The 115,343-nt window shown below is 42.3% G+C and carries 102 protein-coding genes, 1 pseudogene and 1 riboswitch (1 of these 104 only partly in view); of the genes and pseudogenes, 24 read left to right on the forward strand and 79 right to left on the reverse strand.

Going from position 1 to position 115,343, the window contains the following annotated elements; translation table 11 throughout:
* Nucleotides 1–60: 60 nt before the first annotated feature.
* The 42 genes and pseudogenes from BLV55_RS05060 to BLV55_RS05265 form a co-directional block, all read right to left on the reverse strand.
* Entirely contained in the window at nucleotides 61–1,560 is a 1,500-nt protein-coding gene (locus BLV55_RS05060) for an S-layer homology domain-containing protein (RefSeq protein ID WP_093311891.1), read from the reverse strand.
* A gap of 81 nt (nucleotides 1,561–1,641) precedes the next feature.
* Entirely contained in the window at nucleotides 1,642–2,577 is a 936-nt protein-coding gene (locus BLV55_RS05065) for an AEC family transporter (RefSeq protein ID WP_093311893.1), read from the reverse strand.
* 166 nt (nucleotides 2,578–2,743) lie between these two features.
* Nucleotides 2,744–4,474 carry a phospho-sugar mutase gene (locus BLV55_RS05070; protein WP_093311896.1) on the reverse strand — a complete coding sequence of 577 codons (1,731 nt, stop codon included), beginning with the start codon at nucleotides 4,472–4,474 and terminating at the stop codon, nucleotides 2,744–2,746.
* Between the two features lie 149 nt (nucleotides 4,475–4,623).
* Nucleotides 4,624–4,971, reverse strand: coding sequence for a rod-binding protein (locus BLV55_RS05075; protein ID WP_093311898.1), 348 nt, complete (start codon nucleotides 4,969–4,971; stop codon nucleotides 4,624–4,626).
* Between the two features lie 37 nt (nucleotides 4,972–5,008).
* The gene (gene flgG, locus BLV55_RS05080) at nucleotides 5,009–5,803 is read right to left on the reverse strand and encodes a flagellar basal-body rod protein FlgG (RefSeq protein ID WP_093311901.1); all 795 of its coding nucleotides are present in this window, start codon (nucleotides 5,801–5,803) and stop codon (nucleotides 5,009–5,011) included.
* An 87-nt stretch (nucleotides 5,804–5,890) separates the two neighbouring features.
* Nucleotides 5,891–6,982, reverse strand: coding sequence for a flagellar hook-basal body protein (locus BLV55_RS05085; protein ID WP_093311904.1), 1,092 nt, complete (start codon nucleotides 6,980–6,982; stop codon nucleotides 5,891–5,893).
* Between the two features lie 181 nt (nucleotides 6,983–7,163).
* Nucleotides 7,164–8,186, reverse strand: coding sequence for a rod shape-determining protein (gene mreB, locus BLV55_RS05090; RefSeq protein WP_093311906.1), 1,023 nt, complete (start codon nucleotides 8,184–8,186; stop codon nucleotides 7,164–7,166).
* Nucleotides 8,187–8,351: 165 nt separating this feature from the next.
* On the reverse strand, nucleotides 8,352–8,777 hold the full coding sequence (locus BLV55_RS05095) for a NusG domain II-containing protein (RefSeq protein ID WP_093311909.1): 426 nt from the start codon (nucleotides 8,775–8,777) through the stop codon (nucleotides 8,352–8,354).
* Nucleotides 8,778–8,892: 115 nt separating this feature from the next.
* Complete coding sequence (gene atpC / locus BLV55_RS05100) at nucleotides 8,893–9,303, reverse strand: ATP synthase F1 subunit epsilon (RefSeq protein WP_093311912.1); 411 nt, start codon at nucleotides 9,301–9,303, stop codon at nucleotides 8,893–8,895.
* Nucleotides 9,304–9,313: 10 nt separating this feature from the next.
* On the reverse strand, nucleotides 9,314–10,711 hold the full coding sequence (atpD, locus tag BLV55_RS05105) for a F0F1 ATP synthase subunit beta (RefSeq protein ID WP_093311915.1): 1,398 nt from the start codon (nucleotides 10,709–10,711) through the stop codon (nucleotides 9,314–9,316).
* 39 nt (nucleotides 10,712–10,750) lie between these two features.
* Nucleotides 10,751–11,662, reverse strand: coding sequence for an ATP synthase F1 subunit gamma (gene atpG / locus BLV55_RS05110; RefSeq protein ID WP_093312296.1), 912 nt, complete (start codon nucleotides 11,660–11,662; stop codon nucleotides 10,751–10,753).
* 139 nt (nucleotides 11,663–11,801) lie between these two features.
* A pseudogene (atpA, locus tag BLV55_RS05115) lies at nucleotides 11,802–13,301 on the reverse strand (F0F1 ATP synthase subunit alpha); the annotation flags it as partial.
* Nucleotides 13,302–13,320: 19 nt separating this feature from the next.
* On the reverse strand, nucleotides 13,321–13,869 hold the full coding sequence (gene atpH, locus BLV55_RS05120) for an ATP synthase F1 subunit delta (RefSeq protein ID WP_093311921.1): 549 nt from the start codon (nucleotides 13,867–13,869) through the stop codon (nucleotides 13,321–13,323).
* Entirely contained in the window at nucleotides 13,857–14,363 is a 507-nt protein-coding gene (gene atpF, locus BLV55_RS05125; RefSeq protein ID WP_093311924.1) for a F0F1 ATP synthase subunit B, read from the reverse strand. The genes atpH and atpF overlap by 13 nt, the downstream gene beginning before the upstream one ends.
* Nucleotides 14,364–14,414: 51 nt before the next feature.
* A complete protein-coding gene (atpE, locus tag BLV55_RS05130) occupies nucleotides 14,415–14,681 on the reverse strand; it encodes an ATP synthase F0 subunit C (protein ID WP_093311927.1) in 267 nt (88 codons plus the stop codon).
* 67 nt (nucleotides 14,682–14,748) lie between these two features.
* On the reverse strand, nucleotides 14,749–15,267 hold the full coding sequence (atpE, locus tag BLV55_RS05135) for an ATP synthase F0 subunit C (RefSeq protein WP_207646023.1): 519 nt from the start codon (nucleotides 15,265–15,267) through the stop codon (nucleotides 14,749–14,751).
* A 53-nt stretch (nucleotides 15,268–15,320) separates the two neighbouring features.
* Nucleotides 15,321–16,031: a F0F1 ATP synthase subunit A gene (gene atpB / locus BLV55_RS05140; protein WP_093311930.1), complete on the reverse strand. Its 711-nt coding sequence runs from the start codon at nucleotides 16,029–16,031 to the stop codon at nucleotides 15,321–15,323.
* Nucleotides 16,032–16,439 (reverse strand): ATP synthase subunit I, encoded by a 408-nt coding sequence (locus BLV55_RS05145; RefSeq protein WP_093311933.1) that lies wholly within the window; start codon nucleotides 16,437–16,439, stop codon nucleotides 16,032–16,034.
* A gap of 6 nt (nucleotides 16,440–16,445) precedes the next feature.
* Entirely contained in the window at nucleotides 16,446–16,673 is a 228-nt protein-coding gene (locus tag BLV55_RS05150; RefSeq protein WP_093311935.1) for an AtpZ/AtpI family protein, read from the reverse strand.
* Between the two features lie 108 nt (nucleotides 16,674–16,781).
* Nucleotides 16,782–17,930 carry a non-hydrolyzing UDP-N-acetylglucosamine 2-epimerase gene (gene wecB / locus BLV55_RS05155; RefSeq protein ID WP_093311937.1) on the reverse strand — a complete coding sequence of 383 codons (1,149 nt, stop codon included), beginning with the start codon at nucleotides 17,928–17,930 and terminating at the stop codon, nucleotides 16,782–16,784.
* A 134-nt stretch (nucleotides 17,931–18,064) separates the two neighbouring features.
* Entirely contained in the window at nucleotides 18,065–19,270 is a 1,206-nt protein-coding gene (locus tag BLV55_RS05160; protein ID WP_176968270.1) for an efflux RND transporter periplasmic adaptor subunit, read from the reverse strand.
* A gap of 56 nt (nucleotides 19,271–19,326) precedes the next feature.
* A complete protein-coding gene (locus tag BLV55_RS05165) occupies nucleotides 19,327–21,666 on the reverse strand; it encodes an ABC transporter permease (protein WP_176968271.1) in 2,340 nt (779 codons plus the stop codon).
* Nucleotides 21,667–21,677: 11 nt separating this feature from the next.
* A complete protein-coding gene (locus BLV55_RS05170) occupies nucleotides 21,678–22,424 on the reverse strand; it encodes an ABC transporter ATP-binding protein (protein WP_278280000.1) in 747 nt (248 codons plus the stop codon).
* 4 nt (nucleotides 22,425–22,428) lie between these two features.
* Entirely contained in the window at nucleotides 22,429–23,010 is a 582-nt protein-coding gene (locus BLV55_RS05175; protein WP_176968272.1) for a TetR/AcrR family transcriptional regulator, read from the reverse strand.
* Nucleotides 23,011–23,198: 188 nt separating this feature from the next.
* On the reverse strand, nucleotides 23,199–24,227 hold the full coding sequence (locus BLV55_RS05180; protein ID WP_242870039.1) for a glycosyltransferase family 4 protein: 1,029 nt from the start codon (nucleotides 24,225–24,227) through the stop codon (nucleotides 23,199–23,201).
* Between the two features lie 7 nt (nucleotides 24,228–24,234).
* Complete coding sequence (locus tag BLV55_RS05185) at nucleotides 24,235–24,732, reverse strand: deoxycytidylate deaminase (protein WP_330386577.1); 498 nt, start codon at nucleotides 24,730–24,732, stop codon at nucleotides 24,235–24,237.
* Nucleotides 24,719–25,348: a uracil phosphoribosyltransferase gene (gene upp / locus BLV55_RS05190; RefSeq protein ID WP_093311944.1), complete on the reverse strand. Its 630-nt coding sequence runs from the start codon at nucleotides 25,346–25,348 to the stop codon at nucleotides 24,719–24,721. Before upp ends, BLV55_RS05185 begins: the two co-directional genes overlap by 14 nt.
* Before the next feature lie 92 nt (nucleotides 25,349–25,440).
* Nucleotides 25,441–25,887, reverse strand: a complete 447-nt coding sequence (gene rpiB, locus BLV55_RS05195; protein ID WP_093311948.1) for a ribose 5-phosphate isomerase B — start codon at nucleotides 25,885–25,887, stop codon at nucleotides 25,441–25,443.
* Nucleotides 25,888–25,891: 4 nt separating this feature from the next.
* On the reverse strand, nucleotides 25,892–26,362 hold the full coding sequence (locus BLV55_RS05200) for a low molecular weight protein arginine phosphatase (protein WP_093311950.1): 471 nt from the start codon (nucleotides 26,360–26,362) through the stop codon (nucleotides 25,892–25,894).
* Nucleotides 26,359–27,513: an L-threonylcarbamoyladenylate synthase gene (locus tag BLV55_RS05205; protein ID WP_093311951.1), complete on the reverse strand. Its 1,155-nt coding sequence runs from the start codon at nucleotides 27,511–27,513 to the stop codon at nucleotides 26,359–26,361. The genes BLV55_RS05200 and BLV55_RS05205 overlap by 4 nt, the downstream gene beginning before the upstream one ends.
* Before the next feature lie 90 nt (nucleotides 27,514–27,603).
* A complete protein-coding gene (gene prfA / locus BLV55_RS05210) occupies nucleotides 27,604–28,674 on the reverse strand; it encodes a peptide chain release factor 1 (protein ID WP_093311954.1) in 1,071 nt (356 codons plus the stop codon).
* Between the two features lie 95 nt (nucleotides 28,675–28,769).
* A complete protein-coding gene (gene prmC / locus BLV55_RS05215; protein ID WP_093312307.1) occupies nucleotides 28,770–29,639 on the reverse strand; it encodes a peptide chain release factor N(5)-glutamine methyltransferase in 870 nt (289 codons plus the stop codon).
* 48 nt (nucleotides 29,640–29,687) lie between these two features.
* Nucleotides 29,688–31,034 (reverse strand): dihydrolipoyl dehydrogenase family protein, encoded by a 1,347-nt coding sequence (locus BLV55_RS05220; protein WP_093311956.1) that lies wholly within the window; start codon nucleotides 31,032–31,034, stop codon nucleotides 29,688–29,690.
* Nucleotides 31,035–31,486: 452 nt separating this feature from the next.
* Nucleotides 31,487–31,684, reverse strand: coding sequence for a 50S ribosomal protein L31 (rpmE, locus tag BLV55_RS05225; protein WP_093311958.1), 198 nt, complete (start codon nucleotides 31,682–31,684; stop codon nucleotides 31,487–31,489).
* 112 nt (nucleotides 31,685–31,796) lie between these two features.
* The gene (gene rho, locus BLV55_RS05230; RefSeq protein ID WP_093311961.1) at nucleotides 31,797–33,095 is read right to left on the reverse strand and encodes a transcription termination factor Rho; all 1,299 of its coding nucleotides are present in this window, start codon (nucleotides 33,093–33,095) and stop codon (nucleotides 31,797–31,799) included.
* Between the two features lie 11 nt (nucleotides 33,096–33,106).
* Nucleotides 33,107–34,075, reverse strand: coding sequence for a class II fructose-bisphosphatase (gene glpX, locus BLV55_RS05235; RefSeq protein WP_093311963.1), 969 nt, complete (start codon nucleotides 34,073–34,075; stop codon nucleotides 33,107–33,109).
* 92 nt (nucleotides 34,076–34,167) lie between these two features.
* On the reverse strand, nucleotides 34,168–34,812 hold the full coding sequence (gene fsa, locus BLV55_RS05240) for a fructose-6-phosphate aldolase (RefSeq protein WP_093311968.1): 645 nt from the start codon (nucleotides 34,810–34,812) through the stop codon (nucleotides 34,168–34,170).
* Between the two features lie 34 nt (nucleotides 34,813–34,846).
* Nucleotides 34,847–35,662, reverse strand: coding sequence for a 3-keto-5-aminohexanoate cleavage enzyme (gene kce / locus BLV55_RS05245; protein ID WP_093311973.1), 816 nt, complete (start codon nucleotides 35,660–35,662; stop codon nucleotides 34,847–34,849).
* A gap of 165 nt (nucleotides 35,663–35,827) precedes the next feature.
* On the reverse strand, nucleotides 35,828–37,234 hold the full coding sequence (locus tag BLV55_RS05250) for a sodium-dependent transporter (RefSeq protein ID WP_093311975.1): 1,407 nt from the start codon (nucleotides 37,232–37,234) through the stop codon (nucleotides 35,828–35,830).
* Nucleotides 37,235–37,495: 261 nt separating this feature from the next.
* The gene (locus BLV55_RS05255; RefSeq protein ID WP_093311977.1) at nucleotides 37,496–38,122 is read right to left on the reverse strand and encodes a 3'-5' exonuclease; all 627 of its coding nucleotides are present in this window, start codon (nucleotides 38,120–38,122) and stop codon (nucleotides 37,496–37,498) included.
* A gap of 119 nt (nucleotides 38,123–38,241) precedes the next feature.
* Nucleotides 38,242–39,720 (reverse strand): degradosome RNA helicase CshA, encoded by a 1,479-nt coding sequence (locus tag BLV55_RS05260; protein ID WP_093311980.1) that lies wholly within the window; start codon nucleotides 39,718–39,720, stop codon nucleotides 38,242–38,244.
* A 266-nt stretch (nucleotides 39,721–39,986) separates the two neighbouring features.
* Nucleotides 39,987–40,184, reverse strand: a complete 198-nt coding sequence (locus BLV55_RS05265) for a cold shock domain-containing protein (protein WP_093311985.1) — start codon at nucleotides 40,182–40,184, stop codon at nucleotides 39,987–39,989.
* 217 nt (nucleotides 40,185–40,401) lie between these two features.
* Here BLV55_RS05265 and BLV55_RS05270 point away from each other — a divergent pair, with 217 nt between their 5' ends.
* The 3 genes from BLV55_RS05270 to BLV55_RS05280 all read left to right on the forward strand — a co-directional run bounded on the left by BLV55_RS05270 (nucleotide 40,402) and on the right by BLV55_RS05280 (nucleotide 43,960).
* Complete coding sequence (locus BLV55_RS05270) at nucleotides 40,402–41,676, forward strand: putative DNA modification/repair radical SAM protein (RefSeq protein ID WP_093311988.1); 1,275 nt, start codon at nucleotides 40,402–40,404, stop codon at nucleotides 41,674–41,676.
* Nucleotides 41,673–42,413, forward strand: a complete 741-nt coding sequence (locus tag BLV55_RS05275; RefSeq protein WP_093311991.1) for a TIGR03915 family putative DNA repair protein — start codon at nucleotides 41,673–41,675, stop codon at nucleotides 42,411–42,413. Before BLV55_RS05270 ends, BLV55_RS05275 begins: the two co-directional genes overlap by 4 nt.
* Nucleotides 42,414–42,478: 65 nt before the next feature.
* On the forward strand, nucleotides 42,479–43,960 hold the full coding sequence (locus tag BLV55_RS05280) for a phospholipase D family protein (protein ID WP_093311994.1): 1,482 nt from the start codon (nucleotides 42,479–42,481) through the stop codon (nucleotides 43,958–43,960).
* On the opposite strand, the gene BLV55_RS05285 is transcribed toward BLV55_RS05280, so the two are convergent.
* Together BLV55_RS05285 and BLV55_RS05290 are read right to left on the reverse strand one after the other, a co-directional pair.
* Nucleotides 43,957–45,273: a PAS domain-containing sensor histidine kinase gene (locus BLV55_RS05285; RefSeq protein WP_093311996.1), complete on the reverse strand. Its 1,317-nt coding sequence runs from the start codon at nucleotides 45,271–45,273 to the stop codon at nucleotides 43,957–43,959. The genes BLV55_RS05280 and BLV55_RS05285 overlap by 4 nt on opposite strands.
* Nucleotides 45,270–47,909 carry a chemotaxis protein CheB gene (locus tag BLV55_RS05290; protein ID WP_093311999.1) on the reverse strand — a complete coding sequence of 880 codons (2,640 nt, stop codon included), beginning with the start codon at nucleotides 47,907–47,909 and terminating at the stop codon, nucleotides 45,270–45,272. The genes BLV55_RS05285 and BLV55_RS05290 overlap by 4 nt, the downstream gene beginning before the upstream one ends.
* Nucleotides 47,910–48,137: 228 nt before the next feature.
* Here BLV55_RS05290 and BLV55_RS05295 point away from each other — a divergent pair, with 228 nt between their 5' ends.
* Nucleotides 48,138–48,596, forward strand: coding sequence for an Lrp/AsnC family transcriptional regulator (locus BLV55_RS05295; protein ID WP_093312001.1), 459 nt, complete (start codon nucleotides 48,138–48,140; stop codon nucleotides 48,594–48,596).
* A gap of 75 nt (nucleotides 48,597–48,671) precedes the next feature.
* Here BLV55_RS05295 and BLV55_RS05300 read toward each other — a convergent pair whose 3' ends face one another.
* The 17 genes from BLV55_RS05300 to BLV55_RS05380 form a co-directional block, all read right to left on the reverse strand.
* Entirely contained in the window at nucleotides 48,672–49,241 is a 570-nt protein-coding gene (locus tag BLV55_RS05300; RefSeq protein ID WP_207646024.1) for a GNAT family N-acetyltransferase, read from the reverse strand.
* A 22-nt stretch (nucleotides 49,242–49,263) separates the two neighbouring features.
* A complete protein-coding gene (gene hisS / locus BLV55_RS05305) occupies nucleotides 49,264–50,589 on the reverse strand; it encodes a histidine--tRNA ligase (protein WP_093312006.1) in 1,326 nt (441 codons plus the stop codon).
* 117 nt (nucleotides 50,590–50,706) lie between these two features.
* Entirely contained in the window at nucleotides 50,707–51,219 is a 513-nt protein-coding gene (locus tag BLV55_RS05310) for a GNAT family N-acetyltransferase (RefSeq protein ID WP_207646025.1), read from the reverse strand.
* Nucleotides 51,220–51,428: 209 nt separating this feature from the next.
* Nucleotides 51,429–51,815 carry a RidA family protein gene (locus BLV55_RS05315; protein WP_093312009.1) on the reverse strand — a complete coding sequence of 129 codons (387 nt, stop codon included), beginning with the start codon at nucleotides 51,813–51,815 and terminating at the stop codon, nucleotides 51,429–51,431.
* Between the two features lie 24 nt (nucleotides 51,816–51,839).
* Nucleotides 51,840–52,841, reverse strand: coding sequence for a pyridoxal-phosphate dependent enzyme (locus tag BLV55_RS05320; RefSeq protein ID WP_093312011.1), 1,002 nt, complete (start codon nucleotides 52,839–52,841; stop codon nucleotides 51,840–51,842).
* A gap of 18 nt (nucleotides 52,842–52,859) precedes the next feature.
* Nucleotides 52,860–54,035, reverse strand: coding sequence for a M24 family metallopeptidase (locus tag BLV55_RS05325; RefSeq protein WP_093312014.1), 1,176 nt, complete (start codon nucleotides 54,033–54,035; stop codon nucleotides 52,860–52,862).
* An 80-nt stretch (nucleotides 54,036–54,115) separates the two neighbouring features.
* On the reverse strand, nucleotides 54,116–54,847 hold the full coding sequence (locus BLV55_RS05330; RefSeq protein ID WP_093312016.1) for an aspartate/glutamate racemase family protein: 732 nt from the start codon (nucleotides 54,845–54,847) through the stop codon (nucleotides 54,116–54,118).
* 27 nt (nucleotides 54,848–54,874) lie between these two features.
* Nucleotides 54,875–56,152, reverse strand: coding sequence for a TRAP transporter large permease (locus tag BLV55_RS05335; protein ID WP_093312019.1), 1,278 nt, complete (start codon nucleotides 56,150–56,152; stop codon nucleotides 54,875–54,877).
* A gap of 15 nt (nucleotides 56,153–56,167) precedes the next feature.
* Nucleotides 56,168–56,824 carry a TRAP transporter small permease gene (locus BLV55_RS05340; RefSeq protein ID WP_093312023.1) on the reverse strand — a complete coding sequence of 219 codons (657 nt, stop codon included), beginning with the start codon at nucleotides 56,822–56,824 and terminating at the stop codon, nucleotides 56,168–56,170.
* 74 nt (nucleotides 56,825–56,898) lie between these two features.
* A complete protein-coding gene (gene dctP, locus BLV55_RS05345; RefSeq protein ID WP_093312311.1) occupies nucleotides 56,899–58,041 on the reverse strand; it encodes a TRAP transporter substrate-binding protein DctP in 1,143 nt (380 codons plus the stop codon).
* Between the two features lie 61 nt (nucleotides 58,042–58,102).
* Entirely contained in the window at nucleotides 58,103–59,323 is a 1,221-nt protein-coding gene (locus BLV55_RS05350) for a M20 metallopeptidase family protein (RefSeq protein ID WP_093312026.1), read from the reverse strand.
* A 36-nt stretch (nucleotides 59,324–59,359) separates the two neighbouring features.
* Nucleotides 59,360–60,175 (reverse strand): IclR family transcriptional regulator, encoded by an 816-nt coding sequence (locus tag BLV55_RS05355; protein WP_093312029.1) that lies wholly within the window; start codon nucleotides 60,173–60,175, stop codon nucleotides 59,360–59,362.
* 123 nt (nucleotides 60,176–60,298) lie between these two features.
* A complete protein-coding gene (locus BLV55_RS05360; protein ID WP_093312032.1) occupies nucleotides 60,299–61,540 on the reverse strand; it encodes a Glu/Leu/Phe/Val family dehydrogenase in 1,242 nt (413 codons plus the stop codon).
* 100 nt (nucleotides 61,541–61,640) lie between these two features.
* Nucleotides 61,641–62,579, reverse strand: a complete 939-nt coding sequence (locus BLV55_RS05365) for a hypothetical protein (RefSeq protein ID WP_093312034.1) — start codon at nucleotides 62,577–62,579, stop codon at nucleotides 61,641–61,643.
* Between the two features lie 86 nt (nucleotides 62,580–62,665).
* A complete protein-coding gene (gene panB / locus BLV55_RS05370) occupies nucleotides 62,666–63,514 on the reverse strand; it encodes a 3-methyl-2-oxobutanoate hydroxymethyltransferase (protein ID WP_093312037.1) in 849 nt (282 codons plus the stop codon).
* A gap of 273 nt (nucleotides 63,515–63,787) precedes the next feature.
* Nucleotides 63,788–64,639 carry a bifunctional 5,10-methylenetetrahydrofolate dehydrogenase/5,10-methenyltetrahydrofolate cyclohydrolase gene (locus tag BLV55_RS05375; RefSeq protein WP_093312040.1) on the reverse strand — a complete coding sequence of 284 codons (852 nt, stop codon included), beginning with the start codon at nucleotides 64,637–64,639 and terminating at the stop codon, nucleotides 63,788–63,790.
* Between the two features lie 181 nt (nucleotides 64,640–64,820).
* A complete protein-coding gene (locus tag BLV55_RS05380) occupies nucleotides 64,821–66,497 on the reverse strand; it encodes a formate--tetrahydrofolate ligase (RefSeq protein WP_093312043.1) in 1,677 nt (558 codons plus the stop codon).
* A 634-nt stretch (nucleotides 66,498–67,131) separates the two neighbouring features.
* On the opposite strand from BLV55_RS05380, the gene BLV55_RS05385 reads away from it, so the two are divergent.
* The 6 genes from BLV55_RS05385 (at nucleotide 67,132) to BLV55_RS05410 (ending at nucleotide 73,519) form a co-directional block, all read left to right on the forward strand.
* Nucleotides 67,132–68,331, forward strand: coding sequence for a quaternary amine ABC transporter ATP-binding protein (locus tag BLV55_RS05385; RefSeq protein WP_093312046.1), 1,200 nt, complete (start codon nucleotides 67,132–67,134; stop codon nucleotides 68,329–68,331).
* Nucleotides 68,318–69,178, forward strand: a complete 861-nt coding sequence (locus BLV55_RS05390; protein WP_207646026.1) for an ABC transporter permease — start codon at nucleotides 68,318–68,320, stop codon at nucleotides 69,176–69,178. Before BLV55_RS05385 ends, BLV55_RS05390 begins: the two co-directional genes overlap by 14 nt.
* 49 nt (nucleotides 69,179–69,227) lie before the next feature.
* Nucleotides 69,228–70,190 (forward strand): glycine betaine ABC transporter substrate-binding protein, encoded by a 963-nt coding sequence (locus BLV55_RS05395; protein ID WP_207646027.1) that lies wholly within the window; start codon nucleotides 69,228–69,230, stop codon nucleotides 70,188–70,190.
* 118 nt (nucleotides 70,191–70,308) lie between these two features.
* Nucleotides 70,309–71,244: a thioredoxin-disulfide reductase gene (gene trxB / locus BLV55_RS05400; RefSeq protein WP_093312048.1), complete on the forward strand. Its 936-nt coding sequence runs from the start codon at nucleotides 70,309–70,311 to the stop codon at nucleotides 71,242–71,244.
* Nucleotides 71,245–71,249: 5 nt separating this feature from the next.
* On the forward strand, nucleotides 71,250–72,395 hold the full coding sequence (locus BLV55_RS05405; RefSeq protein ID WP_207646028.1) for a pyridoxal-phosphate-dependent aminotransferase family protein: 1,146 nt from the start codon (nucleotides 71,250–71,252) through the stop codon (nucleotides 72,393–72,395).
* A gap of 47 nt (nucleotides 72,396–72,442) precedes the next feature.
* Nucleotides 72,443–73,519: a YkvI family membrane protein gene (locus BLV55_RS05410; protein WP_093312051.1), complete on the forward strand. Its 1,077-nt coding sequence runs from the start codon at nucleotides 72,443–72,445 to the stop codon at nucleotides 73,517–73,519.
* Nucleotides 73,520–73,555: 36 nt separating this feature from the next.
* Here BLV55_RS05410 and BLV55_RS05415 read toward each other — a convergent pair whose 3' ends face one another.
* From BLV55_RS05415 to eam, 5 genes are all read right to left on the reverse strand, one after another.
* Complete coding sequence (locus BLV55_RS05415) at nucleotides 73,556–74,125, reverse strand: HD domain-containing protein (protein WP_093312053.1); 570 nt, start codon at nucleotides 74,123–74,125, stop codon at nucleotides 73,556–73,558.
* A gap of 107 nt (nucleotides 74,126–74,232) precedes the next feature.
* On the reverse strand, nucleotides 74,233–74,466 hold the full coding sequence (locus tag BLV55_RS05420; RefSeq protein WP_093312055.1) for a (2Fe-2S) ferredoxin domain-containing protein: 234 nt from the start codon (nucleotides 74,464–74,466) through the stop codon (nucleotides 74,233–74,235).
* 26 nt (nucleotides 74,467–74,492) lie between these two features.
* The gene (locus BLV55_RS05425) at nucleotides 74,493–75,665 is read right to left on the reverse strand and encodes a SpoIIE family protein phosphatase (protein WP_093312057.1); all 1,173 of its coding nucleotides are present in this window, start codon (nucleotides 75,663–75,665) and stop codon (nucleotides 74,493–74,495) included.
* Nucleotides 75,662–77,410 (reverse strand): [Fe-Fe] hydrogenase large subunit C-terminal domain-containing protein, encoded by a 1,749-nt coding sequence (locus BLV55_RS05430; RefSeq protein ID WP_093312060.1) that lies wholly within the window; start codon nucleotides 77,408–77,410, stop codon nucleotides 75,662–75,664. The genes BLV55_RS05425 and BLV55_RS05430 overlap by 4 nt, the downstream gene beginning before the upstream one ends.
* 149 nt (nucleotides 77,411–77,559) lie before the next feature.
* Nucleotides 77,560–78,813, reverse strand: coding sequence for a glutamate 2,3-aminomutase (gene eam / locus BLV55_RS05435; RefSeq protein WP_093312321.1), 1,254 nt, complete (start codon nucleotides 78,811–78,813; stop codon nucleotides 77,560–77,562).
* A 542-nt stretch (nucleotides 78,814–79,355) separates the two neighbouring features.
* On the opposite strand from eam, the gene BLV55_RS05440 reads away from it, so the two are divergent.
* Nucleotides 79,356–80,279 carry a DegV family protein gene (locus tag BLV55_RS05440; protein ID WP_093312061.1) on the forward strand — a complete coding sequence of 308 codons (924 nt, stop codon included), beginning with the start codon at nucleotides 79,356–79,358 and terminating at the stop codon, nucleotides 80,277–80,279.
* A complete protein-coding gene (locus BLV55_RS05445) occupies nucleotides 80,266–81,243 on the forward strand; it encodes an ornithine cyclodeaminase family protein (RefSeq protein ID WP_176968273.1) in 978 nt (325 codons plus the stop codon). The genes BLV55_RS05440 and BLV55_RS05445 overlap by 14 nt, the downstream gene beginning before the upstream one ends.
* A gap of 60 nt (nucleotides 81,244–81,303) precedes the next feature.
* Here the strand turns inward: BLV55_RS05445 and BLV55_RS05450 are convergent, their stop codons facing one another.
* Genes BLV55_RS05450 through BLV55_RS05460 form a run of 3 tightly spaced genes read right to left on the reverse strand, consistent with a single transcriptional unit; the run spans nucleotide 81,304 to nucleotide 84,384 of the window.
* Nucleotides 81,304–81,846, reverse strand: coding sequence for a helix-turn-helix domain-containing protein (locus BLV55_RS05450; RefSeq protein WP_093312065.1), 543 nt, complete (start codon nucleotides 81,844–81,846; stop codon nucleotides 81,304–81,306).
* 20 nt (nucleotides 81,847–81,866) lie between these two features.
* A complete protein-coding gene (locus BLV55_RS05455) occupies nucleotides 81,867–82,970 on the reverse strand; it encodes a M24 family metallopeptidase (protein ID WP_093312066.1) in 1,104 nt (367 codons plus the stop codon).
* 28 nt (nucleotides 82,971–82,998) lie between these two features.
* Nucleotides 82,999–84,384 (reverse strand): sodium:solute symporter family protein, encoded by a 1,386-nt coding sequence (locus BLV55_RS05460; RefSeq protein ID WP_093312069.1) that lies wholly within the window; start codon nucleotides 84,382–84,384, stop codon nucleotides 82,999–83,001.
* A 210-nt stretch (nucleotides 84,385–84,594) separates the two neighbouring features.
* Nucleotides 84,595–84,807, forward strand: a riboswitch (cobalamin riboswitch).
* 99 nt (nucleotides 84,808–84,906) lie between these two features.
* Between BLV55_RS05460 and cobT the strand changes: the two genes are divergently transcribed.
* Nucleotides 84,907–85,956: a nicotinate-nucleotide--dimethylbenzimidazole phosphoribosyltransferase gene (gene cobT / locus BLV55_RS05470; protein ID WP_093312073.1), complete on the forward strand. Its 1,050-nt coding sequence runs from the start codon at nucleotides 84,907–84,909 to the stop codon at nucleotides 85,954–85,956.
* On the opposite strand, the gene BLV55_RS05475 is transcribed toward cobT, so the two are convergent.
* Nucleotides 85,953–87,551: an ABC-F family ATP-binding cassette domain-containing protein gene (locus BLV55_RS05475; RefSeq protein WP_093312075.1), complete on the reverse strand. Its 1,599-nt coding sequence runs from the start codon at nucleotides 87,549–87,551 to the stop codon at nucleotides 85,953–85,955. The two genes, cobT and BLV55_RS05475, sit on opposite strands and share 4 nt — an antisense overlap.
* Before the next feature lie 111 nt (nucleotides 87,552–87,662).
* Nucleotides 87,663–89,219 carry an ABC-F family ATP-binding cassette domain-containing protein gene (locus BLV55_RS05480; RefSeq protein ID WP_093312078.1) on the reverse strand — a complete coding sequence of 519 codons (1,557 nt, stop codon included), beginning with the start codon at nucleotides 89,217–89,219 and terminating at the stop codon, nucleotides 87,663–87,665.
* Between the two features lie 267 nt (nucleotides 89,220–89,486).
* Between BLV55_RS05480 and BLV55_RS05485 the strand changes: the two genes are divergently transcribed.
* A complete protein-coding gene (locus BLV55_RS05485; RefSeq protein WP_093312080.1) occupies nucleotides 89,487–91,664 on the forward strand; it encodes a PAS domain S-box protein in 2,178 nt (725 codons plus the stop codon).
* A 75-nt stretch (nucleotides 91,665–91,739) separates the two neighbouring features.
* Here BLV55_RS05485 and BLV55_RS05490 read toward each other — a convergent pair whose 3' ends face one another.
* Both BLV55_RS05490 and BLV55_RS05495 read right to left on the reverse strand, forming a co-directional pair.
* Nucleotides 91,740–93,713, reverse strand: coding sequence for a methyl-accepting chemotaxis protein (locus BLV55_RS05490; protein WP_093312082.1), 1,974 nt, complete (start codon nucleotides 93,711–93,713; stop codon nucleotides 91,740–91,742).
* A 113-nt stretch (nucleotides 93,714–93,826) separates the two neighbouring features.
* Complete coding sequence (locus BLV55_RS05495) at nucleotides 93,827–95,914, reverse strand: HD domain-containing phosphohydrolase (RefSeq protein WP_093312085.1); 2,088 nt, start codon at nucleotides 95,912–95,914, stop codon at nucleotides 93,827–93,829.
* Nucleotides 95,915–96,099: 185 nt separating this feature from the next.
* Here BLV55_RS05495 and BLV55_RS05500 point away from each other — a divergent pair, with 185 nt between their 5' ends.
* Complete coding sequence (locus BLV55_RS05500) at nucleotides 96,100–97,344, forward strand: M20 family metallopeptidase (RefSeq protein WP_093312322.1); 1,245 nt, start codon at nucleotides 96,100–96,102, stop codon at nucleotides 97,342–97,344.
* Nucleotides 97,345–97,425: 81 nt separating this feature from the next.
* Here BLV55_RS05500 and BLV55_RS05505 read toward each other — a convergent pair whose 3' ends face one another.
* Entirely contained in the window at nucleotides 97,426–98,070 is a 645-nt protein-coding gene (locus tag BLV55_RS05505; RefSeq protein WP_093312088.1) for an L-fuculose-phosphate aldolase, read from the reverse strand.
* Nucleotides 98,071–98,130: 60 nt separating this feature from the next.
* Nucleotides 98,131–99,426, reverse strand: coding sequence for a hypothetical protein (locus BLV55_RS05510; RefSeq protein WP_093312091.1), 1,296 nt, complete (start codon nucleotides 99,424–99,426; stop codon nucleotides 98,131–98,133).
* 260 nt (nucleotides 99,427–99,686) lie between these two features.
* Here BLV55_RS05510 and BLV55_RS05515 point away from each other — a divergent pair, with 260 nt between their 5' ends.
* From BLV55_RS05515 to BLV55_RS05545, 7 genes are all read left to right on the forward strand, one after another.
* On the forward strand, nucleotides 99,687–100,841 hold the full coding sequence (locus BLV55_RS05515; protein ID WP_093312094.1) for a BMP family lipoprotein: 1,155 nt from the start codon (nucleotides 99,687–99,689) through the stop codon (nucleotides 100,839–100,841).
* 104 nt (nucleotides 100,842–100,945) lie between these two features.
* Nucleotides 100,946–102,484: an ABC transporter ATP-binding protein gene (locus tag BLV55_RS05520; RefSeq protein ID WP_093312096.1), complete on the forward strand. Its 1,539-nt coding sequence runs from the start codon at nucleotides 100,946–100,948 to the stop codon at nucleotides 102,482–102,484.
* Nucleotides 102,477–103,628 carry an ABC transporter permease gene (locus BLV55_RS05525; protein WP_093312098.1) on the forward strand — a complete coding sequence of 384 codons (1,152 nt, stop codon included), beginning with the start codon at nucleotides 102,477–102,479 and terminating at the stop codon, nucleotides 103,626–103,628. The genes BLV55_RS05520 and BLV55_RS05525 overlap by 8 nt, the downstream gene beginning before the upstream one ends.
* Nucleotides 103,625–104,587, forward strand: a complete 963-nt coding sequence (locus BLV55_RS05530; protein ID WP_242870040.1) for an ABC transporter permease — start codon at nucleotides 103,625–103,627, stop codon at nucleotides 104,585–104,587. The genes BLV55_RS05525 and BLV55_RS05530 overlap by 4 nt, the downstream gene beginning before the upstream one ends.
* A 33-nt stretch (nucleotides 104,588–104,620) precedes the next feature.
* Nucleotides 104,621–105,352: a GntR family transcriptional regulator gene (locus BLV55_RS05535; protein WP_207646029.1), complete on the forward strand. Its 732-nt coding sequence runs from the start codon at nucleotides 104,621–104,623 to the stop codon at nucleotides 105,350–105,352.
* 86 nt (nucleotides 105,353–105,438) lie between these two features.
* The gene (gene mtnA, locus BLV55_RS05540; protein WP_093312103.1) at nucleotides 105,439–106,485 is read left to right on the forward strand and encodes an S-methyl-5-thioribose-1-phosphate isomerase; all 1,047 of its coding nucleotides are present in this window, start codon (nucleotides 105,439–105,441) and stop codon (nucleotides 106,483–106,485) included.
* A 1-nt stretch (nucleotide 106,486) separates the two neighbouring features.
* Entirely contained in the window at nucleotides 106,487–107,257 is a 771-nt protein-coding gene (locus BLV55_RS05545; RefSeq protein WP_093312106.1) for an S-methyl-5'-thioinosine phosphorylase, read from the forward strand.
* A 62-nt stretch (nucleotides 107,258–107,319) separates the two neighbouring features.
* Here BLV55_RS05545 and iadA read toward each other — a convergent pair whose 3' ends face one another.
* The 3 genes from iadA to BLV55_RS05560 all read right to left on the reverse strand — a co-directional run bounded on the left by iadA (nucleotide 107,320) and on the right by BLV55_RS05560 (nucleotide 112,408).
* The gene (iadA, locus tag BLV55_RS05550; RefSeq protein WP_093312108.1) at nucleotides 107,320–108,489 is read right to left on the reverse strand and encodes a beta-aspartyl-peptidase; all 1,170 of its coding nucleotides are present in this window, start codon (nucleotides 108,487–108,489) and stop codon (nucleotides 107,320–107,322) included.
* 10 nt (nucleotides 108,490–108,499) lie between these two features.
* The gene (yfcC, locus tag BLV55_RS05555; RefSeq protein ID WP_093312326.1) at nucleotides 108,500–110,047 is read right to left on the reverse strand and encodes a putative basic amino acid antiporter YfcC; all 1,548 of its coding nucleotides are present in this window, start codon (nucleotides 110,045–110,047) and stop codon (nucleotides 108,500–108,502) included.
* Nucleotides 110,048–110,335: 288 nt separating this feature from the next.
* Complete coding sequence (locus BLV55_RS05560; RefSeq protein WP_176968274.1) at nucleotides 110,336–112,408, reverse strand: sigma-54 interaction domain-containing protein; 2,073 nt, start codon at nucleotides 112,406–112,408, stop codon at nucleotides 110,336–110,338.
* A 427-nt stretch (nucleotides 112,409–112,835) separates the two neighbouring features.
* Between BLV55_RS05560 and BLV55_RS05565 the strand changes: the two genes are divergently transcribed.
* Together BLV55_RS05565 and BLV55_RS14995 are read left to right on the forward strand one after the other, a co-directional pair.
* Nucleotides 112,836–114,389 (forward strand): PAS domain-containing hybrid sensor histidine kinase/response regulator, encoded by a 1,554-nt coding sequence (locus tag BLV55_RS05565; protein WP_176968275.1) that lies wholly within the window; start codon nucleotides 112,836–112,838, stop codon nucleotides 114,387–114,389.
* 119 nt (nucleotides 114,390–114,508) lie between these two features.
* The gene (locus BLV55_RS14995; protein ID WP_093312116.1) at nucleotides 114,509–114,715 is read left to right on the forward strand and encodes a BREX system ATP-binding domain-containing protein; all 207 of its coding nucleotides are present in this window, start codon (nucleotides 114,509–114,511) and stop codon (nucleotides 114,713–114,715) included.
* A gap of 45 nt (nucleotides 114,716–114,760) precedes the next feature.
* On the opposite strand, the gene uvsE is transcribed toward BLV55_RS14995, so the two are convergent.
* Nucleotides 114,761–115,343, reverse strand: partial view of a UV DNA damage repair endonuclease UvsE gene (gene uvsE, locus BLV55_RS05575; RefSeq protein WP_176968276.1) — the 3' portion only. Its footprint extends 305 nt past the window's final position; the window shows 583 of its 888 coding nt (coding positions 306–888); its start codon lies off the right edge, out of view; its stop codon occupies nucleotides 114,761–114,763.

Consider the following 115,343-nt stretch of genomic DNA (forward strand, 5'->3'; position numbering starts at 1 on the left):
GATATAGACATTAAATTACTACATAATTGTATCATTAGAATATTTTGTATGTCAAGTTATTTATTGATATTCTTTATCAATCACACCATCCAAAAGAATGGCTAATTCTCCTCTGGTAACCGCTCTATCAGGAAATAGATTCAATTTTTCCGAAGCTGGTATTATCTCTTTTTCAACAAGCTTGTTTACCGCCGGGACAGCCCATTCACTAACACTATCGGCATCCGCAAAATTTGGGTCTTCACTGGTGGTGGCTTCCAGTTCCAGCTCTAAAGCTTTTGTCACCATCACAAGTACCTGTTCCCTCGTTGCATGCTTCTTTGGTCTCACGGTTCCATCACCATATTCAGTCATAATACGGTGAGCGATTACTGTTTCCATCGGTTCCTGTGCCCACTCACTTACCTTTTCCCAGTCCTTTGGCAAGTGTGCTTCTTCCTCTTTTTGATTGTCCAAATCAAAGGCTTTTTCAAAAACAACCGCCAGTTCTTCCCTGGTCATTGGCCGGTCTGGTTCATAGCGACCACTTTGAGTACCGCTAATGATTCCAGCCTCACTCAGTCTTTCGACAGCTTCCTGCGAAGGATGATCCTTTAAGTCCATGAAGGAACTGGGGGATGCGGCTTCTTCCGGCATGGAGGATACCGCTTCTTCTGGCATGGATAAAGTGATCACCTGTTGCTCTGTTTCTTCTAATCGGCTAAAAACATCGATTTCTGCTAAAATAGCTGCTTTTACCGGTAATAAGTCAATGCTTCTGGCCCATCCCTGACTACCATTATCAACAGATTCCAACCGATACCAGTACAATCCGGCTTCCAACTTTTCATGACTGATCACCCTAAGCCTTGAGCCTTCCGGAGCCCACCCTGTATGATCAGCTCCAGGTGCTTCCAACAGCCATAAATCCTCTGGAACAGCCTCCACAAGGTCACCTGGCTGATAAAATAGCAGATGTCCATCACTAACCCTATCTGGATTTGGTATCCCAAATCCTCTGGGAGTTCTTTCACCAGCCGGTATCTGGCTCCAATCAATATCAGACACCGGTACATCATAACGTTCTCTGATCAGATCAAAAATACCATCTTGATAGGTATCGCCATTTTGATCTACCGGATTGTTTCGTGGCAGCCATCCATTATAACCCCAGAGAGCAAAATACCAGTTCTCTAGTACATCTGGATCTCTTTCTCCTACCGTAGCAATGTCATCAAAAAGCCACCGGTTCAACAAGACATCCGCCCCTACTTCCACATTATACCTTGCGTCATTTAATAAAGCTTCTTTATCCAAGCTACTATTATGTACTCTGTTAATCTGCATAACCCCCTGGTTCCCTGCATGAACAAAGGGCTGACCATTATGAAATTGCCTTTTCCCACTTTCTTTCCAAGCGATGGCCCGTAACAATACCGGAGGAATATTTTTTTGAAGTGCTACTTCGTTAATAATTTCATTAATCTCATCTCGGCAAGGCTGATCATCTGCTGCCACAGAAATAATGGCTGATTGAATAAAGAGTAACAAGCTAATGATCACCAGTAGTTTTTTTCCCATTCCTTTAATCACTCCTTTTCTTATTCTTTCTGTTCTTATCAATAATCAATTTTTCTGTTCACTAATGTTTGTTTTCTCCCCTTAAAGAAACATGGCCCATATCGGTATGGTAATCATCGAAAGCAGAGTGGTAATAAAAACAGCCTTGGAAGCTAAATAATCATCTGCATCGTATAGACTGGCAAAAGCACCTGTAACGGCACCTACAGGCATGGCAATAATGATCACTGGAATGCCCAGCATCATCCCTTCAAACCCTAGGAGTCGAAGAGGTATATAGGCCAGTAGTGGCATAAGGAACAATCGGTTAAAAATTAGTAAGTATAAACTTTTATCTCCTGGAATGCTCTTAAGCGATACATCTCCTAAAAGTGCCCCAATAATGATCATCGCTAAGGGTGTCGTTGTATTTCCCAGCATGTCAACTGCCTGATGCAACGGCTTTGGAAGGGTGATGGAAAATATAAATAAACCAAAACCAATGATAAGGGCTATGATTCCCGGGCTCATTAATGCTTTTTTAATATTTCCTTTACGACTACCACTCCCTTTTGCATTTCTGGACATAATTGCAACTCCTAAGGTTAGCAGTATCAGATTGAAGGGCATGTTGTATAAAGCCGCAAAGAACACTCCTAGTTCTCCATAAATAACATTCACTACCGGAAAACCCATAAAGGTTACGTTGGAAAAAATTAAGGAGAATTGTATCACATCTTTTCTTTTTGGTTCTTCTTTGCTTAGTTTGGCATAAAGATAAGAAAAACTTATAATCCCTATGTAAGCAAGAATGGATATGATGACAATCTGAATACTGGAAGCTAATACTTCCGTATCAAAAGGAAATTGCATTGCTGTTACAATAAGTGCCGGAAGTGATACGTTCATTAAAAGGCGGCTTAAGCCTTTTACCGTAGAAGGCTCTAACACCGATGTTTTTCGTGCAGCGTACCCAGCTAACATAATAAAAAATAACACCATAATCTGACTAGCAACCCTCAAAAATGCCTGATCCAAAATATCCCTCTTTTCCTAAGACCACACAAAAGCCTTCTGATTTAGTATCAGAAGGCTAAAGTTTTGTTTATTTTATCATTATTTTGCCTTTTTCTACCTATTGTAATAGGATTGTAATTGTTTTGAAAAGAAAATGACATATATCCAGCTATGGTTGGGATCATCCCTAAATCTTTGCGATCATTTTTTCAATATCGTCTACCCATCGCTGTAGCTTTTCATCTGTTTCCTGTATGCTTTTTCCCTTTGCAGCGGCATATATTTTGAGTTTAGGTTCTGTCCCACTAGGCCGCAAACACACCCATTCTTCTCGACTCATCATCAGTTTTATAACGTTCGAAGAGGGAAAGTCAGGCATTTTTTTATAATCTTCGATGGTTTGTATAGGATCTTTTCCAAGGTGATCAGGCGTTTTATTCCGAAAATAATTCATAATGCTTGTAATTTTTTCCATTCCTTCTTTTCCTTTTAAGGTGATGGATTTCAAGGTTTCCCGATAGGTTCCATACTCTTGGTATAGTTGAAGTAAGGCATCATAAAGCGTCTTGCCTTCTAATGCATATACGGCTGCCATTTCAGCAATCAGCAACGCCGCCACAATGGCATCCTTATCTCTGGCATAAGTCCCCACCAGGTATCCATAGGACTCTTCCCAACCCATTAGAAATGTTTTGTTCCCTCTTTCTTCATAATATTTAATCCGATCCCCAATATACTTAAACCCTGTCAAGGTGTTTTCAACATCCACGCCGTAGTTTTCAGCAATTTTTGCTCCCATCTCGCTAGTGACAATGGTTTTTACGATAAGTGGATTCAAGGGGAGTGATTCCAACTCTCGGCGACTCCTGAGAATATATTCCACCAGAAGGGCACCCGTTTGATTACCTGTCAATACCTGATATTTCCCTTCGTGGTCTTTAACCAAAGCACCTACCCGGTCACCATCAGGATCTGTCCCTATAATCAGATCCGCTTTTTCTTTTTCCGCCAATTGGATAGCCAGTGTAAAGGCTTCTTTTTCTTCTGGATTCGGCGATTTCACTGTAGAAAAATCCGGATCTGGCACGGATTGCTTTGGTTCTGTGATCACTTGCTTAAATCCTGCTCTTCTCAAAATTTCGGGCACAAGATAAGTTCCTGTACCATGCAGTGGTGTATAAACCACCTTAAAGCCGTCCGCCATCCGTTGGATCCCATCTTTTCTTAGACTTTGCCCTAAGACAGCATCCATATACTTCTTGTCCATTTCTTTCCCGAGGATTTCTTGTAATTCTTTTTCTATGGCTTCTTTTTGAGGCATTTGTTTGATCTGGCTCATTTCTTCTACCTGATTAATCGACTCCATAATCGCTTCCGCTGTTTCTGTTGCCACCTGAGCACCATCTTCCCAGTAAACCTTAAACCCGTTATATTCTGGCGGATTGTGGCTGGCTGTAACCACAATCCCAGCAATGGCTTCCAGTTCCCTCAAAGCAAAAGACAGCTCCGGCGTTGGTCTTAAATCATCAAAAATATAGGTTTTGATATGATTTCCCGCCAAAACAGATGCCGCTTCCAAAGTGAACTCCCGGGAAAAATGACGACAGTCATGAGCTATTACCACACCTCTCGCAGCCGCTGTATCGCCGTGAGACTTTATGTAATCAGCCAGCCCTTGCGTTGCCTTTCGAATGGTATAAATATTCATCCGGTTAGTGCCGGCGCCAATAACTCCTCTGAGACCACCTGTACCAAAAGCAAGATCCTGAAAAAAGCGATCTTCAATTTCTTTTTCATTCCCCTCAATAGCAATCAATTCTTCTTGTGTTTTTTTGTCAAAGTAAGGATCATTTTTCCATCTTTCGTACTTTTCTATGATATTTTTATCCACTATGATCACTCCTTTTTTTTCAATCATTGCTTATTTCTCTTGTTGCCGTTTGGCCTATATCCTTATTATACCATTGTATCAGGCTGATTAACCCAAAAAGATGCTTCACCTCTACGGTAATTAAGAATGAACAATAAAAAAGTCAGCTGTTGGAACACAGCCGACTTTTTTCCAAATTATATTTCCACAGATTCTTCCTGCTCTTTCACAGGTTCAACATGGCGAGAAAGTTGCTGATACATCTGTTGTGCCAGTCCTACCCCCTGCCCTTTAGCCATGTTTTTTGCCAGTTCTTCGTCATGAAGATCTTCAAATATTTCACGGGCATGACTTTTTTCTATCAACGAGTTATCCGGAACCGTATCACGCATCTGTCGAATCATCATATGTAGAAAGATAGACTCAAACTCCCGGCATGCCGCCATGAGCCTTTCTTTTTCCTTAGAATCCATATCTTTTGCCGAACTGACGGATGGTTGACTATTTTGATATTGAACACGCATCATCGTTTCGTTAATCGTCATTTTACTCACCTTCACTTTCCATCAGCCTTTATCTTATCTATCTTTTTACGTTATTTGCCAAACTCATCATTTCATCAGAGGTCTGAATGGCTTTAGAGTTTGTTTCATAAGCTCTTTGAGCCATAATCATCCGGACCATTTCATCAACAATCTGAACATTTGAGGTTTCAAGATAGTTTTGGCGAATTCGTGTTTCCATTTCTTCGTTATCCTCCGGAATCGCTTCACCCGAGGCAGCCGTAGGTTGAAACAAGTTCTGCCCTTTTGCTTCCAGGCCTTGGGGGTTTAAGAACTGAACTACTTTCAATGTTCCCAGCTCTTCGATTTCACCATCTTCATTTTCGGCCGTAATCATACCACTTTCTGAAATGCTTAACTGGCCGAACTCGTCACCAAAGGCAATCATATCATCAAACTCAGACATCACAAAATATCCGTCTGATGTGACCAGTGCTAGTTCATCACCATCAACGCTCAATTTAAAGGAACCATCCCTGGTATAATAGAATTCTCCTCCCGGTCCTTCTACTTCAAAAAAACCTGGCCCTTGAAGTGCAACATCCAGGGGATTATCTGTATTTTCCATGCTTCCCTGCATAAATAAACGGGAAGTTGCAACAGGTTTTACCCCATGACCCATTTGAAGATGAACCGGACTACCTTCCCCTTCTACCAAATGATTTCGACGAATATTACTATACAGTAAGTCTTGAAACTCCAGTTTTTGTTTTTTATAGGCGGTAGTATTTACATTGGATAAATTGTTTGAAATCGTATCCATATTTAGTTGTTGGGATTTCATTCCTGTTGCCGCTGACCATAATGCTCTCATTTTCAGGCCCTCCTACTTGGTTTGTATCGTGGATTATTTCCGATTGTTTCCTACTCCTTCACAGGAGAGGGGTTTACCTGCTTTTTCCTAGCCTCTTCCAATATCATTTACCGCACGTTGCATCATTTCGTCATAGGTTTGCACAACCTTTTGATTCGATTCATAAGCTCTCATCACGTTGATCATTTCAACCATCTGATCAACGGCTTCCACATTAGATCCTTCGATAAAGCCTTGCAGCACCTGACCTTCAAAAGGAATTTCTTCCGGTTCATACCTATCTTCAAACTGATAAAGATTATTTCCTACTTTTCTAAGATCTTGAGTATTAGAAAAGTTAACAATTGAAATTTGATCACGAACTTCTCCATCGACTAAAACAGTCCCATCCGGTCTCACCTGGAAGTCTTCTCCGTCTACCATTAATGATGTTTCATTTACACTAGCTAAAAAATGGCCGGAAGGCGTTACCATATCGCCATTATCCGTCAACGTAAAATGTCCAGTTCTGGTAAATAGTGGATCGGCTTCCGGATCTTCCGGATCATATACCATAAAAAACCCGGAACCTTTTAATGCCAGATCAAGAGGACTTTCTGTCTGTTCCAAGGAAGCTTGCGTGAAATCCGTTGCAAATTTTTCCATTCGAACCCCGGCGTTCATCGTACCGATAACATTACCGCCGGTTCTTCTTACTAAATTAGCTACCACCTGTCCGTTGTCAATTACTCGACCAAGAGGATCGATCTCAAAGTCTTCGTTTTCCACCTGCACCGGTCTTCCGGTTGCATCTAGAATTCGATTTCCATATCTGGTAGTAATTTCTCCCGTAGAATCTCTTTCATAGGTTCTGAGAAAACCATTTTCATCTCTCGCAAAGGCTGTTGTTTTATTATAGCTAATCCCGGTGCGAGTGGCTGCCGCAAAAAAACCACCGGAAGTTGAAAGCTGATAGCCACCATTCACAGCTTCCACTTCTACTTCCAGATTTCTACTATGGGGAAAAGCGGGTTCTGTTGCATTGATTTTACTAATCAGCACTTCCGGAAAGGCCTCTGTCACAACCATATCCCGCTTATATCCAGAAGTGTTTACATTAGCCATATTATTTGAAGCCGCATCTAAACGCTTTTCGGCTGTTTGCATCCCTGATACAGCATTATACATTCCTCTGAACATCTATGTACCACCTTTCCCATTTCTTACCTATATGGTTTTCCACCTTGTTTTTACTTGCAAAAATGCCGAACACACCCTATAGAAAGGTTATCGGCATTTTCGCTTTAAGCTTTAGGCTTTTTAATGAATTCTCATGTTTTTAATTTTCACTTGTCACCGTTTAAAATTCAACTGCTTTTCTTTATCTGTCCTGGCGACTTCTCTGCCCTCTTGCCTGTGCTAGCACATGAATGGAATTAAGCGCTTTTCCAGTCCCTTTTGCTACACAGCTAATAGCATCTTCGGCTACGGTTACAGGAATCCCCATTCGTTTTTGAACGTACTCATCCAATCCATATAACAAGGCTCCTCCACCAGTCATAATGATGCCTTGATCGGCAATATCCGATGCCATTTCTGGTGGTGTTCTTTCCAGTACAGAGTGAATAGCATCAGCAATGCTTGCAATGTTTTCTTCTAAAGCATCCATAATTTCTTCGCTGGTGATTTCAATGTTTACCGGTAATCCCGAAACCAAGTTTCTTCCACGAACATGCATGGTAACGGCTTCATCTCGTTTAATCGCTCCACCTATATTTATTTTCAGTTCTTCGGCTGTTCTTTCACCAATCATGATATTATGGGTTTTTCGCATATATCTGATAATGGCTTCATCGAATTTATCGCCGGCGGTTTTAATAGAATTGCTCACCACAATGCCTCCAAGAGAAATAACCGCTACGTCTGTAGTTCCGCCACCAATATCAACAATCATATGGCCTACCGGTTGTGTAATATCTAACCCTGCTCCAATGGCGGCTGCAATTGGTTCTTCGATCAGATAGGTAGTTCTGGCTCCCGCTTCATTAGTAGCATCAATTACCGCTCTTTTTTCAACTTCTGTAACTCCACTGGGGACACAAACAATAATTTTAGGCTTAAAAAACAATTTTTTGCCAATGGTTTTCTGAATAAAATATTTCAACATTTTTTCAGTTATTTCATAATCTGAAATAACGCCATCCTTTAAGGGGCGAATCGCAACTATATTACCGGGAGTTCTTCCCAGCATTCTTCTGGCTTCTCGTCCAACAGCCAGCACATTATTCGTATATTTGTCAATGGCAACTACTGATGGTTCCTGTAATACAATCCCTTTTCCTTTTACAAAAACCAATACACTAGCCGTCCCTAAATCAATCCCAATATCTGGAGAAAATCCCATCATCGTTCCACCTCTTCAACATATTTTTCTAGCTTCTTTTCCTGACGATTCACTATTGGCTTATTGCATCCCTAAGGATGTCAATGATTATAAACCTACGCTCTTAAGTATAACAGAAAAAGATGCCTGTTGCCAAGCATCTTTCTTAGACTCAAAGAACTGTTTTTAATAAGCAAAAATATCAATATCCGGATGTGCTTTCTTTCCTTCTTCAATTTCTAAGCTGACATACATTCTTATAGGAAGTGATACAATCATCTGATAGGTTTCGCTAATCCATCCCATATCTGCATGGATCGATAAAGGTACAATTTCTTCCGGTAAGCGATGTAAGCGAACAGCCCCTTCATCCACTTCCAGTCTGCCTGTATATTCCTCGCCCTGGTAATTGAATGGAAAATCAATAAAATAGGCTTCTTCCTGATCTTCCAATGGAAAACGATGAATTTCTTCACCATCCATGGTCACAATAATCATCTTTTGATCAGCCGTTTCTGTCAGTAATTGAGGGATAGCAAAAAAGGCACCGGCACTGGCCAAAACGACAAAAAGGATTAACACGTAGTCGCCTGGTTTCATTATTTTAGTCACTGTCTGCGCTTCCTTCCTTAACTTTACTTGTGTCTATCTTCACTGATTATATCTGATATACTAGTTAAAATGCAAGAAAAAAACCTGCCAGAGTAACCCTGACAGGTCTTTCGCTTTATTTTTCCAATCTTTCATAATGCTTAATTCGATTAAGTGCTTTTGTCATCGCAATATTGGCCCGATCCAGATCAACGTCATTCTTTTTCGCTTCTAAGCGCTGTTCGGCTCGTTCCTTCGCTTTTCTGGCCCGCTCTATGTCTATTTCATCTACCCATTCTACCGCACCGGTAATAACAAGTGCCCGGTTTCCACGGATTTTCACTACCCCTTCCGCACAAGAGGCTTCTCTGGCTTTTCCATCTTTCACAATCTTTATACGCCCGACAATTAAAGGGGATACCATCGGTAAATGTTCATTCATTAGTCCAACATCACCTTCAATGGTCCGAACAACCGCTGTGTCAACTTCATCATCCCAAAAAACTTCGTCTGGCGAAATAACTTCAAGATGTAATTTGTTAGCCATGCGTCGTCACCTACTTTCCGGCATTTGCTTTTTCACGAGCCTCTTCTATTGTACCAACGAAAAGAAATGCGGATTCAGGTAAATCATCATGTTGTCCATCCAGGATTTCTTGGAATCCACGAATCGTATCTTTTAATGGTACGTATTTCCCTTCCATGCCCGTAAACTGCTCTGCAACGTGGAATGGTTGGGATAAGAATCGCTGTATTTTTCTAGCACGAGCTACGGTTAATTTATCTTCTTCTGACAACTCGTCCATGCCCAAAATAGCAATAATATCCTGAAGTTCTTTATACCGCTGTAAAACAGACTCTACTCCTCGAGCTACATCGTAATGATCCTGGCCTACAATAGCCGGATCAAGAATCCTGGAAGTTGAATCTAAGGGATCTACCGCTGGATAAATACCTAGCTCAGCAATCTGCCTGGAAAGAACTGTGGTCGCATCCAAGTGAGCAAACGTATTGGCCGGCGCCGGATCTGTCAAGTCATCCGCCGGTACATACACGGCCTGAACGGAAGTAATCGAGCCTTTTTTGGTTGAGGTAATCCGTTCTTGCAGGATACCCATCTCCGTAGCTAATGTGGGTTGATATCCAACCGCACTTGGCATACGACCCAACAGGGCCGAAACTTCCATACCCGCTTGAGTAAACCGGAAAATATTATCAATAAAGAGCAATACGTCCTGCCCTTCTTCATCCCGGAAATACTCCGCCATGGTAAGGCCTGTCAGTCCAACCCTCATTCTGGCACCTGGCGGTTCGTTCATCTGTCCATAGACTAAGGTTGTTTTATCAATAACGCCGGATTCAATCATTTCATAGTATAGGTCGTTCCCTTCACGGGTACGTTCTCCAACACCGGAGAATACGGATAAACCACCATGCTCTTTGGCGATATTGTTGATTAGTTCCATAATAATAACGGTTTTCCCAACACCCGCACCACCGAACAAGCCAATTTTTCCACCTTTGGCATAAGGAGCAATCAAATCCACCACTTTAATTCCCGTTTCAAGGATTTCTGTGGATGTCTCCTGTTCTTCAAAACTGGGAGATGGTCGATGAATCGGAGCTGTAAACTCAGACTTCACAGGTTCTTTTTCATCTACCACTTCCCCTAGTACATTCAAAATGCGGCCCAAAGTAGCTTTTCCGACAGGAACCGTTATGGGCGCCCCTGTATCGGTAGCTTCCATCCCTCGTACCAGCCCTTCCGTCGAGCTCATAGCAACACAACGTACCGTATCGTCCCCTAAATGTTGTGCCACTTCCGCTACAATGCGTTCATCCCCATTATAAATTTCAATGGCATTCATCAGTTCCGGCAATTGATCACTTTCAAATCGAATGTCTAGTGCCGGCCCTATGATTTGTGCCAGTTTTCCTTTGTTTCCTTTGGGCATACCTTACCCTCCTTCAGTTTCATCACTACAATTTAGTGGTTATTTCAATGCTTCAGCCCCACCTACAATTTCAGATATCTCTTGAGTAATGGCTGCCTGTCTGGCCCGGTTATATTGAAGCTGTAAGCTTTCAATCATATCTTCCGCATTGCTGGTTGCGTTTTCCATCGCTACCCGGCGAGCTCCCTGTTCACTGGCTGCCGATTCCAGCAATCCGCTTAAGATAACACTGTCTAAATAATTAGGTACCACGGCATCCAAGACGGTCGTAACCCCCGGTTCATAATTCATTTTTTCATGAATGCTTTCCTGATTCGCTTCGGCAGCTAGTTCATCCGGATGTTTCAACGTTTCGTCACTGGCAACGCAGCTTTCAATGGCTTCGTCGTCTAGAGGCAAGAGCTTCAACACTTTTGGACGATGAGTAATCGTACTGACAAAACAAGTATACACGAGGTAAATCTCATCCACCTCTTCTTGCTGATATTGTTCCAAACAAAATTTTCGGATGTCTTTTGCATCAGCAAAATCCGGAGTTTCTGTCATTTCCAGAAAGTCTTTTGGTATTTCATACCCTCTACGGGCAAAAAAATCCTTGGACTTTTGCCCTACCGCTACCACACAAGCCGCTTCTTTGGTTTTCATATGCTCTAATGCCGCTTTCATCACATTTGTGTTATAGCCTCCACACAAGCCTCTGTTTCCTGTAATAACAATATATCCTGTTTTCTTTACTTTTTCTCTCGGAGTTATCATGGAATGTTCCACTCCCTGAAGATCTCCTAAGAATCCTAGCAGAGCACGTTTCCACGCCAAGCTAAAAGGTCTGGATTGTTCAAGACGTTTTTTTGTTTTTCTTAATTTCGCCGAGGCCACCATTTCCATGGCCTTGGTAATCTGTTTCGTACTTCCAACGCTTTTTATGCGACGTTTTATATCTCGCATGCCCATTCCGGCCAATGGATCACCTCCAGGTTTGCATCTTCAGCCAACATTAGGCCGTTTCCGCCTCATGGTCAGGCTTTTCGGCTTCATCATCTTCTTCTTTCTCTGTTGCCACTTCTTGTTGATACTGGTCTCGTTCATTCTTGAATTCTTCCTTGAATTCTTCCAGTGCTTTTTTAAGTTTTTCTTCAGAAACGTCATTCATAGAACCTTCTGATACAATCGATTCGCCAACTTCTTTATAATTATTTCTCATAAATTCAAGAAATTCGGCTTCGAATTCCACTACATCTTCTACTTTGATGTCTTTCAAGAATTTATTTGTAACCGCATATATCATCATGATCTGCTCTTCTACAGGCATTGGGTCATACTGGGGTTGCTTTAATACTTCCAGTATTCTTTCACCCTGAGCCAGTCTTTCCTGGGTTTCCGGATCAAGTTCTGACCCAAACTGCGCAAAAGCGGCTAATTCTCTGTATTGAGCCAATTCCAGTCGTAGTTTTCCGGCTACTTTTTTCATGGCTTTAATCTGTGCGTTTCCACCAACACGTGATACGGATATTCCCGGATTAACCGCCGGCCTTACTCCTGAATAAAAAAGTTCTGATTCAAGGAATATCTGGCCATCCGTTATGGAAATAACGTTGGTTGGAATATAGGCAGAAACATCCCCCGCCTGCGTTTCGATGATTGGTAACGCTGTCAGTGAGCCACCACCCAGATTATCATTAAGCTTAGCTGCTCTTTCCAGTAACCGGCTGTGTAGATAGAACACATCGCCCGGATAGGCTTCACGACCCGGCGGTCTCCTTAATAGCAAGGACATCGCACGATAAGCTACGGCATGTTTCGACAGGTCATCATAAATAACAAGTACATGTTTCCCATTTTCCATAAACTCTTCACCAATAGCGCATCCAGCAAAAGGTGCTAAAAACTGAAGTGGAGCCATTTCGCTGGCGGAAGATGAAACGATGGTGGTGTAATCCATTGCTCCATGTTTGTTCAGTGTGTCATAAATTTGTGCTACTGTCGAATTTTTTTGCCCTATTGCCACGTAAATACAGATTACATCGGTATCTTTCTGATTAATGATGGTATCTATGGCAATCGCTGTTTTACCCGTCTGACGATCTCCAATAATCAGTTCACGCTGTCCACGTCCGATAGGAATCATGGAATCAATTGCTTTTAAGCCTGTTTGCAGTGGCTCCTCTACGGATTTCCGGGCAATAATTCCCGGCGCCACCCGCTCGGTTACACGAAACTTATCCGTATTAACCGGCCCTTTTCCATCGATGGGCTGTCCAAGAGCATTGACAACTCGTCCCAACATCGCATCTCCTACAGGTACTTCAACAATACGATTCGTTCTTTTTACCGTATCGCCTTCTTTAATATGTTCATCAGAACCCATCAACACACAACCTACATTGTCTTCTTCAAGGTTCAGAACCATCCCAAATACTTCTCCCGGAAACTCTAAGAGTTCACCGGACATGCATTTTTCCAAGCCATGAATTCTTGCAATACCATCTCCTACCTGAATCACGGTACCTACTTCTTGATAATCCAGCTTGCTTTCATATTTTTTAATCTGTTCTTTTATCACAGAACAAATTTCCTCGGGTCTGAGATTCATCCTTTAATCACCCCTATTCCTATACAATGATTTGTGCCAGTTCATCTTTCATCAGATTAAGTTGGCGACTCAATGTTCCGTCAATAACCTTATCTCCCATCCGAAGCTGAACACCTCCAATAATGTTTTCATCTACTTTATTGGTAAGCTCCACTTCTTTTCCAGACAGTTTTCCAAGGGTTTTCTGCAGTTTGGCAAAGGTTTCTTCACTGAGAGGAACAGCTGTAATGGCTGTTGCTTTCAGTTTTTTCATATGTTCATCTGTTATTTTTTTAAAGATAGAAAGAATTTCCAGAAAATACATTTCCCGCTGTTTATCGATAAGGATTAATAGGAAATGATATACTTCTGGACTAAGCTTTCCTTTAAAAACAGTTTCCAGCATTTCTTTTTTTTCTTTATCACCAACCACCGGTGATATGTATAATTCATAGAATTTAGGTACCTCATCAAAACTGGCGGCAATAACATTTAGCTGATCAAGCGCCGCAACCGGTTCCAAGCTTTCTGTCTCTTGTACCGCTTGAAATAGCGCTTTGGCATATTTATCTGCAACTAATGCGGCCATTGTGTTTCTCCCATCTGTTCGATAAACTCCTGGATCATTTTTTCATGAGATTGAGGATCCAGTTCTTTCTTCATCACTTCCGCCGCCGCCAGCACTGCCAGTTCTGAGATTTGATTCTTAAATTCATGAATTGCTTTAGACTGTTCCCGTTCCAAATCCAAGCGAGAACGTTCCTCCATTTTTCGGATTTCTTCCCTTGCTTCTTTAATGATGCCGTCAGCTCTTTCTTCTGCCTTACGAGCCGCTTCTTTCATCATATCGCTGCGTTCCTGTTTAATGTTTGCCAGTTTTTCTTCATAGCTGGCTTTTAGCTCATCTGCATCTTTTTTCATGTTGATAGCGTCTTCAATATCCCTTTCGATATCTCTTGTCCGCTTTTCCATAAAATCCGTTGTTGGCTTAAACAGAAAATGCCGCAGCAGCAAAAAGATAACCAATGTGTTAACAATCTGAAAAACAAAGGTCCAGCTAAATTCAACCAGTCCCTGCTGCATCTTGTTGCCTCCTTTCCTTCTTTAGGGCAGTTATGCCTTTCATTGGCTTTTTTACAGCATGCCTACCAAAGGATTGGCAAACAGAAGAATCAGTGCAATAATCAGCCCGTAAATACCTGTAGTCTCTGCAACAGCAGCTCCCAGTAGCATTGTACGCACAATGTCCCCCTGAGCTTCCGGCTGCCGTCCTACTCCTTCAGCACCTTTACCGGCGGCATATCCCTGACCGATACCAGGCCCAATACCTGCAATCATTGCTAATCCTGCTCCAATAGCGGAAGCAGCTAAAATTAAAGCTTTACCTGTAATTGGTTCCATATTATATTTCCTCCTTTATCCTAAAGTAATGGTGTTACATGTTTTATCTTCTTTTTGCAACATGCTGTTACAACAACCTGATCAGAGGATTGGCAAAAAGCAATACCAACGCAATAATCAAGGCATAAATCCCTGTGGTTTGTGCAACCGCCTGACCAAGAAACATTGTTCTGACAATCGGACCTTGAAGGCCCGGTCTTTTCCCTACCATTTCTGTTCCTTTGCCGGCCGCATAGCCTTGTCCTATCCCAGGACCTATCCCGGCAACCATCGATAATCCTGCTCCGATAGCCGATGCAGCAACCACAATAATCCCGGTAGTCATTCCCGCCAGTGGATTAGCGTACAACATAATCAAAGCAACCACTAAGGACAGAATACCTGACGTTTCGGCTACAGCAGCACCTAAAAGCATAATCATCGTAGCTTGTTTACCACTTTTAGGGTTGATGCTGACCGCTTCTGCACCTTTGCCAGCGGCAAAGCCTTGTCCAATTCCAGGGCCTATACCGGCAATCATTGCAAATCCGACACCAATGGCGGATGCGGCCAAAATAATAGCTCTGGCATCGATCGAATGTTCCATGTCTTTTTCCTCCTTCATTAAATATTCTGTCAAAACAGTTTATAGTGAATTTTTTACTCCATCGCTAAGGATACAAATACCATGGTCAACATGGCGAAAATAAAGCTTTGAAGCACCCCTGCAAAAATATCGAAATAGGCATGAAGAATCACAGGAGCTCCTCCCTGAAAAATCGGCAATGCTGATAAACCAATCATTTCACCTAGGCTTGCCAGTCCACCATAGGCTAAAGAAATAACAATGACACCACCAACAATATTTCCAAACAAACGAAAAGACAATGATATAGGTGTTGCCAGCTCACTCATGATGTTCATCGGTAGTAAAAACACGAAGGGTTCTGTCAGTCCCTTAAAATAACCACCTATTCCTTTTTTTCTAATTCCAGAAGCATGGATAAGCACAAAAGTCATAATAGCCAGTGCCATGGTAGTATTCAGATCCGCTGTCGGCGGTCTAAGACCTATCAAACCCAGCAAATTCATGAATAACAATAGAATAAACAAGGTATTCATATAGGGAGCAAAGTTTTTCTTATCTTCTCCCATGGTTTGAACCGTAAGCTTATTTAGCATCTCTACCACTAATTCTGTCACATTTTGCCGGCCTCGAGGAACTTTTTCAAAGCTTCGTGTTCCTAGTATGGATAATACGACGAGAACAACCATGATAATCCATGTGTTCACAACCGTTTCCGTCACAGGAATACCATCCAGAAATGGTAGCTCAAAGATCACTCGTGGGCCAAAGGCGATTGGCTGCATTTACTTTTCCTCCTTTCCTGAAATAATGTTCTTGAAATATTTTGAGTCATTGAATAGGCTCTGCTGCAAAACAACCATCTTGATCATCAGCAATCCAATGACGGTTCCAAGCGTATGAATATTTGGAGAGCGAAGCGATACCACTAATACCACCGCCGTTAACAAATAACGAATAAGGTAACGAAACGTTGTATATTTCTGAGCCTTTGCCGGCGCCATGGTAACCGCTCGGTTCAAAGTCAGGTAAAGCAGTCTGAAGTTCAGAAGAGAGATAAGAGTCCCGAAGAGGAGGCCCATCCACAATGCAGACACCGGTCGAAGAAAAAGACTTCCGGCCAGTCCAGCAATGCTATTAAAAAGAATCACTTTTTTTGCAATTTTTTTTTGTGTATTCATTATTTCGTCCATGCCGCTTCACCTTCTTTTCCTTGGTGGAAGGTTCCGGGTGGTAACGGCAAAAACGTTCCGAAACCCAACCATGATTCCCACAAAGATTAATACAAATAAAAAGACGGGTCGGGTGCCTAAACGCTCATCGATCCAACGCCCACCAACTACCCCCGCCAGGATGGGAACCATCATGGCAATACCTATATAACTGACCAGCGCCAGGTTCTCCAGCGCACTTCCTGACTTCCGCATATTATTAATCAGTCCTTATTATATCATAAATTAATCGACTATGGCAGGCTAATTGTTATATTTTTATCAATTTTCTTTTTCGACCCATTATTCCGACAGGATGCACTATTATGACTGAGCTGACTCTTCTGACAGTTCTTTCATAAGAGCCTGAAGAATTTTAGCAGACGCTTTTCCATCACCGTAAGGATTAACAGCGCTGGCCATTTCATCCCAGGCCTGTCTGGAATCCAGAAGTCGTTTTGTTTCTTTGATGATCGCTTCCCTTTCTACCCCCACTACTTTTACAGTTCCGGCTTCTACCGCTTCCGGTCTTTCTGTTTCTGTCCTCAAGACCAGAATAGGTACTCCTAAGGCCGGGGCTTCTTCCTGAATTCCGCCGGAATCCGTCAGTATCAACTGTGCCTTTGCCAACAAATTAGCAAATGGTTCGTAATCCAAGGATTCAATGAGATAGATGTTTTTTTCACTCCCCATTATATCTTCTGCCATTTCTCTAATGCGAGGATTCATATGAACAGGGTAAACAATACGATGGTCTTGATACTGCCGGCTTATTTGCTTTACGGCTTCAAAAATCTGTTCCATCGGTTTGCCCCAGTTTTCTCTTCGATGACAAGTCATTAAAATAAAAGGGTGCTTTTCTGACTCTCTTGTCAGTTTGTTTAACTTTTCATCCTCAAAATCATAGTCAGGGTTAACCACCGCAAGAAGCGCATCAATGACCGTATTCCCCGTAACATGAATTTTCTCTCTCTGTATTCCTTCTCTCAGCAGATGTTGACGATTTTTTTCTGTTGGAGCAAAATGAAGGGCCGCAATCCCACTAGTCAGCCTTCTGTTCATTTCTTCCGGATAGGGTGAATAAGGATTTCCGGTTCTTAACCCTGCTTCTACATGACCTACAGGAATTTGTTCATAAAAAGCAGCCAGGGAAGCCGCAAAGGTGGTGGTGGTGTCTCCATGAACCAGCACATAATCCGGTCGATGCTTCTGCAGGATTTCCTGCAATCCCTTTAGCGCTTTCACCGTTATATCGGTGATGGTTTGTCCATGGGTCATAATATTCAAATCTTCATCCGGTTCAATCTGAAACAGTTCCAGAACAGCATCTAGCATCTCCCGATGTTGAGCTGTCACACACACCAAAGACTGGACCTCATCTTCAGCCTCAAGGGCTTTTACTAAAGGGGCCATTTTAATAGCTTCCGGCCTTGTACCAAAGATACTCATTACTTTCAACCTTGTCTTTTCCATCGTAAAATCCTTTCCAGTTATATTTTTCTGTCAATTCCATCTTCAGAAAGAATCTATTACATTCCTATCATACTACTTTAACGGTTTCAGGGAGAAAAATCAAGAAGAATCCTAGGAAGCTTGGATAATTTTTATCAAGAGGGATCACGAACCACTTCTTCCCCCTCTTCTAAGCCAGCTACCACCTGAACCCTTCCACGACTGTCCATTCCCAGTTCTACTCTGCGCTCTTCTCCTTCTTTTCCATTCCACACCAGCACATGAGGTTCGGCATCTTTCCAAAAAACAGACCTCTCCGGTATGGTAAGCACATTTTCTCTGACTTCCCGAATTATTTCCACATCTACCTCATAGCCAGGTCGCCAATCATGAAAAAATCCTTCCAGGGATATTTCTACCCGAACCCTTCTTTGTTCCACACCCAGTTCGGATACCGTAATAACAGCTACCGGCTCTATTTTCCGAAGGTTTCCTTTTACACTTCCTTCCCCTAAATCCCGATGGCTTACCCTTACAGGCATCCCTTCTTTTATCCCTTTCATTTCTCTCGCTAGTAAGTCCACCGCTACATACATCTTTGATAAATCTCCCAATTCGTATAAGTCTTGACCCGGCTGAACATAGGCTCCTTCTTCTACTAGTTTACGAAGTACAGTGCCAGATACAGGTGCCTTTACATGATAGGCATTCCGCTGTACTTCTGCATGGTTGATTTCTCTTTCCAACTGCCGTATTTTAGCCAGGTAGGATTCCTGCACTGAAGCAGAAATCTGATCCCGGGCTGCCTCTACCTGTAAGGCCGCTTGTTTTACATTGTTTTCATGCACGTTCACTTCCAGTTTTGCGTCTGTTAGTTCTTGTTCCGGTGCCGCCCCAGCTTCATAGAGTTTCTTTATTCTATGTTTATAATCAATGGCTTCTGCCAGTTCTTTCTCCGCCAACTCGAAAGAAGCAAGGGCTTTTTCCTGCTGACGATTGCTAAGGGTAATCCTTTGCTGATATTCGTTTTTTTGTACATTCATCTCATCCGTTAACTGATTTATCTTCAGACGCCAGTCGCTATGATCTATTTCTGCCAACACGTGACCTGCATCGACCCAGTCTCCTGCTTTAACGGGTAGTTTTCCTATTTCGCCCCCTCTGTTTGCCACAATCCTGCGCCGACTTTCTGCTTTTAACTCGCCAATTTCTTCCACCAGACTCTCCATTGATTCCTTCTTTACCACTACCGTAACAGGTCTTTCTTCCGGCTGATTTATCCAGAAAACAACAACTCCTATTAGCCCCGTCAGCAATAATAAGGTAATAACCATCTGTTTTTTCTTTTTTCTCTTTTTCATTGATAAGCCTCCCCACCGTTCGATGGATTTCATTAAAATTTTTTAGATTGCATGGTTTAGGTGACGCGGTTTTTTAATGCTTCCATAAAGTTCAGGTTTCTAATTTTGATAAACGTAGATAGTTGAGCAATTGCAACAAAACTAATGACAGCGGCTATGGTTTGAGGGATGACCATCCTTCCTATCTCCGCCGGCATCGTATATACTTCTGTGGCAATGGCTTTCATCATCCATTTTATTAAGCATTTCCCAAAGGGAATACCCAGTAATATGCCCAGAAAAGAAACCAAGGTGTTTTCCCGGGTAATCATTCGAAAAATTTCTCGCCGATGAAATCCCAGGACTCTTAAAGAAGAAAATTCCATCATCCTCTCATTGATACTAATCAGGGTAATGTTATAAACAATGGCAAAACCGATAACCCCGCCTAAAATCACTAAAATCCCGATGGTTACCACAATCAATTCTGAAAATTCCTCAAACATTTCCCTCATCTGTCCTACAGACTGTACTTGCCGGATATGTTCCGCATCATCCATGATTCTGCTAATATCCTCCTCAGACTTTAAGGATACACCGCTTATATGATCAGCTTCGATGACTTTTTCTTCCATGGTAGTAAGCGTTGCATAACCATTAAACCCAAGATATTGCAATACTGGATCTCCTACTTCTATCCAAAAATCATCTTTGTCAGGGAGAAAGTTTCTTGCCAGCACCTGATCTCCTTTTTGAATCCCCATAGATTTTTTCAGCCCAGCCGTCAGATAAAGTAAGCCGTCTTGCATGATCAGCGGTTCTCCAGAAGGTTTTTTTAGCTGGTAAAGCTGACTTTCCCGTGGTATCCCAATAACGCTTAAGGATTTACGCTCTCGATGATGTCGAATTTCCAAGGGCATTTCTATCCTGGCTTCAATCATTGTTACATCTGCCATTTGCTGAATTTCACGCAAGGTTTGATGGCTTTTCATCCCATCAAAGTCAATGATATAGTCCATGGCATAGATCTCCCCATATTGCTCATCGAATAATTTTTGCCAGACACTACCCATATTAATAGCTACCATGGTAACACCAAAGGTAAGGGTAATTCCTAAGGCTAAGACGGCATAACGCCGTTTGTTGCGAAAAAGATTCCTAATAACGATTTTCCAACTAAAAGCAATCCGATTCCAAAAGAACGGAATTTTTTCAATCAAGAGACGATGACCATCCGTTGGAGGTTCAGGTCGCATCGCATCTGCCGGCTGGATAGACAGAGTTCTATAAGCACCAGCAACGCCCGCCAAAACGCAGAATATCACGGTTATCACCAGGGCTAACAGGTATGACTCTGGTAGTATACGCATCTCTAACATGGGAATATTCATGAACTCTATATAAATTTGTGTGAAAAGGTCTGACACCCACGTTCCACCAATGATTCCCAAGATGCTTCCACCAATTCCCACCAAAATAGAAAATTGAACATAATGCATAAGAATCTGGGTATCGGAGTATCCTAAAGCTTTCATGATTCCAATGCTCATCCGATCATTCTTAACGGTTCTTGACAAAACAATGTAAATAATCAAAGCAGCGACCAACATAAACAAAGTAGGAAGCACACGAGACATAGCCCTCACTTGATTCAGCTCTTCTTCCATCATGCTGTAACTCAGCATATCTTCTCTCTGAAGCACTCTTCGGAGGCCGTATCTATCTAATTCATCTTCCAAAAGATCAGCCACGTCTGACGCTTGCGCACCCGGAACCAATGTAATCAGCAGTTCATTGTAACTGTCCTGATACCCTGCCATTCCAGCCAGCATAGCTTCTGCAACAAAAATAACACCAAATTTTTCTGGATCCGGTAATAAATTCTGCTCATCTTCCATCAGATAAACAAATTCCGGTTGACCTGCAATTCCAATTACTTCCAAAGGAACTTCTCGCCCATTAATATAGGGCCTTACCCGATGACCCAGCTTTATATCCCTGCCAGTAGCAAACTGTTCTAACACTGTTGCGGCATCCGATTCTCTCTGTATCATTTTACCTTCTATCGGAAACAAGGCATTAATGCTTTGTTCCGCTTCCGGTACGGATACCAGCCTAACCCTTACATTTTCATCTGGATCCTCTACGATCAGCGGTACCTCTACGCTGATCCTTCCCTGAACCTCTTTGATTTCCGGCAATCTCACGACATCATAGATAGCCGATGAAGGAATTCTTGTCAGTTCTACCTGCAAATCAGCTAAGTTTGTTTCCTGATAGTATAAATCTATTGAATTTTGAAGGTTCTCTGCGGTCATATGGGTGGAGATGAAAGACATCAGCGCTAAGGCCATCACAACGACAATGGAAATAACCTGTCCTTTTATACTGATAATCATGCGAAAAAGTCTACGCATCAAAGGGCTCATTACCACTCAATCCTTTCTGGATCCACAGGATCAGTGTTGCATACAATATCGGTAATTTCCCCGCTGCGCATTCGTATGACCCTATCTCCCATGGCACCCACCGGCATATTATGAGTAATGATAATAATGGTTTTCCCATAAGTGATGTTGACTTCTTTTAGAAGGGCAAGGATTTTAACTCCGGTTTCAAAGTCTAATGCACCAGTCGGTTCATCGCATAACAGTAACAAAGGATTTTTTGCTACAGCTCTGGCAATCGCTACCCGTTGCTGTTCTCCGCCACTTAATTGAGATGGAAAATGACTGCTTCTGTCCTTCAAACCTACTTTTTCAATTACCTCATCTAAATCCAAAGAGGTATCACATATTTCTGTTGCCAGTTCCACGTTTTCTCTCGCCGTTAAGTTGGCCATTAAATTGTAAAACTGAAACACAAAACCCACTTTATTTCGCCGATATCCAGTTAACTCTCTATCTGAAAAACGAGTGATTGCTTCACCTTTTACTAAAACCTCCCCCTGGCTAGGAAAATCCATTCCGCCCAGAAGATTTAATAAAGTGCTTTTTCCAGAGCCACTGGGTCCCAAAATAACAACAAACTCACCTTCCCGAATATCAAAACTGGATTTTTTTAATGCATGAACTTCTACCTCGCCCATAGCGTATACTTTACTGATTTCTTTGGCTTGAATAAGGATATCCTTTTTGCCTTTATTCTCAGAAGAATTCTTTTCTGTATTCATCATTTCTTCATTCTCCTTTCGGAGTCATCAATCCCTGTTTCAGAAAGTTTGTTAACCATTGGTTGAAGGATACCATCCTTTCTTCATCATACAGATGCATCAGTTGCATCATACCAGCGCTTATCAAATCAAGCAGCATGATAATAAAGGACTGATCCACTTCTCTTATTTCACCCTTTTTAGCACCTTCCTCCAATATATCCATCAATATTTTCAAGGTTGTTTTTTTCTTATAAGCAGCAATAACTTCCATCAGGTAAGGCGATTCGTAAAGATCTTTCAAAAAGGCTGGCGAATATTCATCTGCTGCCCGTTTACCTTCTTCAAAATAAATATCCAGTTTTCCAAAGGTGTTCGGCTGTTGCTCAATTTTTTCGATGATTTCTTCATTAAAACGCTTCACCATTTCCATCAAGATAAACTCTACAAGATGTTCCTTAGAATCAAAATGATTGTAAATAGTCATTTTGCTAATCCCTGCCGCCGAAGCCACCTCCTCCATGGTTACATTTTTAAGTCCCCGGCTAACAAATAGTCGTTCCGCCTGTTCCAACAGGCGATAATACTTCCTTTCTGCCTGCGTTGCCACATTGATCACCTCTTTGCTCTATTGACTTTTTTACGCTCTGTTTACCATTCTTTTCTATTTTTACTTTTTTACTTTTTTACTTTTTTAGTATAAAAGTATTATCTAACACTTATTGCTTTTTGTCAACATCACCTCAAAAATAAATTTTGAACAAAAAAAAAGCCGCCTAAGCGACTTCCCTGCGATTATTATGATGTTTTTCGAAGTAATCCAATCCGCACCAATGCGGTCGAAACCGTTGCAATGACAATAAGCAATACAATGATGGACGGTATTCTTTCCGCATCGGAAATATACACAGCACCAGCTCCAAGAAACAAACTCATTCCATAAAGAATCCATACAGTCTGTCGATGGGAATACCCTTGTTCCAGCAAGCGATGATGCAAGTGACCTTTGTCCGCTTCCATGATAGGGCGTTTATTAAGAAAACGTCTGATGATTGCACAGGTTGTATCCACAATCGGTACTCCCAGAGCCATCACCGGAATAGCTACGGCAATGGTAGTAGCACTTTTCAATACACCCTCCACAGAAATAACCGCTAACACAAAGCCAATAAATAAAGAACCGGTATCTCCCATAAAAATGCGAGCCGGATGACTGTTATGTGGTAAAAATCCCAGTGACGCACCAGCTAAAATCAGTAAGATCACAGTTACCTCCGGCATTCCGTTTAGATAAGCAACAGCCGCTAAGGATAGGGAGGCAATCACAGAAACGCCAGCTGCCAGTCCATCCAGTCCGTCAATCAGGTTCACCGTATTCGTGATGCCTACAATCCAAAACAAGGTAACGGGAAAAGACAGCCAGCCCAAAGCAATTATGTTTTTAGAAGGAGCTAAAAAATTAGTGATAAACTCGATCCTTACTCCACCGTACATAACGATCAGAGCTGCTAAAATTTGGCCACTCAGCTTTATTTTCGCCGACAAGGTTTTCGAATCATCTACCATTCCCAAAGCCATCATTAAGGTTGCTCCGGTTAACAGTGCCACCTGCTCACTGCTGAAAGGCAGTAAAAGCAACGAGCTTATAACAAAGCCAACATAAATCGCCAGCCCTCCGAGTCTTGGAATCGGATCTTTATGCATTCGGCGGTTATCTTTAGGAATATCGATAGCGCCTATTCTATGAGATATTTTAAGAGCTATCGGTGTTGCTATATAAGAAATTGCTCCCGATAACATTAGAGCCAGAACCATTTGCTGAACCACGCTTTACTCACTCCCGAGAATCTGTCGGATTCCATTGTATCATTTTTACGCCGGCATCTTCCAACATTTTTTTTGAAAGCTCATCCGGATATTCACCGCTGAAAATGATCCTGCTTATTCCGGCATTAATGATCATTTTAGCACAGATCACACAAGGATGATTGGTTATATAAATCGTGCTGCCGCCTACAGACACGCCATGCTGAGCTGCTTGAATCACTGCATTTTGTTCGGCATGTAATCCACGACAGATTTCGTGCCTTTCCCCTGATGGCACTTGCATTTCTTGACGCAGGCATCCGGTTTCTTCACAATGAGCCAGACCTGCTGGAGCTCCATTATATCCAGTGGTCAGAATTTGATGGTTTTTTACCAAAACAGCACCCACCTGACGCCGTAAACAAGTTGAACGTTTTTTAGCAACCGATGCCATTTCCATAAAATAAGTGTTCCAGTCCGGCCTCATTTTGTTCCTCCCTATATAATCTTCTTTATTTTGTTCCAAACAAGCGATCTCCTGCATCTCCCAAACCCGGAACAATATAAGCCTTTTCATTTAACTTTTCGTCCATTCCTGCCACATAAATATCAACGTCCGGATGAAGCTTATGGATCGCTTCAACTCCTTCCGGCGCAGCAATAATCGCCACCAACCTGATATTCACACCACCCCGGTCTTTTATAAACTGAATCGCTGCATTGGCTGATCCACCAGTCGCCAGCATCGGATCCAGTAAAAATAGTTCCCGTTCTTCCACATCCGTAGGCAGCTTGCAGTAATATTCTACCGGTTCAAGGGTTTCTGGATCCCGGTATAAGCCTATATGACCTACCTTTGCGGCCGGTATTAGCTGCAGTACCCCATCTACCATTCCCATTCCTGCCCGAAGGATAGGAACAATCCCCAGTTTTTTCCCTGTTATTACTTTCGACTTTGCCTTGCAGATAGGTGTTTCAATTTCTATCTCCATCAGGTTTAAGTTCCTTGTCATTTCATAGGCCATCAACATCGTGATTTCTTTTGTCAAATCCCGAAAATCTTTAGATCCTGTATTTTTGTCTCGAAGCATGGTTAATTTGTGTTGAATCAACGGATGATCCATTACAACTACTTTGCTCATTATTCTTCCCCCTTATTTTTGTATGTTTTTTCATGCACTAGCTGACACCAACTTATTCCTTTTTGTTCTATTGACTCTTTTAGGGATATTTCTTAGAGATGCTTCTTTTCAATATCCGCTATCTGATCCACTCTTCGCTGATGACGCCCAGCCTCAAATTCAGTTTTAAGCCAGATATCTACAATTTCCAAGGCAAGCTCCGTTCCGATCACACGTCCTCCAAGAGCCAAAATATTGCTGTCGTTATGTTGCCGGGTAGCTCTCGCCGAAAAACAGTCAGATACAAGGGCGCAACGTATTCCTGGCACCTTATTAGCCGCGATGCTCATCCCTATCCCTGTTCCACACACCAAAATTCCAAGGTCATATTTTTTTGACGCTACCTCTACCCCTACTTTTTTCGCATAATCCGGATAGTCAACAGAGGTTTCATCCTTCGTTCCAAAGTCTGTCATGTCGATCCCTTTTTCTGTAAGATGCTGAACAATGGTGTTTTTCAGCTGATAGCCTCCATGGTCACTTGCAATGGCAATTTTCATTGGTTTATTCCTCCATTTCCTCTTCCCATTTTTTCACCAACTGGCGTATTAAACGCTCCAGCTCTCTTGCTGTATTCCGATAAACATCTTCATTTTGCCCAAAGGGGTCTTGTATGTCTTCCTGTTCTCCCTGAACGTACTCCCTGAGAGTAAAAACTTTGCCTTCAGCCCGTGGTTCTGTCAATAACACAGACTCTTTATGGTTACGAGTCATTGCCAGCACCAGGTCTGACTCCTCAATCAACTGACTATTCAAACGTTGACTTTTGTGACCCAACAAATCCACGCCTCTTTCGTCCATTACTTTAATAGACTGGTAAGTAGCCCGTTCTTGATCGGCTGCAAAAATACCTGCCGATTTCACATTCCATCCTTCTTTCAGTCCGGGATTTTTCTGCAGATGTTCTTTGGTTAAGGCTTCTGCCATTGGACTTCTACAGGTATTGCCTGTGCAAACAAATAATACTTGTTTCATTCTATCCGCCTCTCTCTATCGCTTTTTTCTCTGGTTTCAGATAGCTGTTTTTCTCCATTTGATGCTTTTTGAAGTCGATTCATAATTGCTTGTCCTAAAGATTTTTCTGATACCGCCTCGGCTAAAATCAGTGTCACTTCTGTTTCATCGAAAGATCGCAAGGCGTCAAACAATCGTTCCGCAATGGTTGACGGTTGCTGAAGGCTTCCATTCAGAATGATGCGCCAGCCTTCCGATGTTATTCGATCGGCTTCCACTTTTCCTTCTTTCCACAGTAAAGGCCAGCCCTCCTTCAGCGTTTCTTCCGTACAAAGAATTCCTACTTTATGCCCTTTGCAGCGATATGTTTCTGCCTGACGGCGAATCGATTCGGCCATTGGCGTATCCGTCACCTGAACAATAACGACAGATGCATTCGGTGCATAGTGTGCATATTTCATTCCTGGAGATCTGGGGGCCTCTTCTCTTTTGGTTGCCTTTGGCTGTTGATCCATTGGAAAACTTCCTGCCAATCCTTTCACCGCTTCCATAATCTGCTCTTTTGTAATGCCTCCAGGCCTTAAGATAACCGGATATTCGCCAGTAGCATCCACCACCGTTGATTCCAACCCTACCATTGCCATTCCACCATCAATAATGCCATCCACACGGCCTTTTAGATCTTTGATCACATGACTCCCCCTGGTAGGACTTGGCTTTCCAGATAAATTAGCGCTAGGTGCCGCAACAGGAACGCCTGCCATCGCTATTAAGCGATGTGCAATTTGGTGAGAAGGCATTCGAAGGGCAACTGTGTCCAGTCCAGCTGTAACCGATTCCGGCACAACAGGTTTCTTTTTTAGAATAAGGGTTAAGGGGCCTGGCCAAAAAGCCTCCGCCAGTTTTTTCGCCAAGGGAGTAATCTCTTCTGCCAGCTTTAGAACCTCTTTCCATTGGGCTATATGAACAATTAAAGGGTTGTCTGAAGGGCGGCCTTTTGCTTCAAAAATGGATTGCACTGCTTTTTCATCCAAAGCATTAGCGCCAAGTCCATAAACCGTTTCCGTCGGAAAGGCAACGGTTTTTCCTTGAGCCAGCATCTCAGCAAAAGGCTCTAATACTTCCTCCAGACAATCCTCCACTTTTACAATTTCTATCCGTGTATTTTTCATGACAACTCCTTACCGTATGGGCCTTAGCTACCCTTTTCCATTTAGTCGTATCCTTGCAGCAAAAAAGAGCAGAGATATTGTCCCGCTCTTTTATGCCATCTCTTTCATTTGCTCCGCTTGATCTTCTGTAATTAATGCATTGATCATCTGCCCTATATCTCCCTGCATAAAGGAGTCAAGCTGATATATGGTCATATTGATCCGATGGTCCGTCACACGGCCTTGCGGGTAATTATAGGTGCGTATCCTCTCGCTTCTGTCTCCTGATCCTACCTGACTTCGACGATTTTGAGCAATTTCATTGGCTTGTTCCTGTGCCATTTTATCATACAGACGAGCTTTCAAAATTTTCATGGCTTTGTCTTTATTTTTCAGCTGAGATTTTTCGTCCTGACAACTTGATACAATGCCCGTTTCCAGATGCGTAATTCGAACAGCCGAATCTGTCGTATTAACACTTTGACCACCATGACCTGAAGCTCTGAACACGTCTACTCTTACGTCATTAGGGTTTATTTCAAATTCCACATCATCCACTTCTGGCAATACAGCTACTGTAGCCGCCGAAGTATGTATACGACCACCTGATTCTGTGGTAGGAATACGTTGAACACGATGGGTGCCACTTTCAAATTTCATCATGGAGTAAGCGCCTTTTCCTTTTATCATAAACACCACTTCTTTATATCCACCTACACCACTTTCACTGGCACTCATTAATTCTACTTTCCATCCTTGATCTTCTGCAAACCGGGAATACATCCGAAACAAATCAGCGGCAAAAAGTCCAGCTTCGTCCCCGCCTGTCCCGGCACGCACTTCTACAATAACATTTTTATCATCATTAGGATCCTTGGGTAATAACATAATTCGAAGCTTTTCCCGAAGTGTTTCTTCTTTTTCTTCTAACTCGCCCAGTTCCATACGAGCCATTTCCTTTAACTCTTCTTCGTTGCTTTTATCATACAAAATTGCTTTTGTATCCTCTAAGCCTTGAAGGGTTTCTCGATAATCCCGATATACCACCACAATTTCTTCCAGCTCAGCATGTTCTTTTATCAATTTTCTCCACAAATCCTGCTGGTTGATGACTTCCGGATCACTTAGTTTTTTTCCAAGATCTTCGTATTTATCTTCTAAAAACGACAACTTTTCAAGCATTTATTCATCACCTTTTCCTCTATCCGTATCAACGGTGTTTCATAACCTTTATGACTAACACATTTTTTCCATCAAGTTATTATATCAAACCGACTCTAGGATTGCCAGTTCTTTTTAAATCCTATTACTGTCCGATCCTTGCCAGCTAAATCTTTGAGAATCCTTACATTTTCCAATCCTGCCTGTTCCATCAATATCTGTAATGCTTCCCCTTGCTTCCATCCCATTTCAAAAGCCAGAAGAGCCCCCGGCTTCAACAGCTCTAAAGCTTCTTCCAAGATAATCCGATAAGGGGCCAGTCCGTCAGTACCACCATCCAAGGCCATCTTCGGTTCGTAACCAATGACAGAAAGAGGAAGGCTTTTCATTTCCTCTTGCGTAATATAGGGTGGGTTAGACACGATTGCATCCAGTTTTTTTCCTTGGGCTTTTATCGGTTCTATCATGTCTCCGAAAAGAAAAGTAATTTGATGATCAACCTGTTGCTGTTTTGCATTATTTCTTGCAATTTCTAAGGCTTCTTGAGAAATATCTGTCGCTATGATTTGAAGCTCCGGCTCAAAGTGAGCCAGGCTTATGGCAATAGCGCCGCTGCCAGTCCCAATATCGGCCAATAGCAAGTCTTTTTTCTGGTGGTTTTTCACCCATTTCAATATAGCTTCCACCAGAATTTCCGTATCCGGTCGAGGAATCAGAACCGCCGGTGTCACCCGAAAAGAAAGGCCCATAAATTCCTGTTCTTCTGTCAAATATGCTACAGGACATTGTTGCTTTCTTCTTTGAATTAATTCAGCGAATTCTTCCCCTGTTCTCTGATCAACCTCCAGCTCCGGATACATATGAAGCTGTATTCGCTCTACTTTAAGAAGATGTGCCATCAGCACTTCCGCATCTAGGATGGGAGTTTGCACTTCCGATTGTTTTAATTCATTCACGGCCCATCGAATCCATTCTATCCTTGTCACCCTTTCCACCCTTTCCTTTTTCCCTAACGAAGAAGCTACGCCTCCTGTTTATTGGATATTGCCAATTGCCTGCAAGATTCCTTCCGACAATGTAGGATGAACCATCAAATGTTTTTCTATGTCTGACACTTTCATCTTCTGCTGTATCATCATGCCGAGAAAACCCACCTGTTCACCAATATCCAAACCGGTCATCCACACCCCCAGCAGTATCCCCCCATCATCAACCAATACTTTTATATGTCCTTGACTCCAGGGTTGTACTCCTCCCCGCCAGGTATCCTTCCAATAAGCCATCCCTTTACGGTAGGGTGTTTTTTCAGCTATCAGTTCTTTTTCCTGTTTTCCCGCCCCTGCATTTTCCGGTATGGTAAACATAGCTCTTGGTAAAGCTTCATACTCCCAGGGAATGGATTGATTGAATGCTAAATGCCTGCCGAGAAATAAACCTTGTTGTCCGGCGGTATGTGCCATCTCCATGCGTCCATTAATATCCCCTATCGCATAGATAGGCGCCAGAGATGTCTGGCACTGTTTATTGGTAAGAATACGGTTTTCTTTTATTTCTATCTCCAGTTCTTGAAGTCCCCTAGGAAAATTAGGTTTGCGTGACATGGCTACAATGACTTTTTCTCCTAAATAAGCTTCCCCGGATTCTGCTCTGAGCTTGACACCTTCAGGCAATATTTCAGCCTCCGCTACCTTACAACCACTTTTTAAGCTTACGCCGTTTTTTAACAACCTGTCAAATAGGGGTTGTTTCAAGTCTTCATCCATGCCTTCAAGAAAGGCCGGCATCATCTCCAGCACCGTTACCCGACTACCTAACTCTGAAAATAAAGAGGCAAATTCCAATCCTTCTACTTCCCCCCCTATAATAAGCAGGGAATCCGGTATTTTGTTAAGCATTACAGCTTCTCTGTGCGTAAGAATTTTATCCTCATCCGGCCTTATATGTTCCGGATAGCCAGGGCTGGTTCCCGTTGCCACCACTATTTTTTCAGCATGGATTTGATAGGAATGATTAGGGTGATCTACCTGATACGTATTGGCATCCAGAAATTTTCCATTTCCCCAAAGTAGCTGAACCCCATTCTTTTTTAGGTTTTTTTCCATCCTTTGGCTGGTCTCTTCCATATATTGCTGGCATTTTTGAAATAAGGCATCCCTATCCACCGATAAGCTTCTTCCCGACATTTCTACTTTTCTCGTTAACTTCAGCTGATCCAAAAGAAATTTAACCGGAAGACAGCCAGATCGAAAACCAGTACCACCTAAAACTGATTCCTTCTCCACCAAGATTGTTTCCAGCCCCTGTTTGCTGCATTCCATAGCACAAGTATAGCCAGCTGTACCACCACCAATTATTAAAACCTTTGCTTCTCTATTGATCATTGGTTTTCCACCACCTTTTTTCAGCTTATTTATTGCATTATAACACAAAAAATCAAACGAGCTTCTGCACTTTTTAAGGTGAGAAGCTCGTTATCCATAATAGATTCGGAAGTAGCTTTGCCATTCTCTTATAAACTTTGGTGGAATACTATGCTCTGATTTCATACATCAACGCCTTTCAAAAATATTTGGATTTTTCTTCCATAAAGGTCATACCCGTTACTTGCAATCATTTTTTCTTACTTTTCAAGCCTTTACGACTCTTTATTGTCTGATGGGTTCACCAGAATCATTTTGGTTGCTCACCGAGAGTGACAGGGAGCTACCGGAATCTATTGTATTACTATGATACCACCTGCTTTTGATCTTAAACATTTATTTTAATTTTTCTCCCTTCTTTTCGAAATAAAAAGAAAATCCCGCTGATAAATCCAGTCGGGATTGGTTGGTCACTACACACCATATTTCTTTTTGAATTTTTCAACACGACCGCCTTTTTCCATGGTTTTTTGTTTACCAGTGTAAAATGGATGGCAATCTGAGCAAATTTCAACACGAATTTCTTCTTTTGTAGACCGAGTTTTAAAATCGTTTCCACAAGCACAATGCACCTGCACTTCATTATACTCCGGATGAATTCCCTTTTTCATTTCCTTCACCTCTTTCCTATTGGTACTTTGAAAGCCCTGCCAATTCAGGACGAATTAGTACGAAAAGAACGCTATTATTATAGCATAGGAATTGACCCTATGCAAGATACCATTATAGCAACTTTTTACCAGCCATGTCAATAAATTCTCGATTATCCTTGCTATCCGTCATCAGTTTAATAATTGTTTCTGTCACTTCTTGAACAGAGTTGTTGCTAAGCGCTCTTCGAATACGCCATATTGTCTCTAATTCCAGTTGGCTTAACAAAAGCTCTTCTCTCCTGGTGCCAGATCGATTAATGTCCACTGCTGGGAAAATTCTTTTTTCCGAAAGTTTCCGGTCCAAATGAAGCTCCATATTACCAGTTCCCTTAAATTCTTCATAAATCACATCATCCATACGACTTCCCGTATCCACTAGGGCTGTAGCCATAATCGTAAGGCTTCCTGCCTCTTCCAGTTTTCGTGCCGCACCAAAAAACTTTTTGGGTGGATGCAAAGCAGCCGGATCCAACCCGCCGGATAAAGTTCGGCCAGAAGCTGGTACGGTTAAATTGTATGCACGTGCCAAACGGGTAAGGCTGTCCAATAAAACAAGGACATCTTTACCATGTTCTACCAAACGTTGAGCACGGGCTAATACCATTTCGGCCACTTTAATATGATGACTTGGCATTTCATCAAAGGTGGAATAAATCACCTCTCCTTTGATCGAGCGTTTCATATCCGTCACTTCTTCCGGCCGTTCATCAATAAGTAGCACAATGATTTCTACTTCCGGATTATTATGAGCTACGCTATTAGCTATTTTCTGAAGTAAAATGGTTTTTCCTGCTTTTGGAGGAGAAACGATGAGACCGCGTTGGCCTTTTCCAATCGGTGCAAGAAGGTCAATAAGGCGGGTGGACAGGTCATGATTCTGATATTCAAGGTTTAACCTTTCCTGAGGATAAATGGGGGTCAGGTATTCAAAGGAAGGTCTTTTGCTGGCTTTCTCCGGATCTAATCCATTTATTTTTCGAACGTATAAGAGCGCTTTATACTTCTCGCCGGATTTAGGCGGTCGCGTAACTCCTGTAATTAAATCGCCGGTTTTCATACTGAATCTCCGTATTTGAGACGGGGACATATAAATATCAGCATCTCCAGACAGATAGTTATCGCTTCGCAAAAATCCATATCCATCCTGCATGATCTCCAGGATTCCCTGTGCCTTATTCGCCTCTTCTCCATCCGGTATTTCTTCCGAAAGATGTTGAGGTAACACAAGGGTTTTCTTCTTTCCTTCAGCCGTCATGATTAAATCGATCAGTTCCTGCTTTCGATACCGTGCGAGATTTTTAATGCCTATGTTTTTTGCAATTTCACGTAAATCCTGGAGCTTTTTTTCTTCAAGTCCCTTGCGATCCAAGCGGACACCTCCTAAAACGCATAAAGCGGCTTTCTATTGAAATTATGAATGGCTTCCACAAAGCGAATGGTACCACTTTCAGAACGCATCACCACAGAATGAGTTTTTCCCATCCCATTCCCGATAAAATTAACGCCTTTCAGTAAAGCTCCATCCGATATTCCTGTTGCGGCAAAATAAGCTTCAGGCCCTTTTACCATATCGTCCAGGGTTAAAATTTTAGACACATCTATTCCCATTTTTTCGCATCGTTCTTCCTCTTCTTCTTCAAACGGCACTAACTGACCTTGGAAGTTTCCACCCATGCATTTCAGTGCAGCAGCGGCAATAACACCTTCCGGTGCTCCGCCAATACCTAGTAACATATCCACACCCGTCTCTTCGACACAGGTTGCTACTGCCGCATCCACATCACCGTTTTCAAATAGCTTTATCCGCGCACCAGCTCTTCGGCACTCTTCAATAATCCCTGCATGACGATCCCGATTCAAAATGGCTATGGTTAAGTCTTGAATGCTTTTACCTAATGCTCCAGCCGTCGCTTTAAGGTTTTCTTCCACCGGGGCACCCAAATCAACATATGGTGCCGCTTTAGGCCCCACCGCAATTTTATCCATGTACATATCCGGTGCATTTAGCAAACAGCCTCTCGGCGCCATGGCGATAACCGAAATAGAATTAGGCATTCCATTGGCCACACTAGTTGTCCCTTCCACAGGGTCGACGGCAATATCTACCTTAGGTGAATGAGGTCCACCTTTCCCTACTGCTTCGCCGATATAAAGCATCGGTGCTTCATCCATCTCGCCTTCACCAATCACTACGATTCCGTCAATATCAATCGTATCAAACATACGTCGCATACCATCTACCCCAGCCTGATCCGCCGCGTTTTTATCGCCTCTCCCCATAAACTTCGCAGCTCTTAAGGCGGCCGTTTCCGTCACTCTCACTAAATCCAACGCTAGATTTCGATCCATTTCACAGCACCTCCCAAATAGCAGAATGATGCATTAAAGTCGCCTTTAAAGGCACTACAAAGGCACCATTCTGCTTTTTTATGATTCTCCCTTTACTTCACCGCATTTTCCCAATCTTTTAGAAATCGTTGGATACCCAAATCCGTAAGGGGATGTTTGACCATTTGCTTAAAAACAGTGTAGGGAATAGTTGCAATATGAGCGCCAGCCGCCGCCGCTTCCGTGACATGGGTATTTCTACGAATGCTTGCCGCAATAATTTCTGTATCGATAAGATGTCTATCGAAAATATGGCTTATTTCGGTTATGAGGTCCATTCCATTATGTCCAATATCATCCAATCTACCGAGAAAGGGACTGACAAAAGAGGCGCCAGCTTTTGCCGCCAGCAATGCTTGTGCAGCTGAAAACACCAAGGTTACATTGGTTCTTATCTCTTGCTCAGAAAATAGCTTGGTAGCCTTCAACCCTTCTTCTGTCATAGGCACTTTAATAACAATATTCGGGTGAATATCCACTAACGCCTTTGCTTCTTCCACCATCTCTTCCGCCTTAAGGCTTATCACTTCAGCACTAATAGGTCCGTCTACAATGCTAGCGATCTCTTTTACGGTTTCTTTGAAATCCCTTTGCTCTTTGGCGATCAGCGAAGGGTTGGTGGTCACTCCCTCAAGAACACCCCAACGATTCACTTCTCTGATTTCATCTAAATTAGCCGTATCGATAAACAACTTCATTCCATCAGCTCCTTCATTCTCTTGACTCATTTTGCTATTTTTTTAACCCAAGAATCATTCGTGCTTCGTCCGGCGTTGCCACTTCACGACCCATTTCTCTTGAGATTCGAGCAATCCGTTCTACCAGTTGAGCATTAGAAGTCGCCAACTCACCTTTTCGGTAAAACACATTATCTTCAAATCCTACACGAACATGACCACCTAAAAGAATCGCCATCACAGACATCGGTAATTCATGACGGCCAATACCAGCCACCGTCCAGGTAGATCCTTCCGGTATGGCATTTTTCATAGCCAGCAAATCCTCCGGTGTTGCCGGACAGGCCCCCGGTACTCCCAGTACAAAATCAAAATGAATCGGCTCTTTCAAAAGTCCTTTTTTCACTAACTTCATCGCATTGACAATAAATCCTCTTTCAAAGATTTCTATCTCCGGTTTCACATTTCTCTCAAGCATCATTGCTGCAAATTGTTCCATCATGCTCTCTGTATTCATAAATACTTCTGACCCAAAATTACAGGTACCACTGGTCAGACTAGCCATTTCTGGATTCAGTTCCACCGGTTGTAGCCGTTCTTCCGGACTATGCCAAACTGCCCCGCCCGTAGATGGCTGAAAAATAGCATCGCAAGAAGCTTCAATTTTTTCTTTTATTTCTCGATAAACCTCTCTGTCCTGAGTAGGATTCCCTTCTTCGTCTCTGGCATGCACGTGCAAAATAGAAGCCCCTGCCTCGCAACACGCTTTTGCTTCGGCTGCAATTTCATCCGGAGTTAAAGGCAACGCCGGTTGGTTTTCTCGTGTCACTTCAGCCCCCGTCAGAGCCGCTGTAATAATCAGTTTTTCCACAAAATCGCTCCTTTCACAGTTGTCATTCTGGTTAATAATGGTCATTATGTTGTCTATCATTATAACAGGATTTTTCACTATTTGAAAGGAACTACACACAAAAGAAAGCCCTTTCCCGAAGAAAAGAGCTTTCCTGATCATCCTTAAGAAGGATATGCTTTTTAACTAGGACAGTTTTGGTGAGAAAATTGCCAGGATAGCAATAATTGCTAGCCCAAAGATCATCAAGCCAGTTTGTTCGATGTCTGTAATTCCCATAACAGCTACAACCGCAACCGCAATAGGAATAACGTATTTGATCAAATTATACCAGATGTTGAATAATCCAAATTCTTTTTCACCGCTATTAGTCAGTTCGTCGTATAGATCTTCTTTTTTAACTACCCATCCAGCAAAGATTGCCAGCAACATTCCGCCAATCGCCAGGAAGATTTTATCCGTCAGGATATCGAAGAAATCAAAGAACCCTACACCAAAAATGGTGACTCCACTCATTACTCCCAGAGAAAGAGAGGAAAGAATTCCCGTCACGATCATAATTCCACCAGCAGAATAGACAGATTTCTTTCTTTCCATGCCTCGCTGATCAATAAGATACGCAACCACTACTTCCAGCAGAGAAACGGAGGAAGTCAAAGCCGCAACGGTCAGAGCAATAAAGAAAACAGCTCCAAACAAGGGGCCTATCGCACCCATTTCCGCAAAAATGATTGGAACTACTACGAACACAAGCCCAGGACCAGCTGTTGGCTCCATACCAAAAGAGAAGAGGGCCGGAAAAATAGCAACACCTGCTAAAATAGCTACTCCGACGTCAAGAGCCGTTACAATCAACGCATTGTTTGGCAGGGTTTCTTTTTTACTCAAATAACTACCGTAAGTAATCATACAACCCATTCCCAAACTAAGAGAGAAAAAGGCTTGCCCAAGTGCTGCCAGCAATGTCTGCCCTGAAACTTCCGAAAAGTCTGGTTTGAAAATAAATTCAAGACCCGCACTGGCGCCCGGAAGGGTAACACTTCTAAGCGTCAGAAAGGCTAAAAGCACCAATAGGGTTGGCATTAGTATCCGTGCTGCTTTTTCAATACCACCGGCAATCCCTTTCGCAACAATCAGAATATTAAAAACAAGAAAAACAAGCATCCATCCTAAAGGTTCTACCGGATTGCCAATAAACCCTCCAAAAGCATCACCAATAGCACCTGCATCGGACATAAGACCTGTTAAAGACTTAAATACATAAGCCAAGGACCAGCCGCCTACCACCGGATAAAAACCCATGATGAAAAAGGCGGAAAGAACTCCGATCACACCGGCAAAAGTCCATCGGTCACTATAACTTTTATAAGCACCTACGGCTGCCAGGCCTGTTCTTCGGCCAATCGCAAATTCAGCAATCATTACACTAAGTCCAATAACAAATACAAAACCTAAATAAATTAAAATAAATGCACCGCCACCATTATCTCCTGCCATATATGGAAATCGCCAGATATTACCCAACCCAACAGCTGAACCAGCCGCCGCCATAATAAAACCTATGCGGGATCCCCAGTTTTCTCTTTGTTTCATAAAATACCTCCTTCAAAATGTAAGTTGCGTCATCAAGATGTTAACGAAGTACTTGCTTTTCCTGTGTTATTTTACTTTTCACCCCCTCTTTTTCCTTGTGTCAGAAAAGTCCGAATCTTTTTCTCTTAGATAATTCAAAATAAATCAATTTGATTATAACATAATATACCAGCTTCAACAAGGATTATTCGAAATTGTCTTAATTAATAATCAATTTGTTAATTGTTTGTCAATTAACATCTCCCAAGACTTTCTTCCCATTTAATTTGTATTCGCTATCTTTTCCCCCTCCAATAAACCCAGGTTTTCAAATGATTCCTTCTGTCTTTCAAGGGCTTCTAAAATCTTAGCGGTATAGACAGCATCGTTCAGAGCACTATGAAAACGTTCTTCCATCGTAATCCCAAAGTGTGTCACCGCTTTTTTCAAGCCTACTTGCTGCCCCTTAGGTGCTTCCATGACTTTCATGCACATTTTCTGAACATCACACCAGGTAATTTTCAAGTCCATTACGATGCAATGGTAGTCGCAGTTGCGTTTCAGTTCGTTATAATCGTCCATTCCCCAGGAGCACAGTTGTACAGGGTCATCACCTATCCATTCCTTAAAAATTTTCATTGCTTCTGGAAAAAATATCCCGCTATCCAGAATTTCCCTGGTAATTTTTGTTTTCTTTTGTATGGTTGGGTGCATCCGTTGATATAGCGTCGGTTTTACCATTATTTGAAAACTGTCTATCACCTCATACTCATCGTTTAATTTCACCGCTCCTACTTCAACAATTTCCTGCGGGCATTCCGGATGAGCATTCCCTTTTTTTAACTGTTTTGTTTTCCGATCTATTTTAAATGCTGTATTAAATTCTAAATCATATATAATCCGTTGCATCACAAACTCCCTTTTGTCATTATTTTTTCTTACACTACTCTATTGTACCTTACAAAAGAAATTCCTGAAACAAAAAAGTTCTCTTCACAACTGCGAAGAGAACCAGAAAGCTATTGTTGCTACCATTTATTTTTTGATTGAGACTTCCCTCTGTTATCGGTCTTTTTTCGGCTGTTACCTGAATTCCACCTGCTTTTTCCTCCAGGTTTTCCGCCTTTGTAGCCACCTTTAGAGCCACTTTTTGATCCTTTATAGCCGCCACTGCTTTTTCGACTTCTCCGAAGAGGTTCCTGCTCAGTGATTTTTACAGGAATCGTCACCGGTTCTTTCGTAATTAATTTCAAAGCGGCCGCCACCATCAAGGTAGAGTCATTTTCTTCCAATAGCTCTCTTGCCACTTCCTGATAAGGCAAGTACTCTTTATTCTCTATAATTTGCAGCAAGTTTTCTACCGCTGTTCGTTGCTGACCTTCCAAAGCGTCTGACAAGGTCGGAGCTGATTTTCGAAGAATTTTTTTCTTAATGCTCTGCTCAATACTTCTAAGGTGATCCATTTCTCGTGATGTGACAAAAGTGATGGCTTCTCCCGTTTTCCCTGCTCGTCCTGTCCGACCTACCCGATGAACATAACTTTCCGGATCCTGCGGAATATCAAAATTATATACATGAGTGACACCACTAATATCTAAGCCACGTGCCGCGACATCGGTTGCTACCAGCAATTCAACCTGACCTTGTTTAAAACGTCTCATTACCTGATCTCTTCGAGATTGGGTCAAGTCGCCATGAATAGCCTCCGCTGAGTAACCTCTCTTTTGAAGGGCTTCATATAGTTCGTCTACACGTTTTTTGGTTCTGCCAAAAATAATACCTAATTCCGGAGATTGTATGTCCAGCAAGTTGCAAAGAACATCAAATTTTTTCCGCTCCATTATTTCAATATAACTTTGTTCCGTAAGATCTACGGTCATTTCCTTCGCCTTTGTCCGAATAAGTTCCGGATTTTGCATAAACTGCTCACCCAGCTTTTGAATAGGCTTCGGCATTGTAGCTGAAAACAATAAGGTCTGTCGTTCTGTAGGCACTTCTTTCAAGATAGTCTCAATGTCTTCAATGAAACCCATGTTCAACATTTCATCCGCTTCGTCCAATACGACCATGGATATTTTTTCCATCCGAATCGTCTTGCGACGCATATGATCCATCAAACGCCCAGGTGTTCCCACTACAATGTGGGGCTTGTTTTTTAAGGATTTGATTTGTCGCCCAATTTCCTGTCCTCCATAGATCGGCAGGGCTCTTATTTTTTTTATTTGTCCAATACGATTGATTTCTTCCGCTACCTGAACCGCCAGTTCTCTTGTAGGCGCAACCACCAATCCCTGCACCATGCCTTCTGCTGGGTCCAGCATTTCAACCATAGGCACACCAAAAGCAGCGGTTTTCCCCGTTCCAGTCTGAGCCTGACCAATAACGTCTTTTCCTTCCATTAAAAGAGGGATCGTGGATGTCTGTATAGGAGTCGCTTCCTCAAATCCCATATTTTCCAAAGCCTTAAGTGTTTCTTTCCCAATACCAAGTTCATTAAATAATTTCATGTAACTCTTTCATCTCCTTTGTTTTTCAACAGCTTACATCTTTTTAATTGTTTTTTAGCATTCGCACCAGACCTATTTAGAGCACCCGATCATATCCGGAATAATGAATTAGGAATGACGAATTAACACAATCCACTTCACATATTACTTCATTATTCCTAATCCATCACTCTCTTAAACAAAGCGAATCAATCAAGATCTCCCATTAGTCATAAAAAAAGGCAATTCCGCAAAACGGATTGCCTTTTTTCGGTCTGATTTTATAACTACAGCTTGGTTACGTTTGCAGCTTGAGGACCTCTGTTACCGTCCACTACTTCAAACTCAACTTCTTGACCTTCATCAAGAGTTTTGAAACCGTCACTCTGGATAGCTGAGAAATGTACGAATACGTCGTCACCGTCTTCTCTTTCAATAAATCCAAAACCTTTTTCTGCGTTAAACCATTTTACTTTGCCAGTCATTTGTTGGCCTCCTTTTTAATTCTGTTAAAAGCAAAATAAACTCCAAAGTCTTTGATACTGCCTTCTTACAAGAGGCCTTCAAATGCTTTTTGTTCTTTCACTTTTTAACTACAGTTATTATAATAGCATACCTTTTTACGAATTGCAAGCTTTATTTTTAGAACGTGTGTTCCTTTTCTGCTTTTTTATGTTATAATCATTCCAGAGGTGTTTCCAAATGAATCTATCCGAAAAAATTAAAATTCTGGCCGAAAGCGCTAAATATGATGTTTCCTGTTCTTCTAGCGGCAGCAATCGAAAAAACATCGCCGGCGGCCTTGGCAATGCGGCACAGTCAGGTATTTGTCATACCTGGTCTGCTGATGGACGATGTATTTCCTTATTAAAAATCCTGATGAACAATAACTGTCAGTATGACTGCTTCTATTGTCACAATCGTCGATCCAACGATTTTCCAAGAGCTAGTCTCCTGCCATCCGAACTAGCTGACTTAACCATCGCCTTTTACCGTCGAAATTATATTGAAGGGCTTTTTCTTAGCTCAGCCATTGAAGATCACCCGGATCGAACCATGGAAAAGATGACTGAAGTGCTTCGCCTTTTAAGAAAGAAACATCTTTTTAATGGCTATATTCATATCAAAGGCATTCCCGGCTCAAATCCCTTACTCATTCACGAAGCTGGTTTGCTGGCTGATCGTATTAGCGTTAATATTGAACTTCCTTCTGAAAAAAGTTTGCAATTACTCGCACCTCAGAAAAAGAAAGAAGGCATCCTGTTGCCAATGAAGCAAATTCATCAAACAAGTCTCCAGCAACAGCAGGAAAAAAAGCATTTTCCTTCGGCTCCAGATTTTGCACCAGCCGGTCAGAGCACTCAGGTGATGATTGGTGCCAGCCCAGAAAATGACCGGCAAATTTTGAGGCTTTCAGAAAGCCTTTATCGTAAGTTCCAGTTAAAAAGAGTCTATTATTCCGCTTATGTGCCGGTTAATAAAAATTCCAAACTTCCTCTTCCTATCCAGCCGCCACCACAACAGAGGGAACATCGACTTTACCAAGCTGACTGGCTTTTACGATTCTATGGTTTCCATGCCGAAGACTTACTGCCCAGCCATCAGCCTGATTTAAGCCTGCACTTAGACCCTAAATGCGTCTGGGCACTAAACCATCCTGAGATTTTTCCGGTTGAAGTCACCCGAGCCGATCTCCATACCTTATTGAGAGTTCCCGGTATCGGCCCTGTATCCGCCAGACGGCTTATGACAGCCAGACGGTCATCTCCTCTGCATTTTGACACCCTTCAGCGAACCGGCATTGTTATGAAACGCGCCCGCTACTTTATTACTTGTCAGGGAAAGTATCACGGAGGCAAGGATTTTTATCCAGAAAGAATTTCCCGCCTCTTACAACAGGAGAGCCAACGTCAGATGGCAGGATATAAAGGATATCAGTTAAGTTTCGAGGATTGGAGGCATGAAATAACAAGATGAAAACTTTTTTATATGAAAACAGTTTCGATGGTCTGTTAACCGCTCTGTACTATGCCTTGGCGGATGGCACCCTAGAGAACCGAGTGGTTTCGAAGGAGCACTACCAGCCGGACCTATTTTCACAACCAGTTACCATTGCTACCGATTTCCATATTTCTCAGAAACTATATGAAGGGATCCCTCGGCGTATTTCCGGGCAGACCCTTCGAAATATCTACCATTTATATTTATCAGAAATATTAGAGACAGGCCAGTGGAGTTATCTTTACCTGCGAAAAGGCTTTCAGATTGGCCCAGCCGTTAACCAACATATAACAGATCCCGAAATACATCAGGTATTAAAGAAATGCCGCCAGGTTCTTAGAGAATATCATCGTATGACAGGCCTATTGCGCTTTCAGTCTTTGAAAAACAAGGTTCTTTATGCACCCTACCACCCAGACTTTCACCTTACCCCTTTACTGGCAGGCCATTTTTCCCGCCGCTTTTCTTCTCATCCATGGATTATTCACGATATCAATCGTGAGCAGGCAGCCTTTTGGGACACCAAAAAATGGGTTTTACATCCACTTTCTCCAAAAGAAACACTTCCTCTTTCAGGGGATGAAGTTCATTTCCAGCAACTCTGGAAAGCTTATTTTCAACAAATCGCCATAAAAGAACGTCTTAATCTGCCTCTTCAACAACAATTCGTTCCCCAAAAACATCGCCGTTACTTAACAGAATTCACAGAATAATTGTCAGTTTTAATAGGCTATGGTATTCTTAAATTCATCATCTTAAACGAAAGGCAGGCTAGAAAATGCTGCGTATGAGTACCGACGACAACCTTTTTCTGGAAACGATACCACGAAAAAAAACCTGGCAAGAACGCTGGAAAGCACCAGTCATTTCCATCCTTATCATAACATTGCTAGGAGTGATTATTATGAATGGCTGGCGTTCCAGCACCCCTGAGGGCCTTTCTTTCGAAGGACCTATGAGGCGGATTACAGATATAGAGTTTCTTTATGACCTTACTTACCGATATCGTGGCGAAACCCAACATGACCAACAGATCTTTGAAACAAAATTGCAAATGATTGAAGAAGCCTCCTCCTTTATTGTTCTGGACTTTTTCCTTTTCAATGATGAATATAACCGAGAGGAAAGCTTTCCTGATTTAACCCGTCAACTTACGGATGCTCTACTGTCCAAACGGAAAGATCATCCTGATATGCCGATCATCCTCATAACTGATGAGATAAATGAATTTTATGGTGCTTACACAGCCCCGCATCTGGATAAATTGCGTCATAATGATGTGGATGTGGTGATCACAGACTTGGATCAAATCGGAAATTCCAACCCTCTTTACACCGGCATATGGCGCACCTTTTTTCATCGTCTGGATCCTTCTGGTCCGGGGGTTTTCCCGAATCCTTTCAGTCCGGATTCTCCGAGGGTTACGCTGAATGCTTATCTCCGATTATTAAATTTTAAGGCTAATCATCGCAAGGTTCTTATTACAGACAAAAGCGCTTTGATTACTTCAGCCAACCCGCATGATGCCAGTGCTTACCATTCAAACATTGGGATTAAGCTTTCCGGACCCATCATTGCCGATTTGCTGGTAAGCGAAAAATCCGTTGCTCTCTTTTCAGGTTTTGAATTTCCAGATCTTCATCATCCTTCGATGGCTCTGGATTCTACAGAAGTGCAAGCTCAAGTGCTTACAGAAGGAAGAATCCGCCAACGGCTATTAGAAATGATTCAACATGCTGAAAAAGATGAGGTTCTTTGGATTGGTCAATTTTACATGGGAGAACGTCAAACGGTAAAAGCTCTGAAAAACGCGGCGGATCGTGGGGTAGAGATACGTCTTATTCTGGATTCGAACCGGGATGCTTTCGGCATGCGTAAAATTGGCATTCCCAACCGGCCTGTCGCTACAGAACTGATGAACCACTCCTCGGATAAGATCACCGTCCGTTGGTATGATACCAGAGGCGAACAATACCACAGCAAACTGGCCGTAAGGTCTGGTGAAGATCAGATTGAAGTAATCGCCGGATCTGCCAATTTCACTTCCCGCAACATTAGTGACAAAAATCTGGAAACTAATCTTCGGGTCATCGCTCCTACTGACCATGATTTTTCAAAAGATGTATTGAATTATTTTCACCGTATATGGGAAAATCAGGACGGTCATTATACCCTAGATTATTCCGCCTTTGGAAATAGTCGTTTTCCTAAAAGACTTCTTTATCGCTTTCAGGAGTGGAGTGGTTTTTCAACTTTTTAGCAATCCAGGGATAAGGCAAAAGGAATAATGACCGTAAAACAGCTACCTTCTCCCAGTTTGCTTTCCAGATGAATACTGCCACCCATTGCTTCTACTAATTTTTTAGTGATGGTAAGCCCCAATCCACTGCCGCCATATTTACGAGTGCTTGAGCTATCTGCTTGATTGAAAGATTCAAAAATAAGATCTTGCGACTTCTTTTCTATTCCAATGCCTGTATCTTTTACTGAAAGTTGAATTTCAATGATTTCTTCTGTTTTTTTAAGCATCTTGGATTCTAATGCAATCTTACCTTCTTTCGTAAATTTAACAGCATTGCCCATTAAATTCATCAGAATTTGCTGGAGCCTTTCCTGGTCTCCAAAAATGATTTCCGGAATCCGGTGATCATGATGAAAAAAAACCTTGACCCCATCCTGTTCCTGACCATAAACGCATTTCTCCACAATATGGGTCAACACAGATTCTACATTAAAGCATTGATCATTCAGCTTTACTTTTTCCGACTCAATACTGGACAGATCCAGTAAATCATCCAGCAAGCGCCTCAGCATCACTGAAGAGCTATTCATCATTTCCAGGTATTCTCTTTGTTCTTCATCTAGATCCGTTTCTCCCATTAACTGCAAAAATCCGAGGATGCCATTTAGTGGTGTCCTTATTTCATGACTCATATTAGCTAAAAACTGAGTTTTCACTCGGCTGGCACATTCTGCTTTTTTTCGAGCTTTTTCCAGCTCCTGATTTTTTCTGACCAATGCCTCTTCCATCTCTTTTTCCCGAGTCAGATCAACCAGTGCTATTCTTATTAAGTACTTCTCTGTCTGGCTTTCCATTAAATTGCTATGAAGTTTAACAACTCTTTCCCCTTCTGCCGCTTTCATTCTCAGTTGAAGGTTTTCATTAGCGCCTGTTTCCACCACTTTTTTCAAATAAAAATAAAAAGCATCCTGACTTTCCGGACTGACCCACTCCTCAATACGACGACCTATCAGCCAACGTTCTTCCTCTCCTATAAAAGATTCAAAAAATTGGTTTGCCGCTGTAATCAAATGGCCTTCATCGATTACTACATAGCCCAAGGGGGCATTATTAAAAATACTGTAATAATGTGCTTTTGATTTTTCCAGTTCCATTTGTACTCTTCTCAATTCCTCATTTTGATGCTTTAATTCTTGGTGATACACACTGAACTCTTCCATGATCTCTTCTATGTTTTTTTGCCGAATAAACTCCTGATCAATTTCCCTGTTCTCTAACACATTAATAATTGTTTTTTGAATTTGTTCTTTTTTTTCTTCCTCCAGATTCATGTTTTCACCTCTTCGCTTCTAAAAACCTTTGATTCTCCTCTTTTTTCCATTGCTTCTTTAAGTTGTTGACGGCTCTCCCCAAGGTCTGATTCCACTTGCTTTAATTTCGTAATATCAACAAAGGTAATTAATACACCTTCCACCGCATTATACGAGGTTCTGTATGGCCGAATCCGACAAAACCAAGTGCGTCCATCTTCTGCTAGTATTTCTCGCTCGACGCTTCGAAGCTTCTCCATCACCTGATGCACATCTTCCAATAGTTCTGGATAGTTGTCCAAGGTTGAAATGTGAGCAATCGGTCTGCCTATATCTGAATCTCTGATATGGGTAAGGTGTGTAACCATCGGTGTTATTTTTCGAATACATCGTTTTCTATCCAAATAAATTGCACCTACATCCGTATTGTTCAGTAAATTATTCAAATCATTATTTGCTTGAGTCAGTTCATCAATCTTAATTTGATATTCTGAATTAACCGTATACAGCTCTTCATTAACAGATTGCAGCTCCTCATTGGTGCTTTGCAATTCTTCATTGGAAGCAATTAATTCTTCATTGGATGACTGCAATTCTTCATTGGATGTTTCCAGCTCTTCTACGGTTGCCTGAAGATTTTCTCGACTGACCTGCAATTCTTTTTCCAACTCCTGGATCCGTTGACTCATTTCTTCACGAACACCGGTTTTTGTGTCCGTAGTCTTCATTTTACTTGCCTTCGCCTGTCTTTTTACGAAGGACAACAAGTAATATCGAATATTATCTACGGAGAAACTCCTACCTTCCAAGGTAATCAACTCTCCCGGATACCTTTCCAATTCACTAATATTTTCATACATTAGCTCTTTTTTCCCTTGACGCAACCTCCGAACCAGCCCGCTGGCATAAATGGACAAATCCGCAGGCAAGTTATGGAATAAGATTGGAGAAAACTTGCCAGACTTTACTTCAAAGAATGGATTCATGTCATTAATAACCTGTATGATATGATCCTGTCCATCTATAACGACAGACGGAGGTAGTGCCACCTGCATGACACTATCGCAAATCCGGTTGATTTGCTTGTGTTTGTGCGGGTTTCCTTCTGGCTCCCACCATTCTACCTGTTCTTTGTTTTTAGGTGTCAGGCTTTGAATTTCGCCTATTACTGGTGGTTGAAAGCCTTCTTTATATTGATATATTTTCCATTTGCTATTGATGGTATTGAACCCTTCACTCATTTCTCCCAAGGACTCACTGTTCCCCATAAAAAGGTAACCCCCGGGACTTAAAGAATAGTAAAACATATTAAGAATCTTTTGTTGCATGCTTGGCTTAAGATAAATAAATAAATTGCGGCATACCATCAGATTTAATTTAGAAAAAGGAGGGTCTTTTAAAAGATTATGAGTAGCAAACACGACTAATTTTCTCACTTCTTCATTGACCTGATAACCATTTTCAACCTTAGTAAAGTATTTTGCCAGCAGCTCCGGATGAACATCCGACAAGAGACTGTCTGGATAAAACCCTTGGCTGGCTACGTCCAGAGAATGCCGGTCAATGTCCGTCGCAAATATCTTAACGTCGCAATTAGGATTTGTATGTTGCCTTTCTTCCAGGCAGAGCATCGCCAAGGTATATACTTCTTCTCCCGTCGAGCAGCCCGCCGACCAAATCCGAAGAGTATCTTCTTTCGTCAGCTTTCGAATAACATCTTTCCGAAGGCATTGGAAGGCTTCTGCATCTCTGAAAAAACCTGTGACCCCTATTAATAATTCCCGGTATAAAATATCTTTTTCTTTATCTGATTCTACCAGAAGCTGCAAATACTCTTCCAGCGTCTGGCATCTGTTAATACTCACTCGTCGTTCCAATCTCCTGGTAATCGTATTTTCTTTATAGTAAGAAAAATCGATTCCACTGTAATTCCGAAGGATCAAATTTATCTTCGCCAGTGTGTCAATATTTTCTGGCATATTTTCTTCTAATGACTTGCTTTTTTGGATAAATGGATGCCTGATATAGTTTAATAGTTCTTCGGCCATTTTTTCCGGCGTTAATATGTAATCCACCAAACCTGTAGAAATGGAACTTCTTGGCATCCCGTCAAATTTAGCGCTTTTTTCATCTTGAACCATAATCATACCGCCTGCTTCTTTGATGCTTCTAATCCCTAAAGTTCCATCACTTCCTGTTCCAGATAACACAACCGCCACCGCTTTTTTCCCTTGATCCGCCGCAAGGCTTCGAAAAAAAACGTCTATCGGTAAATTGTTTGTTTTATGAGTGCTATGCTTTTCCAAATATAGCTTTCCATGAAAAATCATCAGATTATATCGGGGAGGAATTAAGTAAACATGATTCGCCTCCACTTCTGTCCCGTCTTTCGCAATCGAAATGGTCATACTCGTACAACGAGCCAGCAGTTCATCCATCATACTTTTGTAATCCGGTGACAAATGCTGAACGACAATAAAAGCCATTCCTGTATCTTTCGGCATTGCATGAAAAAACTGCTGTAACGCTTCCAACCCACCAGCCGAAGCCCCCACTCCGACATAATATACCGGTTTGATCTGTTTTTCTTTCTGAGAATGATCCATTTTTCCATCCTTTCTTTTTTCACCAATTGCTTCTTCACTGTTTATACCCAAGCAACATTGCCAGCTTTCATCTTTTTATCTTTTGGTTAACCTTTTGGCTGACAGTTCTTAATCATCTGTTCGTGTATTTTTGCTAATATGCGAATATCTCCTTGTTTCTATAAAATCATGCGATTATTTCCTAAAATTCTGTCTTTTTCATTGATTGTCGCTATATGAAACGGTATAATAAAGTGTACCCTTTAAAAACAAAATCTAACTACGTAAAGGAAGGTGTCTATGAAAAATACCTACGGACTGGATCGTGTTGATCTTAAGATCATCAAAATTTTGCAGCGTGATGGCCGAACTCCCAACACGGATATCGCTCGGTCGTTGGACGTTTCAGAATCAACGGTTCGTAACCGTATTACCCGGCTGATTGAAAACGACGTGATCCAGATCGTTGCCGTAGCCGACCCGTTCAAACTGGGATTGGATATTGCCGCTTCTCTTAAAATCCATGTTGATGTTCAGAAAGTGGATTACGTGGCAACCGAACTCAAAAAAATCGAAGCACTTTGGTACATTACGCTAGCAACCGGTGCTTCAACCTTTAACGCTGAAGTCTATGTGAAAAACATTAATGATTTGCATGAACTCCTAAAGAACAAGATCTGGAGAATCGATGGTGTAACGCATACCGAGACTTCCGTTGTAATGGACTACTTAAAACGAGAATATTGTTGGGATTTTTAGAAAAAACTCTGAGCATGTAATAAAAAGAACCCTGCCGCTGATCTTTGTGGCAAGGTTCTTTTTCATTCAGGCAAGTTATAGCAGTTCTCCTCTGGCGTCAAAAAACCAAGGTGGAAACTGAATCGCTCCCGATACTTTCTCCAAAGCATTTTCTTCTAACTTCATCATTTGCAAATACTCTTCTTCGAAGCCAAAGGGTAAGTAAACGCCTTCAGGAAAAGCAGGACGAAAACCAAAACGCTGGTAATACCGAGGATCTCCGATCACAATCATTACTGGGTAATCGGTTTTTCTTGCTTCTTCGATTGCTCTTTGACATAATTTCTGTCCAATACCTTCTCGCTGAAACTCGGGCGAAACAGAAACAGGCGACAGAATCAAAACAGGAATCATGGAAGTTTTTCCATCTAAAGCTATTTCTGAAACCAGAACATGACCAACCATTTTTCCACCAAGCTCCGCTACCAAGGCCAACTCATTGATATACCCCTTACTGGCACGAATAGACTCCACTAGCTGCCACTCTTTTCCCGTACTAAAGGGCATCGGATCAAAGGCATCCTGAATAAGCCGGCGAATCGCCATATAGTCTTTCTTCCCTTCCGGTCGTATTGTCAGGTTTTTTTCCATCATTCCTTTTTCCATCATCTATCGCTCCCTTCGATTCTTAGGAACCGGTTATTTTTTTGAGCGCTTCTTCCCAGGACATTCTTTCTTGATCACCCGTTTCCAAATCTTTTAATGCAACCAGTCCATCCTGCACTTCCTCATCACCAATAATCACTACCCAGGGAATTCCCTGTTTATTGGCATAATTCATTTTTTTAGCTATTTTGGTATCTTCCAAAAACACTTCTGTTATGACATTTGCATCCCGAAATCGCCGTGCTACTTTTGCACAGGTCTCCAAGGTGTCCCCGATAGGCACTACCAACAATTGCGTTAACACTTGTTCTTTCATTTCTCCCAATAAACCCGCCTCGTTTAATTGGTAAAAGAGTCTGGTTAAGCCGATAGAAATACCAACTCCTGGCAACTTTTCTTTTGTATAATGTTCGGCTAAATTATCATACCTTCCACCGGAGCAAATGGACCCTATTTCAGGGTAGTTTTTCAGCAAGGTTTCATACACAGTCCCTGTGTAATAGTCTAATCCTCTAACAATGGTCAGATCCAAAGCAAAATGTGCTTCTGGCACCCCAAAGGCTCTGATCAGTCTGGTAACACGCGTAAGTTCCTCTACCCCAGTTTGATAAAGTTCATTGTCAATAGCCGCCTGTTTTAAGCCGTCCAGGATTTCATCATTACTACCTTTCAGCTGTATAAATCGAAAAATAGCATCAATAGAATCTTCTTGAATACCCGCTTCCATTAACTCTTTCCGAGTCTTATCCGGGCCTATCTTTTCCAGTTTGTCAATGGCTTTTAATATTTCCGGTCTTCCCGCCAGCCCAAAATGTTGAAAAAGTCCATTCATTAGTTTTCGATTATTAATTCTTATAATAAAATCAGGCAATCCCAATTGCGTAAAAACATCATTGATAATTGCCGGAATTTCTGCATCATTAACAACGTCTAAATGATTACGCCCAATAATATCAATATCACATTGATAAAATTCACGAAACCTTCCTTTTTGGTTTTTTTCTCCGCGATAAACTTTACCAATCTGATATCTCCGGAAAGGAAACGTCAAGTCTGCCATATGCTGTGCCACATACCGGGCTAAGGGTACCGTTAAATCAAACCGCATCGCCAGATCTGAATCGCCTTTCATAAAGCGATAAACCTGTTTCTCCGTTTCCCCACCACTTTTTACCAAAAGCACATCCGATTTCTCGATCACCGGTGTATCAAGGGGAATAAAGCCATACCTTTCATATACACTGCGAATCGTATCCCTCATATGGTTAAACACGATTTGCTCTGCTGGTAACAATTCCATAAAGCCTGGTAATGTGGATGGTTTTACAATCATTTTCTTCTCCGTCATGTCCTTCCTCCCTACCTTCCATTTAAGATATCCTCATTTTAACATGTAGTGGCTAAAATGCAAGCTGCCATCCCCATTCCTCAGAGGTTCAATCAGAAGATTTCTTTACTGATGCTTTTATAATTTCTTATATTCATTGGACAGCATGGAAAGAATGTGCATAGACCGATAACCATCTTCATATTTTTTACAGTCTCTCAAGGTTCCTTCAAAGACAAATCCTTCGGATTCATATAAGGCTTTGGCTTTCGGGTTGTCATCAAAAACATCCAGCCACAACCTATGACACCCATAAGTTTCAAAACACAGTTTTTTAATAAGACGAACACATTGCCGCCCATAGCCTTTTCCCTTTTTATCAATGGTAATACGATCAAATTCAATCACATTATGAGGACTACCAATAGAAGACAGGATAATGTATCCCACCACTTCTCCTTTCGCTCGATCTTCCACTATAAAATGTTTTTCTTCCGATGCATGAATTGACTCTAAATGCCTGGCTTTCGGCCAGTTATACACATAACGTCTGTTTTCTTCATTCCTCTCAATTTTCAGTACCTGATCAAGATCCTGAGGCGTTGTATCTCTTAGCCGGATCATATCATTCTGAATCACTGTCTTAGTCACTTATACTCCTCCTATTCTTTCAAGAACGAAGACGCTTCGCATCTATTGAAATTGAGATTTTAGAATTGATCATTAATTTCAAATGCCTACAGGGTACTTGTGCTATTTTCTATATCATAAAAAACCCCGAATCCTATCTTTTCTTATACCCAATCTTTTACCCAAAGATCAGTATCGGAAAAAATAGAATTTCGGAGATAGGATATCTTTTATTCTTTTACTTTTGCAATGACACTAATCTCTACCAAAGGATCTCCTGGCGGCAAAACACTTTGAACTGTAATACGTGCGGGGTATGGTTGTGACACATACTGCCCATAAACTTCGTTAAACCCGTCAAAATCTTTCATATCTTTCAGATGTGCCTCCACTTTTACCAAGTCTTCCAAACCGCATCCGGCAGCTTCAAGAATTGCTTTTATATTTTCCATCACTTGCCTGGTATGCTCTTTTATACCAACAGCTTCAATCACATCGGTGCCAGGCTTTTCTGGCGTCTGTCCACTTACAAAAACAAATCCTCCTGCTATAATAGCGTGATTATATGGTCCCGCTGGCAATGGCGCCTCAGCAGGATGCACCGCTCTTTTGGTCATTTTCATCCCTCCCTGCACCTTTAACTAATCTACAACATTTCCTATGATCTCTAAATAGGCCTTCGATTCCACACAGCTACCCGTCATCATTACCCCCACGTTCTTGCCCGTTACATCCACTTTGTGGTTTAGCAGAGCCGATATGCCAACGACAGCCGCACCTTCCGCCACCAGTTGATGCTTTTCAAACGCATATTTCATGCCTTCTATCACTTTTTCTTCGGTAATCAGCACATGTTCATCTACATAGTGTTCTATCAATGGCAAGGTATACTCATTTTTCCGACCAATGCCACCAGATAAAGAGCCGGCAATCGTTGGTTTTTCCTCTATTTCTACCGGTTTTCCAGCTTTAAGACTCTCCAACATTGCTGGTGACTGTTGAATGGAAACGCCTATGATTTTAATCTTAGGGTTCATGCTTTTCGCCGTCAGAGCCGCTCCTGCTAATAGCCCACCACCAGATAGCTGTACCAGCAAGGTATCGATTTGAGGATTTTTTTGTAACATTTCCAGCACTACCGTACCTTGACCAGCAATAATTTCCGGATCATCAAAGGGTGGAACTGGAATATAACCATGTTTTCGAATCAGTTGCTCAAAATGATCTTCTGCTTCATCCTGAGATTGTCCGAAAATCATCGGCTCCGCTTTCAATGCCTTTACCATCTCTACCCGATTTTGGGGCACTTTTTCCGAGAGACAGACCACAGCCTTTATCCCTAGCTTTGCGGCTGTATAAGCCACTGCTCTGCCATGATTGCCCGTAGAAAAGGTAATGACCCCTTTTCGCCTTTTCTCTTCCTCCAAGGATAATATTTTGTTTCCAGCTCCTCTTAACTTAAAGGCACCGGTATGTTGCAGAGACTCCAATTTGATGGAAACCTGATGAGCTCCACTTCTGAAAGCCAGATCCGGTGATTCGATAAGGGGGGTTTTAAGAATCAGTCCATGGATTCTTTTTGAAGCAAGCAAAACATCTTGTAAACATAGAGATTTCCAGTCTTTTGAGGATTCATATTTCACGTTTTCACCACCTGCCAATTATCTTTTAACGCAAATTTCTAATGAATCGTCGAAGAAATGTTCAATACCATTTTCTGTTATATAGAAGGAAGCATCTACTTCAAAACCTACATCATCCAACCAAATTCCCGGAATCAGATGAAGGGTCATGTTTTTTTGAAGAATGGTTTTGTCTCCCGGCCTTACCGAAATTGTTTGCTCACCCCAGTCCGGCGGATAGTTTACACCAATCGAATAACCAATCCTAGACTCTTTCACCAAACCTGTCTTTTGAATGGTTTTTCGCCAGGTTTCTTCAATGTCTTCTACCACAGCACCCGGTTTCACCATTTCTAACGCAGCTGCCAGGCCTTCCAATACTGTTTTTCCCGTATCTCGCATTAACGATGGGGGTTCTTGCCCTAAATACATGGTTCGGGCAATCGGAACATGGTACCTTTTATAAACACCACATAGTTCTAAAAGAACCGCTTCCTCTTTTTCGTATTTCTTTTCTGTCCAGGTGAGGTGTGGGGTTTTCGTTGCTTCTCCCGCCATCATCAAGGGCACAATGGCCGGATAATCTCCACTATGTTCAGAGGTTCCAGAATACTGAGCCTCCGCAATTTTCGCCGCCACATCACATTCTCTGACGCCTGGCGCAATTTCACGTTGAGCTGTTTTCATCACTTTGGAAGCTATTTGTCCAGCAATTTTCATAAATTCAATTTCTTTATCAGATTTCACTACCCGTACCCAGTTGACTAACGTATTCGCATCCTTAAAAACCGCATTAGGCAAAGATTTTTCCAATTCTACATGAGCCCTATGAGGATAATAAAACTGGTCCATTTCCACTCCGATGACCTTACGGTCCCATCCTCGGTCTTTAATGATATCGGCCATAAAGTGCATCGGGTGTTTCACCAGGGAATGTACATAATCGTCGGCATATTGATAAATATTATTGTCTGATAGAAAACTGGTAATTCGAGCCGCATTCGCATCCATTCCCCTACCAACCCAAACTGGCTCTTCCTGATCCAAAGAAACCAATAGGCATTGATGCACATAAAAACTCCAACCGTCATAACCAGTCAGATAATTCATATTGGCCGGTTGAGAGATAAATAAGAGTTCAATACCCCACTCATTCATTTTTTCCTGCGTTTTCCGAACCCTTCCCAGATATTCTTCACGACTAAACACCTGCATCTACATTCCCTCCTCTTTAAGAATGATGAATGATGGATCTTGATTTTTTATCTTGAATTTTTAACCCTTAATTGCCTTCTTTACATATAGCCATTCCGTCTGTCTTTCACAACCGCATGGTACATATATCGGATCATCGTCACAAAATCAAAAACTGGTAAGCCGGTGGCTTCCTGTACCGCCGCTCCATAGGGCGGAAGTACACTGCATTCCAACAGAATCGCTTTTACGTCCGCATATTCCCGCTGTAATGTTTTCGCCGATTCTACTACTTCCTTCTCCACTTCCGAATAATTAAGCGTTCCTGTTTCCTTTATAAAAGCATCAGAAAAAAAGGGTTTTTCCTGCAAACCCGCTATAGCAAGCCCGTCTGTTTTTTGTACACCAGCTTTTTTCAGGATGGTTCCTGTCAAAGATTCTGAGTTTACTGTCAAAATCCCAACTTTCGTGAGTTCCGGCATGATATTCTGAATGAAGGGCAACTGAAGAAGGCTGGAAAGAAAGACTGGCATTTTCAATTCACGAGCCAGGTAATCCTGATAAAGGATCATAAAACCACAATCGGAAGTAATCGCCCGAACGCCTTCTTTTTTCAATTCTTCTCCAGCCCTCATCACATCTTGAAGTGCTGTCATATCGTGTTTTAGTATTCGTTCTACCGTCAGTCCCGGCACTCTTCTGAATCGGACAGGAAAATCGTAAGTGGTGGCATTAGCGACATCACCGGGAATAAAGGGGGCTTCGCTATCAAGCAGTATAATGCCTATCGCTTCTCCGTAGCTGACCTGACCCGGTTTGACATGGTAGATCATTGCTTTCTCCTCCCCTAAAAAATCTTCTTAAATCAACGCCGCATTAGGTAGGAAAAGTGCTATCTGAGGGAAAAAGACCAGCAACACCGTCACCAACAATAAAATGAACACAAAAGGCGGTGTATGACTGATAATTTCCAAATATGGTCTTCTGAAAATTAGCTGTGCCGTAAAAATATCACACCCAAAGGGTGGAGTTGCTGACCCAATAGCCGCCTGAAGCACCACCAGAACCCCTAGAAGTACTGGATCAATCCCAGTCTGAAGAACATAGGGTGCAAACACAGGGCTCAGTACATAAATGGCAACAATAGGATCTACAAACATGCAAGCAATGAAGTAAGCAGCCACTACCACAAATACAACATACAGTTGACTGGGATCATCGCCAAATACCGCCGGCAGATAGGTCTGTGGAATCCGCAGAAAACTCAGTAACCAGGAAAAAGCATTTCCTGCTCCTACCAGAACAAATACAACACCGGTAATAACGCCGGTTTGCAAAAAATGATCAATCATCGCGTTAAAGGTAACGGTTTTGTAAATAAATCCTTCCAGCAAAATGGCATAGGCTACGGAAGCTGCCGCCGCTTCCGTCGGACTAAATACTCCACCATAAATTCCCCCTATGATAATAAGCGGAAATCCCATGACCAAAATCCCACTTTTAACCGCATCTTTTCTCTCTTTCCAGTCCGCTTTCGGCGCTCCTGCAATGCCATTTTTCTTGGAATAAATAAACGCATAAATAGAAAATAGTACAAATATCAGTAGTCCTGGTCCCACACCAGCCAGAAACAGCTTTCCAACCGAAGTTCCAGTAACTACTCCGTAAACAATAAATCCTATACTGGGCGGTATCAAAAAAGCAATATCACTGGAATTAATAATCAAGGCTAAGGTAAAGGGGCTGGAATATCCAGCCTCTAGCAGCATTGGCCGCATGGTTCCGCCAATAGCCGCAACCGTTGCCTGCGTAGAACCAGATACAGCACCAAAAAGGGTACAAGCTGCATTGGTAGTAATGGCCAAGCCACCGGGAATATGCCCTAAAAAGGCTTTTACCATTCGGATAAGCCTTCTGGCTGCCTGTCCAGCGGTAATAATATTCGCTGCCAGTATAAACATCGGAACCGCTACCAAAGAAGGTGGAATAATTCCCGTAACCACCTGCTGAACAATAACATTCATATTAAAACCTGGCATATACACTAAAATATAAAGAATGAGGGATCCTAACAAAACGACCATGAAAGGAAACCCAAATAAAAGCTTAAAAATCATACTCGCAACTAGTAATGGCATAAAACCACCTCTCTTTTAGGGTTTCTTTTCTCCGTCTTCTTCACTCATCTCATCCACATTGTCCATAGTTTCCTTCTTGAGCTCTTCTCCAACGGCTTGATACTCTTCTGCCATTTGCTGTAATTCTTCTGCTTCATACTCTCCTTGCTGCTCCGGAGAAAGCCACACAGCTTCTTCTTTAATGTTTTTAATAATGGTCCGTATATACTGTATTCCAGCAGAGAAAAACCCGAGAGGGATAATCGCAATAAAGGTCCAATAAGGTAACCTCAACGCAGGGGTTACATGGTTCATGTTTCTGGCCTGAGCCATATATCCGTAAGAATAATAGGCCATCAGAAACATTACCAGTCCACTACCCACGCATATGATAAAAATCATGGCTTTTTGCAGTTTAGGCGGTGCTGCATCAAAAAAAGCACCCATTCGAATATGCCTTGCTTTACGAACAGCGTAACTAACTCCCGCAAAGGTAATAAGAATGGTTAACAGTTCCGCTATTTCTTCGGCAAAATAGATACTTCTATAAAAGGTTCGGGCAAAAACGTTTACGATTACCAAAGTTGCCAGGGCGAATACTGAGACAGATAAGACAACCACCTCAAAGTACTCGACACTTTTTCCAAGTTTTTGGAGAATAGTAGATGAGCCTGTCTTTTGATTGGCTTCCATACCAACGCTCCTTCCTTAAATCCCTGCGGCGCTTCAGACGCACCGCAGGGAAAAAATCATTTTGACTCTATTTGCTAGTCTTCAATTCCTAAAGCTTCTTTTGCATTTTCAATATCATTTAGCAAGGTTTCCAAAATTTCTTCTGCCTGAGGTCCTCCGATTTCCAGGAACTTATCGTATACTGGACGGGATGCTTCCTTGAACGCATCCAGATCATCACCGGTGATCTGGTGGTATTCCATCTCAGGTCTTGCTTCCAGCATGTAAGCTAGGTCTTCTTCATGTCTTGCGTCAATCCACTCTGCAGAAGGAAGGATTGCGTCCGTCCAGTAGTTTCTCATTTCTTCCTGCACTTCTGGCGGTAAAGAATCAAAATACTGCATATTCACTGTTGGTATTCCAGTGAAAGGTTCTGCAAAAATGTCTGTTAAATAGTTTTGTACTTCATAAAAGTTCATGCTCCTGATGGCGAAAATCGGGTTAATTTGTCCATCAATCAGGTTGGTCTGTAGTCCGCCGTATATCTCTCCATAAGCTAAGGGTGTCGGATCTGCACCGTAGGCCAGATAGTTTTCTACCAGCATTGCGGATCCCATAACGCGAACTTTAAAGCCTTGCATGTCATCAACGGTTTCGATTGGATTGTTGGAGCTGATCGTTTGCCATCCTTCATAAAGAACACCCAGTGGAACCAGTCCGTTTCGTCGGAAAGCTTCTTCCAACACATCCATAAAGTCACCGTTTCGAATTACCCAGTCCAAAGTTTCCGGCATATGCTCCGGTGGCCACAGGTAGTGCAGTGTCAGCACCTGAGCTTCCGGTACAAAAGCACTGATCCAGGCATAGTCGGAAAATACGTATTCAACGACTCCTAGTTGTGCCAGTTCATTGATATCACGAGTATCCCCCAGAGTACCAAAAGGATATACGGTTAGGTCGTACATGCCATCGGTAACTTCCCTCATATGATCTGCATAATATTCAGCCCATACGGTCATAAAGTCGCCTTCAATTTCCTCGGAGGCCAATCTTGGCTGCAGAGGAGCATCCATTAGTTCTCCCAGGCTTTCTTCTCCTGTTCTTTCAACAGCCGCTTCTTCCGGCTCCTCCGCAGGTGCCGGGTCACCGCCGCCGCAACCTGCCAGTCCTAAGGTGCTTAGTAGTACGACGCTAAGTGCTAATGCCAGCCATTTCGTTTTCCCATACTTTTTCTTCATGTTTTCTCCTCCTCTTTTTGCTTTCCTGAAATCTTCTCCCGATTCACATTCTTCCAAATTATCAGTCATCGCCGGACAAATCCTCTGCTTCCTCTCTTTTACTAATCGCTTCCTGCTGCTTAAAGTAAGACAGAGCACCTTTGACGAATAACTCCACACCCATAGGCATCACATCTTCATCGATGTTAAACCTGGGATTGTGATGTGGGTAATGGGTTTCCTTTGCTTCATTTCCCGTTCCCAGGAATATGAATACCCCAGGAACCAGGGCGGCAAACTCAGAAAAATCTTCACTTGCCATATTTGAATGAGGAACGACTCTCTCCTCATTTCCTGCAACCTCTCTGGCAGCAGACATCATCACTTTAACCATGTTTTCATCATTAATTAAAGCAATGTTTTCCCGAAACCATTCCATCTGACATTCACAATGATGCGCTTCGGCTACTTTTTCCGCAATTCTTTTTAACCTTAGAACCGCTTTATCATCACCGTCATCATACAGCGTCCGAATAGAACCTTCTAGGCTCACATAATCCGGAATGATGTTCGCTTTCGTTCCACCTTCAATTTTTCCAAAAGACATGGTGGTAGGTTTCATGCAACTGATCTCCCGGGTCTGTACCCGCTGAGCCGAGAGGACAATATCCGAGGCTGCAATGATCGGATCGATAGCTGTTTCTGGATAACCAGAATGCCCTCCATAGCCTCTTACTAAAATCTTAAAAATATCCAGTCCTGACATAACGCCACCAGCTGACAGTCCAATGGTTCCGGATGGCAGCGGTGTCCAGATATGGACGCCTACCACCGCATCTACCTTAGGATTGTCCAGTACGCCTTCATTGATCATTGGTAATGCACCGGCATTTTCCTCGTTCGGTTGAAAAACCAATTTGATGTTGCCTTTTAACTCATCCTTCATCCCTACCAATACTTTTGCCGCCACCATTAGCATCGCTGTATGTGCATCGTGGCCACAGGCATGCATCACTCCCGGATTTTTGGATGCATAGGGAACTTTGTTTTCCTCTTGAACTGGCAGGGCATCCAAGTCAGCTCGCAACATTAACACAGGACCTTCTGTCTTTCCTTTAATCATACCCGTCACACCAGTTTGCGTCATGCGATGTGTTTCAATGCCTAATTCCTGCAAATATTCTTCTACGATTTGCGCTGTTCGGTGCTCCTGATATCCTAACTCCGGATATTCGTGAAAATCTCTCCTCAAAGCGATGAGTTCTTCTTTTAAGTCCTTCACTTGATTTTTGATGGGATCCATGGGAATTGCCAGCCTCCCTTACACAGGATATTGCTTTTAACTTTTTGCTTCTTTCTCGTCTCCCTGCCATCCTAGAAAAGCAGACAGCTTATCCGTTGCTTCTTTCAATCCTTCTTTAACAGAGTCAACCTTGCTATAGGTTTGTCTGATGCTGGCTCCGCTCACACTGATAGCGGCAACAATTTCATTTTTATAATCTCTTACCGGCATTGCAATACAAGTAAGTCCTGCGCAAAATTCTTCATCGTCCACACTAAAGCCTTGCTTTCTTATTCTTTTTAATTCATCCATTAATTCATCAATCTCTACAATCGTAGCCGTCGTATATGCCTGAAGTTCCCGATTCCCAAGTATCTTCAGAATTTCCTCTTTGGTCATTTCGCAAATCAGTGCTTTTCCCATGGCCGTTGCGTGAAGGGATTCTCTGGATCCTATCTGTAAATTTGCAATCAGCGAAGCTTTTGGACTTACTTTCGATATTGTCACCACGCTATCATCAACCCGTACACCCAGGTTAACCGTTTCTTCATACCGATTGCACAGTTCTTGTAAAATACCTATATCAAAATTATATAAATTTCGCTGCCGAGGAATCATATTCCCTATTTCAAAGAGACGCCAACCCAATCTATATTTTTTGGTATCTTCGCATTGTTCGATATAATTGCGAGCCAATAATGTGTCCAATATCCGATGCACAGTGCTTTTTCCGATGTTTAGCCGATTGCTTAATTCGCTGACACCTAAACCTTCCTGATATCCTTCTGAAGATAGTATTTCCAGAACTTCCAGCGCCTTATCAATGGTCTGAACCGGATAACGTGGTGCCTGGTATGTTTTTTCTTGCCCCATTTCATCACCAATCCTTTTACAGATTTTTCTATTATCTCCGGAACCATCACCAACCGAAACCAGAACAATACCTAGGGCGAAAAAAGGTTTTCTGATAAGAGAAAACCTTTTTCTTTTTTATAGTTAAATCCAACCTCTGGCTTTCATGGATTTCGATACTTTTTGCAAAGCGTTAATCCAAGCAGCATTTCTCATAGAGGTGTCTTTTTCCTGGGCTGTATCCATCGTTTCACGATATGCTTTTGTAATTTGCTCTTTTAATCGAGAATTAATGGTTTCAATATCCCAGTAGCTATCCGTCAGGCCCTGAGTTCGTTCAAACGAACAAACAATAGCACTTCCACAGTTGGTTAATACATCCGGAACAATATGGATATTTCTTTCCTGCAGCATTTTTTCTGCTCCCGGTGTCACTGGACCGTTAGCCGCTTCCATAATTAGTTTCGCCTTAATTTTATCAGCATTTTCTTCATGAATAACACTTTGTACCGCCGCCGGAATAAGAATGTCGCAATCCAGCTCCAATACTTCTTCTTTATTGATTGCTTTTTCGCCGGCATACCCTTCCACGGATCGATTCGGATGATTCAAGGAATGTTCTTCTAACTTTTCAATGTCAATACCTTTAGAGTCATAGACACCACCAAAATAATCAGCTACGCCCACTACTTTGTACCCTTCTTTATGCAGCAGACGGGCCGCTATTCGCCCCACATTTCCAAAACCTTGAATCGCAACCGTTGAACCTTTCGGTATATTCAAGTCTCTAACCGCTTCCATCGTAACAAAAAAAGCTCCCGTTCCTGTGGCTTCCATGCTTCCAACGGTTCCGCTAGTTTCAGCAGGTTTGTCATTGATGGCGGCAGGACTGTGGAAACCGTTTATTTCTTCATACTCATCCAACATCCAAGCCATGGTTTTCGCACTAGTCCCAATATCAGCACCCGGAATATCTACCCAAGCACCTTTCATTGGCAGTTTGCGAATGTAGGCACGAGAAAGCCTTTCTAACTCACCTTCAGAAAGTTTTCCTGCATCTACTCGAACGCCACCTTTTCCACCGCCGGCGGGTATTCCGCCTACCGCATGTTTAATCGTCATCCAGAACCCAAGAGCTTTCACTGTATCCAAATCTAAATCAGGCACAAATCTCAAACCGTTTTTTACCTGGCCAAGCGCATCATTATAATGCACGCGATACGCCGTGAAAATTTCCAACTCTCCGTTATCCATCTTCATCGGTATTGCAAACTCAAAAATTCGTTTTGGTTGGCTAAGCATTTTAATGGCGTTTGGTTCAACATCCGCCATTTTAGCTGCTTCTTGCAGAGTTGTCAAGGCAGTTTGAAATGGATTTTTGCTCATCAAATCACTCCAATCCTTCATTATAGGGGGATTACACCGCTCCCCGGCATCTTTTGCCATGAAGCGGTGTTATGTTTTGTAATACTAATATTAATATTATCTATGGCTTCGGAATAGCAAGATCCTCTGTATGATCATTGAAAGTCAGATCATAATCACTATCATCGCACCATTCTTGACATAATTTAGCCATTCTTACTTTCACCTTCACAAGATGGTTTGTCATTGAATCATCATGCCATGCATTGTATAGGTCGCATTCGTTTTTGCCCGGCTCAAACTTAAAGTACACAGGAGCACAAATCCGTGCAATTTCATCGGCTTCAAGATGGCGCTGATTGTTCCCCATGGAGTCAACCAGACTCATATAGATATCTAACGGAATATCCGTCACACTTCGAATAGCCGCAAACATTGGTAAAGATAGATCTGCCAAAGGATTGAAGCTATCCGCACCCATATCTGCCAGCATTTTAGCGTTAACAGCGTTTCCATGACCAGCAAATACAGAAATCTTAAATTTCACGTCTGCCGGAATCACACCATCAGCTCTTAGCTTATTTGCCAGATATAGAAGTCCTTCGTCCGGAATCAGAAATCCTCGAATCCCAACATCAATGCATCTACTCAGCTCACGCAGCCACATATAAAGATTATCCTGACCCCGAACACGCATACCAGAAACATACCCTTCCGGTGTTCCGTATTGTTTTCCTGTATCCCATCCACGGGTTGGCACCGGATTTACTAAGGTTTCCATTTTAGCGTCTGCACCGATTTGTGCATAATATTTCAGTTCTTGCTTATCCAAAAGAGCCGATCCACCAACAGTACCAATGACTCTATGGATCGTTACTTTCTTTGCTTCAGATTCTTTAACCAGGGTTTCAAAATTCGCTGCATTTTCTATGCCCGGAATTTCATGTCTATAATGAGCTCCCCCTTCAAATGTTACTTTTGAAGAAGGCATGTCATAAAGATCTTTCAATGGAAATACGGTTTTTTCCTGGATATACTTTTCAATTGCTTTCATTGTCATGTTTATTTCCTCCTTAGAAAAGATTCTTGTTAATAAGATGCACTCTGCCAGAAGTTAAGATTCCGGTTTATAAGCTTGCCACCGTTCTAATCAAACTCCTTGAAAAGTTTTTCAAATTCCTCAATAGGATCTGTAATATGATAGACATAATCATCCGATGGGAATACGCCTTCTTTTACCTCTTTGATATATTGTTTATAGGCGTTTGTTTCTACTTCTGCCACTTCTGCATACTTCTTAACAAACTTCGGTGTAAAGGCTTGAAATTTACCAACCATATCGCTACTGATCAACAACTGTCCGTCACAGGCGCCAGCACCAATTGAATATACAGGAATATCCAGTTTTTTCGTAATGAATTCCGTTAATTCCGGCGGTACTGCTTCCACTAGGATAGAAAAGGCACCGGCCTCTTGCACGGCTAAAGCGTCTTCAATAACACCACGGGCGTTTTCTACGGTTCTTCCCTGTGCTTTGAATCCACCTAACTGACCAGAACTTTGCGGTGTCAGCCCTATATGACCGATAACCGGTATCCCCGCATCCGTAATCGCACGGATTCTGCTTTGTATCCGGACACCACCCTCCAACTTAATACAATCCGTGTCGGCTTCCTTCATAAAACGCACAGCATTGTCAACGGCCTGTTCATCAGACGACTGGTAAGATCCAAAAGGCATATCTCCAATGATCCAAGTGTTTGGCGCTCCCCGGCGTACTGCCTGGCAATGAGAAATACAATCTTCCATTGTTACCGGAATCGTCCCGCTATACCCCAGCGTTACCATTCCCAGTGAATCGCCTACCAGCAACATGTCCATGCCAGCCGCTTCCGCAAACATAGCTGTCGGATAGTCATAGGCTGTAATCCATGCCACTTGTTCGCCGGCTTTCTTCATCTTAACCAGATCAAGAATACTCTTTTTCTTTGCCATTTGACGCTCTCCTCCTTTTGTAAACGTTTTCTTTCAGAACACCTTTTTAATCCGGAACACCCATCCATAATAGATAAGCATTCCGGCTTGTTAGCTTTAAAGGTCCAGCGGTCTTGCTTTTAAGACACTTCACTGATTCAACAAGACCCTTAGGCATTTCCTTGTTTTTTGGGAACGCCGTTCTAATAACTAGATAATATGATACTTCACTCACTATGTCAATGATTTTTGGTTATTTTTTTGAAATTTTTTAACTATTTCTTATTTTCTCATTTACTTATGTTGCATTTTGCATGCTTTGATCACTTGTTTTGCCAAGACCGCCGTGGTGACAGATCCTACTCCACCGGGAACGGGTGTAAAAGCTCCTGCTTTACTCTTCGCCTCATCCTGATGAACATCCCCTGTCATATTCCCTTCTTCATCTACATTAATACCAACATCCGCCACAACAGCACCTTCTTTAATATGAGCTTCCCTTACAAATTCAGAACGTCCAATAGCCGCTATCAGAATATCGGCACCAGCCGTTATTTTTTCCAGCTCTTTTGTTCTGGAATGCGCCACAGTCACCGTTGCATTTTCTTGTAATAGCAATAGCGCCGCTGGTTTTCCCACCACCATAGAACGTCCAAGAACAACGGCATTTTTTCCTTCCAAAGGAATTTGATAATGCTTAAATATTTCCATCACCGCCATAGGAGTGCAGGGAACAAAACCACTTTCATCTCCCGTCAACAGCTTTGCTGTGTTTTCTGGATGAAGGCAATCTACGTCTTTTCCCGGAGCAATACTAACTTCAATCACCTTTTCATCAAGCTGTTTTGGCAATGGGCGGAATATCAAAATCCCGTGCACCAACGAATCTTCGTTAACCTCCTTGAGCGCTGAAAGAAAGGCTTCCTGAGTAATGTTCTCCGCTAATTCCACTTTTTTCGTCTTAATGCCAATATCATCACAACGTTTTACAATCCCTCGTTCATAGGCAATATCATCTGATTTTTCACCCACCCGGATCAAAGCCAGGCAAGGAATAATGTCTTTTGATTCCAATACGGTCGTATCATTTTTTAATGCTTCCACAATGGCATCGGCCACCGGTTTTCCTTTAAGTAATTCATTCATTTTCATCATCCTTTCTTTTCTAATGTCATATTCTTATTCTTCTCCGATACCCTTACTCTATCAAACTCTAACACTTATGGATAGAGCATAAAATATTATAAAGGGTATAACAAGAGGCGGAGAATTTCCCCGCCTCTATAGGCTGTTCACTATTTTATTGCATTGTTTCCTTAGAATAACCCTAGAACAAGCCTTGAATCATACCATCTTCATCAACATCAATCATTTCAGCCGACGGTACCTTTGGCAATCCAGGCATTGTCATAATATCGCCCGTTAGCGCTACAATAAATCCAGCTCCCGCCGATACTTTTACCTGGCGCACAGCTACTGTAAAGCCTTCCGGCCTTCCAATCTTAGTCGGATCATCCGATAAGGAGTATTGACTTTTTGCCATGCAAATCGGCAGATTTCCAAAGCCTAGTTTTTCCAGTTTTGCAATTTCTTTTTCAGCTGCCGGCGATAGTTGAATACCATCAGCCCCATAGATTTTTGTCGCAATAGCTTCAATCTTTTTAGCAATAGGAGCCTCTACATCATAGGCATACTTGAAGTTGCTTCCATCGTTTTCTTCAATAAGCCGAAGCACTTCTTCCGCTACTTCCACGCCGCCTTTGCCACCTTTCGCCCAAACTTCAGACAAGGCTACATTAACACCCTGAGCCTGGCAAGCCTCCCGAACCATAGCCAGTTCAGCTTCCGTATCAAGAGGGAACCTGTTAATTGCTACCACTACCGGCAATCCAAATACATCGGTCATGTTTTCTACATGCTTCATCAGATTAGGAATGCCTTTTTTAAGCGCTTCCAGGTTTTCTTCATTCAGGTCTGCCTTTTTCACGCCACCATGAGATTTCAAAGCTCGCACCGTAGCCACAACCATAACAGCATCCGGTTGAATTCCCGCCTGACGGCATTTAATATCTATAAATTTCTCTGCGCCTAAGTCGGCACCGAAACCTGCTTCCGTCACCACATAATCAGCAAAATGCATCGCTGTCTGTGTAGCCGCTAAAGAGTTGCAACCATGAGCTATATTCGCAAAAGGGCCACCATGAATAAAGGCCGGTGTTCCTTCCAGCGTTTGCACTAGATTAGGCTTTAAAGCATCTTTTAACAGAGCTGTCAGGGCTCCCTGAGCATTCAGATCATTAGCTGTAATCGGCTGATCGTCGCGTGTGTACGCCACAACCATACGACCCAGTCTTTCTTTAAGGTCTTTTAGGTCTGTCGCCAGGCAAAAAGCCGCCATTACTTCTGACGCAACGGTAATATCAAACCCGTCTTCTCTTGGCACACCATTTCCTTTACCGCCCATACCATTAACCATGTTTCTAAGCTGCCGGTCATTCATGTCCATCGCACGTCTCCAGGTAATTTTACGATTATCAATACCTAGCTTGTTGCCTTGTTGGATATGGTTATCGATCAGAGCCGCCAAAAGATTGTTCGCCGTCCCGATCGCATGGATATCACCAGTAAAATGAAGGTTGATGTCTTCCATTGGAATTACCTGGGCATAACCACCGCCAGCCGCTCCCCCTTTCACCCCGAAGACAGGCCCTAGGGATGGCTCTCTTAAAGCTACAATGGTTTTCTTCCCTAAATAACTAAGGGCATCAGCCACTCCAATGGTGGTAGTGGTTTTTCCTTCTCCTGCCGGAGTTGGATTAATGGCTGTTGTTAAAATCAATTTTGCTTTCTTGCCTTCTTTTGCTTTTTTTACATGCTCTGTGGACACTTTCGCCTTATACTTCCCGTAAAGATCCAGATCATCTTCTGTCAGATTCAGTTGTGCGGCTATTTCCCGAATGTCCTGGGGAGTTGCTTCCTGTGCAATTTGAATATCTGTTTTCATGATTGTCGTCGCCTCCTTAAATTTTGCTTTTCTTCCTTTATAAATCCTATTAAATAAGTTTCCAGTCCTCTGATAACGCTTTACGTCATCAAAGGTCCAGAATGCATTACCCGGAGACGCCGCACCGCTTTTCCTCCTCCTTTTAGAGGGAGGTTTTGCCGTGGCATCATCGGATAAATATGTTCACATGCAAGGATGCATGTCCATATTTTACAATTTATCACAGTACCGTCACCATTTCGTCAACATTTTTATTTTAGCGCCACCATCTTTTCTATTTCAGCACAGGATAAAAAACGTTTAAATTGATATAACTTTAACAGCATCCCTTGGAACGCCGTTCCAATATAGATTATAATAAAGCTCCGGCAATGTCAATGATAATTCTCATAATCTATCAAAATATTTGAATATTCGTTCCTTATCTTTTTCATTTATAATGGCTATTTTCAGCCCTTTCAGCATTCATTCAATTTGCATTTTTTAGTAGGTCATGTTAGAATGCATAATGTCACGGCCCATTTTTTATGTTTATATGTTTATAATGCGTATGTTTATGGGTATATAGTAATAGCCATTGGGATGAAAAAGGAAATAAAGAAAGATCACTTCCCAATAGAAAGGAGTTGAGTACGTGGCAACCATTAAGGTGGAAAATATCACCAAAATTTTTGGGGACCGACCCAAAAAAGCCTTAGAAATGTTAGATCAACAAATTTCCAAGGATGAAATCCTCGAAAAAACAGGGAGCACCGTCGGAGTTAACAAGGCCAGTTTCGAGGTTGGCGAAGGAGAAATCTTTGTTATCATGGGACTTTCCGGCAGTGGAAAATCAACGCTTATCCGTTGCATGAACCGGCTTATTGAACCAACATCAGGAGATGTCTGGGTAGATGATGAAAATGTAACGAAAATGAATGAAGAACAATTACGAAACTTTCGTCGTTACAAGCAAGCCATGGTATTTCAGAAGTTTGCGCTGTTTCCCCATCGTACCGTAGCCGAAAATGTGGCTTTTGGTTTGGAGATTCAGGATATCAGCCTGGAGGAACGAATGGATAAAGCTCTGGAAGCCTTAGATCTTGTTGGATTAAAAGGCTATGCCAACCAAAAGCCAGGACAACTGAGTGGTGGCATGCAGCAGCGTGTAGGCTTAGCCCGATGCCTGGCTGTCGATCCGGAAATTCTTTTTATGGACGAAGCTTTCAGCGCACTCGATCCCCTCATCAGACGAGACATGCAGGATGAATTGCTGAATCTTCAGAGCAAAATGAATAAAACGATCGTCTTTATTACCCACGATCTGGATGAAGCGCTAAAACTAGGGGACCGGGTAGCCATTATGAAAGATGGTATTATTGAACAGATCGATGCTCCTGAAGACATTCTTCGAAATCCGAAAACAGAATATGTGGCTCGCTTTGTCGAAGATGTAGACCTTGCCAAAGTCTTAACGGCTGAGGGTGTTATGGTAAAAGCCAAAGCCCTTGCCAGACCTAAAGATGGTCCGCGCATGGTTTTACGAAAAATGCGAGAAGCTGGTATCTCCGGCATCTTTATGGTAAGTCGTGATGATGAGCTTATTGGTTATATCAGCTCTGATGACGCCAGAAAAGCCGTGGATGAAGACAAAACCAATGTAGAAGATATTCTTCAGAAGGACATTGTTACCACGTTGCCAGATACCACGCTGAACGATCTTTTTGAACTCACTGCCAGCGCTTCAGTTCCTGTTGCGGTAGTAGACGAACACAAAAAATTCAAAGGTCTTATCATCAGAGGATCTCTGTTATCAGGTCTGGTAAAGGAGGCGTATCCCCATGATGACGAGTAGTATTCTCAATCCATTAGATTTTATACCCCGAATTCCTATCGGAAACTGGGTGGATTCCATTATCCAGGCCCTCCGGACGGCCATTGGTCCCCTTACAAGGGTTATCTCCACTGTTCTAAGTGGTTTTATGGGAGTTTTCTCCGATCTATTATTGATGATTCCGGCTTTTTTCCTAATCATCATCATCAGTGCTATCGCCTGGAAGCTTGCCAGTCAGCGAGTAGCCGTCTTTAGTTTTCTTGGCCTAAGCCTTATTTACAATATAGGTTTATGGGAAGAATCTATCATTACTGTCACCATGATTTTAGTAGCCGTATTTATTTCTTTATTAATAGGGCTTCCGACAGGAATTCTCTCCACTCGTTATGAAATGGTACACAAAATCGTCTGGCCTATCTTGGACTTTATGCAGACGATGCCCGCTTTTGTTTATTTGATCCCAGCCATCTTTTTCTTCCGGCTAGGGGTTGTATCCGCTATGATTGCAACTGTCGTTTTTTCTGTACCCCCAGTAATCCGACTGACCGGGTTAGGAATACGACTGGTGCCGGAAGATATGGTAGAAGCAGCAACTGCTTTTGGTACTACCGACTGGCAAAAACTGACAAAAGTCCAGCTACCCTTGGCAATGCCAACCATTATGGCTGGTGTTAACCAGTGTATTATGTTAGCCTTATCCATGGTTGTTATCGCCGCAATGATTGGTGCCGGAGGTTTAGGTGCTGTTGTGCTTCGAGGAATCCAGCGTGTTGATCTGGGTCTCGGTTTTGAAGGTGGCGTATCTGTGGTGATCCTGGCTATTATTCTTGATCGCATCACTCAACGTAGTAAAGATGCCAACGAATAAAGCCATTGATCATAAAAACTATTTGAGGAAAAGAAAAGGAGGGATTAGTTTGTTTAAGAACAAACTGATTATCGCATCATTGATTTTATTGACCGTCTTCGCACTGGTACTAACCGGTTGCGGACCAGCAGACGAGCCAGCTGAAGAGCCAGCTGACCTTGAAGAACCTGCTGACATGGAAGAACCCGCTGATGTAGAAGAGCCTGCTGAAGCAGACGCTGTAGAAGGTAGCATTTCAGCCATTACAGGAATTGATCCTGGTGCTGGCATCATGGCCGCTACAGAAGAGGCCATAGAGGTCTACGACTTAAACGTTGGTCTATTGGAATCTAGTGATGCCGCTATGACCGCTGAATTAGATGCAGCCATCGCTAACGAAGAATGGATCATCGTAACCGGTTGGTCTCCTCACTGGAAATTCGCTGCTTTTGATCTGAAATACCTAAAAGATCCAGAAGAAGTATATGGTGGCGAAGAGTACATTGCAACCATTGCAAGACAAGGACTAGAAGAAGATCATCCTGCTGTTTTCGAGCTACTTCAAAACTTCAGCTGGACAGACGATGAAATTGGTGAAGTCATGGACATGAACACACAAAACAGTGACTTTGTAGCCAATGCAGACCAGTGGATCGCCGACAACAGCGACCTTGTTGACAGCTGGACTCCAGAAGGATTAGAAGGAAATGGCGAAACAATCGACATTCTATTAGTAGAGTGGGATTGTGCCTTAGCAAGCACTAACGTAATTGCGGCTATCCTTCGAGATGCAGGATTCGAAGTAAATATGACACCCGTTGATGGTGGCGTTATGTGGTCTTCCATTGCCGAAGGCGATGCAGACTTTATGACCACAGCTTGGTTACCAGGAACTCACGCTTCTTACATCGACCAGTTTGGTGATGATGTGGTTGAAGTTGCAACCAACTACGAAGGTGCAAGAATCGGTCTTGTTGTACCGTCTTATGTACCTTTCGACAGCATTACCGATATCAACGATTACGTTGATTAATCAGCTGCTTTGTAAAGGCTTAAAAATTATTCTATAACAAAAACCCACCAGAAGGTGGGTTTTTGTGTTCAATCTGTTATAATAATAGCATACCTTAATGAATAGGAGGCACGTATCAATGGAAAAAGTTTATGATGTTATTATTGTCGGGGCCGGCCCTGCCGGATTATCGGCCGCTTTATATGCGGGAAGGGCTAAGCTTAGCACCTTAGTTCTGGAAGGTACTAAAGTAGGTGGGCAAATTGCCATTACCAGCGAGGTGGACAATTATCCCGGTTCGATGGAAGACGCTACCGGTCCTTCTTTAACAGCAAGAATGGTGGACCAGGCAAAAAGATTCGGTGCTGAGATGGTTTCCGATTCCGTTGTTGGTACAGATTTCAAAGATAAGGTTAAAATTGTTAAAGGTGAAAAAGCCGATTACAAAGGTCGCAGTGTTATCATCGCCACAGGAGCCAACCCACGTCAGATCGGTTGCCCGGGAGAAAAAGAACTTACCGGAAAAGGTGTTTCTTACTGTGCTACCTGCGATGCCGATTTTTTTGAAGGCTTAGAAATATTTGTGGTTGGTGGAGGCGACACCGCCGTAGAAGAAGCTATTTTCCTGGCAAAATTTGCACGAAAAGTAACCATTGTTCATCGCAGAGATGAATTGAGGGCCGCTAAATACCTTCAAGAAAAAGTCTTTGAACATCCTAAAATTGAAATCATGTGGAACTCGGTTATTGTGGACATTAAAGGAGATGGCCTTGTTGAGTCGGCTGTTTTCCATAACCGCGAGACCGGAGAAACCACTGAAATTAAAGCCGATGAAGATGACGGAACCTTTGGTATTTTTGTCCTGGTTGGATACGAACCGGTAACAGAAGTATTTAAGGGTTGTATTGATACGGATGAAAGTGGTTACATTATTGCTGATTCCCGCATGCGAACCAATGTGGAAGGCGTTTTTGCCGCCGGTGATGTTCGGGTTAAAACCCTGCGACAAGTTGTAACCGCCACCGCCGACGGAGCCATCGCCGCTGTAGAAGCCGAAAAATACCTGGGAGAGTGATCTCGTTGAAAAATAAGCAATTGGTAATGATTCCTGGCCCCACTCCAGTAACCCGCTCCATCCAAAATCAAATGGGCAGAGAGGTTGCGGCTTTCGGAGACCCGGACTTTATCAGCGATTATAAGGAACTGATCCACGATCTAAAGGTTTTATGGAAAACAGAAGGTGAAGTATTTGTTGTTGCCGGTACTGGTACAATGGCCATGGAAATGGCCATTGCCAACACCCTCCAAAAAGACGATCATTTGTTGATTGTTTCTCATGGTTTTTTTGGAGACCGTTTTATCGATATCTGTGAAAGAAAAGGCATTCATGTTGATGTGCTTTCCAGTGAGTGGGGACAAATCGTTCCGATTGAAGTTATTGAACAAAAACTGATGGAAAAAAAATATCAGGCAGTCACCGTCACCCATGTAGACACTTCTACCGGCGTTAAAGCTCCTGTAGAAGATATCGGGAACCTTGTAAAGTCTTTTGACGATACCCTGTTTATTGTTGACGGTGTTTGCTCAACTGCCGGAGAACAAGAGTATGTGGATGAAATGAATATTGATATCCTTCTAACCGGCACACAAAAGGCCTTTGGCGTGCCGCCCGGTCTGGCCATTCTCTGGGCTGGCCCTAAAGCCATGGAAAGACGAAAAAAGATAGGTAGCATCCCTGAGTACTATATTGATTTCGAAAAGTGGCTCCCCATCATGCATGATCCGTCCAAGTATTTTGCTACCCCTGCTGTTAATATGATATGGGCGCTGGCAGAATCGGTTAATCAAATAAAGCGTGAAGGCTTAGAAAAACGCTATGCCCGGCACAAAAAAGTCGGACATGCCATGCAACTGGCTCTTGAAGGAATTGGGTTTTCCATCCTAGCTGAAAAAGAGCATCGAGCTTCCACCCTTTCTAATGTTCTTTATCCCGAAGGGATGGATGATGCCAGTTTCCGAAAACTTCTTTACCAGGAAGGCGTGATGGTTGCCGGTGGTTTAGGTATCTATGCAGGAAAAATGTTTCGATTGGGACATATGGGAAATGTGGATATGCACGATTTAGTCGCTACGCTGGCTGCTATTGAGCGTGCCCTCCATCATTCCGGTCAGTCCGTTGATTTTGGTAAAAGTGTCGGTATTTTCTTATCAGAAATGCTTTCATAAGGCTTTTTTCCAAAGGATTTACCAAACCTTTCAGGGAGGCTGAAACCGTGCCAGAAAAAATCCATTGGAAGCAAGTATTTGTATCCGGCGGCGCCATTGTAGGATCAATGGTTGGCGCCGGTTTTGCTTCCGGTCAGGAAGTCATGCAGTTTTTTACTCACTTAGGCTTTATCCATAGCATTTATGCCGGTCTTCTTTCCATGATTTTACTGTCCTGGATCTTTATGACGATTCTAGAAGATGGCCGAATACATCAATTTCCTAATGCCAACGCTATCTTCTCCCATTATTGCGGAAGAAAAATTGGCTTTTTTTTCGAATGGTTTGTCCCGATTCTCATGTTAATGGTTTTTTCTATGATGATTTCCGCTGCCGGCGCTACTTTTCATGAGCACTATGGTTTGCATCCGTCTTTTGGCCGGGTCATGGTCGCTCTCTCTACGTTAGCCACGGTTTTACTTGGAATTAAAGGATTGGTTCGTATTGTAGGCTCTATTGCTCCTGCTTTTATCTGCCTTACCATTTTAATGAGCTTGTCCAGTATTATTGCAAATCCGGAAGGCATTAAATCTTCCGGTCAGACATTAATGTCTATCGATGTTCCCAATGCTTATGATCACTGGTTTATCTCAGGCTTTATGTACGCCTCTTTTCTGATGGTCGGATTTATGCCTTTCACTACCGAGATTGGAAAACAGGCCAACAATAAAAAAGAGACTGTTTTAGGCGGCTTGTTTGGCGGAATCTTTTTCTTAACCGGTGCCATGATTTTGAGTACCGGCTTGCTGGTGGTCATTGAGCAAGTCTATTACCGCCAGATTCCTTCTCTGGCAATGGCTTCCGCCAGCCTTCCCTTATTGGCCTCTATCTTTGCTTTTTTGATGGTGGCCGGCATTTATACCGCGTCTGTATCCATGCTTTGGACTTCTGTTAACCGTATTGAAAGAAATGAACAATGTGTCCGTTATCGAAAAGTGGCTGTTTTTATGACCATTTTCGCTTTCATCGGCGGCCAACTTCCTTTTGCCACCATGGTAAGCCTTATTTACCCAACCATTGGTTATCTGGGCCTTATTCTCATTAGTGGCATGATTTATACAAAAATAAAAGAAGTCCTGCCGTGACCGTTATTACAACAGTCAGCAGGACTTTTTCTTTTTTTATAGCCCTAAGGTTTCTCCGATTTCTTGCATGGCTTCCAAAGAAAGAGCTGCAAAATCCGGAAAAGCAATACCTGTTTTTTCAATACTCCGCATCGCATCCCGATCAGCTCCGGCGGCAAAACGTGTTTCTTTCATTCTCTTCGTGATGGATTTAGGTTTCACGCTATTTATCTTTTTATCCGGATATACAAAGGTAATCGCTGTAATAAATCCAGTAATAGGGTCGGCTGCATAAAGTGCCCGATCCATGGTATTCTCCACCTTTATCCCTGTTGCTTTGTTATGAGCCTGAATAGAATGATAAATCTCCTCATCCCCTAGTCCCTCTTCCTGCAGGATTTTAACTGTCTTGGGACCATGAAGATGGTTTTCCCCATTCTTGTAGTCCACTAAATCCGCATCTAAGTCATGTACCAGTCCAGCAAAAGCCCATCGTTCCACATTTTCCGGATCCAGTTTTTTTGCCAGCGCTCTCATAACAGCTTCCACGGCATAAGAGTGTTTCAATAAGTGTTCTGTCTCCAGATGTTTCTCTAAAAGCGCTATGGCTTTATCCCGGTCATACATAATATCCCTCCATTGTTTTATCAGCTATGAACTATGAACCATAGTATACGCTTTCCCTCTCCATTCGTCAAACCCTAAAATCATACAAGGGAATCCTTTTTTGTTCATCATAAGATTTTTTCTAAAAAATCTTCAACCTCTTCTTCTCCCAGGGAGTATACTTCTCCATCGTCAATCTGGACAGATACCGCCTTTGTACAATGACCTAAACAAAAAGCAGCCTTCACATGAATCTGCTCCTGCAGGTTTTTTTCTTCCACTAGTTGCTGAAAGCGATTCACTACCTGGTAGGCTCCCTTTAAATGACAGGCGCTACCAATACAAACATGGATGGTTTTCATGAAAAATCCCCTTTCGTTTTTGCATGCTAGTAGTACTGTACCGTTACTTTCTTACCTAGCGTTTCGAGAAACTCTTTGATTTTTCTGATGACTTGTAGTTTTATGCTTAAATCTTTTGGCAAATCCGGATTTTGGTGAGCCGGATTGATAGCCTGGCCCACATAAAAACATACATGGGTACAGTCATTGATCAGCATTTTTGTCAAAAGGTAGGCTCCATCCTCTTTCCCCTTCTGATGAACCCCCAGATCTAAGGAAATGCGGTTAACGTATTGTTCTAAGTTTTCCAGTACACAACTCAGCGTAATAACCCCTTCTGTGACCAGATCAAGAACCTGACTTTTTCCGATCGGCGGCACTTGCTCTGTACCTGTTTCCAGCAGAACTTCTATCTCTTCTCCCAGTTCCCGACTGGCAATATTAGCTGCCGTACCACCACAAACCACTTTCACTCCTCTGCCAGCTAGAAAATCCTGCATTAACCGCGAATCATCCTCTTTCTTTTCCGGCGGACCAGCAAAAATACTGACAATCTCCGGCTCGCGGATCTTAATAGAAACCACCGTCGTATCGTCTCCAGGTTTTTTCTCATATAAATCAATACAAGTATTCATTAGTCTATTCGTAATGCCCTTGGCGGTTTTTTCCAACTGAGCATGCTTTAATAAAAAATGTAATACATTATCCCATTGCCACCCCAGGTTAAGAACTCCACCTACGCCAGCATGAATAACCCCGTCACTGACAATCGTAATGCTGTCACCTTCCATCACTTCAAACTCACTTTCCAATATTTTTTTCCCATGAATAATTCTTTCTTTTTTAGAAATATCCAATTCTCTGTTGTTTCTTATATAAAATAACGGTGGATTATCATACTCTACCAACTGAGCCAGACCGCTTTTTCCAATCTTAAGAATAACAAAGGTGGAATACGCCAATTTTCGCACATGACAGACAGGTAAGGTTTTTGCAATGGTTTCAATGGTTTCGTAAATGCTGGCTCCTTCCTTCAGCATCGTACCGGCTATTTTAGTTGTCATAGTGGCTAAGATATTGGCTTTCACCCCACTCCCAAGCCCATCAGCCAATACAATAATAACACTGTCCTCCGTATCTACTACTTCTACTTTATCACCGCACAGTTCTTCGTTTCTTTTGTTAAGACTGTCATGAGCTAAGTCAATAAAGTAGTTCATCTTTCCTCCCCCCGATCACCAACCACTAGATTTTGTAGTTTCGTAAGGGTTACTTTTGTCTCTGCCGTCGTTTCTCCTAAAAGACTGGCAATTTCCTGGGCAACGCGCATTTGTTTGTCAATAACATCCTGAGCGACGTTTAATGTGTTTTCACGAACTCGTATCAGCTCTTTTTTATTTTTTTCTGCCGATGTAACGTCTGTCATAATGGCCATTAAAATACCTTCCTTGCTCAGGTATAAAATATTGACAATTAAAATCACTCCATATTGATGGTACTCTACTTGCCTTCCAATCAAATTCACCCGGGTTTCCAGTACCTCTTCAAACAAATCGCTTGGAATGATGGTACTGATGTCTCTGTCTTTAATGGCTTCTGCCCGGATCTGAAAGATCCTTTCTGATGATGGGTTAAATTCTTTTACTTTCAAGTCTGGCCCCACCATAAAAATAGCGTTGGGGCTATTATCAAAAATAACATTTTTAAGGCTTTCTGCTTTCGCTCTCATAAAAGGAAGGCACATATTAACGTGAGAAGTTCCTCTCAGCACAGACTCCGCCTTGGCATGGCAGGTCCCATAGCCACAGGCATTACAGTTTAACTGATCTTCTTTTCTGCTTTTCCCCATTACCATCAGGGTTTCATTTATTTCTTCCGCTGAATATTTCTCTAATTCCACTTTTTGATCATAAATAATCTTACTTAAATCAACTTCCGGCAACGGATCCTGGTTCTCATTAAGATCTTTTTCCTTTTGCTGTTCTTGCTTTTGTTCTTCTTCCAAGGCTTTGATTTTTCTATTATAATCGGTCATTCTTTTACGTCGGACATAGTAGCTGGTATCATCTTTAGGCATACCAGTACCGTTAATACATCCACGATCGCAGGATGCAATGCCTAAGAACAGTCCTTCTAACTCGTCATTTTCAAGACTGCGTAAAATTTCTTCGCTGTTATCTACTCCAGCGATGACGTTTTTTTCAAAGTTTTTCTTTTTACTAATTTCCATATCAATACAAAAGGGAATACAGCGGCCTTTATGAGTTCCTACAGCATCAAAGGCCATCCCTTCTAAGCTTTCCAGTTCAATACCCTCTTCTTTCAGCCAATCTTCCAGTTCCACAAAAGTCAGAACGGCTTTTACCAATCCCCGATGCTGCATTTCTCTGGCTTCTGCCTTTTTCGCCAAGCAGGGTCCCACATATACAATATAGCTATCCGCTCCATATTTTTTTCGAAGTATTCGGCCATGAGCAATCATTGGCGAAACGATAGGAATCATATACTGACGAAGGGAAGAATGGTATTTTTCAATCAGATAATTGGTCGAAGGACAGGTGGAAGCAATAATATTCTTCTTCCCGGAGGAGCCTAAATAGTCTTCGTAGGCTTTTGCCACAACATCCCCTCCTACAGCTTCTTCTTCTACCACATCAAACCCTAATTTTTTAAGAGCCTCTACCATCTGTTCTCCATTTTCAACTCCAAAAGCAGAAGAAAAGGCTGGCGATAAACTCACCACCACTTTCTGTGGTGAAGCAATGGCTTCCTTTACATGATCAATAACATTTTTGATATGCAGTGCCCCCTGCTCGCAGGCTACATAGCACTCTCCACAGGATATACATCGATCCTGATCGATTCTGGCATGACTATCAAAAATAGAGATTGCTTTCGGCGGACAAGCCCGAATGCATTTATAGCAATTGTTGCATTTATCCATGGAATGATTAATAAATTTCAATGCGCCACCCCTTACCTTCTAAAATATTCGTTATTTAATTAACAGCCACTTTCATTATACCTCAATAACCTTTGCTTTCCAACGCTTAAATACTTATTTTTCCTATAACAAAACCCCCAACAACGTTGGGGGTTTATCATTAGATTTCCTTAAATTAACTCTCGGATATCTTTCGTTTCGTGATTCTCGTACTCCATTACTTTTCCTTCCCAGGTACGAATGGTAATATAGTCTTTTCCTCTTGATACCAAGTAATCTGGGAACAGAGGCGTTTTCCCCTGACCTTTAGGCGCATTAAGAATAAAGGTAGGAATTGCCATGCCGGAAGTATATCCTCTTAAGTATTCCATAATCTCTAAACCATCATCAATGGATGTATTAAAATGAGTTGTTCCCGCTACATGCTTGGCATGGAAGATATAGTAAGGTCTTACCCGGCATTTAAGCAACTCATGATTTAGTACCCGCATAACGTATTTATCGTTATTCACTCCATTTAACAATACAGCCTGATTCCCTAAAGGAACTCCGGCTTTTGCCAGTTTTTCGCAGGCTTCTTTTGCCTCTTCACTAATTTCGGCTGGATGATTAAAGTGAGTATTGATATATACGGGATGATATTTTTCAATCATGGCACAGAACTCATCTGTAATTCTTTGTGGCATAGTTACCAACGTGCGGCTTCCTAAGCGAACGTATTCCACATGTGGAATTTCTTTTAGTTGCTTTAAGATCCACTCCAGTGTTTCATCTGTTAAGCAAAGAGAATCTCCACCTGTGATCAAAACGTCTCTGATTTCTGGACACTCTCTAATATAATCAATTGATTCCTGCAAAGCACTTCGGCTTCTAGGTACATCTTCTTCTCCAATATTTCTTCTTCTTTGGCAGTGTCGACAATACATGGCACATTCGTTCGTAACATTAATAATCAGCCGATCCGGATAACGTCTTGTAATGCTTCCTGCTGGATTTGTAAACTCTTCTCCCATCGGATCAAAGTCATGACAGGGATCTTCCAGTTCACTGTGTACCGGTATTGCCATTAATCGAACCGGATCAAATCGATCGTCCGGATCCATCAAGCTAAGGTAATAAGGCGAAACGGCCCAACGGAACTTTTTCCCTACTTCTCTAATTTCTTTTTTTTCTATATCCGTTAAGTTAAGAATTTTACCGAGGAGTTCCACATCCGAAACGCGGTTTTCTGTCTGCCAACGATAGTCTTTCCACTGTTCTTCTGTAGCACCTAGTACTTTCATAATTTTTTCTTTGCGTTGACGGATCGTGTCCTTCATTTCCAGTCCTTTTGGAATTTCTTCCCTTGCCTTCAGATAGTCATCGATTCGGCTTTTCAGCTCATCAGCTCTCTGAAGCGAGATTTCCCGTTTACTGTTTTCCATTTTTAAACAACCTTGATCCATTCGAAACATCCTTTCAGTATTCTTTCTCTTAACCATTTTTTGTCTTTGTTCCTTGCTTTTTTATCGTTTCCTACAAGATCATTATACCACTCCCTCTAATAAATGCAAGTATTGCGTCAAAATTTATTTTCAGTGCAATAATTTCATCATTTTATTGCTTTATTTTCATTATTGCCATTTTTCCTGCCTCTCTCAAAGAGCAAAGCTGTTATTTTGTGTATTTTCTGAATTTTTGTCTTTTTGTTCATATCGCTGGAAAATATGACGTATCTGTTTTTCTAGGCCTTACTTCATGGTATAATCATTCATATCCCTTCATTTAGACCGAATTTCCAGAGATTCCAGCAGGCTTCTAGATATCACCAGCAGGCTTCTGCGCTACTAAAAGTTAATCCACGACGCATCGATCTAATGCCACGCATTTCACCAAAAGACAGGGATGCATGCTTTGTGGTGTTAGCATCCGATAAACAAGCTTTTTCCATAAGTATCTTACCCCATAACAGAGTAGGAGGATGCCGATGACGATTCAACTCATTACGGATAGTACCGCCTATATTCCATGTCATCTGATCAAGAAGTACAACATTCAAGTGGTTTCTCTCAGTGTTCAGCTAAACGGTCTGACGAAAGAAGAAACCACGGTAGAGCACGGTGCCTTTTATCAAGAACTAAGCCAGTCAAAAGAATGGGCTACGTCATCTCAGCCCACTCTCGAGACCTTTCTTACTCTTTTTCAGAAAGCAATCGATAAAAGAAAAGAAATCTTTGGAGTTTTCCTGTCCTCGGCCATGAGCGGTACTTATCAAACAGCCAGAATGGCTAAACAGATGATCTTAGAAAAAGAGCCTTCCGCAAAAATTCATTTAATTGATTCCCAAACCAATTGTATGCAAATGGGTTTTGCTGTGCTGGAAGCCGCTAAGTTAATTGAAGAAGGACTGGATACAAAGGAAGTGATCCAGCAGGTCCAGAACTTTGTGAATCGCTCCCGATTTTTGTTTGCTCCCCTTAGCTTGCAATACCTTCGAAAAGGCGGGCGAATTGGTGGTGCCGCCGCTTTTATTGGTTCTGTTCTACGAATCGTACCAATCTTAACCGTTGAAAATGGTAGGACATCTGTCTTCAACAAGGTCCGAACCCAGAAAAAAGCTCAGTCCACCATGGTCCAGGCTGTTTTGGAAGATTTCCAACAGTACGGAGAAGGTGATTTAGTGGTTCATCATATAAACGACGAAACTGCCGGTCACGCTCTGGCTTCTAAGCTTTCTGAGCCCTTTAACCGCGAAATCCCTGTTCTTCCTATCGGCCCGGTTATTGGATTGCATGTTGGCCCAGGAACCGTCGGAATTGCCTATTATACAGCAAAAAATCGGATTTCCAACGAACCTGCAGCCGATAAAAACCAACCACATCTCAAGGAGGGTTCCTATGAAAATTATTAATGCAGCCGCAATGAAACAGTCTGTTAATGATCAAGAAATGATTGATGCTATCGAAGAAGCTTTCCACCTTTATTCTCTGGAAAATTTCACGATGCCAGAAAGACTTGCTGTCAAGCATCAGGAAGATACGATGCTCTATATGCCCTGCCTCACTCCAGATAGTATTGGAACGAAAATGCTTTCTCTGATGCCACAAAACCCATCTAAAGGAAAACCGCTTATTGATGGTATGATGATTCTTAACAACAGAGAAGACGGCACTCCCCTCGCTATCATGAATGGTCAGTTACTTACGGCCATGCGAACAGGAGCGGTCGGCGGTCACGCCGTCCGTCATTTAGCTTACCCAGAAAGTCAACACCTAGGCCTTATTGGTTGTGGGGTTCAGGGCCTTTACCAGGTTAAATACGCTTGTGCCGAAAGATCTATTGCTACGGTGTATCTCTATGATGAGTTCAAGGAGGATTTAACTGACTTTGTGGAAAGCATCCGTCAGGAAACCGACTCTCCTTCCCTCCATTGCGTTGTATGCAACAGTGCTACTGAAGTTGCCCAAAACAGTGATATTCTCATAACGGCCACCTCTTCCAAGGAGCCTGTTCTACCAAACGACCCAGAGCTTTTTTCTAATAAATGCGTGGTTTCCATCGGCTCTTGGCGCCCTGATATGAGGGAAATTCCAGAAGCCATCTGGCAAACCACCAGTAAGGTTTATACAGAACTGCCCTATGCTTGTGAAGAAACGGGAGATCTGTCGCAGCCTTTGGCCGATGATGTCATTGCCCTGGATCAGGTTCATTTGATGTCCGATTTCTTAAAAGCCATAAAATCAGGTAAAAAAACAGACCTGCAAAGCACTCGCTTTTACAAATCCGTCGGAATGAGTCTTTTTGATCTGGTTGTCGCTACCAACATTTATGAAAAAGCCAAAGAAAAAGGCTTAGGTACTGACGTTGACTGGTAGCCGTTTCCTGTAGGATAAAAAAACAACTGAGTCCGGTGCATTGGAATCAGTTGTTTTTTTCTACAAAATAACAGGCGTGAGGATGCATAAAAATCTGGTTTTTTCTTCCAGCGGGTTCTTCCATACATGAGGTTTTCCAGAGGGATAGTGAATGGAATCTCCGGCGTATACCGTGTAGTCATCGCCATCGATAGATACAACGACAGCACCCTCCAACACATATAAAAACTCTTCTCCCTGATGGCTAAACCGATGGCCATGTTTTTCTTCCGGCTGCAATGTTACCATCAGAGATTCCAGAACCCGGTCTTGAAAGGTTCCGCTTAACCTAATATACTCCGTTGTAGAACCTTCTATCAGAAAAGACTTTTGATCTTCTTTGGTTACTAAAAAATGTTCATTGTCGTAAGCCTTAAAGAAAGTCGTAATCGAGACATGCAAAGAGTCGGCAATTTTTTTCAGTGAGGTAATGGCAATAGAGGATGTCTCCCGCTCCACCTGAGATAAAAAACTGATGGAAAACCCGGTTCTTTCGCTAAGTTCTTTCAGTGTTAATCCTCTTTCTTTCCTTATTTCCCGAATTTTTTTTGAAACCTCCTGCATTCACACACCCCCATGATTTTTTAGCCAAAGTAAGGTTGTTTAGGGAACTGGTTCAATATCTGACAACCGGTATCCGTTACCAGAACAATATCCTCAATTCTCACTCCGAATTTTCCGGGCAGATAGATCCCCGGTTCAATACTAAAGAGCATTCCCGGTTCCAGCATTTCCTCGTTTCCTTCTACAATATAAGGCGATTCATGAACTTCCATCCCAATACCGTGACCTGTCCGGTGAATGAAATAATCACCATACCCCTTACTTATAATATGATCCCGAACCACTTTATCAATGGATTCTGCGCTAACCTTTGGTCTGACAGCTTCAATCCCTTTTCTCTGTGCTTCAAGAACGATTTCATAAATTTCTAAAAAGAACTCATCCGGCTCATCACCTAAAAAAACAGTACGGGACATATCCGAGCAAAAGCCATCCATAAGCCCCCCAAGATCCATTAACAAAGGCTGATTTTTCAAAATCTTGTCCGTTCCTGTTTTATGATGAGGCGAAGCACTGTTAGAACCAGTAGCAATAATAGGGCTAAAAGAGGGGCCTTCCATCCCATGTTGTTTCATTTCCTGTTCCAAGGTTGCCGCCAGTTCTTTTTCCGTCCTGCCTATCCAGTCCCTTTCTAGTATAACCTTTTTGAGAATATTATCAACGACCGTCGCTGAATTTTTTAATTTTTCAATCTCTGTTTCGCTTTTTATCTTCCGCAAACTTTCAAAAAGGTAACCGGCCAGCCTAAAGTCAGCGTCCTTTATTTTTTTCTGAATTGGCAGCATAAACGCAGCCGGCATACTGTTTTCCAAGGCAATACGGGTGATGCCTATTTCTCGCTCACCCATTTCCTTAAGAAGCATTTGAAATGGATCTTCCTGATCACTCCAAAAGACATTGTTCCGGATTGGTGTCTTCGTAATAAACGCCTCATAAAGCTTTGGTGCTACAAAAAAACCTTCTCCTTTGGTTGGAAGAACAAAAAGAACTAACCTCTCATCCATTTTTGCTCCATAGCCAGTAAGGTAATTCAGATTAACTGAAGGAGATAGAAAAAGGCATTCTATCTCCTCTCCCTGCATTTTTTCCTGAAGCTTTTCAATTCTTTTTTGGTAGATGGACATGTTTTTCCTCCTGCCGTTATGTTTTTGTTCACTCTTTTTTTGCCGTCATCAAGGTAACAATAATTAAGGCTACAAAAGCAACGGGAATAGAGACAACGGAGCTATTCAGATCATAAGGTTGTCTTAAAACAATTTCCCATACCAGCGTTGTAATCACACCAGCTGACATGGATGCCAGCCCACCGGCTTTGGTAACTTTTTTCCATAGAAATACAGCTAATACTGCCGGTGTAATCCCTGCCGCATATACGGTGTAAGCATACATTTGTACAGATAGAATGCTAGGAAAATATTCGATCAGCAAATAAGAAAGCAAGCCCAGTACCGGGATCAATATTCGGGTAAATAATAACTTTTGTTTATCCGATGCTTCTGGGTTAATATATTTTCCGTATAAATCATAGGTAATATTGGTTGAAGCCGACAAAAGATACGAATTTCCTGTTGTAACAATAAAGGCAGCCGCCGCCGCTAAAAGAAGTCCCCCTATAAAGGTCGGTAAGATTGTCGTAGTGGCTATCAATGCCATTCCCGGATTAATGTCCGGAAAGGTAACTCTGGCGGAAAAAGCGATAATTGAAACCGCCGGATAAATAAAGATTACCCCTATTAGCCATCCTATGGAACCAATTCTGGTATCTCGGCTACCACGAGAAGCCGCCAGTCGCTGATACATATTTTGATCTCCCAGCAAAAGGAACAGAGAGGGAATCAGATATCCCGTCAGTTGTAAGGGAGTCAAACCACCTAAAACTTCCAAGCTTGATGGCGGAACCGTTTCTGTGATATTTGCCCATCCGCCAGCCGCATTAATGGAAAAGGGGATCCCAACTCCAAGCCCAATAAGAATAATAAAGGCACCAATAGCATCCGTTGCTGCCACTGCTTTAAGCCCACCTGCAGCAGCAAGAAAAACAATAAGCACAGCGGCAATAATCGTTCCTGTCTGTACCGGAATGCCTGTCGTTACATTTAAGACAAACCCAAACCCTTGGAATTGATAGCTCACAATTCCCACATAAGCCAATACAATCACCAATACCGAGAGCATTTTAGCTGATTCACCGTATTTGGTTTCCAATATTTCACTGATGGTATATTTTCCAAAAGTCCGTATTCTTTCCGCAATAAAAAACAATAACCCAATTCCCACAATAGCCGAAACACTTTGTAACATGGCCGGCCATATGCCAAAGCTGTACGCAAGGGAGTTGCTGCCTCCTGTAATCGTACCACTGCCAACCCAGGTGGCGATTAGCGTTCCCATCAATACAACCGCACCCAGAGATTTTCCAGCCAGAATAAAGTCTTCACTGGAAGAGATCTTCTTTGAATAAAAAATACCCATTACTACCATGATGACCCCATACCCTGCTAAAAACCACAGCAGAGTGGGATTATGCGTTAATTCCATTCTTTTCTTCCTCCTTGTTTTTTCCTTCTTTTTTTAGTTTTACAGTATTGATTACACCTATACTGTAATTAGTGGCGAAAAAAAAGCACCCTTCGCCTACTTTGTTTAAATAATAACATACCTTAGGCTTTTCGTCTATTCCAAAACCAGACCTATCCGAAGAACTTGACAAATCCATCTCTCTGAGGTACATTTATTTAGAGTCATTTCATTTATCTGATGACTACTGGTGCTTCTTGAGGCAATCCTCTCGAAGAGAATAGGGAATAGAAGTGAGAATCTTCAGCGGTCCCGCCACTGTAACCGGGGAATTAATTCGCAGTAATCCACTGTCTTCAAAGGCTCATGCCTGAAGAAGGACGGGAAGGAGCGAAGGCGTGATGATCTGGAAGCCAGGAGACCTGCCAGTAGGGAACTTTTGCTAATGATGTGGATTATGGTAACATCCTCAGTATGTTTATGCTGAGGTTTTTTGCTATTTAAAAACAAATTAAAAACAGAAACCCAAGGAGGAATTATCGTATGCCGTCATTAAAAGAAACCATCGATCAGATCCAACCTCTTAAAAAAGAAGCCATGGATTTGTGTCAGAAAAAGCTTAATAACCTGACGAAGCCACCAGGCAGTTTGGGGGTGCTGGAGGATATCGCTATTCAGTTAGCCGGTATAACAGGCAGCACATCACCGTCTGTTAAGAACAAAACAATGTTGGTGATGGCCGGAGATCACGGAGTTGTTGCTGAAGGTGTCAGTGCTTTCCCTCAGGAAGTAACCCCTCAAATGGTTCTGAACTTTATCAATGGGGGAGCTGCTATCAATGTTTTCTGCCGTCATGCCGAGGCGAAGGTAGTGGTGGTGGACGTGGGCATCGTCGGTGATTTTACTCATCCTGATCTTATCCAAAAAAAGATAAAGCAGGGCACCGACAATATTGCTGCCGGGCCTGGGATGAGTTATGACGAAGCTGTAAAGGCCATTGAAATAGGAATCGAAATGGCTCATGAAGAAGTGCAACAGGGAGCCGCTTTGTTAGGTGCGGGTGAAATGGGCATTGGCAATACAACTCCCAGCAGCGCTATATTAGCCGCATGCATTGATTTACCCTTGGAACAGATCGTCGGTAGGGGGTCGGGAATTCAGGATGAGGCGCTTACCAATAAAATCCGGGTGATTCAACAGGCTTTAGACATTAATCAACCAGACGCAACCGATGGAGTTGATCTTTTGGCAAAAGTAGGCGGCTTGGAAATCGCTGCCATGACTGGCGTTATGCTGGGTGCCGCCGCTCATCGGGTACCGGTAATGGTTGATGGTTTCATCGCCAGTGCGGCTGCTTTGGCTGCCAGTCGCATCTGCCCTAAGGTTACTCCGTATATGATCGCTTCCCATGCTTCTATGGAGCCAGGTCATCAGCATGCCCTCCGTCTTTTAGGTTTAACACCCATGCTTCATATGAACATGCGTCTAGGAGAAGGTACCGGCGCTGCCTTAGCCTTCCACTTGGTAGAAGCTTCCACCAGAGCCCTTGAAGAAATGAGCACCTTCGCTGATGCTGGCGTTACTTCCAGTTAAGCTTTCTTTTGCGCTTTTAATTCCAGGTATTCTTCATAGGTTTTTCGATAATCTTTGATTCCGTCATCGGTTATTTCAATAATGCGATTGGCGATGGTATCGACAAACTGATGATCGTGAGACGTAAACAATACATTGCTGGGGTAGGCTTTCAGCCCATTGTTTAATGCTGTGATTGATTCCAGATCCAGATGATTCGTGGGCTGATCCAGTAATAGGACGTTGGCATTTTTCAGCATCATTCTCGATAGCATACACCGGACCTTTTCTCCACCAGAAAGGACTTTCACCTTTTTCAGGGCATCTTCTCCGGAAAAAAGCATTTTTCCGAGGAAACCTCTTAAATACACTTCCGATTTTTCTTCTGAATACTGCCGCAGCCACTCTACCAGGTTTAAGCCTTCCTGATCAAAATAGTCTGCATTATCTTTTGGCAGATAGGCAGTGGTAATCGTTACACCCCATTTTACCGTCCCTTGGTCCGGTTCCCATTCTCCTGCCATGATTTTCATTAACGCTGTATTGGCTCTTTCATTTTCACTGACAAAGGCTATTTTATCTTCTTTTCCTACGGTGAAACTGACGTTTTTTAACAAGGTTTCTCCTTCTACGGTTTTTGAAATCCCTTCCACCATTAAGATGTCTTTTCCTACTTCTCTTTCTGGTTTAAAACCAACGTAGGGGTAGCGGCGGGTGGATGGTTGAATATCATCCAACGTGATTTTATCCAGTATTTTTTTTCGAGAGGTTGCTTGTCTGGATTTTGAAGCATTTGCACTAAAACGAGCAATAAAATCCTGCAGCTGCTTCACTTTTTCTTCTTTTTTGCGATTTTGATCCTTCATCATCTGGAGTGCCAACTGGCTGGACTCGTACCAGAAGTCGTAGTTCCCTGTAAACATTTTTATTTTCCCAAAGTCCACGTCTACCATATGGGTACAGGTTTTATTCAGAAAATATCGATCATGAGAAACAAAAATAACAATGCCGTCAAAGTTAATTAGGAATTCTTCCAACCATCGGATTGATTGAATATCCAAATGGTTGGTCGGCTCATCCAACACTAAAATATCTGGATTTCCAAACAAAGCCTGCGCCAGCAATACCTTCACTTTTTCAGCACCAGGAAGAGCTTCCATTTTCTTAACATGAAGGTCTGTCGTAATACCAAGCCCCTGCAACAGTGCCGATGCTTCTGCTTCTGCCTCCCATCCGTTTAATTCGGCAAATTCCGCTTCCAGTTCTGCTGCTTTCATCCCATCTTCATCCGAAAAATCTTCTTTGGCATAAAGGATTTCTTTTTCTGTCATTACTTCATAAAGCCGTTCATTTCCTCGAATGACTGTTTCTAATACTTCCACTTCATCAAACTGAAAATGATCTTGTTTTAGTACAGACATTCTAAGACCCGGTGCAATGTGAACTTCACCTTTATTTGGCTCTATTTCTCCGGAAAGGATTCTAAGAAACGTACTTTTCCCCGCTCCATTAGCTCCAATAACTCCATAACAATTGCCCGGAGAAAACTTTAGTTGAACGTCTTCAAATAATTTTTGCTCTCCATAACTTAATCCTAAATTAATAACATTAATCACGTTAATACCTTCCTTTTCTTATATTCTTTATTCGGCGACTACCACCGTTAAGACTGCTTATTCTATTAAAAGCTCTGCCATCTTTTTTCAATAGCTGGACTCCAGTGGCTTTTAGACGATTTTTGTCGTCCAGTCCTCACAATTCCAGACTTCCGTTACCACATCCCGATAAAAGTCCGGTTCGTGACTAATCAATAGAATTGTCCCTTTATAAGCCTGCAAAGCTCGTTTAAGTTCTTCTTTGGCATCCACATCCAGATGATTGGTCGGCTCATCCAGTACCAGGACATTGGTTTCTTTGTTCATTAATTTGCAAAGCCGTACCTTGGCCTGTTCACCACCACTAAGCACCCGTACCTGGCTTTCAATATGCTTGGTTGTTAAGCCGCATTTTGCCAAGGCACTTCTTACTTCCCGCTGGTTAAGACCAGGAAATTCCTGCCATACTTCTTCGATGCATGTATTGGTATTGCTCTCTTTTATTTCTTGTTCAAAATAACCGATATGCAGAAAGTCACCTTCTTCTACGACTCCTGCCAGCGGCGGCACTTCCCCCAGCAAACTTCGCAACAAAGTTGTTTTTCCCAGACCATTGGCGCCAACCAGTGCAATTTTTTGATTTCTTTCCATTTTAATGGTCAAAGGACGGGTTAGCGGTTCCTCATAGCCAATCACTAAGTCCTCCGTCTGAAAGATGAGCTTTCCAGGGGTTCTCGCTGTAAGAAAATGAAATTCCGGCTTCGGTTTTTCCTGGGCTAGTTCAATCATTTCCATCTTATCCAATTTCTTTTGGCGGGACATCGCCATATTGCGAGTAGCTACCCGTGCTTTGTTTCTGGCAACAAAATCTTTTAACTCACTGATTTCCTGCTGTTGCTTTTTATAAGCGGCCTGCAATTGTTCTTTTTTCGCCTGATGAATTTGTAAAAATTGGTCATAGCTACCAGGATACCGTTCAAGCTTTTGATTTTCCATGTGATAAATAAGGTTCGTAACACTGTCCAAAAAAGGAATGTCATGAGAAATCAAAATAAACGCATTCTCATATTCCTGAAAATAACGCCGCAGCCATTCAATATGTTCTTCATCCAAATAATTTGTCGGTTCATCCAAAAGAAGAATTTCCGGTTTTTCCAGCAATAGCTTTGCCAGCAATATTTTTGTACGCTGTCCACCGCTTAAATCGTCTACCTGTTTATCCAACCCAATGTCTGTTAGTCCCAGTCCTCGGGCTACTTCTTCAACTTTTGCATCAATGATATAAAAATCATTCTGATCTAACAGGTCTTGAATCGTTCCCACTTCTTCCAGCATCGTATTTAGCTCATCTTCTGAAACGTTTCCCATCGATTCATATAGCTGATTCATTTCAGCTTCCAGATCAAAAAGATATTGAAAAGCTCCTTTTAAAGCATCTTTGATCGTCATTTCTTTTTCCAGTACTGTGTGTTGGTCTAAATAACCTACCCGTACTCTTTTTGCCCAATGAACGGTGCCCTTATCCGGCTCTATTTTTCCAGTAATAATGTTCATAAAGCTGGATTTACCTTCTCCATTGGCTCCTATCAATCCAATATGTTCTCCTTTCAACAATCGAAAAGACACATCATCAAAAATGGCTCTGTCACCAAAGCCATGGCTTAGATTTTTTACCGTTAACAAACTCATTCCAAACGCTCCTTTTTCTTTCCATCAAAATCATCTTACTCCTATTTATTAAAGAAACCTAGGCCATTATACCATAACAAAGCTTAGGAAAAGATAGGAAAGAGAAAAGATTGCTAAAATTTTTCAACCGAGGTTTTAGAGATTCACATCACTAGATGCTTAACACCTTTTTTGCTAAGCATTCTTTTACTGATATGTTATAATAATAGACATACACCCAGTTAAAGCCATCATGAAACAAATCCCTCTTTAAAGGATGATTCTTCTATGCAAAAAAGTTACATGGACCATGAACTATATGAAAAAGTTTTTAATGGTACTCAAGACTCTCTCTTCATTGTAGAAGTGGTAGGTCCTTTTGAATTTCGGTTTCTTCGAACAAATCTGGCTCATCAAACTAAAACCGGTATTAGCCAGGAGCAAATACAAAACCAGACACCGCTGTCCTTACTTGGCAAGGAGCTGGGAGATCAAGTGGCTATTAACTATCAGAAATGTGTTGATGCTGGAAAAAGCGTTACCTATGAGGAAACATTGGATTTACCAGGCGGTACCAGAATTTGGACCACTACATTAACACCTATTATCCGAAAAGGAATCACCGCGTTTATTGTCGGCTCCGCTACGGATATTACAGAACGGGTTGAAAATGAACAAAAACGAATTGCCTCTGAGAAACTATTGTTAAAAATCATTAATAATATTCCGATGCGTATTTTCTGGAAAGACAAAGACTTGAAATACCTTGGTTGCAATAGTCATTTTGCTAAAGATTCCGGCTGGGGATCTCCGGAAGCGTTAATTGGTAAAACTGACTATGAAATGAGTTGGAAATCTTTGGCCGAGGACTATCGAAAAGACGATTTAGACGTCATGATACAGGAAGAAGAAAAAATCAATTACATCGAAAAGGTCATCAATGCCGATGGAGAGCGACGCTTTGTACGAACCAGCAAAATACCTCTTTATGATCAAAACGCTGAGGTTTTTGGGATGTTAGGTGCTTTTGAAGATATTACGGATACCCTCAATCTTGAAGAAGCCCTTAAGGAGAGCGAGCAGCGTTACGAAGAACTGGCTTCCATTAGCAAAGCAGTGGTATTTGAACTGGACCGAAACGGTATGTATACCTATGTAAGCCCTTCCGTAGAGCCTATTTTAGGCTATAAACCTGCTGAATTAATAGGGAAATCTTATTTTTACGACATCACTTCTCCTGAAAACCGTCAAAGCCTGATGGACTACGGCAGAAAAGTGTTGGAGGAGGGCGGCCAGGTTTCTGACTATGAGCATCAGCTCCAACGAAAGGACCGAGTAAATGTTTGGGTCACTACCAACGGTTTCTGTCTTCTTGATGAAAATGGACGTACCAAATCCTTCCGGGGAATGGATATCGATATAAGTCATATCAAAACAGCCGAAGAAAAAATTCGTTACTTAAGTTTCCATGATCAGTTGACCGGATTATACAACCGGCATTTTTTTGAAGCGGAAATTCAACGACTGGATACTTATCGCAACTGGCCATTAACTGTTATGATGGTGGATGCCAATGGGCTGAAACTGATCAACGATGCCTTTGGTCATCAAGCCGGCGATGAGTTGCTGATTAAAATGGCCGAGGCATTAAAGGAAAGTATTCGATCCGACGACATTATCTCGCGCATCGGTGGTGATGAATACGTACTTTTACTGCCTGGAACCTGCGAAGAAGAAGCCGGAAAAATGGTGGAAAGAATACAGCAAAATACAGACAGAAAAAAAATCAAAAACCTGCCTCTCTCCTTTTCTTACGGTTATTACACAAAATGGAATGAAAAACTGACGGTTGAAGATACTTTAAAGCTGGCTGAAACAAAAATGTACAACCAAAAAAACGAAGGTCGAAAATCTTTACGTAAAGAAATGATTCAAAAGATACTAGAGGAGCTATTTCGCACCTTACCAGAGGAAAAATGTCATGGGGAAAAAGTTGCTGCTCTTTGCTTTGAAATTGGAAAAGTCCTCGGATTTGAAAAAAGAAAGCTTGAAAAACTAAGATTAGCCGGTTACTATCACGACATAGGAAAAATCGCTATTGATCCAACTATTTTGCAAAGCGGCTGCCTGCTAACGATGGACCAGCGAGAAGAAATACAACGCCACGCGGAAGCCGGTTATGTTATTTTAAGTTCTTCTTCTGACTATTTGGATATCAGCGAAGATATTTTACAACACCATGAGCAGTACGATGGCAATGGCTACCCTGCAGGTTTGTCTGGAGAACAGATTAACCTTAATGCTCAAATCATCAGCATTGCTAATTATTATGACAGCATGAGCCGAAACCGTCCTCACCGAGACGCCCTTCGTCGTGAAGCCGTTTTAGAACAAATTCAGCAGCAAAAAGGGAAACGTTTCAACCCACGCCTGGTGGATGCCTTCATGAAGGTTATCTCTTCCTAATCGCAAAGGCCAACACCGACTATTTCATCGGGGTTGGCCTTTTTAGTTTCGTACTGCTTTTTAGTTGTATGATCCTTAAATCTTAAATTGCTGGATGGCATCTTTCATTTCTTCAGCCATTTCTGCCAAATTTTCACTGGATTGGGCAATTTCATTCATTGCTGCTGTTTGCTCCTCTACCGATGCAGAAGCCTCTTCTGTTCCGGCCGCATTTTCTTCCGAAATCGCTGAAAGATTTTCAATAACCCCTACTATTTCATCTTTTTTCCGACGCATATCCATGGAAGAATCGGTTAAATCCTTGATTTTTCCCCGCATTTCATCGATTGCTTTTTCGATCCCTGCAAACTTTTCACTGGTTCCATCAATCCCATCAGACTGTTCTTTGCTGATGGTCGCCACTTCTTCCACGGTTTTAACGGCACCCTCTGTCTGTTCTGTCAGGTCACCAATTACCGTATCGATTTCCTGGGCAAACTGATTAGACTGCTCCGCCAGCTTACGGATTTCTTCTGCTACCACAGCAAAACCTCTGCCACTTTCGCCTGCCCGAGCTGCCTCAATAGCCGCATTCAGAGCCAGTAGATTTGTCTGTTCCGCAATGCTTTCGATCATCTGACTGGCTGACTGAATTTTATGAGCACTTTCGTTGGTATTCGTGATCACCTGACGAATGCCTAAGATCGCTTGATTACTTTGCTCTGTTTTTTTGACCACCGATTGGATGATTTCGTCACCTTCCTGTCGCATCTGGTATACCTGTTCAGAACTACTATTGAGTCCCTCTATAACTTGAATGTCTTTTTCAATTCGTTCTTCCAGCTCTCTTATACGAAGTGCTCCATCCTCTGTATTTTCTGCTTGCTCCACCGCTCCCTTTGAAATTTCTTCAATGGTTTTGGATACTTCCGTTGCTGACATGGAAACCTGATGGCTGGTCGCGTTCAATTCTTCGGAAGAAGCCGTCAGTTGCATCGCATTATCGTTAATGCCTTTTATCAGTTCCACAATGTTTTGCTTCATGGTAATCAAGGCTCCGGCAATAGCTCCAATTTCATCTTTTCGATTTGAAAGTTGCTGGCTTTTTTCATCTTCTCTGCCGGTAAAATCATAGGAAGACATCTGTTGAACTTTTTCTGTCAAGTAAGTGATCGGCTCCAAAATATTCTTTAACAAAAGATTTAGCAATAAAACAGCCATTACGATCCCAATAGCTCCTACAATACCAATCTTTATCAGCCGTTCCCGGTAGTCTCTCATTTCTTCAGGAGGAATGTCCACATATAATCTCCAACCAAGCTCATGGCCTAACTCATAAGCAGGAGCAATTTCATTAAAAGCCATAAAATGATCGGTTTCGTATTGCTGATCAAAAATAAGTTGATAATGACCACTTTCGTAAATGGTTAGTCCGGAGATATATTCATTAATATCTGTGGTTTCAATATCAATGGCAAGAGCCCCTTCCACCGATCCACCGACAATCACCGGATAGGCAATCGTTACCATTTCCACATCCTGGCCATCGATTTCCCATATCACTGGTTCATACAAATGAATTTCTCCTGATCGGTACGTGTCATAGTAAAAGGCACCTTCCACTTCATCCTCCAACCATCCTGCCGCTTCTAATCCTACGTATTCAATACGGTCTCCTTCTCTGTAAAAATACGGATCGTATACGCCGGTTTCTGTATACCTGGTTTCTTCTTCTGCAAATCTAGGATCTTCCAACCTTATCCAAGCGCCATAGATAATATCATTCTTTTCCATCAAATTCCTAAGAACTGCATTAAAGGTATCCACCTGAAAATGATCATTTTCAATGGCTGCCGTCAACATTTCTTCAATACTTTCTACGATAGCAATGTTCTCATTAAAAAAAGCATTGATGTTGTTGGTTGCTAGTTCCAACTCACTTTCTACATACCTTTCATTGTTAATCATTTCAGCGTTTCTAGCGTCCAAGAGCGCTACCGCCGTTACAGCTCCAATAATGGTAATGGCTACAATTCCACAAAGAATCATAGATTTCATTCTAATACCCACTTGTCATCTCTCCCTTATTATTTGCTTTCGACTATCCTTCTATCTTTCATCACAGTACTTATCACAGTGCTTATCGACACACGCTTGCTACCATTGGCCTTGACAATTCTTCTCTATTGTTCTGTCTTCTCTTTTTTCAAAATAGAAAGAAGCAGGTTTACTAATGTAGGGTCAAACTGAGTGCCTGAGCCGTTTTTTAATTCCACTATTGCTTCCTCTTGGGATTTTGCTTTTTGATAAGGCTGATCCTGCGTCATCACATCATAGGCATCCGTTATCGCAATAATTCGTGCCAGTAGGGGAATTTCTTCTCCCCGAAGTCCTTGTGGATAACCCTTACCATCCCAGTGCTCATGATGAGCAAGCACTCCTTCCGCTACTTGCCTTAAAGCCGGTGTAGAACTGACAATTTTGTAACCTAAGCTAGGATGTCTTTTAATCTTCTCCCACTCCGCATCTGTCAAGGCTTCTGATTTCTTTACTACTTCTTTTGATATGCCAAGCATTCCAATATCGTGTAACTCCGCGAGCCTTGCTAACGCATTTAAGTCCGACTGTTCTAAACCTAATGCTTCTCCTAACTTCAGAGCTAAAGCCTTTATTCGTTGGCTATGACCCAACGTTTCAACCGCATGATCCCGAAGCCGTTTTTCCATTGACGACAAAATACCTGTTTTCTCATTTTCACTTTCTTCCATTTTATTGTGATACATATGGTCTTCTGCTTCTTCAAAAAGTGTCTGAAGGCTCTTTTGATCATTTTTTCTTACAGCCCATCCAATAGCCAACGAAACTACCATTGGTTCATTCCCCGACTCTTTACATTCTCTTTTAATGCTTTTGGCAATATTTTCCGTGTCTTTTTCTGTTGCTTCCGGCAGAATAAGGACAAACTCATCACCACCTATCCGGGCAGCCATATCCTGGCGCCGACAACAGGTTTTAATGATATTGGCCGCTTTTACCAGTAGCCGATCCCCTTCCTGATGTCCCAAGGTGTCATTGGTAATTTTAAGACCATTTAAATCGATCATCATGATTGCCAAAGGCATCGTATTTTGTTTTTGCAGTCTCTCTATCTGCTCCGTATAATAAGCCCGGTTGTGGAGTCCTGTCAAATCATCATGATAAGACTTATATTTTATCTTCGCTTCCGATTCTTTCCGGATTTCTATTTCTTCCAATAGTTTTTGCTCTGTAACTTCCAACTGAGCAAACTGATCCATTAATTTTTTCTTTGATGCTTCCAATTCCAATGTTTTTTCCGTCACAGCTTTCTGCAAGGTTTTATTCCATAGAAAAATAACGATAATAGCTATGATCAGTAGCATAAAAACACTGACCAGTGTAATCCAAAAGTAAGGGTTTTCAAAAATGCTCCTTCGATCAAAAGGAACCCATCTTTCTCTTATTTCTCGTCTTTCCGCCTCATTAATCTGTGCCAGTCCTTTATTGAAAATATCATTCAGGATCGGCCAATCATTGCGTGTTGCAATGGATAATGTCGACTCATAAGGTGTTTCTGTATTCACAATCAAATTGGTAATATTATCTCGTTCAATGGACTCTGCCGCACTCATTACTTCTATAATCATGGCATCCGCTTCACCAAAGGAAACTTTTCTTAATCCGTCACTAGCCGTCGCTACGGTTCGGTATTCTAGATTGGAATGGTTTTTTTTCAAGTATTCGATGATCGAGTATTCTTCTACGACTAATGTATCCATACTGGTATTTTCTAACTTTGCAAAACTAAGCTTTTCAGAAAAATTTTCTCTTGTGATAATCACATTAGGATTAAAAATATACGGAACTGTAAAGTTAAGGTATTCACTTCGTTCTGGGGTTTTGGTAGCCGCTGTGATGCCAGATATTTCACGATTTCTTGCCGCTTCCATCAACGTTGTCCATTCGTCAAACTCAACCATTTCTAATTCTATCTGAAGCTTTTTTTCCAATAAAGCAAAATAATCAGCGGAAATCCCTGCAAACTCACCTTCCAGCAAAAACTCCACCGGAGGGTAGTCTGTCGTATATCCTATACTAATCTGTCCTTCTTTTTCTTCCAGCCACTGACGTTCTTCTTCTGTTAAAAATATTTCCTGCTCTCCATCTCCGCGACATCCAGCCAATAGAAAAAGGCCTATCATTCCTAGCAGGAAAAGCTGAATTTTTTTCGATTGGAATAAATGATGGCTCATCTGACACCTCCTTTAAAGACATTTTTCCAATGTGCGTCGGATACTATTGTATCATTACCCCAAAACCAGTACAACGTCTCAGTATTTCTAATATTCTTTCAAATGGTCAGATAAAATTCTGTCGAATAAATACTTATTTGTCGGGTATGCAATAAAGATAAGTTGTAAAAGGGGGAATGGAAGGAATGATAAAAGCAACAGACTATTTCCAGAGAGAAGAATTGATCAACCTTACCAAAGATCTGATCCGTATTCCCAGCCATACGGGTGTTGAAACCCAGGAAAAAGAAGTGGCGGAATATATGCTGGATTTTTTCAAAAAACATGGCATTCATGCACATTTTCAACATGTAGAAAAAGAACGGAACAATGTCATCGCTTTTATTAAAGGCAGGAAATCTCCGGAAGGTAAAAGCCTGATGCTTAACGGTCATATCGACACAGAAAAACCGGACGATATGAACGAAGCGCTTTTTGGTGCCGAAATGAGTCCCAGAGAAATCTTTAGCGGCAATGTCAGGCAAGGTTCTATCTGGGGTCGGGGAGCTGTTGATATGAAAGGTCCTGTCGCCGCAATGATGATGACCTTAGTGGTTCTAAAACGGGCTGAACAGGAACTGGATGGGGATATTGTTTTCTCCGGTGTAGTGGGAGAGGAAACCCGCAGCAAGGGGATGGAAAGCCTAGTTGCCTGCGAGAAGTGCCTTGGTGATCATGACATTACTTTAGATGGAGCTGTGGTAGGTGAACCTACCAATTTCCAATATGTCGCCAGTCATCGTGGTCTGGTGTGGCTGGATATTAAGTTTCGGGGAAAGGGCGCTCACAGTGGAAAACCTCACCAAGGAGTCAACGCCATTGAAAAAGCCGTAGAGTTTCTAAACAAAGTGAAGGAGGAACTTTACCCGAAACTAAAAGAAAGAAAGCATGATTTTATGGGCACCTCTGTAATGAATATTGGCACGATTAAGGGGGGTACCGGCCAATCCACTGTCGCTGAAGAGGCTTTGGTACGTCTGGACCGCCGCTATGTTGAAGGCGAAACCTTGGAATCGGTTATGCAGGAATATCAAGACCTAGCTGATAAAATGGAAAAAGAAGATCCTAAGGTAAAGATTGAAATCAGCCAAACACCGGAAAGCGTATCGGTCCTGCCTCACCCGCCCTTAGATACCGGATTGGATGAATCAATCGTTGTTGCTGTCAGAGATGCACTGAAAAAGGTTCTTGGCTATGAGCCGGAAATACACACAGAATACGGATGGACCGATGGGGCTTTAATCTCCAAATATATGAATATCCCAACGGTTGTTTTTGGCCCCGGAGATATTGCACTGGCTCATACTGCAGAAGAAAAAATCGACATTGACGATCTGGTTAAAAGCGTAGAGGTCTATACTCATATTGCTGATGAGTTCTGTGTTTTTTAATCCTCCGAACAAGTTTTTTTACATCTGCTTTCATTAAAAGCTGGCCCGTTTTGCAGGCCAGCTTTCTTAGCTTATTTTCCTTTATTTCCGCTGTCCATAAGTTTTGAATTTTTCCAGCATTCTTGTCATTTCATCCTCATCTAATATTACCGGCTCTCCAATTCCTTTCGTCCGATAGTATATTTCGGCACAATACTCTATTTCTTCCGTAATATTAAAAGCATTCGCCAAATCTCCAGCTCCTGCTAGCAGGCCATGGTTAGCTAAAAGAACTGCTTTTCTATCTTCCATGGCTTCGTATGCCTTTTCAGCCAGTTCTCCGGTTCCAAAAGTAGCATAAGCAGAGCAACGCACGTTTTTACCGGCTACAGCAATCATATAGTGTACCGGCGGCAAGTCCCATCCCAAGCAGGCTATGGTGGTGGCATACATGGTGTGAGCATGAATAATGGCGTTAATATCTGTTCGCCGCTGATAAAAAATACGATGTAGTTCCACTTCGCTGGAAGGAGTTCGATCCCCTTCTACAATCTCTCCCTGTAGTGTCATCACCACTACATCTTCGGGAGTTGTTTCAAAATAATCTATCCCACTGGGACTAATAGCCATCAGCCCTTCTTTCCGGCAATATAAACTAAGATTACCGCCGGTCCCTTTTGTGAGTCCGGTTGATACTAATTTTTTCCCGTACTCAACAATCATTTCCCGTTCTTTTTGAAGACGCATCTCAAAACTCCTTTTATGAATTCTCTAATAACCCGAAATAACCTAAGGTGCTATCCTGTCTTACTGAAAATCAGACCCCGTCAGGTAACGATAAAATGCGGCATTGCTCCACACTTTTTCTTTTTCTATCTCCAGATCAGCCATTGATTCTATGGTTTCAATTACCAGAGAGGCATTTTCTGTCAAGGTTAACGAATTTAATTGATAGCCATTATGAGAAAGACTAACATCCCTCATTTCAACATAGGCTGGTTCTGGCATCTCGGTTTTCGAACTATAGAGCGGCTGCCAGTAAGAGCCGGTAATCAGCCCGACGGCTTCCTCATTCCCCTCGTATTTCTTGGCATAGGACTCAATCACACGATCAAAATCTTCCTTATCTTCTTCACTGACAAATTCCAACGAAAGGATATATCCCACCGTATGTGCCAGATGTAAATCATCACTTACCTGTACCACTGCATAGCGAGGTGTTGGTTCACTGATTGGGCCCCATTCCAACATATATTCATAAACAGATGTTTTTGGTTCTAACTGAACCCGTGCCCGGATCCCTTCACTGGCTAACAGTCCTACTAGCTGCAGTGCATGATGAATATCAGAATGATCGTACTGAAGGCTGTATTCCGGAATAAAGCGGGATTCATTCCCCTGATAGGTCAAAAGATAGCCAGTGGTTGCTCCTTCTTTAATCACACCCACTCCAACATCATCTAAAGTTTCTTCTTCAAAAAGGGTGAAGCTGTTCCAAGCAGCCATTATTTTTCCGTAAATGTTAGGCTCATCCGTCCATCCGATATATTGTCTTCCTTTTCCAGTTACATCTATCACATTCATCAGTAAGTAGTTTGCTGTTTTTGGATCTAAGGGCGCTTTTATCTCCAAAGTAGCTGGTAGTAAGCCAATATCAAGACCACAGGCTACATAGGCAGCCACTTCTTCTGCAATTTCTGTTTCATGATAACCTTCTAATGATGCCAGGATTTTTTCTTCTGAGTAGGTGAGCGCCAATTCTTTCATCCCTGCTGCCTTTATAACCGCAACAGCCGCTTTCTCTAGCGTCACGACTTCTTCCTCTTCCCAGTCCATTTCCACTGGTTTCCCCAGAGTTGCGAGGGCATTTTCAAATTCTACAGGCGACACCGTTTCTTCCGAAAACGAAATGCCATAAAAATGCTGCAGGTATTTTTCCGCATCCTCCGCCTTGGTGTGAGAGGATATTTCTGGCAAAGCTCTGGCCGCCATTGCTTGATTTAACTCTATTTCAGCATAAGCTGTTGATAAAAATAGAGTAAATGCCAATAACATGCTCATACAAACAACCATACTCTTCTTCCACTGAATACTCACCTTCATCTCCATTCTCCTTTTCATCATTTTGTTCAAGGACCCCTTCTTTCCTTGTCGAAAACCTTGAAATTTGTTCGACATCTGACATCTTTGAACTGCCTTAATCTTAGCATTTTCTGAATGATTAATCAATTGTTTTCTGACTTGAAGGATGAAAATCACCGATTTTCGTGGTATGATGATATCGAGTTGTAACTTGTCTGACAACAGACAAGAAAACTTTATCCGTAGTCACCGGATAACACTATTATTGAGGGGGATTATTGATGAATGTAAAAAGAAGGAAGTGGATGTTTGTATCATTTTTATTGCTGACCGCCTTACTGTTCACCGCCTGTGGCGGCGATGCCGAACCGGCAGCCGGCGACGAAGCAGCAATCGAAGGGGATGGAGATGCACTACGCATCGCTATTGTCACCAGCCCTTCCGGTGTAGACGATGGCAGTTTTAATCAGGACAATTACAACGGAATTCTTGCCTTTATGGAAAACCACAGCAATGCAACAGTAAATGCCATTCAGGAAACGACTGGCGATGTGGCCGCAGCCGTTCAGGCTGTAGCCGATGTAGTAGCTGATTATGATGTAATCGTAACACCTGGTTTTCAATTTGCCGATATCTCCAGCATTGCTGAAGACAATCCGGAAAAAATGTTTATTCTGGTAGATGCGAACCCAACACCACAAGGTGAGCAGGAACTTTTCGACAATATTTATGCAATGACTTTTGCCGAGGAAGAGAGCGGCTTCTTTGCAGGCGTCGCAGCGGCGCTGGAAACAGAAACAGGAAAAGTAGCCGTCGTTAACGGTATTGCCTTTCCCTCCAATGTAAACTATCAATGGGGTTTTGAATCTGGTGTTATGTATGCCAACCAACACTTTGGTACTGATGCAGAAGTGGTGGAACTACCTTCTTACGCCGGTACAGACGTAACTAATACCAACGTAGGCGGTAATTATGTAGGTAATTTTGCTGATCCAGCAACTGGCAAAGTAGTAGGCGATGCTCTTGTCGACGAAGGCGTGGATATTATGTTTGTAGCCGCCGGGGGCTCTGGTATGGGCGTCTTTACGGCCGCTATGGAAGCAGAAGGGGTTTATGTGATCGGTTGTGATGTGGATCAATTTGATGACGGTGCTTATAGCGATGGTAATGTGGTGCTGACTTCTGTGTTGAAAAACATGTCCATCAATGTAGAGCGTCAACTAAACGCCATCATGGAAGGAACTTTCCAGGGATCCAACGAATTGCTTCGTGCCGATACTGATTCAACTGGATTTGTATTAGAAAATGACCGTCACCAATTGTCAGAAGAAACCATGGAGAAGCTGGAAGAAGTTTACGAATTAGTACAAGCCGGAACCATTGTTCCAGCAGCTAATTTTAATGGACACAGTCCTGACAACTTCCCTGGTCTCTAAAGAGACTACCCTTTGTATGTCCTCAGCAGGAGAAAAAGCATCGTTTTTTCTCCTGCTTTCTCTTCATCCCAGGTATGCTGTACTTTTGGTAAAGGAGCTGTCCTATGAAAGACACGATCATCAGCATTAAAAACGTGACAAAAAGATTTCCCGGCATTACAGCCAACGACGATATTTCACTGGATATTCAACAGGGTGAAATATTTGCTCTTTTAGGAGAAAACGGTGCGGGAAAATCCGTATTAATGAGTATGCTTTTTGGCCTTTACGAACCAGATGAAGGTGATATATGGATTAAAGGCCAACGCGTAAAAGAATATTCGCCACGACAAGCTGCCCGTATGGGAGTAGGTATGGTTCATCAACATTTTAAGCTAGTGGAAAATTATACTATTGCCCAAAATATTGTGCTGGGTATGGAGCCTATTACCAAAGGTCTGGGCTTTTTACCCTTGGTGAATATTTCGGAAAGCGAAAAGACTATTGAGGACTTTTCGAAGCGTTATCAACTAAATGTAAATCCCCGGGATCGGATCGAACATGTTAATGTGGCCACCCGTCAAAAAGTAGAAATTCTTAAAATGCTTTACAAGGAAGCCGATATTCTTATTTTCGACGAACCCACCGCTATTCTAACGCCTCAGGAAATCCAATATCTATTGGGTATTATTCGTGAACTTCGGGAAAATGGTAAAACCATTATTCTTGTCAGTCATAAGTTGGAAGAAATAAAGGAAGTGGCTGACCGGTGTGGGATTTTGAATCGTGGTCGTTTAGTAGATGTTAAAGAAGTAGCGACTACCTCCACCCGAGAAATGGCTAATCTTATGGTAGGTCGAGAAGTAATGCTGGATGTAAATAAACCAACCCCTACTTTTGGGAAGGTAATACTGGAAGTAGAAAACTTACACGTAAAGAATCAAGATCAAATAACCATGGTGAAGGATGTTTCTTTTACCATTCGTTCAGGAGAGATATTTGCCATTGCTGGCGTTTCCGGAAATGGACAGACAGAAATTGCCGAAGCAATTACTGGTCTTAAAAAAACTGCCTCTGGTACGGTACGACTGAATCAGGTGGACATTACTGATCTTCCGGTACGTCAGCGTAATTTAGAAGGCATTGCTTATATTCCAGAAGACCGACAAACCTATGGATTAATTCTGGATGATCCCGTAGCGGATAACTTGGTGTTAAAGCAGTATTTCCAAGAGCCTTTCTCCAGTCCGGGTGGAAGATTAAACCCGGAAGCTTTTCATCACTATGCTGAACGACTCATTACGACTTATGATATCCGCAGTAACAAAGGGGCCAATAGCATCACCCGCAGCCTAAGTGGCGGTAATCAACAAAAAATGATCATTGCCCGGGAAATCGAGCAGGATACCCCGTTGATTATTTTTGTTCAGCCAACCCGAGGCTTAGATGTAGGTGCTATCGAAAATACTTGGCAGCAAATCTTACAGGAACAGCAAAAAGGAAAAGCCATCCTCCTGATTTCTCTGGAGCTAGATGAAATCATGGCACTGGCCGACACCATTGGAGTCATCTATAATGGAGAACTGTTAACGGTCGAAGCTGCCTCCCAATTAACGGCGATGGAAATTGGAGCCTATATGATGGGGGTGAAAGAAGATGAATAAAAAAAATCCGTTGGTAACCCTATTAGGTAATGAAAAATGGCAATGGTTGTCTATCCCCATTTTTGCCGTCCTTCTTTCCATCCTGGCAGGCAGTATCGTCATCCTCCTTATGGGTAAAAACCCTCTGACGGCTTACCTAAGTATTCTTCAAGGTGCTGGCTGGATTCCTAAAGCAAACTATGCCGGGGGTACGGGTATGCTTACTGATTTTACTAGTTTTTTAGATGCTCTGGCTCCCATGATTTTTGCCGCTCTCGCTGTTACCGTAGGCTTTCGGGCAGGTCTTTTCAATATTGGTATTGCAGGACAAATGCTATTAGCCGGCTTTTTCGCTACTCTTTTTGTTGGATACAGTGATCTTCCCTGGTATCTGGCAAAGCCACTGGTCATCCTTATTGCCATTACCGTCGGTGGTTTGGCCGCCGGTTTCGTAGGGTATTTAAAGCATCGTTTCAATATTAGCGAGGTTGTTTCTACCATTATGCTCAATTATATGATTGCTTATGTTACCAGTTATTATATTAAAACCTATTTTGTTAATCCCGTTTCCCGTCAATCAGAATATATTCAGCCAGCCGCATCACTTACGCTTAAAAATCTCCGAATTGCCGGCATTCGTGTTGATCTGCCTATTGGCATTTTTCTCGCCATCCTGGCCGCTTTGTTTGTCTATTATCTTCTTTATAAAACCCGGCTTGGCTTTGAAATCAAAGCGGTAGGTGCCAACAAGCAAGCCGCCGAATATGCAGGTATTTCCATCGGAAGAACCATCGTCATCGCTATGATGATCAGCGGTGCCTTAGCTGGTTTAGCGGGTGCTACCTTTTATCTGGGTCATTATGCTTCTATGCAACCAGGCGTTTTAGCAGGACTTGGTTATAACGCCATCGCCACTTCCCTTCTGGGAAATAACCATCCCTTAGGTGTATTGCTTGCCTCAGCGCTGATCACCACATTGGATAAAGGTGCTACCTACATGAGTTCAAGGGTAGGAGTGGTTCAGGAAATATCCGGAGTAATCACCAGCCTGATTCTTCTGTTCAGCGCTACTGGCACTTATATTCGTTATCGCATCAGCCGAAAACGGCAGGAGCAGAAAGAAAAACAGGAGCAGAACCATCCGGAAGGGGGCGAGGAAGCATGATAGACCGAATGATTATTGATGGGCTTGCTTTTGCATTGCCCTTGTTCGTTATTGCACTGGGAGGCATCTATAGTGAACGAAGTGGTATTATCAATCTGGCCCTGGAAGGCTTGATGGGATTCGGTGCTTTTTCAGGAGCTTTGGCCGTAGTGCTAGTTCTCCATCACTTTCCCCAGCTGCAACCACAAGGCATTTATATCGCTATGCTTTTTGCTATGACGGGAGGCGCCTTGTTTGCGACGATTCACGCCAGTCTATGCATTTATTTTAAGGCCAATCAGGTAATCTCCGGAGTCGTTATCAACATTCTCTCTGTATCCCTGACAGCCTTTCTGACCCGACAGCTAAACACCCTTATTTTCCAGGCACCTTCTGACCGTTTTCAATTGGGCGTGGCCAATCGAATCACTCTCCCTGTTTTGTCAGAAATCCCTGTATTAGGAGCTGCTTTTCGGAACCTTTATCCTTTTCAATTTCTGATTATCCTGGTAGCCATTGCTGCCTACATCCTTTTTAACAAGAGTCGCTATGGGATGCATCTGAGAGCTTGTGGCGATAATCCTCATGCCGTTGCTGCTGCCGGTCTGGATGTGGAGCGTATTCGATTTTCCGCTGTTGTGATTTCTGGAGCATTAGCAGGCTTAGGAGGTATTAGCTTTGCTTACTCAATTTCAGCCAATTTTTCACCAATGATTTATATGGGTTATGGCTATCTGGCCATCGCTGCCCTCATTTTCGGCAACTGGGAAATCAGCAATACACTGGCCGCTGCCCTTCTTTTTGGCTTTGCCCGGTCTGGCGGATACGCCTTGGCTCGATCTTTGGAAATGAGCAGTAATTTCAATGACATCACCATGACGCTTCCCTACGTCTTAACCTTAATTTTGTTGATTTTTTTCTCGAAAACCAACCGTGTTCCCAGATCTCTGGGTGAAATTTATGATAAAGGAAAAAGGTAAGTCCATCGAAATAAATACGAGGAGTCACCAATGATGAAAATCAAAGAAAAAACCATTTCATTAAGCATGCAGGCAAAAGGTAAAATTTTGGAATATATTCAGGAAAATAATCTAAAAGGTGATGACCAACTACCACCAGAATCCCTTCTGATGGAAAGCATGGGCGTCTGTCGTCATACCGTTCGTGAAGCCTTAGCCTTGTTAGAACAAGAGAATGTTATTTATAAAGTGCAAGGCAAAGGCACTTTTGTTCATATCCCGCCCATTTCCATCAACGGCGGTTTAGAAAAGCTGGAAAGCATTACCCGTATGATCGAAAACGCTGGTTATACACCCGGCACCCAATGGATCAGCATTAAAGAAAATCAGCCTACCCAGAGTATGAAAAAAAAGTTAGCTCTTTCTTCCGGCGAATCCGTCATTACCTATACCCGGTTACGAACCGCTAATGGAAAGCCGGCGGCCTACTGTGTTGATTCCGTACCCCGATCCATGATCCATGGACCGATACCTGAAAAGGTAACAGAAGAATCCATGTTTCAGTATTTAGCGAAACATTATGAATTGCATCCTGTCTATGCCGTCACCGAAATCCTTCCCAAACAGGCAGATCAGCAAAAGATGATAGATGCTGGAATGCCAAAAAATCAATTGCTTTTACTGCTTCATCAGGTTCATTACAATCGTCAGCGGGTACCATTGATTTATTCCATGGATTATTTTAATCCTGAGCTATTTAAGTTCTGGGTGAATCGGACCATCTGACCAGACCTGATCAGCCAATGTACCATAGATCTTAAAGATCCCTACAGATACCGCCAATAAAGTACCATCAAAGGAGAGAAAAGAAGATGAAGGAAATTATTGCATTGGAATATCAACAAGGAATACTTCACATGATTGATCAACGCAAACTGCCCCGCCAGCAAGAAACCTTTCTTTGTAAAACCTGGCAGGAAGTAGATTTTGCTATCCAGGATATGGTTGTAAGAGGAGCACCAGCCATCGGAGCCGCTGCTGCTTACGGCGCTCTGTTAGCGGCTAAAGAATATGAAAAAGAGCCAAAGCCTGTCTTTTTGTCAAAAATGGAGGAAAGCCTGTCCGTTCTAAACGAGTCTCGTCCTACAGCCGTCAATTTAATGTGGGCCATCAAACGTATGCGAAGCTTGCTAAAACAATATGCACAGGAGAGCGTCTCCCAACTGGTAGAACGTATTGAAGCGGAAGCAGATGCCATCGTTGCGGCTGACCAGGCAATTAATATCACCATGGGAGACTACGGAAACAGTATTATTCCTGAAAAAGCAACCATTTTAACGCACTGTAATACCGGTGCATTAGCTACTGTTGGAATCGGTACCGCTTTAGGAGTCGTGCGTCAGGCTTTCCGAAGCGGTAAAGATATTTTTGTTTACGCTGACGAAACCCGCCCTCGACTTCAAGGTGGTCGGCTGACTGCCTGGGAATTAATGCAAGAAGGAATCCCAGCAAGCCTTATTGCCGACAGTGTTGCCGCTACCCTTATTCGGGACGGTAAGATCGATGTGATTTTAGTAGGTGCTGACCGTATTGCTACCAACGGAGACACCGCGAATAAAATAGGTACTTTTATGCTTTCTGTACTAGCCAAAACCTATCAGGTTCCCTTTTACATCGTAGCCCCTACCACGACCATCGATTTCGACATGAGCCATGGCGATGAAATTGTTATCGAAGAACGAAGCAGCGAAGAAGTGACTCATATCGATGGTCACCCCACCGCACCGGAAGGAATTCAGGTGTATAACCCGGCTTTTGATGTTACTCCTCATCAGAACATTACTGGGATTATTACCGAAAAAGGGATTATCAGAGCCCCTTTTCATGAAAACATTCCACCCTTGAAAGGAGAAGAATAGCATGAGAAAAGCCATTATTGGCGGTACCGGTGTTTACGGCATCGACGAAAACCCTCGAAAGGAAACAGTCTCTACGCCGTATGGATCTGTAGACATCGATATTGTCACTTTTAAAGAGGAAGAAATTATTTTTCTTGCCCGCCATGGAAAAAAACATTCAGTTCCGCCTCACCTTATTAACTATCGGGCTAATATGAAAGCTCTGGAAATCCTGGGCGTAAAGTGGATTTACGCCACAGCAGCCGTTGGTTCCTGCAATGAAGATTTTGCCCCTGGCGATTTGGTCATTATCAAGGATTTTTTAGACTTTACCAAAAATAGACCAGTCACCTTTTTTGAAGGTGGAGAAGAGCCAGTATGTCATGTGGATATGACCAGCCCCTACTGTCCCATGCTGAGAGACAAGTTTATCACCTTTTCCAAACAGGAACAAATCTCCATCAAAGGAGAAGGTGTCTATGTATGTACGGAAGGTCCCCGCTTTGAATCTCATCAGGAAATTCGTATGTACAAGAACTTAGGCGGTGATGTGGTAGGAATGACCAATATTCCTGAAGTTATTTTTGCCAAAGAGCTGGGAATGTGCTATGCCACTATCGGAATGATCAGCAACTGGTGCACCGGAATGCAACAGGATCCTATCGCCCTTCATGATATCGAAACCGCTTTAGGAAATAACAAGGAACTTCTCAGTCATGCTTTTATGACTATTTTTGAACAATCCTTAGATCAGGATCAATGCACTTGTAACGCTTCTTTAGTAAGTCTTTGATGCTTTATAGAAAGAGTGAAAGCAAAAGATGCCGGCCCCTTTTTCTGGCCGGCATCTTTTTTCTATTCAAATACACCTTTTACAACCACTTCTTGATTCTGTATCATTATTCTTCCTTTTGCAATAACGGTTTCAATTCTCTGCTCATCCACATTGAAAAGAACCGCATCCGCCTTTCCACCAACCTGAAGAACCCCTTTATCCTGCCAGTTCATGATTTTCGCTGGTGTCGACGTAATGGTCTGAAGGGCCGTTTCCAAAGAAATACCCTCCAGTCTGACAGCCTCTAAAACCGCTTGAAATAACGAAGCAGCGCTTCCCACTTCCAAGCCAGTGCATTTGCCCGTCTTATCAAACACCGGCAAACTGCCTTGAGCATCAGAACTAAAGCTGATCCGTTCAATAGGAATTCCCGCATCTAAGGCTCTTGCCAGTGCTTGATGACAAGGCACTTCTCCTTCTTCGATAAAGGCCGGTACAGTACTGGTGGTAAAATCCATGTACCCACCAGCTTTTCCATAGGCTAAGGCTTCTTGAAACAGGTCTTCATTTCTGTTTTGGTGGGTTGGCAAAAACTGTGTTAGCGGAATGTGCGTATCTTGACATATTTTCATTAACATAGATAAACCACCGGGCTGATCCCCTAGGTGAAAGTTAATCAATCCCGGTTTCCCGCTTAACATGCCACCAACCCGGGCAGAAGCCGCCAGTTTTTTCACTTCTTCTACGGTCGGTTGAGAAGAGCGATGATCGGATAAAGCTACTTCTCCTACCCCTATCACCCTTGGTAAGTGTAGTAGGTCTTCTTCCAGGTGGTCAAAAAGAGAACGTACCGGCATTTGGTAGGAGCCTGTCCAGGCATACACCCGAATTCCTTCTTCTTCAAGACCGGCTGCTTTTGCTAACAAGTCTTTCATTGATCGGGTGAATCCATCGGTTCCCAAACAGCCAACCACCGTGGTCACACCTGCTTTGGTTAGGTCTGTCAACCGGATGGGAGGTGTGCGTGTATGAGGTCCCCCCTCACCACCACCGCCGGTTATATGGACATGGGTATCAATAAATCCGGGCAATAGGATCTGCCCCTCTGCCTCGATCACTTCTGTCCCGGAAGCCAAGCTTCCCAGCTCAAGGTTTTTCTGGATCGCAAGAATATGATCCCCTGCCATCAATACATCCTGCCGTCCCATATAAGCCGGTTGATACACCTCTGCGTTACGGATTAACAACATATAAACCCTCCTAATTAAATCCAATCATTACAGCCAGTACCATGGCTAAAGAAGCCAGTACAAACAAAATGATCTGAAACTTGATCTGGAATCGAAACCACTGGTACCAGTCCAGCTTAGCAACCCCTAAAACACCCATTAAACATCCGGAAGTAGGGACAATTAAGTTGGTAAATCCATCTCCCAGTTGAAAAGCCAGAACAGCTACCTGTCGGCTGACGCCTACAATATCAGCTAAAGGAGCCATCAGGGGCATGACCAGTGCCGCTTGCCCTGAACCAGAAACAACAAAGAAGTTAAACACAGATTGAAAAACAAACATAATCCAGGCAGAAACCGCCGGTGGTAATGAACCAACCGCATTGCCTGCGTAATGTAAAATGGTATTTAAAACGGTTCCTGCTGTCGGGTCCGTTCCGCCCAGTACTAAAATAATCCCCTGAGCCATCCCTACTACCATCGCCGCTCCTACCAAATCTTTTGCTCCATTACGGAAAGAAATGGCAATATCGTTGACACGCATATCATTAAGCCGAAAAACAACCCCAATAATTCCAGCCACTAATCCCATCACAAAAAACTGAGTAGCAATTTCCGGAATGTAGTAGGCATGTTGCATAACGCCCCATACAACCCATACCACACCAGCAAATATGGTGAAAAGTACCAAAGCGTCACCTATCCCAAATGTCACTTCAATATCTTTGCGCCCTTCAAAATCATTTCGATAGTATGCATCTGATTCGTAAGAAAGGGATTTTGTCGGATCTTTTCGGATACTTTGAGCGTATCGATAGGTATAGGCAATTCCTAAAGCCGTAAAAAACGCCCATAAAGCAATTCGAAAACCAGCACCGGAAAGCACCGGAATACCAGAAACACCTTGAGCCACCGCTAAACTAAATGGATTCATCCAAGAAGTAGCAAAGCCTATTTGTGTCGCTACATAGGTAATGCATATGCCTGTAATAGCGTCGTAGCCCATGGCAATCATTAATGGCACCAGAATCATGGCGAAGGGAATGGCTTCTTCCCCCATCCCAAAAACAGCTCCTCCCAGCGAAAAGAAAAAGAAGATAATAGGTATGGATAAAGATTCCATCCCTTTTGTTCGCTTAATCATGGCTAAAATAGCATTTTCTACGGCTCCTGTCCTTAAAATGATGCCAAAAGCACCACCAATTACTAAAATAAAAGCAATGATACCAACAGCCGTCCCCCACTTGCTACCACTAACCAGTCCTTCAAAGGCATAATTAAGGAATCCTACGCCACCAAAGGGCTCAAACAACCGAATACCTTCCCGGACTGCTTCCCCTTCTTCATTTTTAATCAATTGAAATGTGTCCGGATCAAGTACTTCTCTGGAATTCTCTGTACCGTCCTGTATATAAGTGACTTCGGTTACATCAAACTGTCCCACAGGTACCAGATACGTTAATAATGCTGCCATTGCAACAACAAAGAAAATAATTACATAGGTATCCGGCATTTGCCAGTCTCGAAAAGATCTTGCTTTCTTGCTATTTTTCTCATGTTGCTGTTCTTCATTTTTCATCCTAACGACCTCCCAGTTTTCTAATGTCATCTGACAGATATTCCCTACCTGCCATTCCTCCGCCTTGGATAGGATTGCAGGAATCATGCCAAGGATCCTTTTTCAGCATTTTTTTTGCAACCATTTATCCAGTCGATGATATTGCTTGTTTTTTCAATATGTTGATCCGTTGTTTTCTTTCTGATACTCAGGTAAGTGTATGATCTTTTATTCGCAGCGGCATAAAAAACTGGCGAAAAAACCACCTGTTCCGCCAGATAAATCTTTTTTTCACCTTATCTTCACCAGTTAAATGATGCTTTGCTTTTTCTGCTTTTCCACATATCGGAAGCCTTTCTCCGTCAATCGGCTTCCTTGTCGTCCTGTACCGGCCTGAATCATCCCTTTTTCCACTAAACTTTCCATCACTACTCTCACTTGGTGAAACGTCCATTGTACATACCGTAAGTCTGAATCCTTATTACTTTCATTTTCTTCTAACTGTAATGCTTTGCATAAACTTTCCCTTCCGGTTTTTTTCCCTTGTTGCTGAAAAACCGCCATCAAATGAAGTACTTTTTCTTCTTCCGGTTTCAAAGCTTGAGAAAAGGTCATTTTATTCACAGAGAAAGGTAGTTCTTGACTGAAAAAATGAGAGTCCGGAAAATCTTCTAATGTCAAACGGTCTTCATCTGTTACAGCTAACATATAAGCAACCAGGTTTTGTAATTCTCGTACATTTCCCGGCCAATGATATCTTTTCATTACTTGGCTGACCTTCTCTTCTAGCAGAATGCGACGCTTTGTTTCCATTGCAATAAAATGAGTGACAAGTGGAAGGATATCTTCTTGACGTTGCCTTAGAGGTGGCAAATGAATAAAGCCGGTTTTCAGCCGATAGTATAAATCTTCCCGAAAGACACCTTTCGATACAAGCGTTTCCAGGTTTTGATTGGTTGCCGCCACCACTCTAACATTAATGCTTCGTATCTCATGGCCACCTACCGGCATAATTTCTTTTTCCTGCAACACCCGCAATAGTCTGGACTGAACTTTTCCAGAAATATCACCAATTTCATCTAAAAAAATAGTACCTCCGTCTGCTTGCTCAAAAAGACCTATTTTCCCACCTTTGCGAGCACCCGTAAAAGCGCCTTCTTCATAACCAAACAGCTCACTTTCAATCAGTTCATCGGATAAAGCACTAAAGTTAACGGCTAAAAAAGGTCCTTCCCTCCGAGGCGATGCATTATGAATAGAGCTGGCAACAATTTCTTTTCCAGTTCCACTTTCTCCAACCAATAAAACCGTCAACTCGCTGGCCGCCAGCTTACGGGATGTTTTTTTTACTTTTTCCATAGCTACAGAACTGCCAATCAAGTCATCAAAGGTATATCGTGCATAAAAGCCCCGACGCATCAGATCTCGTTTTATTTGATTACCAGAGGCAATGGTTTCCTGAACATTTTTAAGAATAACGGTCGTTGTTAAGGATTTGGGATCTACCAGCTTTTTCACCAATATTTCCTGTTGAAAAAGCATCAGTATTTTTTCCTGAACCTCTTCATATAACAAAAAATGTTTTAATTCAGCAGAGGAAAGCAATCGGGCCAAAGCGATGGGGCTTTTTCCAGGATTCGGCACTTTCAACAACTGCCTGGCTTTTTCATTCAGGACGCTCACCCAGCCCTCCTGATTAAATACCATAAGCCCATCATTGAGTCCATCTATCACTTCACTCAGATGCTGGTTCAAGGTTTCAATTTCTCGATGTGAATCCGCTAATTTAGAAGCCATATGGATGATTTTCTTCAGATATCCTTCCGAAAAAGCGGTAGAATAGTTTTGATAGTAACCTGTATGGTAAAGAATCGCTGCAATCGTTGAAAAATCAAGAACACGAGGACCAATATCTACCACTTTCGAAATATCAGCAGGCACCAAGTATCCTTCTCCCGGTGTAATGGCTATCTCCGGTAAAGAAAGTGGCAAGGCTTCCCTTGGCGCCCAGGGGATCATTTCTATATGATCAACACCAATACGCCGTAAAGCTTCTATGCTTTCTAATGCCGTTTCCATTCTGTCATTCACCAGTAATACCCGTTCCCCTTTAGCCAGTTTCATCACTTGATCCAAGTGATCCATCGGTATCGTCCGCACAGCCGTTACACTTTGCTGACTTTCCGAAAGTAAATTTTTTTCTCTTATTTCATCCGCTACCTGTTTGCTGGAAAAAACAACTAGATCTGCCTCTATCGCTTCAGGCAATCCGGTATCAATGGCATAGGACAGGATTGGAAATAACCCTTGAAATAATTCTTCCATTTGTTGATGAAGCCTTACTTTCGTTTGATCCGTTCCGGCCAGCAAAACAATTTTCATCACGAACACCCTAACCCTTTCTCTAATCATTACCATCTATGCAAAAGATCTAACTTACCCGGTTTATTATTCTATCACATATCAATTGAAATGCACCTGTATCAATGATATTCTGAAGATATTGAATTATAGTTCAACATCAAGATTTGCTAAGGAACCGTATTTCAAAGGATTATCATGAAACTGACGACGGGATGTGATGAATCCGGAAGTGAAAAGAAAGGGAACCGAATAGCTTTTTCGGGTATTTTCGAATCAACGATGAAATTTACCTTCAATAAAACGAAGACAAGAGGGTATTAAAATATTATCAGAAATCAGCTTAGGGGGATAACGCATTTTTTCAAAAGAGGCTCTGATTCTGAGCCGTCAATGGTTGAAGCCCTAAAAACCCATTGTTCGCCTTCACGAAGAAAGGATGAGTATGATGAGAAACCTACAGGCTCTGCTAGAAAAAGCTACTCGACTCCAGCATATTACAGATCATATGTTTGACCTGGTAGCACTAGCTGATCCTAATGGAAATTTCACGTTTATGAGTAAATCCCATGAATGCCTCGGATATCAGCCAGAAGAATTAATTGGCGAACCCGTAACAGTCCTCGTTCACCCCGATGATATCCCTTTGGTAACAAGGGAACTTAACCGTTTTCTACAGAGTGGAAAAAATAGTCAACCTGTGAAATATCGATGCCGATGCAAAAACGGAAATTTCTTATGGCTGGAAACCATGGGGAAAATCATCTATGACGAGGCAGGCGAAGTTAGGGAACTTCTTTTTAGTTCCCGCGATATCTCTCAGCGTATCCAGCAGGAGGAATCTATACGAAATCAAAATGCGTTGATTAGGGCTCTGATCAATTCCATACCAGATCCTATTTTTTACAAAGATTTACATGGCATATACTTGGGCGGTAATACCACCTATGCCACCTATATGGGGATGCCTCTGGAGTCCATCATCGGAAAAACAGATTATGATCTTTATCCTAAAAAACAAGCAGACCTTCACCGGACATATGATGCGAAGGCATTAAGAAGCTCGACAGGCCATCGTAACGAAGAATGGATCACTTATCCAGATGGCCGAAAAACACTGGTCGACGTATTAAAAACACCGTACAAAGATCATCAAGGCACCATCATTGGTATCTTGGGCATTGCCAGAGACATTACAGGCCTTAAAAAAACAGAAGAGAACCTATTGGAATTCAATTCCTTACTGGAGTTAAAAAATCTGGAGTTGGAGCAGGCCATGCAATTGGCTCATACTGCCAACGAAGCCAAAAGCCGTTATTTAGCCCATATGAACCATGAAATGCGTACTCCCTTAAACGGCTTTATCGGGTTTTTACAACTGATGGAAAAAACCGATATGACCGAAGAACAAAAAGAATTTATGGGTCATATGAAACATTCCGCTAGTCATATGTTAAGCATTATCAGCAATGTATTGGATTATGCCAGAATAGAAGCAAGGGAAATACACTTGGAAAAGCAGCCCTTCTATCCAGCAGAAGAAATCAGAATGGCTATCGCTCCACTGATTGCCCTTGCACAGGAAAAATCCCTTCTTCTTCATTCCGACCTGCCCAACAACCTTCCTCGACAAGTGTGGGGAGATCCGCAACGTTTGCGACAAATCATTCTTAACATCGGCGGAAACGCTATCAAGTTCACCCGTAAAGGTAAGGTCTCTCTCTCAATAAGCTGTCTGGAGTCCTCTGAGGATCATCATCTTTTCCAGCTGGTGGTCGAAGACACCGGTCCTGGCATGACAGAAGAAGCTTTAAACAAGTTATTCCAACCCTTCTACCAAGGAGATGACGGTTCATTTCGCCAAACCAGTGGTACTGGCCTGGGATTACCGATCACCAAAGAATTGGTCGAGCTAATGGATGGTACCATTCAAGTCTTCAGTACTCCAGGAAAAGGAACAAGAGTGGAAACTGTCTTAAAAGTCGGCGCCTTCCCCTCTTAACCAGTATCATGGTCTAAATATACCCTCCAGAAAGGAAGGATCCTCTTATGAATCTTTCGGCAGAGCAGTGTCAACGCTATCTTCATGCCCTGAAAAACGGCGTGCTTCCTGATTAGGATCTGTCTTTTTTATCCGTTGGAAGAGCTGATATTCTCGAAGAATTTTATCGGTGTCTTAACGGCATGAAACGGGATGAAAGTTATGTCAAATTTCTGTGCGGTCCTTACGGCAGCGGCAAATCCTTTATGTTGACTTCTATCAAGCAACAAGCTTTGCAAAAGGGTTTTGTGACAAAAAAAGGGCATCGTTACCCACGAAGCCCTTAACCAACGATTCATATCCTACTGCAGCATGTCTATGACAGCAACTTACTACGTTCTTTTGCGCAGGTGAAGAATCGCTTGTTCCTTTTGTTTCGCCTCCAACATAAGGTATATTTTCTGATCCTTTCGAAAGCATTGATCCACATACCCACAAACCCATTCATAATCAATTTGTCGAATCAAATCATCATGTTTTGGGTCTTTTTCGTCCTTACGACCAGAAGATAAATGTATTTTAGGATCATCAATCCCTTCCCAGGTTTTAACCACTCTCTCGAGAGCGACCCCTGTCTCCATGGAGGATAAGATTCGATGATGGTGAAAATCCAACACAAGGGGAATGCCTGTTGTTTCCCATATTCCCAGCACTTCTTGAATGGAATAGCTCTTTTCATCATTTTCTAAACGAAGCTTACTCTTAATGCCTTCCGGCAGTTTCTCATAGGTTTTTACCCATCGATGAAGAGCTTGTTTTTTATCGCCGTAAACGCCACCAACATGAATGATTAAATCCCTTACTCCCAGCATTTCTGCCATCTGATGATGATATTCCAAGTCTTCGACAGACCTTTTCACCACCTCTTCTTTGGGAGAGTTTAAAAGCGTATACTGACCAGGATGCATCGAAAGC

Source organism: Tindallia californiensis, from assembly GCF_900107405.1.
Lineage (GTDB): Bacteria > Bacillota > Clostridia > Peptostreptococcales > Tindalliaceae > Tindallia > Tindallia californiensis.

What these genes read in the sequence shown, in the direction of transcription:
- BLV55_RS05505 (WP_093312088.1), bottom strand. Translation starts at nt 98,070, where the DNA reads ATGCGTCTTCAAAAAGAACGGGAAATGATTGTTGAGTACGGGAAAAAA.
- BLV55_RS05560 (WP_176968274.1), bottom strand. Translation starts at nt 112,408, where the DNA reads ATGAAAATTGTTTTGCTGGCCGGAACGGATCAAACGAAAGTAAGGCTT.
- BLV55_RS05160 (WP_176968270.1), bottom strand. Translation starts at nt 19,270, where the DNA reads ATGAAAAAGAGAAAAAAGAAAAAACAGATGGTTATTACCTTATTATTG.
- fsa (WP_093311968.1), bottom strand. Translation starts at nt 34,812, where the DNA reads ATGAAGTTGTTTATCGATACGGCTAATTTAGATGAAATCAGAGAAGTG.
- atpF (WP_093311924.1), bottom strand. Translation starts at nt 14,363, where the DNA reads ATGCAGCAGGGACTGGTTGAATTTAGCTGGACCTTTGTTTTTCAGATT.
- BLV55_RS05145 (WP_093311933.1), bottom strand. Translation starts at nt 16,439, where the DNA reads ATGGACGAAATAATGAATACACAAAAAAAAATTGCAAAAAAAGTGATT.
- BLV55_RS05525 (WP_093312098.1), top strand. Translation starts at nt 102,477, where the DNA reads ATGAATAAAAAAAATCCGTTGGTAACCCTATTAGGTAATGAAAAATGG.
- BLV55_RS05200 (WP_093311950.1), bottom strand. Translation starts at nt 26,362, where the DNA reads ATGAAACAAGTATTATTTGTTTGCACAGGCAATACCTGTAGAAGTCCA.
- BLV55_RS05205 (WP_093311951.1), bottom strand. Translation starts at nt 27,513, where the DNA reads ATGAAAAATACACGGATAGAAATTGTAAAAGTGGAGGATTGTCTGGAG.
- BLV55_RS05460 (WP_093312069.1), bottom strand. Translation starts at nt 84,384, where the DNA reads ATGGAATTAACGCATAATCCCACTCTGCTGTGGTTTTTAGCAGGGTAT.
- BLV55_RS05515 (WP_093312094.1), top strand. Translation starts at nt 99,687, where the DNA reads ATGAATGTAAAAAGAAGGAAGTGGATGTTTGTATCATTTTTATTGCTG.
- prfA (WP_093311954.1), bottom strand. Translation starts at nt 28,674, where the DNA reads ATGCTTGAAAAGTTGTCGTTTTTAGAAGATAAATACGAAGATCTTGGA.
- BLV55_RS05350 (WP_093312026.1), bottom strand. Translation starts at nt 59,323, where the DNA reads ATGGATCCCATCAAAAATCAAGTGAAGGACTTAAAAGAAGAACTCATC.
- BLV55_RS05390 (WP_207646026.1), top strand. Translation starts at nt 68,318, where the DNA reads ATGATGACGAGTAGTATTCTCAATCCATTAGATTTTATACCCCGAATT.
- BLV55_RS05220 (WP_093311956.1), bottom strand. Translation starts at nt 31,034, where the DNA reads ATGATCAATAGAGAAGCAAAGGTTTTAATAATTGGTGGTGGTACAGCT.
- wecB (WP_093311937.1), bottom strand. Translation starts at nt 17,930, where the DNA reads ATGGAAAAGACAAGGTTGAAAGTAATGAGTATCTTTGGTACAAGGCCG.
- atpD (WP_093311915.1), bottom strand. Translation starts at nt 10,711, where the DNA reads ATGCCCAAAGGAAACAAAGGAAAACTGGCACAAATCATAGGGCCGGCA.
- BLV55_RS05440 (WP_093312061.1), top strand. Translation starts at nt 79,356, where the DNA reads ATGACGATTCAACTCATTACGGATAGTACCGCCTATATTCCATGTCAT.
- BLV55_RS05535 (WP_207646029.1), top strand. Translation starts at nt 104,621, where the DNA reads ATGAAAATCAAAGAAAAAACCATTTCATTAAGCATGCAGGCAAAAGGT.
- BLV55_RS05085 (WP_093311904.1), bottom strand. Translation starts at nt 6,982, where the DNA reads ATGTTCAGAGGAATGTATAATGCTGTATCAGGGATGCAAACAGCCGAA.
- atpC (WP_093311912.1), bottom strand. Translation starts at nt 9,303, where the DNA reads ATGGCTAACAAATTACATCTTGAAGTTATTTCGCCAGACGAAGTTTTT.
- BLV55_RS05455 (WP_093312066.1), bottom strand. Translation starts at nt 82,970, where the DNA reads ATGTCCATCTACCAAAAAAGAATTGAAAAGCTTCAGGAAAAAATGCAG.
- BLV55_RS05360 (WP_093312032.1), bottom strand. Translation starts at nt 61,540, where the DNA reads ATGAGCAAAAATCCATTTCAAACTGCCTTGACAACTCTGCAAGAAGCA.
- BLV55_RS05260 (WP_093311980.1), bottom strand. Translation starts at nt 39,720, where the DNA reads ATGAAATTATTTAATGAACTTGGTATTGGGAAAGAAACACTTAAGGCT.
- mreB (WP_093311906.1), bottom strand. Translation starts at nt 8,186, where the DNA reads ATGGGATTTTCTCCAGATATTGGGATTGATTTAGGGACGGCTAGTGTA.
- atpE (WP_207646023.1), bottom strand. Translation starts at nt 15,267, where the DNA reads ATGGAACATTCGATCGATGCCAGAGCTATTATTTTGGCCGCATCCGCC.
- cobT (WP_093312073.1), top strand. Translation starts at nt 84,907, where the DNA reads ATGCCGTCATTAAAAGAAACCATCGATCAGATCCAACCTCTTAAAAAA.
- iadA (WP_093312108.1), bottom strand. Translation starts at nt 108,489, where the DNA reads ATGTTGTTAATCCGTAACGCAGAGGTGTATCAACCGGCTTATATGGGA.
- BLV55_RS05270 (WP_093311988.1), top strand. Translation starts at nt 40,402, where the DNA reads ATGAATCTATCCGAAAAAATTAAAATTCTGGCCGAAAGCGCTAAATAT.
- BLV55_RS05330 (WP_093312016.1), bottom strand. Translation starts at nt 54,847, where the DNA reads ATGATCTACCATGTCAAACCGGGTCAGGTCAGCTACGGAGAAGCGATA.
- BLV55_RS05420 (WP_093312055.1), bottom strand. Translation starts at nt 74,466, where the DNA reads ATGAAAACCATCCATGTTTGTATTGGTAGCGCCTGTCATTTAAAGGGA.
- BLV55_RS05275 (WP_093311991.1), top strand. Translation starts at nt 41,673, where the DNA reads ATGAAAACTTTTTTATATGAAAACAGTTTCGATGGTCTGTTAACCGCT.
- BLV55_RS05265 (WP_093311985.1), bottom strand. Translation starts at nt 40,184, where the DNA reads ATGACTGGCAAAGTAAAATGGTTTAACGCAGAAAAAGGTTTTGGATTT.
- BLV55_RS05565 (WP_176968275.1), top strand. Translation starts at nt 112,836, where the DNA reads ATGAGAAACCTACAGGCTCTGCTAGAAAAAGCTACTCGACTCCAGCAT.
- atpH (WP_093311921.1), bottom strand. Translation starts at nt 13,869, where the DNA reads ATGGCCGCATTAGTTGCAGATAAATATGCCAAAGCGCTATTTCAAGCG.
- BLV55_RS05500 (WP_093312322.1), top strand. Translation starts at nt 96,100, where the DNA reads ATGATAAAAGCAACAGACTATTTCCAGAGAGAAGAATTGATCAACCTT.
- BLV55_RS05520 (WP_093312096.1), top strand. Translation starts at nt 100,946, where the DNA reads ATGAAAGACACGATCATCAGCATTAAAAACGTGACAAAAAGATTTCCC.
- trxB (WP_093312048.1), top strand. Translation starts at nt 70,309, where the DNA reads ATGGAAAAAGTTTATGATGTTATTATTGTCGGGGCCGGCCCTGCCGGA.
- BLV55_RS05425 (WP_093312057.1), bottom strand. Translation starts at nt 75,665, where the DNA reads ATGAACTACTTTATTGACTTAGCTCATGACAGTCTTAACAAAAGAAAC.
- BLV55_RS05340 (WP_093312023.1), bottom strand. Translation starts at nt 56,824, where the DNA reads ATGGAAGCCAATCAAAAGACAGGCTCATCTACTATTCTCCAAAAACTT.
- BLV55_RS05510 (WP_093312091.1), bottom strand. Translation starts at nt 99,426, where the DNA reads ATGAAGGTGAGTATTCAGTGGAAGAAGAGTATGGTTGTTTGTATGAGC.
- BLV55_RS05075 (WP_093311898.1), bottom strand. Translation starts at nt 4,971, where the DNA reads ATGACGATTAACGAAACGATGATGCGTGTTCAATATCAAAATAGTCAA.
- BLV55_RS05150 (WP_093311935.1), bottom strand. Translation starts at nt 16,673, where the DNA reads ATGCGGAAGTCAGGAAGTGCGCTGGAGAACCTGGCGCTGGTCAGTTAT.
- BLV55_RS05070 (WP_093311896.1), bottom strand. Translation starts at nt 4,474, where the DNA reads ATGATTGAAAAAAAAGGAGTGATCATAGTGGATAAAAATATCATAGAA.
- BLV55_RS05495 (WP_093312085.1), bottom strand. Translation starts at nt 95,914, where the DNA reads ATGAGCCATCATTTATTCCAATCGAAAAAAATTCAGCTTTTCCTGCTA.
- atpE (WP_093311927.1), bottom strand. Translation starts at nt 14,681, where the DNA reads ATGGAACCAATTACAGGTAAAGCTTTAATTTTAGCTGCTTCCGCTATT.
- BLV55_RS05250 (WP_093311975.1), bottom strand. Translation starts at nt 37,234, where the DNA reads ATGAAACAAAGAGAAAACTGGGGATCCCGCATAGGTTTTATTATGGCG.
- BLV55_RS05165 (WP_176968271.1), bottom strand. Translation starts at nt 21,666, where the DNA reads ATGCGTAGACTTTTTCGCATGATTATCAGTATAAAAGGACAGGTTATT.
- BLV55_RS05060 (WP_093311891.1), bottom strand. Translation starts at nt 1,560, where the DNA reads ATGGGAAAAAAACTACTGGTGATCATTAGCTTGTTACTCTTTATTCAA.
- BLV55_RS05380 (WP_093312043.1), bottom strand. Translation starts at nt 66,497, where the DNA reads ATGAAAACAGATATTCAAATTGCACAGGAAGCAACTCCCCAGGACATT.
- BLV55_RS05300 (WP_207646024.1), bottom strand. Translation starts at nt 49,241, where the DNA reads ATGGAAAAAGGAATGATGGAAAAAAACCTGACAATACGACCGGAAGGG.
- BLV55_RS05170 (WP_278280000.1), bottom strand. Translation starts at nt 22,424, where the DNA reads ATGATGAATACAGAAAAGAATTCTTCTGAGAATAAAGGCAAAAAGGAT.
- flgG (WP_093311901.1), bottom strand. Translation starts at nt 5,803, where the DNA reads ATGAGAGCATTATGGTCAGCGGCAACAGGAATGAAATCCCAACAACTA.
- rpiB (WP_093311948.1), bottom strand. Translation starts at nt 25,887, where the DNA reads ATGAAAATTGCCATTGCAAGTGACCATGGAGGCTATCAGCTGAAAAAC.
- BLV55_RS05315 (WP_093312009.1), bottom strand. Translation starts at nt 51,815, where the DNA reads ATGACCAAAAGAGCGGTGCATCCTGCTGAGGCGCCATTGCCAGCGGGA.
- BLV55_RS05530 (WP_242870040.1), top strand. Translation starts at nt 103,625, where the DNA reads ATGATAGACCGAATGATTATTGATGGGCTTGCTTTTGCATTGCCCTTG.
- BLV55_RS05480 (WP_093312078.1), bottom strand. Translation starts at nt 89,219, where the DNA reads ATGAGTTTGTTAACGGTAAAAAATCTAAGCCATGGCTTTGGTGACAGA.
- BLV55_RS05295 (WP_093312001.1), top strand. Translation starts at nt 48,138, where the DNA reads ATGAAAAATACCTACGGACTGGATCGTGTTGATCTTAAGATCATCAAA.
- BLV55_RS05545 (WP_093312106.1), top strand. Translation starts at nt 106,487, where the DNA reads ATGAGAAAAGCCATTATTGGCGGTACCGGTGTTTACGGCATCGACGAA.
- hisS (WP_093312006.1), bottom strand. Translation starts at nt 50,589, where the DNA reads ATGACGGAGAAGAAAATGATTGTAAAACCATCCACATTACCAGGCTTT.
- BLV55_RS05255 (WP_093311977.1), bottom strand. Translation starts at nt 38,122, where the DNA reads ATGCAACGGATTATATATGATTTAGAATTTAATACAGCATTTAAAATA.
- mtnA (WP_093312103.1), top strand. Translation starts at nt 105,439, where the DNA reads ATGAAGGAAATTATTGCATTGGAATATCAACAAGGAATACTTCACATG.
- BLV55_RS05445 (WP_176968273.1), top strand. Translation starts at nt 80,266, where the DNA reads ATGAAAATTATTAATGCAGCCGCAATGAAACAGTCTGTTAATGATCAA.
- rpmE (WP_093311958.1), bottom strand. Translation starts at nt 31,684, where the DNA reads ATGAAAAAGGGAATTCATCCGGAGTATAATGAAGTGCAGGTGCATTGT.
- BLV55_RS05415 (WP_093312053.1), bottom strand. Translation starts at nt 74,125, where the DNA reads ATGTATGACCGGGATAAAGCCATAGCGCTTTTAGAGAAACATCTGGAG.
- eam (WP_093312321.1), bottom strand. Translation starts at nt 78,813, where the DNA reads ATGGAAAACAGTAAACGGGAAATCTCGCTTCAGAGAGCTGATGAGCTG.
- BLV55_RS05335 (WP_093312019.1), bottom strand. Translation starts at nt 56,152, where the DNA reads ATGCCATTACTAGTTGCGAGTATGATTTTTAAGCTTTTATTTGGGTTT.
- dctP (WP_093312311.1), bottom strand. Translation starts at nt 58,041, where the DNA reads ATGAAGAAAAAGTATGGGAAAACGAAATGGCTGGCATTAGCACTTAGC.
- BLV55_RS05485 (WP_093312080.1), top strand. Translation starts at nt 89,487, where the DNA reads ATGCAAAAAAGTTACATGGACCATGAACTATATGAAAAAGTTTTTAAT.
- atpB (WP_093311930.1), bottom strand. Translation starts at nt 16,031, where the DNA reads ATGCAGCCAATCGCCTTTGGCCCACGAGTGATCTTTGAGCTACCATTT.
- BLV55_RS05325 (WP_093312014.1), bottom strand. Translation starts at nt 54,035, where the DNA reads ATGCAGGTGTTTAGTCGTGAAGAATATCTGGGAAGGGTTCGGAAAACG.
- yfcC (WP_093312326.1), bottom strand. Translation starts at nt 110,047, where the DNA reads ATGAAAAATGAAGAACAGCAACATGAGAAAAATAGCAAGAAAGCAAGA.
- BLV55_RS05355 (WP_093312029.1), bottom strand. Translation starts at nt 60,175, where the DNA reads ATGGGGCAAGAAAAAACATACCAGGCACCACGTTATCCGGTTCAGACC.
- atpG (WP_093312296.1), bottom strand. Translation starts at nt 11,662, where the DNA reads ATGGGCATGCGAGATATAAAACGTCGCATAAAAAGCGTTGGAAGTACG.
- BLV55_RS05365 (WP_093312034.1), bottom strand. Translation starts at nt 62,579, where the DNA reads ATGACAATGAAAGCAATTGAAAAGTATATCCAGGAAAAAACCGTATTT.
- BLV55_RS05375 (WP_093312040.1), bottom strand. Translation starts at nt 64,639, where the DNA reads ATGAATGAATTACTTAAAGGAAAACCGGTGGCCGATGCCATTGTGGAA.
- glpX (WP_093311963.1), bottom strand. Translation starts at nt 34,075, where the DNA reads ATGGATCGAAATCTAGCGTTGGATTTAGTGAGAGTGACGGAAACGGCC.
- BLV55_RS05450 (WP_093312065.1), bottom strand. Translation starts at nt 81,846, where the DNA reads ATGCAGGAGGTTTCAAAAAAAATTCGGGAAATAAGGAAAGAAAGAGGA.
- BLV55_RS05280 (WP_093311994.1), top strand. Translation starts at nt 42,479, where the DNA reads ATGCTGCGTATGAGTACCGACGACAACCTTTTTCTGGAAACGATACCA.
- BLV55_RS05285 (WP_093311996.1), bottom strand. Translation starts at nt 45,273, where the DNA reads ATGAATCTGGAGGAAGAAAAAAAAGAACAAATTCAAAAAACAATTATT.
- panB (WP_093312037.1), bottom strand. Translation starts at nt 63,514, where the DNA reads ATGGCAAAGAAAAAGAGTATTCTTGATCTGGTTAAGATGAAGAAAGCC.
- upp (WP_093311944.1), bottom strand. Translation starts at nt 25,348, where the DNA reads ATGAGCAAAGTAGTTGTAATGGATCATCCGTTGATTCAACACAAATTA.